At 54.9% G+C, this 115,343-nt stretch carries 99 protein-coding genes, 3 tRNA genes, 3 rRNA genes and 1 pseudogene (2 of these 106 running past the window's edge); 45 read left to right on the forward strand and 61 right to left on the reverse strand.

The genetic code is table 11. The features are described 5' to 3' along the window. Positions 1 to 70, forward strand: the end of a protein-coding gene (locus tag HV355_RS11880; RefSeq protein ID WP_182402013.1) for a LysR family transcriptional regulator. 866 nt of this gene lie to the left of the window's left edge; the window shows 70 of its 936 coding nt (coding positions 867-936); its start codon lies beyond the left edge, outside the window; the stop codon is at positions 68 to 70. Positions 71 to 104: 34 nt separating this feature from the next. Here the strand turns inward: HV355_RS11880 and gyrB are convergent, their stop codons facing one another. From gyrB to dnaA, 4 genes are read right to left on the reverse strand one after another with little or no spacing between them, the layout of a single operon-like run. Then, positions 105 to 2,516 carry a DNA topoisomerase (ATP-hydrolyzing) subunit B gene (gyrB, locus tag HV355_RS11885; RefSeq protein WP_089598329.1) on the reverse strand — a complete coding sequence of 804 codons (2,412 nt, stop codon included), beginning with the start codon at positions 2,514 to 2,516 and terminating at the stop codon, positions 105 to 107. A gap of 28 nt (positions 2,517 to 2,544) precedes the next feature. Further along, positions 2,545 to 3,618 (reverse strand): DNA replication/repair protein RecF, encoded by a 1,074-nt coding sequence (recF, locus tag HV355_RS11890; protein ID WP_182402015.1) that lies wholly within the window; start codon positions 3,616 to 3,618, stop codon positions 2,545 to 2,547. Further along, positions 3,618 to 4,718, reverse strand: a complete 1,101-nt coding sequence (gene dnaN, locus HV355_RS11895; protein WP_010426557.1) for a DNA polymerase III subunit beta — start codon at positions 4,716 to 4,718, stop codon at positions 3,618 to 3,620. The genes recF and dnaN overlap by 1 nt, the downstream gene beginning before the upstream one ends. A gap of 4 nt (positions 4,719 to 4,722) precedes the next feature. Next, positions 4,723 to 6,117, reverse strand: coding sequence for a chromosomal replication initiator protein DnaA (gene dnaA, locus HV355_RS11900; RefSeq protein ID WP_010426558.1), 1,395 nt, complete (start codon positions 6,115 to 6,117; stop codon positions 4,723 to 4,725). 601 nt (positions 6,118 to 6,718) lie between these two features. On the opposite strand from dnaA, the gene rpmH reads away from it, so the two are divergent. The 9 genes from rpmH (at position 6,719) to HV355_RS11945 (ending at position 14,238) form a co-directional block, all read left to right on the forward strand. After that, a complete protein-coding gene (rpmH, locus tag HV355_RS11905; protein ID WP_000831330.1) occupies positions 6,719 to 6,859 on the forward strand; it encodes a 50S ribosomal protein L34 in 141 nt (46 codons plus the stop codon). Between the two features lie 16 nt (positions 6,860 to 6,875). Further along, positions 6,876 to 7,235 carry a ribonuclease P protein component gene (rnpA, locus tag HV355_RS11910; RefSeq protein ID WP_010426559.1) on the forward strand — a complete coding sequence of 120 codons (360 nt, stop codon included), beginning with the start codon at positions 6,876 to 6,878 and terminating at the stop codon, positions 7,233 to 7,235. After that, a complete protein-coding gene (yidD, locus tag HV355_RS11915) occupies positions 7,199 to 7,456 on the forward strand; it encodes a membrane protein insertion efficiency factor YidD (RefSeq protein ID WP_001307474.1) in 258 nt (85 codons plus the stop codon). Before rnpA ends, yidD begins: the two co-directional genes overlap by 37 nt. A 2-nt stretch (positions 7,457 to 7,458) precedes the next feature. Beyond that, positions 7,459 to 9,102, forward strand: coding sequence for a membrane protein insertase YidC (gene yidC / locus HV355_RS11920; protein WP_108417239.1), 1,644 nt, complete (start codon positions 7,459 to 7,461; stop codon positions 9,100 to 9,102). Positions 9,103 to 9,174: 72 nt separating this feature from the next. Next, a complete protein-coding gene (gene mnmE, locus HV355_RS11925) occupies positions 9,175 to 10,539 on the forward strand; it encodes a tRNA uridine-5-carboxymethylaminomethyl(34) synthesis GTPase MnmE (RefSeq protein WP_182402017.1) in 1,365 nt (454 codons plus the stop codon). 111 nt (positions 10,540 to 10,650) lie between these two features. After that, positions 10,651 to 11,826 carry an MFS transporter gene (locus HV355_RS11930; protein WP_182402019.1) on the forward strand — a complete coding sequence of 392 codons (1,176 nt, stop codon included), beginning with the start codon at positions 10,651 to 10,653 and terminating at the stop codon, positions 11,824 to 11,826. Continuing rightward, on the forward strand, positions 11,795 to 12,766 hold the full coding sequence (gene yidZ / locus HV355_RS11935; protein ID WP_120159014.1) for an HTH-type transcriptional regulator YidZ: 972 nt from the start codon (positions 11,795 to 11,797) through the stop codon (positions 12,764 to 12,766). Before HV355_RS11930 ends, yidZ begins: the two co-directional genes overlap by 32 nt. A gap of 122 nt (positions 12,767 to 12,888) precedes the next feature. Continuing rightward, on the forward strand, positions 12,889 to 13,635 hold the full coding sequence (locus HV355_RS11940) for a phosphopantetheinyl transferase (RefSeq protein ID WP_174340301.1): 747 nt from the start codon (positions 12,889 to 12,891) through the stop codon (positions 13,633 to 13,635). A 36-nt stretch (positions 13,636 to 13,671) separates the two neighbouring features. Further along, positions 13,672 to 14,238 (forward strand): NADPH-dependent FMN reductase, encoded by a 567-nt coding sequence (locus HV355_RS11945; protein WP_014833835.1) that lies wholly within the window; start codon positions 13,672 to 13,674, stop codon positions 14,236 to 14,238. Positions 14,239 to 14,329: 91 nt separating this feature from the next. On the opposite strand, the gene adeP is transcribed toward HV355_RS11945, so the two are convergent. Beyond that, positions 14,330 to 15,667 carry an adenine permease AdeP gene (gene adeP / locus HV355_RS11950; RefSeq protein WP_139157909.1) on the reverse strand — a complete coding sequence of 446 codons (1,338 nt, stop codon included), beginning with the start codon at positions 15,665 to 15,667 and terminating at the stop codon, positions 14,330 to 14,332. A 165-nt stretch (positions 15,668 to 15,832) separates the two neighbouring features. On the opposite strand from adeP, the gene yieH reads away from it, so the two are divergent. Beyond that, positions 15,833 to 16,498 (forward strand): 6-phosphogluconate phosphatase, encoded by a 666-nt coding sequence (gene yieH / locus HV355_RS11955; protein WP_089598336.1) that lies wholly within the window; start codon positions 15,833 to 15,835, stop codon positions 16,496 to 16,498. An 85-nt stretch (positions 16,499 to 16,583) separates the two neighbouring features. Here yieH and phoU read toward each other — a convergent pair whose 3' ends face one another. The 24 genes from phoU to asnC form a co-directional block, all read right to left on the reverse strand. Next, positions 16,584 to 17,309: a phosphate signaling complex protein PhoU gene (gene phoU / locus HV355_RS11960; RefSeq protein WP_008500182.1), complete on the reverse strand. Its 726-nt coding sequence runs from the start codon at positions 17,307 to 17,309 to the stop codon at positions 16,584 to 16,586. Positions 17,310 to 17,335: 26 nt separating this feature from the next. Then, positions 17,336 to 18,109 carry a phosphate ABC transporter ATP-binding protein PstB gene (pstB, locus tag HV355_RS11965; protein WP_010426574.1) on the reverse strand — a complete coding sequence of 258 codons (774 nt, stop codon included), beginning with the start codon at positions 18,107 to 18,109 and terminating at the stop codon, positions 17,336 to 17,338. Between the two features lie 47 nt (positions 18,110 to 18,156). Beyond that, positions 18,157 to 19,047 carry a phosphate ABC transporter permease PstA gene (pstA, locus tag HV355_RS11970; protein ID WP_010426576.1) on the reverse strand — a complete coding sequence of 297 codons (891 nt, stop codon included), beginning with the start codon at positions 19,045 to 19,047 and terminating at the stop codon, positions 18,157 to 18,159. Next, positions 19,047 to 20,006, reverse strand: a complete 960-nt coding sequence (pstC, locus tag HV355_RS11975) for a phosphate ABC transporter permease PstC (protein WP_023309793.1) — start codon at positions 20,004 to 20,006, stop codon at positions 19,047 to 19,049. Before pstC ends, pstA begins: the two co-directional genes overlap by 1 nt. A 128-nt stretch (positions 20,007 to 20,134) precedes the next feature. Then, a complete protein-coding gene (gene pstS / locus HV355_RS11980; RefSeq protein ID WP_010426579.1) occupies positions 20,135 to 21,175 on the reverse strand; it encodes a phosphate ABC transporter substrate-binding protein PstS in 1,041 nt (346 codons plus the stop codon). Positions 21,176 to 21,421: 246 nt separating this feature from the next. Further along, positions 21,422 to 22,480 (reverse strand): fimbrial protein, encoded by a 1,059-nt coding sequence (locus tag HV355_RS11985; protein WP_182402022.1) that lies wholly within the window; start codon positions 22,478 to 22,480, stop codon positions 21,422 to 21,424. Positions 22,481 to 22,492: 12 nt separating this feature from the next. After that, positions 22,493 to 25,012 carry a fimbria/pilus outer membrane usher protein gene (locus HV355_RS11990; RefSeq protein ID WP_108417228.1) on the reverse strand — a complete coding sequence of 840 codons (2,520 nt, stop codon included), beginning with the start codon at positions 25,010 to 25,012 and terminating at the stop codon, positions 22,493 to 22,495. Positions 25,013 to 25,036: 24 nt separating this feature from the next. After that, on the reverse strand, positions 25,037 to 25,723 hold the full coding sequence (locus HV355_RS11995) for a fimbrial chaperone (RefSeq protein ID WP_108417227.1): 687 nt from the start codon (positions 25,721 to 25,723) through the stop codon (positions 25,037 to 25,039). 84 nt (positions 25,724 to 25,807) lie between these two features. Continuing rightward, positions 25,808 to 26,380, reverse strand: a complete 573-nt coding sequence (locus HV355_RS12000; protein ID WP_108417226.1) for a chaperone-usher fimbrial major subunit — start codon at positions 26,378 to 26,380, stop codon at positions 25,808 to 25,810. A gap of 331 nt (positions 26,381 to 26,711) precedes the next feature. After that, positions 26,712 to 28,541 carry a glutamine--fructose-6-phosphate transaminase (isomerizing) gene (glmS, locus tag HV355_RS12005; protein ID WP_182402024.1) on the reverse strand — a complete coding sequence of 610 codons (1,830 nt, stop codon included), beginning with the start codon at positions 28,539 to 28,541 and terminating at the stop codon, positions 26,712 to 26,714. 239 nt (positions 28,542 to 28,780) lie between these two features. After that, complete coding sequence (gene glmU, locus HV355_RS12010; protein WP_148400141.1) at positions 28,781 to 30,151, reverse strand: bifunctional UDP-N-acetylglucosamine diphosphorylase/glucosamine-1-phosphate N-acetyltransferase GlmU; 1,371 nt, start codon at positions 30,149 to 30,151, stop codon at positions 28,781 to 28,783. A gap of 136 nt (positions 30,152 to 30,287) precedes the next feature. Continuing rightward, a complete protein-coding gene (locus HV355_RS12015) occupies positions 30,288 to 30,707 on the reverse strand; it encodes a F0F1 ATP synthase subunit epsilon (protein WP_006177560.1) in 420 nt (139 codons plus the stop codon). Positions 30,708 to 30,727: 20 nt separating this feature from the next. After that, a complete protein-coding gene (gene atpD, locus HV355_RS12020; protein WP_003862362.1) occupies positions 30,728 to 32,110 on the reverse strand; it encodes a F0F1 ATP synthase subunit beta in 1,383 nt (460 codons plus the stop codon). A gap of 26 nt (positions 32,111 to 32,136) precedes the next feature. Beyond that, positions 32,137 to 33,000, reverse strand: coding sequence for a F0F1 ATP synthase subunit gamma (gene atpG, locus HV355_RS12025; RefSeq protein WP_010426586.1), 864 nt, complete (start codon positions 32,998 to 33,000; stop codon positions 32,137 to 32,139). Between the two features lie 51 nt (positions 33,001 to 33,051). Then, positions 33,052 to 34,593 carry a F0F1 ATP synthase subunit alpha gene (atpA, locus tag HV355_RS12030; RefSeq protein WP_010426588.1) on the reverse strand — a complete coding sequence of 514 codons (1,542 nt, stop codon included), beginning with the start codon at positions 34,591 to 34,593 and terminating at the stop codon, positions 33,052 to 33,054. A gap of 12 nt (positions 34,594 to 34,605) precedes the next feature. After that, complete coding sequence (gene atpH / locus HV355_RS12035; RefSeq protein WP_010426590.1) at positions 34,606 to 35,139, reverse strand: F0F1 ATP synthase subunit delta; 534 nt, start codon at positions 35,137 to 35,139, stop codon at positions 34,606 to 34,608. 14 nt (positions 35,140 to 35,153) lie between these two features. After that, entirely contained in the window at positions 35,154 to 35,624 is a 471-nt protein-coding gene (gene atpF, locus HV355_RS12040) for a F0F1 ATP synthase subunit B (protein ID WP_003862370.1), read from the reverse strand. A gap of 48 nt (positions 35,625 to 35,672) precedes the next feature. Further along, positions 35,673 to 35,912 (reverse strand): F0F1 ATP synthase subunit C, encoded by a 240-nt coding sequence (atpE, locus tag HV355_RS12045; RefSeq protein WP_000429386.1) that lies wholly within the window; start codon positions 35,910 to 35,912, stop codon positions 35,673 to 35,675. Between the two features lie 49 nt (positions 35,913 to 35,961). Next, on the reverse strand, positions 35,962 to 36,777 hold the full coding sequence (gene atpB, locus HV355_RS12050) for a F0F1 ATP synthase subunit A (RefSeq protein ID WP_100167517.1): 816 nt from the start codon (positions 36,775 to 36,777) through the stop codon (positions 35,962 to 35,964). 8 nt (positions 36,778 to 36,785) lie between these two features. After that, entirely contained in the window at positions 36,786 to 37,166 is a 381-nt protein-coding gene (gene atpI / locus HV355_RS12055) for a F0F1 ATP synthase subunit I (protein WP_008500194.1), read from the reverse strand. A gap of 616 nt (positions 37,167 to 37,782) precedes the next feature. Continuing rightward, positions 37,783 to 38,406, reverse strand: coding sequence for a 16S rRNA (guanine(527)-N(7))-methyltransferase RsmG (gene rsmG, locus HV355_RS12060; RefSeq protein ID WP_010426599.1), 624 nt, complete (start codon positions 38,404 to 38,406; stop codon positions 37,783 to 37,785). 107 nt (positions 38,407 to 38,513) lie between these two features. After that, positions 38,514 to 40,403, reverse strand: coding sequence for a tRNA uridine-5-carboxymethylaminomethyl(34) synthesis enzyme MnmG (gene mnmG, locus HV355_RS12065; RefSeq protein ID WP_182402026.1), 1,890 nt, complete (start codon positions 40,401 to 40,403; stop codon positions 38,514 to 38,516). A gap of 374 nt (positions 40,404 to 40,777) precedes the next feature. Beyond that, on the reverse strand, positions 40,778 to 41,227 hold the full coding sequence (gene mioC / locus HV355_RS12070; RefSeq protein ID WP_089598341.1) for an FMN-binding protein MioC: 450 nt from the start codon (positions 41,225 to 41,227) through the stop codon (positions 40,778 to 40,780). Between the two features lie 90 nt (positions 41,228 to 41,317). Next, positions 41,318 to 41,776, reverse strand: a complete 459-nt coding sequence (asnC, locus tag HV355_RS12075; protein ID WP_008500198.1) for a transcriptional regulator AsnC — start codon at positions 41,774 to 41,776, stop codon at positions 41,318 to 41,320. A gap of 151 nt (positions 41,777 to 41,927) precedes the next feature. On the opposite strand from asnC, the gene asnA reads away from it, so the two are divergent. Next, complete coding sequence (gene asnA, locus HV355_RS12080; protein ID WP_089598342.1) at positions 41,928 to 42,920, forward strand: aspartate--ammonia ligase; 993 nt, start codon at positions 41,928 to 41,930, stop codon at positions 42,918 to 42,920. Here the strand turns inward: asnA and viaA are convergent, their stop codons facing one another. Further along, positions 42,921 to 44,372: an ATPase RavA stimulator ViaA gene (gene viaA / locus HV355_RS12085; protein WP_182402028.1), complete on the reverse strand. Its 1,452-nt coding sequence runs from the start codon at positions 44,370 to 44,372 to the stop codon at positions 42,921 to 42,923. Then, the gene (gene ravA / locus HV355_RS12090) at positions 44,366 to 45,862 is read right to left on the reverse strand and encodes an ATPase RavA (RefSeq protein ID WP_182402030.1); all 1,497 of its coding nucleotides are present in this window, start codon (positions 45,860 to 45,862) and stop codon (positions 44,366 to 44,368) included. The genes viaA and ravA overlap by 7 nt, the downstream gene beginning before the upstream one ends. A 222-nt stretch (positions 45,863 to 46,084) precedes the next feature. Between ravA and kup the strand changes: the two genes are divergently transcribed. The 7 genes from kup to rbsR all read left to right on the forward strand — a co-directional run bounded on the left by kup (position 46,085) and on the right by rbsR (position 54,022). Then, on the forward strand, positions 46,085 to 47,953 hold the full coding sequence (gene kup, locus HV355_RS12095) for a low affinity potassium transporter Kup (protein WP_108417223.1): 1,869 nt from the start codon (positions 46,085 to 46,087) through the stop codon (positions 47,951 to 47,953). Positions 47,954 to 48,169: 216 nt separating this feature from the next. Then, complete coding sequence (gene rbsD / locus HV355_RS12100) at positions 48,170 to 48,589, forward strand: D-ribose pyranase (protein WP_003862392.1); 420 nt, start codon at positions 48,170 to 48,172, stop codon at positions 48,587 to 48,589. 7 nt (positions 48,590 to 48,596) lie between these two features. Beyond that, the gene (rbsA, locus tag HV355_RS12105) at positions 48,597 to 50,102 is read left to right on the forward strand and encodes a ribose ABC transporter ATP-binding protein RbsA (protein ID WP_172701496.1); all 1,506 of its coding nucleotides are present in this window, start codon (positions 48,597 to 48,599) and stop codon (positions 50,100 to 50,102) included. A 4-nt stretch (positions 50,103 to 50,106) separates the two neighbouring features. Then, a complete protein-coding gene (gene rbsC / locus HV355_RS12110) occupies positions 50,107 to 51,072 on the forward strand; it encodes a ribose ABC transporter permease (RefSeq protein ID WP_063202193.1) in 966 nt (321 codons plus the stop codon). 27 nt (positions 51,073 to 51,099) lie between these two features. Next, positions 51,100 to 51,990 carry a ribose ABC transporter substrate-binding protein RbsB gene (rbsB, locus tag HV355_RS12115; protein ID WP_182402031.1) on the forward strand — a complete coding sequence of 297 codons (891 nt, stop codon included), beginning with the start codon at positions 51,100 to 51,102 and terminating at the stop codon, positions 51,988 to 51,990. A gap of 106 nt (positions 51,991 to 52,096) precedes the next feature. Next, a complete protein-coding gene (gene rbsK, locus HV355_RS12120; RefSeq protein WP_182402148.1) occupies positions 52,097 to 53,026 on the forward strand; it encodes a ribokinase in 930 nt (309 codons plus the stop codon). A gap of 3 nt (positions 53,027 to 53,029) precedes the next feature. After that, positions 53,030 to 54,022 (forward strand): ribose operon transcriptional repressor RbsR, encoded by a 993-nt coding sequence (gene rbsR / locus HV355_RS12125; protein WP_108417221.1) that lies wholly within the window; start codon positions 53,030 to 53,032, stop codon positions 54,020 to 54,022. On the opposite strand, the gene mdtD is transcribed toward rbsR, so the two are convergent. Continuing rightward, the gene (gene mdtD / locus HV355_RS12130; protein ID WP_010426613.1) at positions 53,988 to 55,421 is read right to left on the reverse strand and encodes a multidrug transporter subunit MdtD; all 1,434 of its coding nucleotides are present in this window, start codon (positions 55,419 to 55,421) and stop codon (positions 53,988 to 53,990) included. The two genes, rbsR and mdtD, sit on opposite strands and share 35 nt — an antisense overlap. Beyond that, the gene (locus HV355_RS12135) at positions 55,418 to 56,125 is read right to left on the reverse strand and encodes a FadR/GntR family transcriptional regulator (protein WP_182402033.1); all 708 of its coding nucleotides are present in this window, start codon (positions 56,123 to 56,125) and stop codon (positions 55,418 to 55,420) included. The genes mdtD and HV355_RS12135 overlap by 4 nt, the downstream gene beginning before the upstream one ends. A gap of 456 nt (positions 56,126 to 56,581) precedes the next feature. Here HV355_RS12135 and HV355_RS12140 point away from each other — a divergent pair. From HV355_RS12140 to HV355_RS12165, 6 genes are all read left to right on the forward strand, one after another. Beyond that, positions 56,582 to 58,121: ribosomal RNA gene (locus HV355_RS12140) — 16S ribosomal RNA — on the forward strand. 85 nt (positions 58,122 to 58,206) lie between these two features. Next, positions 58,207 to 58,282, forward strand: a tRNA-Glu gene (locus tag HV355_RS12145). 192 nt (positions 58,283 to 58,474) lie between these two features. Then, positions 58,475 to 61,380 (forward strand): 23S ribosomal RNA (locus HV355_RS12150). 72 nt (positions 61,381 to 61,452) lie between these two features. After that, positions 61,453 to 61,568 (forward strand): 5S ribosomal RNA (rrf, locus tag HV355_RS12155). The 16S, 23S and 5S rRNA genes sit together here with 3 tRNA genes alongside, the layout of an rRNA operon. Before the next feature lie 56 nt (positions 61,569 to 61,624). Beyond that, positions 61,625 to 61,701 (forward strand) — tRNA-Asp (locus tag HV355_RS12160). Positions 61,702 to 61,754: 53 nt separating this feature from the next. Next, positions 61,755 to 61,830 (forward strand) — tRNA-Trp (locus tag HV355_RS12165). A 98-nt stretch (positions 61,831 to 61,928) separates the two neighbouring features. Here HV355_RS12165 and hdfR read toward each other — a convergent pair. After that, positions 61,929 to 62,750 (reverse strand): HTH-type transcriptional regulator HdfR, encoded by an 822-nt coding sequence (hdfR, locus tag HV355_RS12170; protein WP_182402035.1) that lies wholly within the window; start codon positions 62,748 to 62,750, stop codon positions 61,929 to 61,931. Between the two features lie 118 nt (positions 62,751 to 62,868). Here hdfR and HV355_RS12175 point away from each other — a divergent pair, with 118 nt between their 5' ends. After that, entirely contained in the window at positions 62,869 to 63,207 is a 339-nt protein-coding gene (locus HV355_RS12175; RefSeq protein ID WP_023309658.1) for a DUF413 domain-containing protein, read from the forward strand. Positions 63,208 to 63,236: 29 nt separating this feature from the next. Here the strand turns inward: HV355_RS12175 and HV355_RS12180 are convergent, their stop codons facing one another. After that, positions 63,237 to 64,757 (reverse strand): YifB family Mg chelatase-like AAA ATPase, encoded by a 1,521-nt coding sequence (locus HV355_RS12180; protein ID WP_182402037.1) that lies wholly within the window; start codon positions 64,755 to 64,757, stop codon positions 63,237 to 63,239. A gap of 342 nt (positions 64,758 to 65,099) precedes the next feature. On the opposite strand from HV355_RS12180, the gene ilvL reads away from it, so the two are divergent. From ilvL to ilvA, 6 genes are all read left to right on the forward strand, one after another. Then, positions 65,100 to 65,198 (forward strand): ilv operon leader peptide, encoded by a 99-nt coding sequence (ilvL, locus tag HV355_RS12185; RefSeq protein WP_001311244.1) that lies wholly within the window; start codon positions 65,100 to 65,102, stop codon positions 65,196 to 65,198. Between the two features lie 139 nt (positions 65,199 to 65,337). After that, positions 65,338 to 66,984, forward strand: a complete 1,647-nt coding sequence (gene ilvG / locus HV355_RS12190) for an acetolactate synthase 2 catalytic subunit (RefSeq protein WP_182402039.1) — start codon at positions 65,338 to 65,340, stop codon at positions 66,982 to 66,984. Then, entirely contained in the window at positions 66,981 to 67,244 is a 264-nt protein-coding gene (ilvM, locus tag HV355_RS12195) for an acetolactate synthase 2 small subunit (RefSeq protein ID WP_003860184.1), read from the forward strand. The genes ilvG and ilvM overlap by 4 nt, the downstream gene beginning before the upstream one ends. 18 nt (positions 67,245 to 67,262) lie before the next feature. Continuing rightward, complete coding sequence (gene ilvE, locus HV355_RS12200; RefSeq protein WP_014885677.1) at positions 67,263 to 68,192, forward strand: branched-chain-amino-acid transaminase; 930 nt, start codon at positions 67,263 to 67,265, stop codon at positions 68,190 to 68,192. Between the two features lie 60 nt (positions 68,193 to 68,252). Continuing rightward, entirely contained in the window at positions 68,253 to 70,103 is a 1,851-nt protein-coding gene (gene ilvD, locus HV355_RS12205; RefSeq protein ID WP_182402041.1) for a dihydroxy-acid dehydratase, read from the forward strand. A gap of 2 nt (positions 70,104 to 70,105) precedes the next feature. Then, positions 70,106 to 71,650: a threonine ammonia-lyase, biosynthetic gene (gene ilvA / locus HV355_RS12210; protein WP_134348982.1), complete on the forward strand. Its 1,545-nt coding sequence runs from the start codon at positions 70,106 to 70,108 to the stop codon at positions 71,648 to 71,650. Positions 71,651 to 71,695: 45 nt separating this feature from the next. Here ilvA and ilvY read toward each other — a convergent pair whose 3' ends face one another. Next, positions 71,696 to 72,586: an HTH-type transcriptional activator IlvY gene (ilvY, locus tag HV355_RS12215; protein WP_010436673.1), complete on the reverse strand. Its 891-nt coding sequence runs from the start codon at positions 72,584 to 72,586 to the stop codon at positions 71,696 to 71,698. A gap of 152 nt (positions 72,587 to 72,738) precedes the next feature. Here ilvY and ilvC point away from each other — a divergent pair, with 152 nt between their 5' ends. Further along, positions 72,739 to 74,214 carry a ketol-acid reductoisomerase gene (gene ilvC, locus HV355_RS12220; protein WP_010436674.1) on the forward strand — a complete coding sequence of 492 codons (1,476 nt, stop codon included), beginning with the start codon at positions 72,739 to 72,741 and terminating at the stop codon, positions 74,212 to 74,214. 37 nt (positions 74,215 to 74,251) lie between these two features. Here ilvC and trmL read toward each other — a convergent pair whose 3' ends face one another. From trmL to HV355_RS12260, 8 genes are all read right to left on the reverse strand, one after another. Then, entirely contained in the window at positions 74,252 to 74,725 is a 474-nt protein-coding gene (gene trmL / locus HV355_RS12225; RefSeq protein ID WP_182402043.1) for a tRNA (uridine(34)/cytosine(34)/5-carboxymethylaminomethyluridine(34)-2'-O)-methyltransferase TrmL, read from the reverse strand. 78 nt (positions 74,726 to 74,803) lie between these two features. After that, the gene (lldD, locus tag HV355_RS12230; protein ID WP_182402045.1) at positions 74,804 to 75,991 is read right to left on the reverse strand and encodes an FMN-dependent L-lactate dehydrogenase LldD; all 1,188 of its coding nucleotides are present in this window, start codon (positions 75,989 to 75,991) and stop codon (positions 74,804 to 74,806) included. After that, the gene (gene lldR / locus HV355_RS12235) at positions 75,988 to 76,761 is read right to left on the reverse strand and encodes a transcriptional regulator LldR (protein ID WP_108418116.1); all 774 of its coding nucleotides are present in this window, start codon (positions 76,759 to 76,761) and stop codon (positions 75,988 to 75,990) included. The genes lldD and lldR overlap by 4 nt, the downstream gene beginning before the upstream one ends. Further along, entirely contained in the window at positions 76,758 to 78,413 is a 1,656-nt protein-coding gene (lldP, locus tag HV355_RS12240) for an L-lactate permease (RefSeq protein ID WP_010436678.1), read from the reverse strand. Before lldP ends, lldR begins: the two co-directional genes overlap by 4 nt. 343 nt (positions 78,414 to 78,756) lie before the next feature. Beyond that, the gene (locus HV355_RS12245) at positions 78,757 to 79,119 is read right to left on the reverse strand and encodes a YibL family ribosome-associated protein (RefSeq protein WP_010436679.1); all 363 of its coding nucleotides are present in this window, start codon (positions 79,117 to 79,119) and stop codon (positions 78,757 to 78,759) included. 57 nt (positions 79,120 to 79,176) lie between these two features. Beyond that, a complete protein-coding gene (gene mtlR / locus HV355_RS12250; RefSeq protein WP_010436680.1) occupies positions 79,177 to 79,767 on the reverse strand; it encodes a mannitol operon repressor MtlR in 591 nt (196 codons plus the stop codon). Beyond that, on the reverse strand, positions 79,764 to 80,912 hold the full coding sequence (mtlD, locus tag HV355_RS12255) for a mannitol-1-phosphate 5-dehydrogenase (protein ID WP_010436681.1): 1,149 nt from the start codon (positions 80,910 to 80,912) through the stop codon (positions 79,764 to 79,766). The genes mtlR and mtlD overlap by 4 nt, the downstream gene beginning before the upstream one ends. A 97-nt stretch (positions 80,913 to 81,009) precedes the next feature. Then, positions 81,010 to 82,917, reverse strand: a complete 1,908-nt coding sequence (locus tag HV355_RS12260; RefSeq protein ID WP_120159844.1) for a PTS mannitol transporter subunit IICBA — start codon at positions 82,915 to 82,917, stop codon at positions 81,010 to 81,012. Between the two features lie 660 nt (positions 82,918 to 83,577). Between HV355_RS12260 and HV355_RS12265 the strand changes: the two genes are divergently transcribed. The 5 genes from HV355_RS12265 (at position 83,578) to selB (ending at position 89,096) form a co-directional block, all read left to right on the forward strand. Further along, a complete protein-coding gene (locus tag HV355_RS12265) occupies positions 83,578 to 83,934 on the forward strand; it encodes a DUF3302 domain-containing protein (protein ID WP_108418119.1) in 357 nt (118 codons plus the stop codon). A 2-nt stretch (positions 83,935 to 83,936) separates the two neighbouring features. Next, on the forward strand, positions 83,937 to 85,073 hold the full coding sequence (locus HV355_RS12270) for an HlyD family secretion protein (RefSeq protein ID WP_126817128.1): 1,137 nt from the start codon (positions 83,937 to 83,939) through the stop codon (positions 85,071 to 85,073). A gap of 91 nt (positions 85,074 to 85,164) precedes the next feature. Further along, positions 85,165 to 85,773, forward strand: a complete 609-nt coding sequence (locus tag HV355_RS12275) for a glutathione S-transferase (RefSeq protein ID WP_182402047.1) — start codon at positions 85,165 to 85,167, stop codon at positions 85,771 to 85,773. Positions 85,774 to 85,875: 102 nt separating this feature from the next. Next, positions 85,876 to 87,261: an L-seryl-tRNA(Sec) selenium transferase gene (gene selA, locus HV355_RS12280; RefSeq protein WP_182402049.1), complete on the forward strand. Its 1,386-nt coding sequence runs from the start codon at positions 85,876 to 85,878 to the stop codon at positions 87,259 to 87,261. Continuing rightward, on the forward strand, positions 87,258 to 89,096 hold the full coding sequence (gene selB, locus HV355_RS12285; RefSeq protein ID WP_182402051.1) for a selenocysteine-specific translation elongation factor: 1,839 nt from the start codon (positions 87,258 to 87,260) through the stop codon (positions 89,094 to 89,096). Before selA ends, selB begins: the two co-directional genes overlap by 4 nt. A gap of 3 nt (positions 89,097 to 89,099) precedes the next feature. On the opposite strand, the gene HV355_RS12290 is transcribed toward selB, so the two are convergent. Beyond that, the gene (locus tag HV355_RS12290) at positions 89,100 to 89,984 is read right to left on the reverse strand and encodes an ROK family protein (protein WP_108418124.1); all 885 of its coding nucleotides are present in this window, start codon (positions 89,982 to 89,984) and stop codon (positions 89,100 to 89,102) included. A gap of 165 nt (positions 89,985 to 90,149) precedes the next feature. On the opposite strand from HV355_RS12290, the gene HV355_RS12295 reads away from it, so the two are divergent. Then, positions 90,150 to 91,688: an aldehyde dehydrogenase family protein gene (locus HV355_RS12295; RefSeq protein ID WP_042716601.1), complete on the forward strand. Its 1,539-nt coding sequence runs from the start codon at positions 90,150 to 90,152 to the stop codon at positions 91,686 to 91,688. Here HV355_RS12295 and HV355_RS12300 read toward each other — a convergent pair. Next, positions 91,685 to 92,647: a LysR family transcriptional regulator gene (locus tag HV355_RS12300; RefSeq protein WP_029485222.1), complete on the reverse strand. Its 963-nt coding sequence runs from the start codon at positions 92,645 to 92,647 to the stop codon at positions 91,685 to 91,687. The genes HV355_RS12295 and HV355_RS12300 overlap by 4 nt on opposite strands. Before the next feature lie 120 nt (positions 92,648 to 92,767). Between HV355_RS12300 and HV355_RS12305 the strand changes: the two genes are divergently transcribed. Together HV355_RS12305 and HV355_RS12310 are read left to right on the forward strand one after the other, a co-directional pair. Next, positions 92,768 to 93,508: a MipA/OmpV family protein gene (locus HV355_RS12305; RefSeq protein ID WP_089599697.1), complete on the forward strand. Its 741-nt coding sequence runs from the start codon at positions 92,768 to 92,770 to the stop codon at positions 93,506 to 93,508. Between the two features lie 291 nt (positions 93,509 to 93,799). Continuing rightward, positions 93,800 to 94,208: pseudogene (locus HV355_RS12310) on the forward strand (type II toxin-antitoxin system HicB family antitoxin). Between the two features lie 3 nt (positions 94,209 to 94,211). Here HV355_RS12310 and HV355_RS12315 read toward each other — a convergent pair. From HV355_RS12315 to yiaK, 9 genes are all read right to left on the reverse strand, one after another. Then, a complete protein-coding gene (locus HV355_RS12315) occupies positions 94,212 to 95,288 on the reverse strand; it encodes a type I restriction endonuclease (protein WP_182402053.1) in 1,077 nt (358 codons plus the stop codon). Between the two features lie 346 nt (positions 95,289 to 95,634). Then, on the reverse strand, positions 95,635 to 96,330 hold the full coding sequence (araD, locus tag HV355_RS12320) for an L-ribulose-5-phosphate 4-epimerase (RefSeq protein ID WP_182402055.1): 696 nt from the start codon (positions 96,328 to 96,330) through the stop codon (positions 95,635 to 95,637). Then, positions 96,324 to 97,184, reverse strand: a complete 861-nt coding sequence (locus HV355_RS12325; protein ID WP_182402057.1) for an L-ribulose-5-phosphate 3-epimerase — start codon at positions 97,182 to 97,184, stop codon at positions 96,324 to 96,326. Before HV355_RS12325 ends, araD begins: the two co-directional genes overlap by 7 nt. A gap of 2 nt (positions 97,185 to 97,186) precedes the next feature. Beyond that, positions 97,187 to 97,840 (reverse strand): 3-keto-L-gulonate-6-phosphate decarboxylase UlaD, encoded by a 654-nt coding sequence (gene ulaD, locus HV355_RS12330; RefSeq protein WP_100165417.1) that lies wholly within the window; start codon positions 97,838 to 97,840, stop codon positions 97,187 to 97,189. Beyond that, positions 97,837 to 99,342 carry an FGGY-family carbohydrate kinase gene (locus HV355_RS12335; RefSeq protein ID WP_182402059.1) on the reverse strand — a complete coding sequence of 502 codons (1,506 nt, stop codon included), beginning with the start codon at positions 99,340 to 99,342 and terminating at the stop codon, positions 97,837 to 97,839. Before HV355_RS12335 ends, ulaD begins: the two co-directional genes overlap by 4 nt. A gap of 95 nt (positions 99,343 to 99,437) precedes the next feature. Next, positions 99,438 to 100,745, reverse strand: a complete 1,308-nt coding sequence (locus HV355_RS12340; protein WP_275943575.1) for an MFS transporter — start codon at positions 100,743 to 100,745, stop codon at positions 99,438 to 99,440. A 59-nt stretch (positions 100,746 to 100,804) separates the two neighbouring features. Further along, entirely contained in the window at positions 100,805 to 101,731 is a 927-nt protein-coding gene (locus tag HV355_RS12345; protein ID WP_182402061.1) for a DUF4862 family protein, read from the reverse strand. A gap of 26 nt (positions 101,732 to 101,757) precedes the next feature. Continuing rightward, the gene (locus HV355_RS12350; protein WP_182402063.1) at positions 101,758 to 102,225 is read right to left on the reverse strand and encodes a YhcH/YjgK/YiaL family protein; all 468 of its coding nucleotides are present in this window, start codon (positions 102,223 to 102,225) and stop codon (positions 101,758 to 101,760) included. 10 nt (positions 102,226 to 102,235) lie between these two features. Further along, positions 102,236 to 103,234 carry a 3-dehydro-L-gulonate 2-dehydrogenase gene (gene yiaK / locus HV355_RS12355; RefSeq protein ID WP_042716584.1) on the reverse strand — a complete coding sequence of 333 codons (999 nt, stop codon included), beginning with the start codon at positions 103,232 to 103,234 and terminating at the stop codon, positions 102,236 to 102,238. A gap of 225 nt (positions 103,235 to 103,459) precedes the next feature. Between yiaK and yiaJ the strand changes: the two genes are divergently transcribed. Together yiaJ and HV355_RS12365 are read left to right on the forward strand one after the other, a co-directional pair. Then, on the forward strand, positions 103,460 to 104,278 hold the full coding sequence (gene yiaJ, locus HV355_RS12360) for an IclR family transcriptional regulator YiaJ (protein ID WP_010436731.1): 819 nt from the start codon (positions 103,460 to 103,462) through the stop codon (positions 104,276 to 104,278). Positions 104,279 to 104,281: 3 nt separating this feature from the next. Then, positions 104,282 to 104,737 carry a 4Fe-4S dicluster domain-containing protein gene (locus HV355_RS12365; RefSeq protein WP_100165420.1) on the forward strand — a complete coding sequence of 152 codons (456 nt, stop codon included), beginning with the start codon at positions 104,282 to 104,284 and terminating at the stop codon, positions 104,735 to 104,737. 4 nt (positions 104,738 to 104,741) lie between these two features. Here the strand turns inward: HV355_RS12365 and avtA are convergent, their stop codons facing one another. After that, entirely contained in the window at positions 104,742 to 105,998 is a 1,257-nt protein-coding gene (gene avtA / locus HV355_RS12370) for a valine--pyruvate transaminase (protein ID WP_010436737.1), read from the reverse strand. A 231-nt stretch (positions 105,999 to 106,229) separates the two neighbouring features. Then, complete coding sequence (locus HV355_RS12375; RefSeq protein WP_182402065.1) at positions 106,230 to 108,260, reverse strand: alpha-amylase; 2,031 nt, start codon at positions 108,258 to 108,260, stop codon at positions 106,230 to 106,232. A gap of 314 nt (positions 108,261 to 108,574) precedes the next feature. Here HV355_RS12375 and HV355_RS12380 point away from each other — a divergent pair, with 314 nt between their 5' ends. Next, positions 108,575 to 109,399, forward strand: coding sequence for a protein bax (locus HV355_RS12380; RefSeq protein WP_100165422.1), 825 nt, complete (start codon positions 108,575 to 108,577; stop codon positions 109,397 to 109,399). A 40-nt stretch (positions 109,400 to 109,439) separates the two neighbouring features. Here HV355_RS12380 and xylR read toward each other — a convergent pair whose 3' ends face one another. From xylR to xylF, 4 genes are all read right to left on the reverse strand, one after another. Further along, positions 109,440 to 110,618, reverse strand: coding sequence for a D-xylose utilization transcriptional activator XylR (gene xylR, locus HV355_RS12385; protein ID WP_089599673.1), 1,179 nt, complete (start codon positions 110,616 to 110,618; stop codon positions 109,440 to 109,442). 34 nt (positions 110,619 to 110,652) lie between these two features. Beyond that, on the reverse strand, positions 110,653 to 111,834 hold the full coding sequence (xylH, locus tag HV355_RS12390; protein WP_010436746.1) for a xylose ABC transporter permease XylH: 1,182 nt from the start codon (positions 111,832 to 111,834) through the stop codon (positions 110,653 to 110,655). Beyond that, positions 111,812 to 113,353, reverse strand: coding sequence for a xylose ABC transporter ATP-binding protein (locus HV355_RS12395; protein ID WP_010436748.1), 1,542 nt, complete (start codon positions 113,351 to 113,353; stop codon positions 111,812 to 111,814). Before HV355_RS12395 ends, xylH begins: the two co-directional genes overlap by 23 nt. A 71-nt stretch (positions 113,354 to 113,424) precedes the next feature. Beyond that, positions 113,425 to 114,417 (reverse strand): D-xylose ABC transporter substrate-binding protein, encoded by a 993-nt coding sequence (gene xylF / locus HV355_RS12400; RefSeq protein ID WP_042716575.1) that lies wholly within the window; start codon positions 114,415 to 114,417, stop codon positions 113,425 to 113,427. A gap of 370 nt (positions 114,418 to 114,787) precedes the next feature. Between xylF and xylA the strand changes: the two genes are divergently transcribed. Next, positions 114,788 to 115,343, forward strand: the start of a protein-coding gene (gene xylA, locus HV355_RS12405; protein WP_089599718.1) for a xylose isomerase. Its footprint extends 767 nt past the window's final position; 556 of the gene's 1,323 nt are visible here — the first part of the coding sequence; its start codon is at positions 114,788 to 114,790; its stop codon lies off the right edge, out of view.

Consider the following 115,343-nt stretch of genomic DNA (forward strand, 5'->3'; position numbering starts at 1 on the left):
TACGCTGGCGAGCCGTTTACCGTCCGTGATGTCGCTGGATATGCCTGCGCCCATAAAAAAGCCGCGCTAAAAGCGCGGCCAGTTATCGTGCGGTATAACGACGATTAAATATCGATATTTGCCGCTTTCAGGGCGTTCTCTTCGATGAAGGCACGACGTGGTTCAACCGCGTCGCCCATCAGGGTCGTGAACAGCTGGTCCGCAGCAATCGCGTCTTTAACGGTCACGCGCAGCATACGACGGCTTTCCGGATCCATGGTGGTTTCCCACAGCTGGTCCGGGTTCATTTCGCCCAGACCTTTATAGCGCTGGATCGCGAGGCCACGACGGGACTCTTTCACCAGCCAGTCCAGCGCCTGCTCGAAGCTGGCTACCGGCTGACGACGTTCGCCACGTTCGATGAACGCATCGTCTTCGATCAGCCCGCGCAGCGTCTCGCCGAGCGAGCAGATACGGCGGTATTCCGGACCGGTCACAAACTCGTGTTCCAGCGGGTAGTCGGTATCAACGCCGTGGGTACGCACGCGAATAATAGGCTCGAACTGCTTATCGGCGTTCTGCTGGATATCGCATTTCCACATGCTGCCGTGCTGCTCTTTCTCGTTCAGATCGGTCACCAGAGCGTTCACCCAGCGGGTCACGGTCTGCTCGTCGCTCAGATCGGCTTCGGTCAGGGTTGGCTGATAAACCAGCTCCTTCAGCAGCGTTTTCGGATAACGGCGTTCCATACGCGTGATCATTTTCTGCGTGGCGTTGAACTCGGACACCAGACGCTCCAGCGGCTCACCGGCCAGTGCAGGGGCGTGAGAGTTCGCGTGCAGGGTCGCACCATCAAGCGCGATCGCGATTTGGTACTGATCCATCGCTTCGTCGTCTTTAATGTACTGTTCCTGCTTGCCTTTCTTCACTTTGTACAGCGGCGGCTGTGCAATGTAGACGTGGCCACGCTCAACGATCTCAGGCATCTGACGATAGAAGAAGGTCAACAGCAGCGTACGGATGTGCGAGCCGTCGACGTCCGCATCGGTCATGATGATGATGCTGTGGTAGCGCAGCTTGTCCGGGTTGTACTCATCACGGCCGATGCCGCAGCCCAGCGCGGTGATGAGCGTCGCCACTTCCTGAGAAGAGAGCATCTTGTCGAAACGGGCTTTCTCAACGTTGAGGATTTTACCCTTCAGCGGCAGGATCGCCTGGTTCTTACGGTTACGGCCCTGCTTCGCAGAACCGCCCGCGGAGTCCCCTTCCACGAGGTACAGTTCGGACAGCGCCGGGTCGCGCTCCTGGCAGTCAGCCAGTTTGCCCGGCAGGCCTGCTAAGTCCAGCGCCCCTTTACGACGGGTCATTTCACGGGCTTTACGCGCCGCTTCACGGGCACGCGCCGCATCGATAATTTTGCCCACCACGATTTTCGCGTCGGACGGGTTTTCCAGCAGGTATTCGCTCAGCAGTTCGTTCATCTGCTGCTCAACCGCCGATTTCACCTCAGAAGAGACCAGCTTGTCTTTGGTCTGTGAGGAGAACTTCGGATCCGGCACCTTCACGGAAACCACGGCAATCAGGCCTTCACGGGCGTCGTCACCGGTGGCGCTGACTTTCGCTTTCTTGCTGTAGCCTTCTTTGTCCATGTAGGCGTTCAGGGTACGGGTCATCGCCGCACGGAAGCCCGCAAGGTGCGTACCGCCGTCACGCTGTGGAATGTTGTTGGTGAAGCAGTAGATGTTTTCCTGGAAACCGTCGTTCCACTGCAGCGCCACTTCCACGCCGATACCGTCTTTTTCGGTAGAGAAATAGAAGATATTCGGGTGAATTGGCGTTTTGTTCTTGTTCAGATACTCAACAAACGCTTTGATACCACCTTCGTAATGGAAGTGGTCTTCTTTGCCGTCACGCTTATCTTTCAGGCGAATAGACACGCCGGAGTTCAGGAACGACAGTTCGCGCAGGCGTTTCGCCAGGATGTCGTACTCGAATTCGGTGACGTTGGTGAAGGTTTCATGGCTCGGCCAGAAACGTACCAGGGTACCGGTTTTGTCGGTATCGCCGGTGACGGCCAGCGGGGCCTGCGGCACGCCGTGAGTATACAGCTGACGGTGAATTTTGCCTTCGCGCTGAATAACCAGCTCCAGCTTCTGCGACAGGGCGTTAACCACGGAGACGCCTACGCCGTGCAGGCCGCCGGAAACTTTATAGGAGTTATCGTCGAACTTACCGCCTGCGTGCAGGACGGTCATGATCACTTCCGCAGCAGATACACCCTCTTCCGGGTGAATACCGGTTGGGATGCCACGACCATCATCGGTGACGGAGACGGAGTTGTCCGCATGGATGGTGACCACGATGTCTTTACAGTGACCCGCGAGCGCTTCGTCGATAGCGTTATCTACCACCTCGAATACCATGTGGTGCAGACCGGTGCCGTCATCCGTGTCGCCGATATACATACCCGGGCGCTTACGCACCGCATCCAGCCCTTTCAGGACTTTGATACTGGAGGAGTCATAAGAATTCGACATCAACGTTTCTCGCTCATTTCAACTTGGGTTAATCCGTTATTTTACCCTTTTCCACGGTAAACATCTTCGAATTTTCGTCCGACATGTCTATAACGTGTTCAGCGCTAATGGCGCTGACGAAAACCTGCGACTGCGTGGCTTTTAAGCGGCTGGCAAGCAGCCCGCGCCGCGCGTCGTCGAGTTCCGAGGCAAAATCATCTATCAGGTACAGGCAGCGTCTTCCGCTTTCGCGGGTGAGAAACTCTCCCTGTGCCAGGCGCAGCGCGCACATCAGGAGCTTGAGCTGCCCGCGCGACAGCGTATCTTCCACCGGCGCACCGTCGGCACGAATGCGGAAATCCGCCTTGTGCGGGCCGTGCGCGGTGTAGGTCAACATGCGATCGCGCTCGAAGTTTCTCTCTAACACCTCGGCATAATCCGTCTCTTTCTCCCAGCCGCGCTGGAAGGAGAAGGTGAGAGTGAATTCGGGTAAAAACTGTTTGCAGGTATCGGCCATGTCTTCGGCGATACCTGCGCTGTATTCGGCACGCCAGTTGCTGATTTGTTCCGCGAGAGGGATTAATTCCTTATCCCACGGACGCAGCTGGGCGTAGCGTGTAACCTGGCGCAACGCGGCATTACGCTGCTTTAGCAGGCGCTTCAGGTTGCTCCAGGCGTTAAAGAAACCGGCTTCGTTGTGAAAGCATCCCCAGTCGAGGAACGCTCTTCTGTATTTGGGGCCGCCGTTGAGTAAAGTAAACCCCTCCGGCGTAATCAGCTGCATTGGCATTAGCAGCGCCAGCTCTGCCACTTTATGGCCGTCGGTGCCGTCGATGCGCACCTTGCTGTCGCCCTGCTTGTCTTTGGTCAGGCCAATGGCGGTTTCCCGCTCCGCCCCCTGCAAACGACCGTGCAGAACAAAGGATTCCTGCTCGTGGCGAATGACGCGACCAATCTGCAAACTGCGAAACGCCCGACCGTGGCCGAGCGTATAGATGGCTTCCAGCACGCTGGTTTTGCCGCTGCCGTTTGCGCCAACCAGGAAGTTAAAGCCAGGGGATAAAGCGAGATCCGCGCTTTCGATATTGCGAAAGTCGCGGATCAACAGACGGGTGAGCGACATTACAGTCTCATTGGCATGACAACATAGGCAGCCGACTGTGATGCGGCATCTTCAATCTGTACGCTTGAAACGGAGTCGGTCAGCAGAATACGCACGTTCTCGCATTTCAGTGCATTGAGCACATCCAGCACGTAGCTGACGTTAAAGCCGATTTCCATCTCGGTTCCGGCGTAGGTGACGTCCAGAATTTCTTCTGCCTCTTCCTGCTCCGGGTTGTTAGCGGTGATTTTGATCTGGTTTTCACTCACGTACAGGCGCACGCCGCGGAATTTCTCGTTAGAGAGAATGGCCGCACGAGCAAAAGCCTGCTTGAGGCTGTCGCAGCCTGCTTCCAGCGTTTTGTCCGGGTTCTTCGGCAATACGCGGCGATAATCCGGGAAACGACCGTCAACCAGCTTAGACGTGAAGACAAAATCACCCACGTGTGCGCGGATGTTGTTGCTGCCGATCTGCACGCGCAGCGGCGTGTCGCCACCGTCGAGCATACGCATCAGCTCAATCACCCCTTTACGCGGCACGATCACCGAATGATTTGGCAGTGAATCGCCAATCGGCATAGAACAGACCGCCAGACGGTGGCCGTCGGTGGCTACGGTACGCAGCTCTTCACCTTCGGTTTCGAACAGCATGCCGTTTAAATAGTAACGAACGTCCTGATGCGCCATGGAGAACTGCGTAGCTTCAATCAGACGCTTCATCGTCGCCTGTGGCAGGGTGAATTCAACTTCGCTCTGCCAGTCGTCCAGGTTCGGGAAGTCTGCAGCAGGCAGCGTGGAGAGCGAGAAACGGCTGCGGCCAGAACGCACCAGCATACGGTCGCCTTCCAGCTGCACGGCGATTTCAGCGCCTTCCGGCAGCCCACGGCAGATATCAAAGAATTTACGTGCCGGAACCGTGGTCGCGCCCGCGTCGTGCGGCTGAGTCAGCGTAACGCGCGCGATCATTTCCATTTCCAGATCCGTGCCGGTCAGCGACAGCGTACCGTCCGCGACCTGAAGCAGCAGGTTTCCGAGAATAGGCAGCGTTGGGCGGCCACCTAATGGGCCACTCACCTGTTGCAGCGGTTTTAATAAATGTTCACGTTCAACGGTAAATTTCATAGCGTCACGATGATAATGTTCTGATTAAATTGGAAAAATCTTCTTTTATGTCGTGGCTTTCTTCGCGTAACTGCTCAATCTTACGACAAGCGTGCAGCACGGTCGTATGGTCACGGCCACCAAACGCATCGCCGATTTCCGGCAGACTGTGGTTGGTTAACTCCTTTGCCAGCGCCATCGCCATCTGACGCGGACGCGCCACCGAGCGGGAACGACGTTTAGACAGTAAATCTGCCACTTTGATCTTGTAGTACTCAGCCACCGTCTTTTGAATATTGTCGATGGTGACCAGTTTTTCCTGCAATGCCAGCAAATCGCGCAGCGCTTCACGCACAAAATCGATGGTGATCGCACGACCGGTGAAGTTGGCGTTGGCAATCACACGGTTCAGCGCGCCTTCCAGCTCACGCACGTTGGAGCGCAGACGCTTGGCAATAAAGAACGCCACTTCACCCGGCAGGCGAATGTCGTTTTCATCGGCTTTCTTCATCAGGATCGCGACGCGGGTTTCCAGCTCCGGTGGCTCGATCGCCACGGTCAGGCCCCAGCCGAAGCGGGATTTCAGACGATCTTCAACGCCGTTGATCTCTTTTGGATAACGATCCGAGGTCAAAATGATCTGCTGATTGCCTTCCAGCAGGGCGTTGAAGGTATGGAAAAATTCTTCCTGCGATCGTTCTTTATTGGCAAAGAACTGGATGTCATCGATCAGCAGGGCGTCAACGGAACGATAGTAGCGTTTAAACTCTTCGATCGCATTGTTTTGCAGGGCTTTTACCATGTCCTGAACGAAGCGCTCGGAGTGCATATACACCACTTTCGCATTAGGCTTGCGCGCCATAATGCCGTTACCCACCGCATGCAGCAGGTGCGTTTTACCCAGACCCGTGCCGCCATAAAGGAACAGCGGGTTATAAGCACCACCGGGGTTATCAGCAACCTGACGGGCCGCCGCGCGCGCCAACTGGTTCGACTTACCTTCAACGAAGTTATCGAAGGTGTGCTTAACGTTAACGTTAGAGCGATAGGTTGGCTCAGCGGGCGCAGGGACGTTATCCCAGCCCTGACGAGCAGGTGCGACGCGAGGGGCCGGAGCAGGAGCAGCCTGAGCAGGCGCGGCTACGTTCACGGTTTCACGTACGGTTTGGGTGACCGGCTTTGTGCCCACTTCAAAGCGCAGCTGTGGGGCATCTGACCCGCAGAAATCGTTCAGCAGTCCATTGATATTATTAAGGTACTTGTCCCTTACCCAATCGAGCACAAAACGGTTTGGCGCATACAAAGCCAGCGTGTTATCGCTCAGTTCCGCCTGCAACGGGCGGATCCACATACTGAATTCTGTGGCTGGTAACTCATCCTGCAATCGGGCAAGACACTGCTGCCAAAGCGAAAGTGACACGGCGGACTCCACTCGAACAATAAAAGAAAACTATTGAATATTCATGATTGTTGGCGCACATCGACATGACCCTGTGCAAAAGGGGGATGTGCGAATTGCTATCTGCAATTTAATCCTGACCAGGATCCTGGGATCCCGATCGGGACCGCGGATCATAGCCTAAACTGAGCCAGAGATCTTCTGTTTCTCACAGATTCTTCCCGATTTATCCACAGGAAGATCCGAAACCGGGTAAGTGTAAACGATCCTGACGCGAGTGCCCCACGATTTAGCCCGCATATTGGAAAAATTAATGAGCACAGACAATTTATAGCTTAAATGATCTAACGAAGATCCGGGACGATCCTTGCGCTTTGTTCGGGAGCCCGTATAATCCTCGACCCGGCGCGTGATGCTCATCTTCCTGCGTCGTCCGTTGCTCATTTTCCACGCGAAAACGTGCGGAAATACGCGGGAAATAAGGAAAGAGAATTGACTCCGGAGTGTACAATTATTACAATCCGGCCTCTTTAATCACCCACGCTGAGGCGTTAGTCGTTCGAAACTCGTTCGGGTATACGCAAAAGTCAGTGAATTTATTCAAGTTTAGGTAGAAATCGCCATGAAACGCACTTTTCAACCGTCTGTACTGAAGCGCAACCGTTCTCACGGCTTCCGTGCTCGTATGGCTACTAAAAATGGTCGTCAGGTTCTGGCACGTCGTCGTGCTAAAGGCCGCGCTCGTCTGACCGTTTCCAAGTAATAAAGCTAACCCCTGAGTGGTTAAGCTAGCATTTCCCAGGGAGTTACGTTTGTTAACTCCCACTCATTTCACTTTCGTCTTCCAGCAGCCACAACGGGCTGGCACGCCGCAAATCACCATCCTCGGCCGCCAAAATTCGCTGGGGCATCCCCGCATCGGTCTCACAGTCGCCAAGAAAAATGTTAAGCGTGCGCATGAACGCAATCGGATTAAACGTCTGACGCGTGAAAGCTTCCGTTTACGTCAACACGAACTGCCTTCTATGGATTTCGTGGTGGTGGCGAAAAGGGGGGTTGCCGACCTCGATAACCGTGCTCTCTCGGAAGCGTTGGAAAAATTATGGCGCCGCCACTGTCGCCTGGCTCACGGGTCCTGATAGCCCTCATTCGGGTCTATCAGCGCCTGATTAGTCCGCTACTCGGGCCACATTGCCGTTTCACGCCAACATGCTCAAGCTACGGAATTGAGGCATTGCGCAGGTTTGGAGTGATAAAAGGCAGTTGGTTGACGGTGAAACGCGTATTAAAATGCCACCCTTTACACCCAGGTGGAGACGACCCCGTCCCTCCAGGACCCTTTGATACCAGAGAACACTAACGATGGATTCGCAACGCAATCTTCTTATCATCGCTTTGTTGTTCGTGTCTTTCATGATCTGGCAGGCATGGGAGCAGGATAAAAATCCTCAACCCCAGCAGCAGACCACGCAGACCACGACCACCGCAGCGGGTAGCGCCGCCGACCAGGGCGTACCGGCCAGTGGCCAGGGGAAACAGATTACGGTTAAGACCGATGTGCTTGAGCTGACTATCAACACCCGTGGTGGTGATGTTGAGCAGGCGCTGCTGTTGACCTACCCGAAAGAGCTGAAGTCTACCGAACCGTTCCAGTTACTGGAAACCACACCTGAGTTCCTGTATCAGGCTCAGAGCGGCCTGACCGGTCGTGATGGCCCGGATAACCCGGCTAACGGTGCGCGTCCGCTGTATACCGTCGAGAGTGATACCTTTGTGCTGGCCGATGGTCAGAACGAACTCGCTATCCCGATGACCTACACCGACGCGGCGGGCAATACCTTCACCAAAACCTTCACCCTGAAACGCGGTGAATATGCGGTGAACGTGGGCTACAGCGTACAGAACGCCGGTGAAAAGCCGCTGGAAATCTCTACCTTTGGTCAGCTGAAGCAGTCCATCAATCTGCCATCTCACCGTGACACCGGAAGCAGCAACTTTGCGCTGCATACCTTCCGCGGCGCGGCGTACTCCACGCCTGATGCGAAGTACGAGAAATACAAATTCGACACCATTGCCGATAACGAAAACCTGAACGTCAGCGCTAAAGGCGGTTGGGTGGCGATGCTGCAGCAGTATTTCGCAACAGCATGGGTGCCAAATAACGATGGTACCAACAACTTCTACACCGCGAACCTGGGCAACGGTATTGCAGCCATCGGCTACAAATCACAGCCGGTTCTGGTGCAGCCGGGTCAAACCGGTAAGCTGGCAAGCACCCTGTGGGTCGGCCCGGAAATCCAGGACAAAATGGCTGCTGTTGCGCCGCACCTGGATCTGACCGTCGATTACGGCTGGCTGTGGTTCATCTCTCAGCCGCTGTTTAAGCTGCTGAAGTTCATCCACAGCTTCCTGGGTAACTGGGGCTTCTCCATCATCGTTATCACCTTCATCGTTCGTGGCATCATGTACCCGCTGACTAAAGCGCAGTACACCTCCATGGCGAAGATGCGTATGCTGCAGCCGAAGATTCAGGCTATGCGTGAGCGTCTGGGCGATGACAAACAGCGTCAGAGCCAGGAGATGATGGCCCTGTATAAAGCAGAGAAAGTAAACCCACTGGGTGGTTGCTTCCCGCTGCTGATTCAGATGCCAATCTTCCTTGCGCTGTACTACATGCTGATGGGCTCCGTTGAGCTGCGCCACGCGCCGTTCGCACTGTGGATCCATGACCTGTCTGCACAGGACCCGTACTACATCCTGCCGATCCTGATGGGCGTGACGATGTTCTTCATCCAGAAGATGTCGCCGACCACCGTGACCGACCCGATGCAGCAGAAGATCATGACCTTTATGCCGGTCATCTTCACCGTGTTCTTCCTGTGGTTCCCGTCAGGTCTGGTGCTGTACTATATCGTCAGCAACCTGGTGACCATCATCCAGCAGCAGCTGATTTACCGTGGTCTGGAAAAACGTGGCCTGCATAGCCGCGAAAAGAAAAAGTCCTGATTCGGTAAGTTAACGCTAAAATAAGGGCGGTCGATTGACCGCCTTTTTTATTTGTATTAAACGAGACCAACCATGAGCCATAACGACACTATCGTCGCCCAGGCAACCCCACCGGGACGCGGTGGTGTAGGCATTCTGCGTATCTCCGGCCTGAAGGCGCGCGAGGTGGCCGAAGCGGTGCTGGGTAAACTGCCAAAGCCGCGCTACGCTGATTACCTGCCGTTTAAAGATACCGACGGCACACCGCTGGATCAGGGCATTGCGCTGTGGTTCCCCGGCCCGAACTCCTTTACCGGCGAAGACGTGCTGGAGCTGCAGGGCCACGGCGGCCCGGTTATCCTCGACCTGCTGTTAAAACGTATTCTGACCCTGCCAGGCCTGCGCATTGCGAAGCCGGGCGAGTTCTCCGAGCGTGCTTTCCTCAACGACAAGCTCGACCTGGCGCAGGCAGAAGCGATTGCAGACCTGATCGACGCCAGTTCCGAACAGGCGGCCCGCTCCGCCCTGAACTCGCTGCAGGGGGCATTCTCCGCGCGCGTAAATCACCTTGTGGAAGCACTTACTCACCTGAGGATCTACGTGGAAGCGGCTATCGACTTCCCGGATGAGGAGATCGACTTCCTCTCTGACGGTAAAATCGAAGCCCAGCTCAACCAGGTGATGAACGATCTCGACGCCGTGCGTGCCGAAGCACGTCAGGGCAGCCTGCTGCGTGAAGGGATGAAGGTAGTGATTGCCGGTCGCCCTAACGCCGGTAAATCAAGCCTGCTGAACGCCCTGGCTGGCCGTGAAGCGGCAATCGTCACCGACATTGCAGGAACCACCCGCGACGTGCTGCGCGAGCATATCCACATCGACGGGATGCCGCTGCATATCATCGACACCGCCGGTCTGCGCGACGCAAGCGATGAAGTGGAACGCATCGGTATCGAACGCGCCTGGCAGGAGATCGAGCAGGCCGACCGCGTGCTGTTTATGGTGGACGGCACCACGACCGACGCCGTCGACCCGGCTGACATCTGGCCAGACTTTATCGCCCGTCTTCCGGCCAAGCTGCCGATCACCGTGGTGCGTAACAAAGCGGATGTCACCGGCGAAACGCTGGGCATCAGCGATGTGAACGGTCACTCACTGATTCGCCTGTCGGCGCGTACCGGTGAAGGCGTTGACGACCTGCGTAACCATCTCAAGCAGAGCATGGGCTTTGACACCAGCATGGAAGGCGGCTTCCTGGCGCGTCGCCGTCACCTGCAGGCGCTGGAAGAGGCGGCGAGCCACCTTGTTCAGGGTAAAGCGCAGCTGATCGGCGCGTGGGCGGGCGAACTGCTGGCGGAAGAGCTGCGTCTGGCGCAGCAGAATCTGAGCGAGATCACCGGGGAGTTTACGTCGGACGATCTGCTGGGAAGGATTTTCTCAAGCTTCTGTATCGGTAAGTAATCCCCGCTCAGTAATGGTGATTTCCTCCAGGGAAATCACCATTGTCCAAATGGCAACTCGCCTTATCTCTTTTCACCCCCTATGCTGCATGCCTGCATCTATGGGGGGTTTATGTCTCGTTTTCTGTTTTGTAGTTTCGCGTTGGTTCTGCTTTATCCGTCGGGCATTGATATGTATCTGGTGGGACTCCCCCACATCGCCCGCGATCTGGGTGCCAGCGAAGCGCAGCTGCACATCGCGTTTTCCGCCTACCTCGCGGGGATGGCGTCGTCGATGGTGTTTGCCGGGAAGATTGCGGATAAAGCAGGCCGTCAGCCTGTCGCGATAACGGGTGCCATCATTTTTGCCCTGGCCTCTCTTCTCTGTTCACAGGCGCAAAACAGCACCGTGTTCCTGTCGGGCCGCTTCATTCAGGGCATTGGCGCCGGTGGCTGTTACGTCGTCGCTTTTGCCATTTTGCGCGACACCTTAAGCGCCCAGCGCCGCGCCAAAGTGCTGTCGATGCTGAACGGTATTACCTGCATCATCCCGGTGCTGGCACCCGTAGTGGGCTACCTGATCATGCTGAAATTCCCGTGGCAGAGCCTGTTCTGGACCATGGCGGCGATGGGTGCGCTGGTCTTTATTCTGTCTATCACCGTACTGAAAGAAACCCACCCGGGCTCGCAGAATACCGGTCATACCCCAACGATTCACCCAACTGAGAAGCTGCTTAACCGCTTCTTCCTCAGTCGTCTGGCCGTGACCACGTTAAGCGTGGCGGTGATCCTGACCTATGTAAACGTTTCCCCTGTCTTGCTGATGGAAACCATGGGCTTCGATCGCGGTCAGTATTCAACGGTGATGGCACTGACCGCGATGGTCAGTATGGCTGTCTCATTTTCTACCCCGTTTGCGCTGAACATTTTTCGCCAGCGCACGCTAATGCTGGCCTCACAGGCATTGTTCCTTGCCGCAGGCGTGATTCTGGCGACCGCGAGTTCGCACGCGGTGATGCTGGTGGGCATCACGCTCATCTGCGCCGGTTTTTCCGTCGGCTTTGGCGTGGCGATGAGCCAGGCGCTCGGGCCGTTCTCGCTGCGCGCGGGTGTGGCAAGTTCGGTATTGGGCATTGCGCAGGTCTGCGGTTCATCGCTGTGGATTTGGCTGGCAGCCGTTCTTGGTCTTAACGCGCTGAATATGCTGATCGGGATTCTGATTGGCTGTAGCATTGTCTGCATTACCTTACTTATGGTCATCCAGCCCGCGGCGCATTATGAAGAAGCCCATCAGCAGTCTCGATCTTAATCTCCTGCTTTGCCTGCAGCTTTTGCTGCAGGAGCGCAGCGTCACCAAAGCCGCGAAGCGGATGAACGTGACGCCGTCTGCGGTGAGTAAATCACTGGCCAAGCTGCGCGACTGGTTCGAAGACCCACTGTTTGTGAAAACGCCGTTAGGGCTGCTGCCCACTCCGCTGACGGTAAGCCTGGAGCAGGATCTGGCCGACTGGATGCAGATTGGCAATCAGATCCTCGATAAATTTCACCATGACTCCCCGGGCGGGCTGACGTTCGTGCTAGCCGCCGAAACGCCGTTGATGCTGATCCGCTTTAACGCCCTGCTGGAGCAGGTGAACCAGCGCTATCCGCAGGCTACGGTGAAGATGCGCCACTGGGATTACGATTCGCTGGATGCCATTACGCGTGGAGAGGTGGATCTGGGATTCACCGGGCGCGAAACGCACCCGCGATCGCGTGAATTGCTGAAGCTAATGCCGTGGTTTATCGACTACGAGATCCTGTTTAGCGACCGTCCGTGCGTGTATCTGCGTGAGGATCATCCGGCGCTACAGGAGGAGTGGAACCTGGAGACCTTTCTGCGCTACCCGCATATCAGCATTTTCTGGGAACGCAGCGACACCTGGGCGCTCGACGAGGTGCTAAGAGAGATGGGGCGCGAGCGTAATATCGCCATGAGCCTGCCCGGCTTCGAGCAGTCGATGTTTATGGCCGCACAGCCCGACCATAACTATATCGCCACCGCACCTTACTACTGCCATCACTACAATCAGCTCCACCAGCGAAAACTGATCGCGCTTCCTATTCCCATTGACGAAGCGCAGGCTGAAAAGCTGACCGTGCCTTTCACCATGATCTGGCATAAACGGAACAGCCATAACCCCAAAATCCTTTGGTTGCGTGAGACAATCAAAGCGCTGTACGCCGCTCCAGGTCCTGTTTTTGCCTAAGAAAATGTAAAGTTCGGTCCTAAGTCTTCTCTTACGCCGATTTACTGATTAAAACAGGAGTCAAGTTAAGCGATAATCATGTAACCGTTTAACCGATTACGACCATTATCAAGGAGCGAAAAATGGCAACGCACTTTGCAAGAGGGATTCTTACAGACGGACATCTCGTATCGGCCAGAATTTCTTCAGCCTGTCACACTGAAGCGCTCACGCTTCCGGAGCACCGCAGGACGCGGTTTTTAGCCTCCAGAGCACTTCTCGCAGAGCTTATGTTCATGCTCTACGGCACCAGTGAGCTGCCTGACATTATTATCCAGCCAGAAGGCCGTCCGGTCTTCGCTGACCCGGAACTCCCCCGGTTCTCCATCGCCTATACTGGCAACATTATTGGTGTCGCGCTCACTACCGAGGGTGACTGTGGACTGGATATGGAACTTCAGCGCGCGACGCGCAGCTTCCACGGTGCTAATGCGCATAACGACTACCCGCTCTCCAGCAATGAAAAGCTCTGGGTACGCAATCAAAACGATCCTGTTGAAGCCAGAGCCCAACTCATCACCCTGCGTCAGAGCATTCGTAAGCTCTGTGGATGTGCGTCTGACGATGCCAGCCTGTTGCAACTCCTGCCAGGATCGGGACGCCTGCGTGCCACGAGAGCCACGCTGGTTGAAGCGCTCAGCGATGCCGAGGACGTGTTAATCTGGTCCATTGCCGTCACCCCGGCAATCGAACGTATGAAAATCTGGGAATTTGACAGTCAACAGGGATGGCGTAGCCTTCCTGATGTGCCCGAGCGCGCCAACGAGCCCGCCGCGCGCCTGATGCGTTTAACCAGTTTACCGGCAGAAAAAGCAATCACTCTTAGCTGATCCATTCAGGGTCATCATGATGAAACAGGAGTAATCATGTCTGATACGTTGAAAGTTGTTACGTTACTGGGAAGCCTGCGCAAAGGTTCATTTAACGGGATGGTCGCCCGCACCCTGCCACAGCTGGCACCTGCGGGAATGGAAATTAGCGCCCTGCCGTCCATTGGCGATATTCCGCTTTATGATGCTGACGTTCAGCAGGAAGAGGGATTCCCGCAGAGCGTTGAGGCGCTGGCGGAGCAAATTCGCCAGGCTGACGGGGTGGTCATCGTCACACCGGAGTATAACTACTCGGTGCCGGGCGGCCTGAAGAATGCCATTGACTGGCTGTCCCGTTTACCTGAACAGCCGCTGTCAGGCAAACCGGTTCTGATCCAGACCAGCTCGATGGGCGCGATTGGCGGCGCGCGCTGCCAGTATCACCTGCGCCAGATCCTGGTGTTCCTGGATGCGATGGTGATGAACAAGCCGGAGTTCATGGGCGGTGTGATTCAGAATAAGGTCGACCCGCAGACGGGTGAAGTGGTGGATCAGAGCACGCGTGACCATCTTTCTGGTCAGCTGACCGCGTTTGGGGATTATATTAAGCGGGTTAAAGCCTGATAAAAAAGCCCGGTGGCGCTAGCGCTTACCGGGCCTACACTCGTCAGTAGGTCAGGTTAGCGAAGCGCCACCTGACACCACAAACCGCACCTTAGTGCGCGTCGATAAACACAATCTTCAGCACAAACAGCAGCGCCACAACGATCACGCACGGGCTCAGTTCGCGGAAGCGTCCGGTACCGATCTTCATCACGCAGTAAGAGATAAAGCCCAGCGCGATACCTTCAGTGATCGAGAAGCTGAACGGCATCATCACGGCGGTGATAAACGCCGGTACCGCTTCGGTTAAATCTTCCCATTTCACGCGCGCCAGGCTAGACGTCATCAGCACGCCAACGTAGATCAACGCGCCTGCGGCCGCATACGGTGGAACCATCCCCGCCAGCGGAGAAAGGAAGATCACCAGCAGGAACAGAATGCCGACCACCACCGCCGTCAAACCCGTACGGCCGCCCACGGACACGCCGGAAGAGGACTCGATGTAAGCGGTCACAGAGGATGTCCCGATGAAAGAGCCCGCCACGGAGGAGACGCTATCCACAAACAGCGCCTGCTTCATGCGCGGGAATTTGCCTTTCTCATCCGCCAGACCCGCTTTGTCGGTCACGCCGATCAGCGTACCGGAGGAGTCAAACAGGTTAACCAGCATGAAGGAGAAAATCACGCCCGCCAGACCGAGGTTCAGGGAGCCCGCCAGGTCAACGTGACCAATAACGGTAGAGACGCTCGGTGGCGCGGAGACGATCCCGTGATACTGGACATCGCCCAGCATCCAGCCCAGCAGCGTGGTGACCACGATGGACACCAGCACCGCCGCGTGAATATTGCGGGAAGCCAGGATCGCGATGATAAAGAAGCCCAGCACGCCCAGCAGCACGCTGTGAGAGGTCAGGTTGCCGATGCTCACCAGCGTTTCCGGGTTCGCCACGATCACACCGGCGTTTTTCAGACCCATCATGCCGATGAACAGGCCGATACCGCTGGTGATACCCACGCGCAGGCTCACCGGGATATTGGCAATCATCCAGTAGCGCACGCGGAAAATGGTCAGCAGCAGCAGGCCGACGGCGCCCCAGAAGATAGCGCCCATGCCAACCTGCCACGGCAGGCCCATCGCCTGAACGACCACGAACGCGAAGAACGCATTCAGACCCATTGCCGGTGCCAGCGCAACCGGCAGGTTAGCGAACACACCCATCAGGATGCTGCCAAGGGCAGCAATCAGACAGGTGGTCACGAAGACGGCGCTGGTATCCATGCCAGCAACGCCCAGAATTTGCGGGTTAACAAAAACGATATACACCATCGTCAGGAAGGTGGTGAAACCGGCGATCACTTCGGTGCGTGCCGTTGTGCCGTGCTCGCGCAGTTTGAACACGCGCTCAAGCAGACCCTGACCAGATGTCTGGGTTGTGTGTTGTTGACTCATCATCAATTTCCGAACAAGGAGGGAAAATTCGTCGCTATCCTATACCAAAATGCGACAATAGTGGCGGTTATGAGATACTTTTTTCATTGATTTTGCTTATACGGCAACGATTGCGTCTCGTTAAACTGCCGTACGTAAACGTTAAACTTGTTAAAAGGGAAAGGCATGTCCGGAATTGAAGCGGTATTTTTCGACTGCGACGGAACGCTGGTCGACAGTGAGGTCATTTGTTCCCGCGCATATGTGGCCATGTTCCAGGAATTTGGCATTACGCTCGATCTCGAAGAGGTGTTCAAACGCTTTAAGGGCGTGAAGCTGTACGAGATCATCGACATCATTAACCAGGAACACGGTGTGGATCTGGCGAAAGCCGATCTGGAACCGGTGTACCGCGCCGAGGTCGCACGCCTGTTCGACTCCGAGCTGGAAGTTATCGCCGGGGCTAACGCGCTGCTGGATGCGATGACGGTGCCAATCTGCGTGGTCTCTAACGGCCCGGTCAGCAAAATGCAGCACTCGCTGGGCAAGCTTGAGATGTTGCACCATTTCCCGGAAAAACTGTTCAGCGGCTACGATATCCAGCGGTGGAAGCCCGATCCGGCGCTGATGTTCCATGCAGCAAAAGCGATGAACGTCAACGTCGAGAACTGCATTCTGGTGGATGATTCGTCTGCGGGTGCACAGTCGGGAATTGATGCGGGCATGGAGGTGTTTTACTTCTGCGCCGATCCGCACAACAAGCCGATCGAGCATCCAAACGTGACAACCTTTACCGATCTGGCGCAGCTGCCGGAACTGTGGAAGGCGCGCGGGTGGGATATTACTCGCTGAAAAAACAAAGCCGGATGGCGCTAACGCTTATCCGGCCTACAAGGCTCGTAGGGCGGGTAAGCGATAGCGCCACCCGCCACAAACATCACTCTTTCGGATCTTTACCCGCCAGCAGCTTGTCCAGCTCATCGCCGCCCACGTGACGGAAGTCCTGACCTTTCACGAAGTAGAAGATGTATTCGCAAATGTTCTGGCAGCGGTCCCCGATACGCTCGATGGAGCGCGCGCAGAACAGGGCAGTCAGTACGCTTGGGATGGTACGTGAATCTTCCATCATGTAAGTCATCAGCTGACGCACGATGCCTTCATACTCCTGGTCGACTTTCTTGTCTTCACGGTAAATACGCACCGCTTCGTCCAGATCCATACGCGCAAAGGCATCCAGCACGTCGTGCAGCATCTGCACGGTGTGGCGGCCCAGCGACTCCAGGCTCACCAGCAGTGGCTGGTGCTGCTGAGAGAACTTCTCCAGCGCGGTACGGCAGATTTTATCCGCAACGTCACCAATACGCTCCAGCTCGGCGATGGTCTTGATGATCGCCATCACCAGACGCAGATCGCTCGCCGTCGGCTGGCGTTTCGCGATAATGCGCACGCAAGCTTCGTCGATAGCCACTTCCATCATGTTGACGTTTTTGTCGCCTTCAATGACGCGCTTCGCCAGCTCGCTGTCCTGGTTGTGCATCGCCGTAATTGCATCAGAAAGCTGCTGCTCGACCATGCCGCCCATGGTCATCACCTGGGTGCGAATGCTTTCCAGCTCTGCGTTGAACTGGCCGGAAATGTGTTTATTAAGATTGAGGTTGTCCATGGTTTCTCCACATGCACTAAGGCAAATCAACCGTAGCGGCCAGTAATATAATCTTCGGTTTGTTTCTTCGCGGGCCTGGTGAACAGCGCATCCGTATCGCTGAACTCAATCAACTCGCCCAGATACATAAACGCCGTATGATCGGAACAACGCGCAGCCTGTTGCATGTTGTGGGTCACGATAACCACGGTGTAATCCTGCTTCAGCTCGGTGATGAGCTCTTCAATACGGCCGGTTGAGATCGGGTCCAGCGCTGAACACGGCTCATCAAGCAGCAACACTTCCGGGCGAATGGCGATACCGCGCGCAATGCACAGACGCTGCTGCTGACCACCGGAGAGAGAGTAACCGCTCTGGTGCAATTTATCTTTGGTTTCGTTCCATAATGCGGCCTTGGTCAACGCCCACTGTACGCGCTCGTCCATATCGGCGCGGGAGAGCTTTTCAAACAGGCGCACGCCAAAGGCGATGTTGTCATAAATCGACATCGGGAACGGCGTGGGTTTCTGGAACACCATGCCTACTTTGGCACGCAGCAGGGCGATATCCTGGGCCTGGGTCAGAATGTTTTCGCCGTCCAGGATGATTTCACCTTCGGCGCGCTGCTCCGGATAGAGCGAATACATTTTGTTAAAGGTACGCAGCAGCGTGGATTTTCCACAGCCGGAGGGACCGATAAATGCCGTGACCTGGTTCTTCGCGATATCCAGGTTGATGTTCTTCAGGGCATGGAATTTGCCGTAGTAGAAGTTCAAATCACGAACCTGAATCTTACCCGGGGCAGTATCAACCATACTCATTGACTCATTTCCTCATTCGGCGCCGCGAGCTGCCGCGCCGTAAAAATTTAACCGTGTTTCTTCTTCGCGAAAATGACGCGCGCCAGAATGTTCAGCAACAGTACGCAAAGGGTAATGATCAGCACCCCGGCCCAGGCCAGCTGCTGCCACTCCGCGAATGGGCTCATCGCAAATTTAAAGATCGTCACCGGCAGGTTGGCGATCGGCTGCATCATGTCCGTACTCCAGAACTGGTTGGAGAGGGATGTAAACAGCAGTGGCGCCGTTTCACCTGCAATACGCGCAATTGCCAGCAGGATACCGGTCATGATCCCGGAGATAGACGCTTTCAGCGTAATCGCGGAGATCATCTTCCATTTCGGCGTACCCAGCGCGTAAGCCGCTTCACGCAGGCTGTCCGGCACCAGTTTCAGCATATTCTCGGTGGTACGAATGACGATAGGCACCTGCAGCAGCGCCAGCGCAATCACACCCGCCCAGCCGGAGAAGTGTTCCATCTGCGCCACCACGACGGTGTAGACGAACAGACCCACCACGATAGACGGCGCGGACAGCAGAATGTCGTTGATGAAGCGAATCACTTCCGCCAGCCAGGATTTACGACCATATTCTGCCAGGTAGATGCCCGCCATGATGCCCAGCGGCGTACCGAAGACCGTCGCCCACAGGATCAGCAGGCCGCTGCCTGCCAGGGCGTTCGCCAGACCACCACCCGCCGTGTTTGGCGGAGGCGTCATCTCGGTGAACAGCGCCAGCGACATACCGTCAATTCCACGAACGATCGTCGAGAACAGGATCCAGACCAGCCAGAACAGGCCGAATGCCATCGTCGCCATAGAGAGCGTTAACGCAATCCGGTTTTTTATGCGGCGTTTGGCCTGCATTTTGCGGCGGGATTCCGCCAGCTCAGCGGTAGCTTGCATTTCGAGAGTTGCCATTAGCGTGCTCCCTCATTTTTAGCGAGACGCATAATCATCAGCTTGGAAATCGCCAGAACAATGAAGGTGATAACAAACAGAATCAGCCCCAGCTCCATCAGTGCCGCAACGTGCAGACCGGATTCCGCTTCCGCAAATTCGTTTGCCAGTGCAGAGGTAATACTGTTGCCCGGCATGTAGAGCGACGCGCTGTCGAGCTGGTAGGTGTTACCGATGATAAAGGTGACCGCCATGGTTTCACCCAGCGCACGACCTAAGCCCAGCATCACGCCCCCGATCACCCCATTTTTGGTGAACGGAAGAACAATGCGCCAGATAACTTCCCAGGTGGTGCAGCCGATGCCGTAGGCTGACTCTTTCATCATCACCGGGGTTTGTTCGAAGACATCGCGCATAACCGCCGCAATGTAAGGAATAATCATGATGGCGAGGATCACACCCGCAGCCAGAATACCGATACCGAATGCCGGGCCTGAGAACAGGGCCCCCACAAACGGAATGGCGGAAAGCACGTTACCGACCGGCTCCTGGAAGTACGTTGCGAACAGCGGAGCAAAGATGAACAGACCCCACATGCCGTAAACGATACTTGGAATGGCCGCCAGCAGTTCGATAGCAATACCGAGCGGGCGTCGCAGCCAGCCTGGCGCCAGCTCCGTCAGGAACAGGGCAATACCAAAGCTCACCGGAACCGCAATCAGCAGGGCGATGAACGAGGTCACCAGCGTGCCGTAAATGGGCACCAGGGCTCCGTAGATATCGTTCGGCGCGTCCCACTCTTTAGTCCACAGGAAGGAGAACCCAAATTTCTGGATGCTCGGCCAGGAGGAGAAAATCAGAGACACGATAATGCCGCCCAGCAGCAATAGCACAATCAGCGCAGCCAGTTTGACCAGCGCGCTGAAAATCATGTCACCTTTTTTACCCGGAGGGTTAAATGCAGGCTTGGTTGCAGCCATAAATCACTCTTCTGTTTGAGACGTTTTTACGAATATGCCCGGTGGCGCTGACGCTTACCGGGCCTACAGATTAAACCGTAGGGCGGGTAAGCGCAGCGCCACCCGCCATCTTCGTTAAATATATCCTGTTAGTACAGCGCTTTACCGCTGCTGTCTTTCACGTTGGTTTTCCATGCAGCACGAATCTGCTCAACCACGCTGTCTGGCAGGCTGGCGTAATCCAGGTCGTTAGCCTGTTTGCCACCATTTTTGTATGCCCAATCGAAGAACTTCAGCACTTCAGTACCCTGCTCTGGTTTCTTCTGATCTTTGTGAATCAGAATGAACGTCGTAGAGGTGATTGGCCACGCGTCGTCACCTTTCTGGTTAGTCAGGTCCTGCGCGAAGGATTTGCTCCAGTCAGCGCCTTTTGCGGCGTTAGCGAAGTTCTCTTCGGTCGGGCTAACCGGTTTACCGTCAGCTGAAACCAGTTTGGTGTAAGCCAGGTTGTTCTGCTTAGCGTAAGCGTATTCTACGTAACCGATGGAGCCTGGCAGACGCTGTACGAACGCGGCGATACCGTCGTTACCTTTACCGCCCAGACCGGTAGGCCAGTTAACGGTAGAGCCGGAGCCGACTTTAGATTTCCACTCTTCGTTCACTTTCGCCAGATAGCTGGTGAAGACGAAGGAGGTACCGGAACCGTCTGCACGACGAACCACAGCGATATTCTGCGAAGGCAGCTTAACGCCCGGGTTCAATTTGGTGATGGCTTCGTCATCCCATTTTTTGATTTTACCCAGGTAGATGTCACCCAGGGTTTTGCCGTCCAGCACCAGCTCGCCTGACTTCAGGCCAGGGATGTTGACGGCCAGCACAACGCCGCCGATCACTGTCGGGAACTGGAACAGGCCTTCCTGATTCAGTTTTTCATCAGACAGAGGGGCATCTGACGCACCGAAATCTACGGTATTCGCGGTAATTTGTTTTACGCCACCGGAGGAGCCGATACCCTGATAGTTAACCTTGTTACCGGTTTCTTTCTGGTAGGTATCTGCCCATTTGGCATACACCGGCGCAGGGAAGGTTGCACCAGCGCCAGTCAGGCTTGCTGCTGCGAATGCAGAGAAAGCGCTCATCGATAAGGTCGCGGCGACAACAGTTGCGACAGTGGTACGCATAACTTTCATAATGTCTCCTGCAAGGATTTCGTAAATCATTGTTTAAGTGGCTACGATGAGCAAAATAGGACAAACAGGTGACAGATAAATGTACGAATTATGACATTTTTATGACAGTGCAAATCATTACCATAACCCTTTGAATAATTTATTCTTTTATTCAATAGGCGGTAATATTTTTGTCACATTAGTTGCAGTAAGTGTGGTCTATCCGGCGAAATATGACAACGGCTGTCATCAACAGCCGTCATGAGTTCAGTTTGAAAATTCCAGGGTTATGGTGGCATCTGCGTTAAACGTGCCGGGCGTCGGTCTGGCTCCGGTAGCGCTGGCCGGGGCGGCAGAGAACGTAATAGTACCGTTACTTTTTCCGCCAATAAAGCTTGTAGAACCCATCTCCGTTTTGAGCGCGCCGCCGTTCACCATCACCGGGTCGCCGTTTGTATCGTAGATTTTGATCCCCACGTTGTTGTTTGACGTAGAAACCATCGTGTTGTCGGCGCTGGCTGCCGTAGCGTTAAAATCAGCATTCACCTTTTGCGAGCGGTCCAGGCCGGAACAACTCACCGTAACGGTTTTCTCAATTTTTTTACTGGTTATCGATGTGCCGGGCGTGGCGGAAAATTCAGAGGCGGGGATCTGACCAAAATCGATATTAATCACCTGCCCGTCGTTAATTTCACACTGCTGGGACGCAATGATTGAGCCTTTGATCCTGACTTTTGCGATCGCCTCTCCCCTGGGCAAATCATTAGATATTCCGCCGTAGACGAGGGCGACATCGGTCAGAGGAATTGTGACCAATCCGGTGATCGATTTTCGAATATAAAACGAGAGCATCGAAGACGTTCCGGTATCAAGCGTAATATCGTTTGACGAGCCACAGGTGTGAGAGGCTGTACTGCGGTTCGAAACGTGCTCAAAAGGAATTGCAGTGTAACCCACGTTTTTGATGAAGATCTTTACGCCGACATCGAGATATTCATTAAGATTGTAATAAGAGACCTCACCAATCTTTTTATCAAATACGAGACCGCCAGTTGGATCCGCTGTGTAGTAGATTGCCGAAAATCCCTTATTAAGCCGGTGCTTTGAATCGCAGGAACAGTTGACCTGATAGCTGTCGCTGGCCGTCGCTTCGGCGATATCCACCATCGTTTTTCCCGGAACGTTATCTTTCGCGCTAATACTCGTTTGCGGAAAATTCAGGTTAAGCACATGTGTTCCTGAAATGGTCGTGCAGGTTCCTGCCACCTCAGCGAACGCCGTCGGGCTGGCTAGTATCAGCAGGCCAGCGATAAATAAGCTCTTCATCTAAAATCCTTTTTAGTTACATACGACGGTTTGTTGGACCAGCGACGCTCCGGTCTGGGGAGAAATATGGAACGGTGCCCGGCATTCCACGACGTTACCCGCCCCCCACCGCAGCGCAAAAGATCCCTCTTCCGGAACGCCAGACAGGTAAAGCTGCCCGTTTTCTCCCACGATGCCCGTCAGCAGCTCACCTTTACTTTCGCCGTTCGCGACGGCACCAAACGGTGCAGGCTTGCCGTTTGCCAGTATGACGTTGAATAGCACCCGATAACCCAGGTGGGTCAGAAACTCTGCTTTGACAATCGCACCGCGGGTCGGCACAAGATCGATCACGCTGTTTTCAAGCTCCACGTTGGCTCGGGAGAAATAGTCGTTGTCGATGGCCACCCGGTTTTCGTCATAAGGATTAAGCTGGGTTTTCACCGCATAACCGCGCCAGTCGGTGGCCACGCCAGAGGTGTTTTCAACGGCTAGCCCCGACGCACCGGGCGTTTTGATCAGCGCAACCGTCTCTCCAAGCTGCTGCGAGAACGTGACGCCTTCACCGTGCACAATAACGCCCCCGCGCGCGCCGAAATTAAGGTGTTCGGCATTTGCACTGTAGGCGTAGCTGCCGTCCAGCGTGCCGTAAGTGCCGTTATAGGTCATCGCAAGGTTGCTGGCATCCGCTGCGCTATCGCCTGTCCAGGATTGTTGCAGGTTATACGAGAGATTATCCCGCTCCAGCAGCGTTCCACTTAACCCCACCTGATGGGATGCCTGCGCGCTGTCGTTTTGCGTCATGGCATAGTTGAGGTAACTGTTTTTCACCCAGCCGGACAGCGGAACCGAAAGAGAAAACATAAAGATGTTTTCGCCCCCGTTGTTATCCTCATCTTCGCTGGCACTGTCGTGGTGCGTCGCGCTATCGGTGTAGCTCCACGACACGTTCCAGGAAACCATGCCGAGATTGTTGCTGTAGCCAGTCTGGATCAAGCGTTCTACCGCCTCCGTTTGCCAGTACTGTTGACGGCTCAGCGTCAGATAAACGTTCCCCCAGCCGCGTCCAAAAGACTGAGTCCATGTTCCCTCCAGACGGCTACGGCGGTTGCCCGTTTCCCAAAAATTACTTTCATCCCCCTGACGCGATGACCACTCGTTGAGGGTATAAAAACCCTGAGTAGAATAGCGGTAGCCCACCAGCCTGAAATTCGTGTCGGTGGCATCAATACGCTTGGAGTATAAGAAACGATAGGATTGCCCCTGGGATTCATCGCCGTCATCAAACCGGGCTTTCGCCTGCGTCACGTCCATAGAAAGCGCGCCAAACGCGCCCAGATCTTTACCCACACCCAGCGCCGCCGCGCGGTACTCGTCCGCCAATTGCACGCCGCCATAAAGCGTGATGCCGGCTGGCAGCCCGCGCATGATTTGCGCCTGCATAACGTTTGGGGTAAAGCGATTGTCTTCCCGCATTTCGCCAATGCTGACGTCGAAGTCGGTTTGACCTTCACGTTTCAGAATGGCCAGCGAAGCATAAGGCTGGATAAAATGTTGCTCGCTGCCGTCCTCTTCTTTGATGGTCACGTCCAAATCCCCACCCGAGCTGGTGGTATTGAGATCGGTAAGGGCAAACGCTCCTTGCGGTACGGCAGACTGATAGATGACGTAACCGTTTTGCTTGATCGTCACCATGGCGTTGCTTTTCGCTACGCCGCGCACCACAGGTGCGAAGCCGTTCATGCTGGCGGGCAGCATGTCATCATCGGTGTAAAGCCGCACCCCGCGCAGTCTGGCACCATCAAAAACATCGCTTGCCGACCAGGTATCGCCCACCATGAACTGGCTGCGCAGCCCGGGAATATCACGCTGTAGCCACGAGCTGACGGAGTGATATTCAGCATTGCCGCCTTCAGCGCTCAACGTACTGTAGTTACGTACCCGCCAGGCGCCGAGATTCAGACCATTTTGCAGGTTGAGGTAATAGCTATCCGCCGTGTCGTCGTAATCAGAGCGTACGGTATGGGAGCCTGAAAAGTCATAATTAACCGAAAGCGCATTGATCCCCTGGTCCCAGCGTTCGGGGCTGATATAGCCCATGGCATAGTTGTCCAGCCAAATCTGCGGTATCACAATATTGAGCGTCAGTTTGTCCGTATCGAACTGCCATACGGAACCTTCAACAAGCGGCCCCGGCGCGACGCAGGCATCGTCATCAATGTTTGTAAGCGCTTTGATGGCATCCGCTTTTACACCGAACGCTTTTAGCTGGCTGGACAGGTGGGTGAAGCAGGGCTGGATCTCCCCCTCCTGCTTATCCGCTATAAATGTGACCTCGCGGCGCTCACGTTTTTTCCCGTTAATAAGGATATCCACTTTGTACGTGCCGGGTGGCAGCGTGTTTGCACGATCGAACTGATGAATATCAATACCCGCCGGATGGTCAATCTCCAGCAAGGCGGGGTTAAAGAAGGCTTCTTTCGCCTGTAGCTGGCAAGCCAGCAGGAGCAGCGCCCCGGAGGCAAAGAGAACGTGAACAGGTGAACCGGCCATCTCGCATCATTCCTTGTTTTGCACTTAAAGGGAGAGATTCAGAGGCTCGCTAATCGCACCGTAATCATTGATAAAACGCCAACGAAGCGCTTTACCAGCCGCGCCTGCGGGTAAAGGCAGCGCTAGCTTCTCGAAGGGTTTAAGCATATTGAGCGGAATTTCTTTGCCGTCGACGAACACGTCCATCACGTTGATATGAATTGGAGCAGGATTTTCTATTTGCAGATGGTTTCCTACGCGCTGCCATTTTACCTTCATATACGCTTTTTCGGGCGTCATATTGAGCGCCACCGGGCGCCAGAACAGTTTGATTCGGGTTTTAATGGCAATTTCCATCGTGTTGCTATCCGCACTGCTCCCGGATGGCGGAATATTTTTGATATTCAGCCAGAAAACCGATTCCCGATCTTCGGGAAGCGCTCCCTTGGTTTTAATAATGCGCAGGATTTTTTCCTGCTGCGGCTCCAGACGTGAAACCGGTGGAATAGCCGTGAAGGGAGGTGGGGTAGTCTCTTTTTTATCAAATGGCTCAACCCAAACCTGGATCAGGTAGGGGACGTTTGTCTCTTTATTGAAGATAGAAAACGTTTCATCAGCGCGATCGCTATTAAAAATCACGCGGGTGCCGCCGATAATAACCCCAGCGTAGGATAGAGACATATTCAAAAGACAAATAACAACGAACAGTGACTTAATAAAGTTGCACAACATAATTTCATCCGTGAAATGAGCCTGCTAAAGGAAAATTCGCCAGTACTCTCGCTTTTAACGTCAGCAGGCCCGGGCGAAAATCGATTACTTCATGTATTCGATGGTGAACTGTGAATCAGCGTTAGCTGTGCCTGGCGTAACATCGGCAGAAGTCGCGATATAACGCGCGATAAATTTCAGCTCAGCATTTCCTGAATCAATGGTTGTATAAGAGGAATCTTTGTACAGCTTAACCTGTGAATTATCAGCGCGGTTATAGATACGAATTGCCACGCCCGTCGCCGCGGTCTCTGTTCCCTCACCGGTATAGTCGCCTGGAGTCGATGCAGTTATCGGGGTGCCAATGGCTAAATCGCCATTGCCGTCAGAGGCTTCGGTGCCGTCAAAACGCGCTGCCGCCTGAGTGTACGTGGCCGGACATTTTTCCAGCTTAATGCTAAATTCGGTTGGGGCCGCAGTGGAGCCTACTATCGAGCCAAAAGCCGATCGGTTCACCTTACCCAGGGCGACGGTCTGGCCAATAGTATCCGTGGTGACTTCACAGGTGCTGTCGATAACCTCACCGGTAAAATGCACCACGCCATCAGACGCGAGCGCCTGGTTTGCCATAAACAGTGAGCACAGAACAAAAGAACCTGTAATCCAATTACGTTTCATTACCACTCCGTTAAATCATGATTAATTCATTCATAAAAAAAATATCAGCGAAAGAATCTCCGCCTGAATGAGATTATATTTCATTAAGATTCACAAACAAAATCGGTGGCAGGTAAGAAAAAATTAAATGAAAAGATAAATAAAATAACTTGATAAAATAAATGCTGATTAATTAAAGAGTTGAAAGGGGTTAACATTCCTTATATTAGTCCAAAAGACATATTCAGAAACAGACACAAATAACAGTTAATACTTTTTAGGAATAAATTTAGGTCGTAATAAAAAAGCCTCACATTTTCATGCGAGGCTTTTTCCATTATGTGTCGAATGATTATTCTACGGTGACGGATTTCGCCAGGTTACGCGGCTGGTCAACGTCGGTGCCTTTGATCAGCGCCACGTGATAGGCCAGAAGCTGCAGCGGAACGGTGTAGAAGATCGGTGCAATCACCTCTTCAACGTGCGGCATCTCGATGATGTGCATGTTATCACTGCTGGCGAAACCGGCATCTTTATCAGCGAAGACGTACAGGACACCGCCGCGGGCGCGCACTTCTTCGATGTTGGATTTCAGTTTTTCCAGCAGTTCGTTGTTAGGTGCCACAACGATGACCGGCATATCTGCATCGATCAGCGCCAGCGGGCCGTGTTTCAGCTCGCCTGCCGCATAGGCTTCAGCGTGGATGTAAGAGATCTCTTTCAGCTTCAGCGCGCCTTCCAGCGCAATCGGATACTGATCGCCACGACCCAGGAACAGGGCGTGATGTTTGTCAGAGAAGTCTTCAGCCAGCGCTTCAATGCGTTTGTCCTGAGACAGCATCTGCTCAATACGGCTCGGCAGCGCCTGCAGGCCGTGAACGATGTCGTGCTCAACGGAAGCATCTTCGCCTTTCAGACGCGCCAGTTTCGCCACCAGCATCAGCAGAACGGTCAGCTGAGTGGTAAAGGCTTTCGTGGAGGCCACGCCGATTTCGGTACCCGCTTTGGTCATCAGCGCCAGATCGGACTCACGCACCAGCGATGAGCCTGGGACGTTACAGATGGCCAGCGAACCCAGGTAACCGAGCTCTTTAGACAGGCGCAGCGCTGCCAGCGTGTCTGCCGTTTCGCCGGACTGGGAAAGGGTGATCATCAGGCTGTTACGGCGCACCGCGGATTTGCGATAGCGGAATTCAGACGCGATTTCCACGTCGCACGGCACGCCCGCCAGGGATTCAAACCAGTAGCGAGAGACCATACCGGAGTTGTAGGAGGTGCCACAGGCCACGATCTGAATATGCTCGACCTTGCCGAGCAGTTCGTTGGCGTTTGCGCCCAGCTCGCTCAGATCCACTTCACCGTGGCTAATGCGCCCGGTAAGGGTGTTTTTGATGGCGTTTGGCTGCTCGTAGATCTCTTTCTGCATGTAGTGACGGTACGTGCCTTTGTCGCCCGCGTCGTACTGCAGGTTAGATTCGATCTCCTGGCGTTTTACCTGCTCGCCTTTGGTATCGAATACGGTCACGCTGCGACGGGTCACTTCCGCGATATCCCCCTCTTCCAGGAAGATAAAGCGACGGGTAACCGGCAGGAGCGCCAGCTGGTCAGAAGCGATGAAGTTTTCACCCATGCCCAGACCGATAACCATCGGGCTACCGGAACGCGCAGCCAGCAGCGTAGACGGGTCGCGGGAATCCATGATCACCGTACCGTAGGCACCGCGCAGCTGAGGAATGGCGCGCAGTACCGCTTCACGCAGTGTGCCGCCCTGCTCCAGCTCCCAGTGCACCAGGTGAGCAATCACTTCGGTGTCAGTTTCAGAGACGAAGGTGTAGCCGCGCGCTTTCAGTTCTTCGCGCAGCGGTTCGTGGTTTTCGATAATGCCGTTGTGCACGACCACGATGTGTTCAGACACATGCGGGTGCGCGTTACCTTCAGACGGTTCGCCGTGCGTCGCCCAGCGGGTATGCGCAATACCGGTACCACCGTGCAGCGGGTGTTCTTCCGCGGCCTGGGCCAGCATCTGCACTTTACCGAGACGGCGCAGACGGGTCATATGACCTTCTGCATCAACGACAGCCAAACCGGCAGAGTCGTAGCCACGGTATTCCAGACGACGTAAACCTTCGAGAAGGATTTCAGCAATATCACGCTGCGCAACTGCGCCAACAATTCCACACATAGTTTTAGATTCCGAATTTAGGCATGATGCCTGCGTTGTCGCTGACCTGTATTTACCCTTTCCGGGCGCCCCGAGCCTTGTAGAGAGTGGGGTTATTTTTATGGGTACTGCTTGTGGGGGGAGGATTATATTATCCCCTCACCCCGGCCCTCTCCCCAAAGGGGCGAGGGAGAAAAACACCGCACCGAACGATCCCCTCTCCCCTGTGGGGAGAGGGTTAGGGTGAGGGGGTAAATTTGTTACTTCTTCTTCACCGGGCGTTTCCAGCCCTGCTTGTTGACCTGCGGAACGCGGCTTAACACCAGCTCGTTCGCGGCCACATCGCGCGTAACGGTTGTTCCAGCAGCAATGGTCACGCCGTTACCCACGGTAACAGGCGCCACCAGCTGCGTATCGGAGCCAACGAACACGTCATCACCGATGATGGTTTTAAACTTGTTGGCACCGTCATAGTTGCAGGTAATGGTTCCCGCGCCGATGTTCACGTTGTCGCCAATTTCCGCATCGCCCAGATAGGTCAGATGACCGGCTTTCGAGCCTTTACCCAGACGCGCTTTTTTCATTTCCACGAAGTTACCAACATGTGAGCCTTCCAGCAGCTCAGCACCCGGGCGCAGGCGTGCAAACGGGCCGATAGTACAAGCTACATCCAGACGGGCATCTTCCACCACGCTGTACGGGCTAATTTCGCAGTCATCACCGATAACGCTGTTTTTAATCACGCAGCCGGTGCCAATTTTGACGCGGTTACCCAGCGTGACGTTGCCTTCAACGATGACGTTAGTATCAATCTCAACGTCACGCCCGTGCGACAGGGTACCGCGCAGATCGAAACGTGCCGGATCGCGAAGCATCACACCCGCAAGAAGCAGCTTTTCGGCCTGCTCGGACTGATAAATACGCTCAAGACGGGAAAGCTGGAGACGGTTGTTCACGCCGTCCGTTTCGCTGATACGCGCCGGATGAACGGCAGCAATTTCACGCCCTTCGTGATACGCCATCGCAATGATATCGGTGATGTAGTATTCACCCTGCGCATTATTGTTGTTGAGCTGAGACAGCCAGCGTTTCATATCCGCGCCGTTGGCAATCAGGATACCGGTGTTAATTTCCGGGATCTGGCGCTGTTCTTCGCTGGCATCTTTGTGTTCTACGATGCCGGTCACCTTGCCGTTTTCGCGGGTTATGCGGCCATAGCCGCTCGGGTCGTCCAGTACGACGGTGAGAAGGCCAATACCGCCCTGGGGTTTAGCTTCACGCAGGCGGGTCAGGGTTTCAACGGAGATCAGCGGGACATCGCCGTACAGCATCAGAATGTCTTCGTCATCGGCAAAGAACGGGGCCGCCTGCTGCATCGCATGGCCAGTTCCCAGCTGTTCAGCCTGAAGCACCCAGTTGAGCTTGTCGTCACACAGCGTCTTTTTCAGTAAATCGCCACCGTGGCCGTAGACCAGGTTTACCTGACGAGCGCCCAATTCATTTGCTGCATCAATGACATGCTGCACCATTGGCTTTCCTGCCAACGTGTGAAGCACTTTAGGCAGATCGGAATACATGCGGGTACCTTTGCCAGCGGCAAGGATCACCACGCTCATCGCACTGTTTGACATACGCATCCTGACGGTAGTTTGAGTGAGAAGTAAAAACGTTTGATGCTTAAAATTCTACATCTTTTTCATCATGAATTAAGGCAAAAAAAAAGCCAGCCTGGTATCCAGACTGGCTTTTGAGCTTTTCAAGCCGGTGTTACATCGCTTTTTTGGTCAACTCGATAACGCGCAGTTTCGCGATCGCTTTGGCCAGCTCCGCAGACGCCTGAGCGTAATCCACGTCACCATGAGAGCTGCTAATGTGCTCTTCAGCCTTACGCTTCGATTCCAGGGCTCGCGCTTCGTCGAGATCCTGGCCACGAATAGCGGTATCGGCCAGAACGGTCACACTGCCAGGCTGCACTTCAAGAATGCCGCCGGAAAGATAAATAAACTCTTCATGACCGAACTGTTTAACGATGCGGATCATACCAGGCTTAATGGCGGTGAGCAGCGGTGCGTGACCCGGGAAAATACCCAGTTCACCTTCACTACCCGTTACCTGGATTTTCTCGACCAGACCAGAGAACATTTGTTGCTCTGCGCTGACGACGTCCAGGTGGTAAGTCATTGCCATATCACCCTCCGATTAAGGCGTTAAAGTTTTTTGGCTTTTTCCACGGCTTCTTCGATGGAACCAACCATGTAGAACGCCTGCTCTGGCAGGTGATCGTATTCGCCTTCCATGATGCCTTTAAAGCCACGGATGGTGTCTTTCAGGGAAACGTATTTACCCGGAGAACCGGTGAATACTTCCGCAACGAAGAACGGCTGGGACAGGAAGCGCTGGATCTTACGCGCACGTGCTACCACCAGTTTGTCTTCTTCAGACAGTTCATCCATACCCAGGATGGCGATGATATCTTTCAGTTCCTGGTAACGCTGCAGCAGGGACTGTACGCCACGCGCGGTGTCGTAGTGTTCCTGACCAACAACCAGTGGATCCAGCTGACGGCTGGTGGAGTCCAGCGGGTCAACGGCTGGGTAGATACCCAGAGACGCGATCTGACGGCTCAGTACCACGGTTGCATCTAAGTGCGCAAAGGTGGTTGCTGGAGATGGGTCAGTCAAGTCATCCGCAGGTACGTATACCGCCTGAACGGAGGTGATAGAACCGGTTTTGGTAGAGGTGATACGTTCCTGAAGAACACCCATCTCTTCCGCCAGCGTAGGCTGATAACCAACCGCTGAAGGCATACGACCCAGCAGTGCAGATACTTCAGTACCGGCCAGGGTGTAACGGTAGATGTTATCAACGAACAGCAGAACGTCACGGCCTTCGTCACGGAACTTCTCAGCCATAGTCAGACCGGTCAGCGCAACGCGCAGACGGTTTCCTGGTGGCTCGTTCATCTGGCCGTAAACCAGGGAAACTTTGTCCAGAACGTTGGAGTCGGTCATTTCGTGGTAGAAGTCGTTACCCTCACGAGTACGCTCACCCACGCCCGCAAACACAGAATAACCGGAGTGCTCGATCGCGATGTTACGGATCAGCTCCATCATGTTTACAGTTTTACCTACACCCGCACCACCGAACAGACCGACTTTACCGCCCTTCGCGAACGGACACATCAAGTCGATAACTTTGATACCGGTTTCCAGCAGTTCCTGAGAGCTTGACAGCTCTTCGTAGGAAGGTGCTGCGCGGTGGATAGCCCAACGCTCTTCTTCACCGATGTCGCCTTTCATGTCGATTGGTTGACCCAATACGTTCATGATACGACCCAGTGTTGCTTTACCTACCGGGACTTCGATCGGGTGCTCAAGGTCTTTGACTTCCAGACCACGACGCAGACCGTCGGAAGAACCCATTGCGATGGTACGCACGATACCACCACCGAGCTGCTGCTGAACTTCCAGCACCAGGCTCTCGTTACCATTCTGTACCTCAAGAGCATCGTACACGCGCGGTACGGCATCCTGAGGGAACTCGACGTCAACCACGGCGCCGATTACCTGGACAATTTTTCCAGTAGCCATCTTGAATCCTCTACGAATTAACCTGGTTATACCGCGGATGCACCACCGACGATCTCGGTGAGTTCCTGAGTAATGCTGGCCTGACGAGCTTTGTTGTATACCAACTGCAGCTCTTTAATCAGGCTGCCGCCATTGTCGGTCGCGGCTTTCATCGCCACCATACGTGCGGCCTGCTCGCTGGCCAGGTTTTCTACAACACCCTGATAAACCTGTGATTCAACGTAACGACGCAGCAGGGTATCCAGCAGCGGTTTCGGATCAGGTTCATACAGGTAATCCCAGGCTTTTTGCTTCAACTCGTCATCTTCTGATGCCGGTAAAGGCAACATTTGAGTGAGCGTTGGAACCTGAGACATCGTGTTAATAAATTTGTTGCTGACAACATACAGTCTGTCCAGACGGCCTTCATCGTAGGCCTGCAACATCACTTTAACCGGACCGATCAGTTCGGACAGGGACGGGTTATCACCCATACCGGTCACCTGAGCGACAATGTTGCCACCCACGGAGTTAAAGAAAGAAACGCCCTTAGAGCCGATCATTGCGATATCGCACTGAACGCCTTTCTCGGACCATGCTTTCATATCCGCCAGCAGTTTTTTGAACAGGTTAATGTTCAAGCCGCCGCACAGACCACGGTCGGTCGACACCACCAGGTAGCCCACGCGCTTAACGTCGCGTTCTTCCAGGTAAGGGTGCTTATATTCCAGATTACCGTTCGCAAGGTGACCAATCACTTTGCGCATGGTATCTGCATAAGGACGGCTGGCCGCCATGCGATCCTGCGATTTACGCATTTTGGAAGCGGCGACCATCTCCATCGCTTTAGTGATCTTTTGCGTGTTCTGGACGCTTGCGATCTTACTACGTATCTCTTTTGCGCCGGCCATGAGCTTCTCCTCAATGCCAGGCGGCTTGTCGTGAGACAAGCCGCCGGACGATTACCAGGACTGGGTTGCTTTGAAGGAATCGAGGATAGCTTTCAGCTTGCCTTCGATTTCGTCGTTATAGCCACCGGTCTGGTTGATCTCTTGCATCAGCGGAGCGTGATCACGGTCGACGTAAGCCAGCAGAGCGGCTTCGAAGCTACCGATCTTCGCCAGTTCCACATCTTCGAGGTAACCGCGTTCAGCCGCGAACAGCACCAGGCCCTGCTGAGCAACAGACATTGGCGCGTACTGTTTCTGCTTCAGCAGCTCGGTCACTTTCTGACCGTGGCTCAGCTGTTTACGGGTTGCTTCGTCCAGATCGGATGCGAACTGAGAGAACGCAGCCAGTTCACGATACTGTGCCAGCGCGGTACGGATACCACCGGACAGTTTCTTGATGATCTTGGTCTGAGCAGCACCACCAACACGGGATACGGAGATACCCGGGTTAACCGCCGGACGAATACCGGAGTTAAACAGGTTGGTTTCCAGGAAGATCTGACCATCGGTAATGGAGATTACGTTGGTCGGAACGAACGCAGAAACGTCACCCGCCTGGGTTTCAATGATCGGCAGAGCCGTCAGAGAGCCCGTTTGACCCTTCACTTCACCTTTGGTGAAGTTCTCGACGTATTCCGCGTTAACGCGGGAAGCACGCTCCAGCAGACGAGAGTGGAGGTAGAATACGTCGCCCGGGAATGCTTCACGTCCAGGTGGACGACGGAGCAGCAGGGAAACCTGACGATAAGCAACAGCCTGTTTAGACAGGTCATCGTATACGATCAGCGCATCTTCACCGCGGTCACGGAAGTATTCGCCCATTGCGCAACCGGCGTATGGCGCCAGGTATTGCAGTGCAGCAGATTCAGAAGCGGTCGCCACAACAACGATGGTGTTAGCCAGCGCGCCGTGCTCTTCCAGTTTACGAACCACGTTGGAAATGGTGGACGCTTTCTGGCCGATAGCCACGTACACACATTTGATGCCGGAGTCACGCTGGTTGATGATGGCGTCGATTGCCATCGCGGTTTTACCGGTCTGACGGTCACCGATGATCAGTTCACGCTGACCACGACCGATTGGGATCATGGCATCAACGGACTTATAACCAGTCTGCACTGGCTGATCAACGGACTGACGATCGATAACGCCCGGTGCGATAACTTCGATTGGGGAGAAGCCATCGTGCTCAACCGGACCTTTACCGTCGATTGGCGCACCCAGGGTGTTAACTACGCGACCCAGCAGGCCACGGCCAACCGGCACTTCCAGAATACGGCCAGTACACTTAACCTTCATGCCTTCGGCGAGGTCAGCGTATGGACCCATCACAACTGCACCTACGGAGTCGCGCTCCAGGTTCAGTGCGATAGCGTAACGGTTACCCGGCAGGGAAATCATCTCACCCTGCATACAATCGGCCAGGCCGTGGATGCGGATAACACCGTCACTTACAGAAACAATAGTACCTTCGTTATGAGCTTCACTCACAACATTGAACTGAGCAATGCGCTGCTTGATCAGTTCGCTGATTTCGGTGGAATTCAGTTGCATGCTCCAGTCCCCTTAAGACTGCAAGACGTCTGCAAGGCGTTCAAGACGGCCGCGTACGCTGCCATCAATGACCATATCACCCGAGCGGATGATTACGCCTGCCATTACAGACTTATCGATTTTGCAATTCAGCTTAACTTTGCGTGACAGACGTTTTTCCATCGCGGCGGTGATTTTCGCAAGCTGTTCGGTACTGAGTTCAGTCGCAGAAGTCACTTCGACTTCGGCAGTCGCTTCACTCAGCGCACGTAAGTGCTCAAACTGCTCGAGAACATCCGGGAGCACACGGAGACGACCATTTTCAGCCATAACCTTAATCAGGTTCTGGCCATTGGCATCCAGTTGCTCTCCGCACACGGCGATAAACGACGCGGCGAGGGTATCAGGCGCTAATGCACCAGACAGCAACTCGGCCATTTGTTCGTTTTTCGTCACCTCAGCGGCAAACGCCAGCATATCCTGCCAGCGATCGACATTTTGGTGTTCGACAGCAAAGTCAAAAGCTGCTTTGGCGTAGGGGCGAGCTACCGTAACAAATTCAGACATCAGCCCCTCCCTCCTTACAGTTCAGCGACAAGTTTGTCCACGATGTCGCTGTTAGCAGCTTCATCCACGGAACGTTCGATGATCTTCTCGGCGCCAGCAACAGCCAGAATCGCAACCTGCTTACGCAGTTCTTCACGAGCACGTTTACGCTCAGCTTCAATTTCAGCCTGAGCCTGTGTCACGATCTTAGTACGTTCCTGTTCTGCTTCAGCTTTGGCTTCGTCCAGGATCTGAGAACGGCGTTTGTTAGCCTGTTCAATGATTACCTGAGCTTCAGCTTTCGCTTTTTTCAGCTGGTCTGTCGCGTTGGCCTGTGCAAGGTCCAAATCTTTCTTAGCGCGTTCTGCGGAAGCCAGACCGTCAGCAATTTCTTTCTGACGTTTTTCGATGGCAGCCATTAAAGGCGGCCATACATACTTCATGCAGAACCAGACAAAGAGAATAAACGCGATGGCCTGGCCGAGGATTGTTGCGTTCATGTTCACAGCACAATACCTCTTTAATTTCTGTGGCTTGGGGTTTTAAAACTACTACTACGCGACAGCAAACATCACGTACAGACCCAGACCTACAGCGATCATTGGGATTGCATCCACCAGACCCATAACGATAAAGAACTGAGTACGCAGCAGAGGAATCAGATCAGGTTGACGCGCTGCGCCTTCCAGGAATTTGCCCCCGAGGATGCCGATACCGATCGCAGCACCGATAGCCGCCAGACCCATCATCACAGCGGCAGCCATGTACAGCAGATCCATATTCAGGTTTTCCATGACAGTCTCCAGTTTGTTTCAATTAAAACGTAGTAGTGTTGGTAAAAAATCAGTGCTCTTCAGACGCCATCGACAGATAGACGATCGTCAGAACCATGAAGATAAAGGCTTGCAGCGTAATGATCAGGATGTGGAAAATGGCCCATGGCACATTCAGAATCCACTGTGACCACCACGGCAGAAGACCCGCGATCAGAATGAAAATCAGCTCACCCGCATACATATTGCCGAACAGTCGCAGACCCAGTGAAACAGGTTTGGACAGCAGGCTAACGCCTTCCAGGATCAGGTTGACCGGAATAAACGCCCAGTGGTTGAACGGCTGCAAGGTAAGCTCTTTCACAAAGCCGCTTACGCCTTTCATTTTGATGCTGTAGAAAAGAATCAGGATAAACACGCCCAGTGCCATCGACAGGGTGATGTTCACGTCCGCAGACGGTACAACACGCAGCGCAGGCAGGCCGAAGATGTGCTCGCCGATGAACGGCAGCAGGTCAATTGGCAGCAGGTCCATCAGGTTCATCAGGAAGACCCAAACGAACACGGTCAGGGCCAGCGGAGCAATCAGCTTGCTCTTGCCATGGTACATGTCTTTCACGCTGCCATGGACGAAGCCGATGATCATTTCGACGAAGGTCTGGAATTTCCCTGGTACACCGCTGGTCGCTCGTTTAGCAACACCGCGGAACATGGCCAGGAACAGAAGACCCAAAACCACCGAGAAGAACATGGAGTCGATGTTGATCGTCCAGAAGGTGGCCGGGGGGTTATGTGGATCCACCAGCGAGAATGTACGCAGGTCCAGCTGAAGGTTATTCAGATGGTGACCTATGTAATCCTGCGGCGTCATATTTTCTGAAGCCATGATGCCTTTTACCCTTTGTTATTGATTACAGCTGGAGCCAGAACTTGTACCACCAGCACCAAAACCCACGTTGCTATCAGCGGCATGAATACCACTTTCAAAACCGCCAGCGCCATCACCAGTAGAGCAAAGGTCAGCAACACCTTACACACTTCGCCGAGGGCGAAGGACCAGGCCACGCGGCCTTTGGCGGGTGTATGCGCCTGATGACGCCAGGCAAAAATCATAAACAACACGTTTGGCAGAACCACCGCCAAACCCCCGCACACGGCGGAGATGCCCCAGAAGGGGTCTTTGAGGCTAAACAGCAGTCCACTTGCTATCACAGCCAGAAACTGAATGAACAGAAGCTTACGAGCAACGTTTCTACTCAAGAGCGACACAGACATCACGTTTTTACTCCTGCTCCCTTCGAGGTATGCCGCGTGTCGTATAAAACGTCCTTTAAGGCTCAGAGTCAAGCATCAAAAAGCGGTCAAATTATACGGTGCGCACCCGTGATTTCAAACATTAAGTAGCGAAAAGGTGAATAAATGTTTAAATATTTTTCCCCGCCGCTGTTTTTCAACTTTTGGCGTCCGCGTTGACCTTCAGGCAAAACTGCAAACAGCGCGAAAACGTTGGCGAGAAAGCGTGCACGAGATCACAAAATGCACATTTACGATAAGATTGTATTTATCAAAGACGTAAATCTGATTATTTCATCCTTATGAAATTAAAGACAAAATATCGCAACTATTTTCAAAACAACCCTGTATACAACAAAAACCTTTTATTGACATTCTTAATAAAAATTTAACATTGTTTTCTTGTTGCCGCTTTTCACTTTTAGCAGGCTGATATTTTCGCAGTTGATTATCTTAACGGTGAACAATAACCACAACGTTAACTACAAGAAAATCCATGGTAACAACAAGGTTAAATTTAGCTCAGAATAATGCTCGGAAATGCGCTGCTTTTTAACACAACAAGAACAGCACAAATTCCCCATTTTTTATTTAATTTTTAAAAATTGTTTGGCTTAAGAATCACCAGATGACGCTCACCTTCAAGGTGAGGGACCTGTAATTTTTCAATTGATTCCACGGCAAAACCTTCCGGGAGCTGCTCAATTTCGTCCTCAGGGACGAGTCCTTTCAGGGCATAAAAACGCCCTTCCTTCGCAGGCAGATGCTTGCACCAGCTCACCATATCGTTGAGCGAGGCAAATGCACGGCTAATCACCCCATCAAACGGTGGCTCTGCCGGGAACGCTTCTACCCTGCTCTGGACGGGAGTGATGTTTTCAAGCTTCAGCTCGTGCTGAACCTGGCGCAAGAAGCGAATACGTTTTCCGAGGCTGTCCAGCAGTGTGAAATGGCTTTCAGGACGAACAATCGACAGCGGAACGCCCGGTAAACCTGGTCCCGTACCCACGTCGATAAAGCGCTCCCCCTTCAGATACGGCGCCACCACGATGCTATCGAGAATATGGCGTATCAGCATCTCGTTGGGATCGCGCACTGACGTCAGGTTGTACGCTTTGTTCCATTTGTTCAGCATATCGACATAGGCCACCAGCTGGTTTTTCTGGTGATCGGTGAGCGAAATACCTGCTTCATCCAGCAGACGAGAGAGTTTATTGAGCACGGTGGATACCTGTTTAGAGATTTTTCGCTCGGTGGCGCTGCCGCTTACCGGGCCTACGAATAAGTAGGGCGGGTCAGCGAAGCGCCACCCGCCAAAAACAATGTCAATTATGCGCTGCGGCGCAGCATGCCTTGCTTTTTCAGCCACACCAGCAGAATCGAAATCGCGGCAGGTGTGACGCCGGAGATACGGGAAGCCTGGCCGATCGACACAGGTTTGTGATCGTTCAGCTTAGCGATCACTTCGTTGGAAAGGCCCGTTACTTGGCGGTAGTCCAGCATTTCCGGCAGCAGCGTATTTTCGTTGCGCTGCTGTTTTTCGATCTCATCTTGCTGACGCGCGATATAACCTTCGTATTTCACCTGGATTTCGACCTGCTCGGCCGCTTCAGCGTCTTCCAGGCCCGGCGCGAACGCGGTCAGTTTGACCAGGTTCTCGTAGGTCACTTCAGGGCGACGCAGCAGATCTTCGCCGCTGGCTTCACGTGACAGCGGCGCTGTTAAGTGAGCATTCACTTCGGCAGCGGTTTCCGCCAGTGGATTCACCCAGGTGGTTTTCAGACGCTGACGCTCCTGCTCAATGCGTTCCAGCTTCTCGTTAAAACGCGCCCAGCGTTCGTCATCCACCAGACCCAGCTCGCGGCCCATTTCAGTCAGACGGAGGTCGGCGTTGTCTTCGCGCAGCATCAGGCGATATTCCGCGCGAGAGGTAAACATACGGTACGGTTCTTTGGTACCCAGCGTGCAGAGATCGTCAACCAGCACGCCCAGATAAGCCTGGGAACGCCCCGGTGCCCAGCCCTCTTTCTCGGCAGAGAAGCGGGCGGCGTTCAGACCGGCAAGCAGACCCTGCGCTGCGGCTTCTTCGTAGCCGGTCGTGCCGTTAATCTGGCCCGCGAAGAACAGACCCTGGATGAATTTGCTTTCCAGGGTTGGCTTCAGGTCACGCGGATCGAAGAAATCGTACTCAATAGCGTAGCCAGGGCGAACAATTTTTGCGTTCTCCATGCCCTGCATTGAGCGAACAATTTGCATCTGTACATCGAACGGCAGGCTGGTGGAGATGCCGTTCGGGTAAATTTCATTTGAGGTCAGCCCTTCCGGCTCCAGGAAGATCTGGTGCTGGTTACGATCGGCAAAGCGCATCACCTTGTCTTCGATCGACGGGCAGTAGCGCGGGCCGATCCCTTCGATCACGCCAGCATACATTGGGCTACGATCGAGGTTATTGCGGATCACGTCATGGGTTTTCTCGTTGGTGTGCGTGATGTAGCACGGTACCTGCTGCGGATGCTGAGCCGCATTGCCCATGAACGAGAACACCGGCATCGGATTATCACCGTGCTGTTGCGCCAGCACGCTGAAATCAATGGTGCGTGCGTCAATACGCGGCGGTGTACCGGTTTTCAGGCGGCTGACGCGCAGCGGCAGTTCGCGCAGACGACGTGACAGCGGGATAGACGGCGGATCGCCAGCACGGCCACCGCTGTAGTTATCCAGGCCGATATGAATTTTTCCGTCCAGGAATGTCCCGACGGTCAGCACAACCGCTTTTGCGCGGAACTTGAGACCCATCTGGGTCACGGCACCCACGACGCGATCGTTCTCGACGATAAGATCTTCAACAGCCTGCTGGAAGATCATCAGGTTCGGCTGGTTCTCCAGCGCAGTGCGCACAGCCTGGCGGTAAAGCACGCGGTCTGCCTGTGCACGGGTCGCACGAACAGCAGGCCCTTTACTCGCGTTTAGTATCCTAAACTGGATGCCTGCATGATCGATCGCTTTCGCCATCAGGCCGCCAAGTGCATCCACTTCTTTTACCAGGTGTCCTTTCCCAATGCCGCCAATCGCCGGATTACAGGACATTTGTCCCAGCGTGTCGATATTGTGTGTCAAAAGCAGGGTCTGCTGACCCATTCGCGCTGCGGCCATTGCGGCCTCAGTGCCTGCATGACCCCCGCCAATGATGATGACGTCAAAAGGATCCTGATAAAACATGGTGGTCTGCCTCGCGTAAAGCGGTATGAAAATGGATTGAAGCCCGGGCCGTGGATTCTACTCAACTTTAGTCTTTCGAGAAAGCATTGGGATCCTGGGCTATTAAAAAGAAGATCTTTTTATTTAGAGATCTGTTCTATTGTGATCTCTTATTAGGATCGCGGTCTGCTGTGGATAAGTCCGATCCGGCAAATAAGATCATCAGGTTAGGAAGGATCGTTTGCTGTGAATGATCGGTGATCCTGAAACGTATAAGCTGGGATCAGAACGCGACTTTATACACAAGCCAAAAACATCCCCAGAGTTGTTCTTTGGATAACTACGGGTTAATACGAGCTTTTAACCAGAGTTATCCACATCTGTTCGCGCGATCTTTAATCGTTTTTGAGTAAATTTTTCCAATCTGCTAGCCAGATCTCGGCCGGATCTTCCGGAATGTCGTGATCGAGGATGTTGATCTTGAGCGTTTCACCCAGCTGTTTTGCTCCACACGCGGTGACAGCGGCTTCAACTTTCTCTATGGCACCGCAGAAGGTGTCATATTCACGACTGCCGATCCCCACCGCGCCAAAACGGACGTTTGACAGGTCAGGCTGTTGTTCCAGCAGTTCGTCATATAAAGGTTGCAGATTATCCGGGAGATCGCCCGCGCCGTGCGTGGAGGTAATCAGCAGCCAGACCCCGTCAGCCGGGAGATCTTCAAGTAACGGCCCGTGCAAGGTTTCTGTCGAAAAGCCTGCATCTTCCAGCTTCTCAGCCAGATGTTCCGCCACGTATTCCGCACCGCCAAGGGTGCTGCCACTGATAAGGGTAATGTCCGCCATTGATCGCTCGCTCAGATAAAGAGGCGATCATTGTACGCTGTGAGCGAGCTGGGATCTACCTGTGGAAAATGTGGGTATGAGTTTGCCCGATCAGGGGCGAATGGTACGCATGATCGGGTTTTGCAGGGAGATCAGCGTCTCGGTGGACTGAATTTCATCGATTGTTTGGATCTTGTTGATAAGTACCTGCTGGAGGGCATCGATGGATCGGCACATCACCTTTATAAAGATGCTGTAATGCCCGGTGGTGTAGTACGCCTCGGTGACTTCATCCAGCGCGTTCAGCTTCGCCAGCGCGGAAGGGTAGTCTTTTGCGCTTTTAAGAATGATGCCGATAAAGCAGCAGACGTCATAACCCAGCTGCTTTGGGCTGACGTCGATGCGCGCGCCGGTAATGATCCCCGCCTGTTTCATCTTCTCTACACGAACGTGAATCGTCCCAGGGCTGACGCCAAATTGTTTCGCCAGTTCGGCGTAGGCGGTGCGTGCATTGGCCATTAAGGCCTCGAGGATGCCGCGGTCCAGATTGTCGATCTGATAATTTTCCATAGCTTTTTCTTATGAAGATTAATGAATCACTCTATTCTAGCGTCTTATTTTAACGAATCAAAAGTGAAGTCGGCTTTTTGTTGATGGGTTATTGAATTAAGTGCCGGTTCTGTTGCTTAATCAGTACCAACAGGACGCAGGAGTATAAATAATGAAAACCGCTTACATTGCAAAACAACGCCAGATCAGTTTCGTTAAATCCCATTTTTCCCGCCAGCTGGAAGAGAAGCTTGGCCTGATTGAAGTTCAGGCGCCAATTCTCAGCCGCGTGGGTGACGGGACGCAGGATAACTTGTCTGGATGCGAAAAAGCGGTACAGGTGAAAGTGAAAACACTGCCAGACGCCCAGTTCGAAGTGGTTCATTCCCTGGCGAAATGGAAGCGTCAAACTCTGGGGCAACACGACTTCAGCGCGGGCGAAGGACTTTACACGCACATGAAAGCCCTTCGTCCCGACGAAGATCGCCTCACTCCAATTCACTCCGTATACGTTGACCAGTGGGACTGGGAGCGCGTGATGGGTGACGGCGAGCGCCACGTTGGCACGCTGAAATCTACCGTTGAAGCGATCTACGCCGGAATCAAAGCCACCGAAGCGGCAGTGAGCAAAGAGTTTGGTCTGGCACCGTTCCTGCCGGAAACGATCCACTTTGTACACAGTCAGGAACTGCTGAGCCGCTTCCCGGGTCTGGATGCCAAAGGTCGTGAACGTGCGATTGCTAAAGAGTTAGGTGCCGTTTTCCTGATCGGGATCGGCGGGAAATTGTCTGACGGCAAACGTCACGACGTCCGTGCGCCGGACTACGACGACTGGAGCACTGCAGGTGAATCTGAATTTGCCGGTCTGAACGGTGATATTCTGGTCTGGAACCCGGTTCTGGAAGATGCCTTTGAGCTCTCTTCTATGGGGATCCGCGTGGATGCGGAGGCACTGAAGCGTCAGTTGGCGGTTACTGGTGATGAAGATCGCCTCAAATTGGAGTGGCACCAGGCGCTGCTGCGCGGTGAAATGCCGCAGACCATCGGCGGCGGTATCGGACAGTCCCGTCTGACCATGCTGCTGCTTCAACTGCCACATATCGGTCAGGTGCAGTGTGGCGTATGGCCGCAGCAGGTACGTGAAAGCGTCGGTTCTCTTCTTTAATTAACGCCGCCAGCGTCTGAGCAGACGGCTACGCAGCCCGGTATCAAAGCGCCAGATATGATCGAAGATGCGCATGATGCCGGGTTTTCCATGCGCGGACATCGCGACGGCATGGAACCGGTGCTGGTGCACCCGCTGTAACTCCTTCACTTTATTCACCACGTCATCCGGCAACCGCTGGGCGATGAAATCGGAAATTACCACCGCATCGGCGTCGTACCAGTCACCACCCTGCATACGCTCCACAATGCTGCGAAAACAGCTGGCCAGATCGGTACCGCCGCGAAAACGCTGGCTCAAAAAGCGGATCGCCTGTTCGATCCCCTGCTGGTTCGTCAATTCATAGCCCACCACCTCGCTGGAGAACAGCATGATGAAGCAGCGGCGCCGATCGGCGAGCGCGACGCGCATCAGCGCCAGGCAGAACGCCTTCGCGCACTGCTCGTTAAACCCGCCCATCGATCCGGACGTATCCACGCAGACAATAAAAGGCCCGCGCGGCTGCTCATCAAAGTCCTGATGAACCACTGGACGCTGGCTTACCTTCTCGCGCCAGGATTCCCCATGCAGTCGATAGGTGAGGAGCTGCTTTTCCGCCAGCCGACGATAGAACTCATATTCCAGCTCGGTCATCCCCAGCGTGCTTAGCTCGGTCGGCAGCAGGCGTAAGATGTCGTCGCTTTGCTGCAATCCATCCACCTGCTCGGGCACGGTGGCCGGTTCGCGGACCAGCGTGCGGAAGGTTTCCATCGGCGCGTCTTTCTTTGGGACCGATTTTGCCTCCCGCGAGCGGCCAAGCTGTTCCGCAAGCTTCATCAGCTCGGGCTGCTGCGTGAGAAAGTCGCCGTACTTCACGATCAGCTGGTAGTCCCCGCGCTTCAGCTGCCCGGCGCTCATGTCCCAGAGGCGTCCGGCAGCGTTTTCATTTTCTACCAGCACCTCTTCAAGCTGGCCGCTCAGCGTCATACGCTCCTGAACTTCGCTGAGCAGCTGTTCACGCTCTTCATCCAGCAGCTGCTGGTTCAGCGTTGTGGCCTGAACCACCAGGCTAAGCCGCCAGCGCTGTAAAAACAGGGTATGCAGCGCGGGGGTAAAGGTGGCGTTATCCGTAACCAGCGCCCGCGCCTGGCTGGCAAACGGAGAGTGGACTTTATCAAGCAGCGTAAGGGTTTGCGGTAGCTGGACGATAAACTGCGGTGTCGACAGCCGTTGGCACTGCTGATAGCTGGCGACCTCCTCCGTCAATTCAGGCGGAACTTCCGTCTCCTTAAACCGCTGGCGAAGGTTATCGCGCCAGCGTGGGAGATCGTCGGTCATCGCCTTTTTGAGCTTGGGGAATTTTTCAAAGAAAGCCGCCAGCTGCGGCGAAGCCAGAAGGGTAATGACCACCTCTTCGATCAACCCTTCCTCGCTGACTGCCAGCATCACGTTGAGCGTGTCCAGCGTTAGCATTGACGCGCCTGTTTGATCTGCGCGCTGACGTCCTGCAGGCTGGCTTCGATACGACCTAACCAGTCGCTATGAATAAAGAGGCATTTTTGCTGCTCGCTGAAGCGCGTGTGCTGCTGGTGCCATTCCGTATCCAGCGCTTCCAGCTGCTGCGTGATCTCTTCCGGCACGCTATCCGAAGCGGTGCCCGGCAGCGCCAGACGCGATCCTTGCAGGCTGACATCGCGGATCACCAGATGCTGGCTGCTATCCACTTCCATCGTCAGCGGCTGGGCAAAACCAATACCGTTGAGCTTGCCGCGGATCTCACCGTCCTTATCGAGCCACTGCGCCAGCGTTTCGCGCTCAATCGTAATGTGGACCACCTGCATATCGTGCAGTTTGAGCGGCTGCTGGAGCAGCAGCGTGAGCGTCGTACCAGTCAGATCGGCAGGAAGCTCATAGTGCGGTTTGCGGGCGAACATGCCACCAAGGCGATTCACTTTCAGCGCGGTTTTATCACTTTGCTGCTGCTGAAGCTGGATGCGCCGTTGGGCAATCGCCCCCAGCTGGTTGAGCATCGCCTGCTGCCCCCAGGCGTGTCCGGTCATCAATATTTCAAGCTGCTGCTGCATCAAATTCATCCCTTCGGCATCGTGCCACAGGCAGTCTTTTAGCAGGATGAGATCGATTGGCGCAACGGCATCACGACCACTGAACAAGGCGCTGGCCTGCAACAGACGGATCGCTTTTTTCCAGCGACGGTCAGAGACGTAAGGTGCAGCAGGCAGCAAATCAAGCTGTTGGCGCAGCATGAAGATCAGCTCAAAGACCGCGTCGGGCAGGGTGATTTTGCCGATGTCCTGTTGCCACTGGTGATACTCCTCATCGGTGACCTGCAGCGAAGCAGACACCGGATTCTCGTTCTCATCCTGCTGGCTTATCAGCAGGGAGCGGAAATTTGATTTATCCTGCACTTTGTCCAGCCACAGGCGGATCAACATGCGGTCATACAGCGCTTCCAGGCTGCTGTCGGCTTCAGGCAGTTCGTTGGAGGCCGCCACCAGCAGGCGCATCGGGATTTTCTCTTCGCTGGCACCGTTGCGGAACCGACGTTCGTTAATCGCCGTCAGCAGGGTATTCAGAATCGCCGGGCCGGCTTTCCAGATCTCATCAAGAAAGACAATTTCAGCCTCTGGCAGATACCCCGCCGTCAAACGCTCATAGCGCCCTTCATCTTTCAGCGCCTGAATGGAAAGCGGGCCAAACACTTCTTCGGGGGTGGAAAAGCGGGTCATGAGATATTCGAAGGCGCGGGCGTTCTGAAAAGCAAATTTGAGCCTGCGGGCAATCAGGCTTTTGGCAATGCCCGGTGGACCCAGCAAAAACACGCTTTCACCGCTCAATGCCGCTAGTAGACAGAGGCGAATGGCGTGGCTACGCTCGTAAAGGCCTTTCTCCAGCGCGCTGCTAAGGCGGGAAATTCTTTCTGCTAATAAATGTGAGTGAGCCATAATAGTTTTGCATCCTTTCGCCGTCGTGGCGGCCAATTGAAGCGAGTATAGACGTTTCGGTCAGGGCTGGTAATAGACTGAAGTGCGGCGCAATTTACTTTGCGCTACATTAACGCGGTTGCATTTAGGGGTACGATTTTGCAGTGAATCGTGCATACTGTGCGCTTTTTGTGGGCCAAGGGACTAGGCACACATTTGTTATTTAAACGAAAAGACTAGTCTATGAGCACTGATAATAAGCAATCATTACCCGCAATTACGCTTGCGGCGATCGGGGTTGTCTATGGTGATATCGGCACCAGCCCGCTGTATACGCTACGTGAATGTTTGTCCGGCCAGTTTGGGTTTGGTGTTGAACGCGATGCCGTTTTTGGTTTCCTGTCACTCATCTTCTGGCTGCTGATTCTGGTCGTTTCCGTTAAATATCTCTCTTTCGTCATGCGTGCAGATAACGCAGGCGAAGGCGGTATCCTGACGCTGATGTCCCTTGCCGGACGCAATACCTCTGCCAGAATGACGTCGGTGCTCGTGATCATCGGGCTGATTGGCGGCAGTTTCTTCTACGGGGAAGTGGTGATAACGCCCGCTATTTCGGTGCTCTCGGCGATAGAGGGGCTTGAAATTATCGCGCCACAGCTCGAGACATGGGTGGTTCCGCTGGCCATTATCGTTCTGACGCTGCTGTTTGTGATCCAAAAGCACGGTACCGGGCTGGTGGGGAAACTGTTTGCGCCGATTATGCTGGCCTGGTTCCTGGTCCTGGCTGCGCTTGGATTGCGCAGCATTATCGCGAACCCGGAAGTGCTGCATGCGCTGAACCCTTACTGGGCGGTGCATTTCTTCCTCGAATATAAAGTGGTTTCCTTCGTGGCGCTGGGTGCCGTCGTGCTCTCCATTACCGGTGTGGAAGCGCTGTATGCTGACATGGGGCACTTCGGGAAACTGCCTATCCGTGTGGCATGGTTTATTGTGGTGCTGCCGTCGCTGGTGCTGAACTACTTCGGCCAGGGCGCGCTGCTGCTTACAAACCCAGAGGCGATTAAGAACCCGTTCTTCCTGCTGGCGCCGGACTGGGCGCTGGTGCCGATGCTGATCCTGGCGACGCTGGCGACCGTCATTGCCTCTCAGGCGGTGATTTCCGGCGTGTTTTCTCTGACGCGCCAGGCCGTGCGTCTGGGTTATCTCTCACCGATGCGCATCATCCATACCTCGGAGATGGAGTCCGGCCAGATCTACATTCCTTTCATTAACTGGCTGCTCTATTTTGCGGTGGTGATCGTCATCGTTAGCTTCGAGCACTCCAGTAACCTGGCGGCGGCGTACGGTATTGCCGTGACCGGTACGATGGTGCTGACGTCGATTCTCTCCACAACGGTGGCGTACCGTAACTGGCACTGGAATAAATTCCTCGTGGCGATGATTCTTGTGGGCTTCCTGTGCATCGACGTGCCGCTGTTCTCTGCGAACCTCGACAAGATAGTGTCCGGTGGCTGGCTGCCGCTGACGCTGGGTCTGGTGATGTTCATTGTCATGACCACCTGGAAAAGCGAGCGTTTCCGACTGCTGCGCCGCATGCACGAGCACGGGAATTCTCTGGAGGCGATGATCGCTTCTCTGGAGAAATCCCCGCCGGTGCGCGTGCCGGGTACCGCGGTATATATGTCTCGAGCATTGAACGTGATTCCGTTCGCGCTGATGCATAACCTCAAGCACAACAAAGTGCTGCACGAGCGGGTAATCCTGCTGACGCTGCGCACCGAAGATGCGCCGTATGTCCACAACGTGCGCCGCGTGCAGATTGAGCAACTGTCGCCGACTTTCTGGCGCGTGGTGGCAAGCTACGGCTGGCGCGAAACGCCGAACGTGGAAGAGGTGTTCCACCGCTGCGGTCTGGAAGGGCTGAGCTGCCGGATGATGGAGACGTCGTTCTTTATGTCGCACGAGTCGCTGATCATCGGCAAGCGCCCGTGGTATCTGCGCCTGCGCGGCAAGCTGTACCTCATCCTGCAGCGTAACGCCCTGCGCGCGCCTGACCAGTTTGAGATCCCGCCTAACCGCGTGATTGAGCTGGGAACGCAGGTCGAGATCTAGTCCCTCCTGAAAATGCCGGGTGGCGCTTCGCTTACCCGGCCTACCGAACCTGTAGGCCCGCGCAAGCGAAGCGCCGCCGGGCAATTTATCCCCTCCATATTTCACTTAGCGAAACGTTTCGACGTCGATCACAAATCTGTTACGTCATGATGGTTTTCTGAACACTCTTGCGTCTACACTACTTTTAGCGAAACGTTTCGCTAGTGGAGCAAGAAAATGAAGAAAGGCACGGTTCTCAACTCAGAAATCTCATCGGTTATTTCCCGTCTTGGGCATACCGATACGCTGGTGGTTTGCGATGCAGGCTTACCGGTTCCGCGCAGCACAACCCGTATCGATATGGCGTTAACGCAGGGTGTTCCTTCGTTTATGCAGGTACTGGAAGTCGTGACGGCGGAGATGCAGGTTGAGGCAGCCATTCTCGCGGCGGAAATCAAACAACATAATCCGCAACTCCACGAAACGTTGCTCAGCCACATTGAGCAACTGCAACAACACCAGGGAAACACCATAGAAATTCGTTACACGACGCACGAACAGTTCAAACAACAAACCGCAGACAGTCAGGCGGTGATTCGCAGCGGGGAGTGTTCCCCGTATGCGAATATCATTCTCTGTGCTGGCGTCACCTTCTGAGGCCATCATGGACGCATTACTGCAACTCAAAGGGATCGATAAGTCGTTCCCGGGCGTAAAAGCCCTCTCCGGCGCGGCGCTGAACGTCTACCCCGGGCGCGTGATGGCGCTGGTGGGTGAGAACGGCGCCGGCAAATCCACCATGATGAAAGTGCTGACCGGTATCTATCAACGCGATGCCGGCTCACTCGTCTGGCTGGGTAAAGAGACCACCTTCAACGGCCCGAAATCTTCTCAGGAAGCCGGTATTGGCATTATCCACCAGGAGCTTAACCTGATCCCGCAGCTTACCATTGCGGAGAACATCTTCCTGGGCCGCGAGTTCGTAAACCGGTTCGGCAAAATCGACTGGAAAACCATGTATGCCGAAGCGGACAAGCTGCTGGCGAAGCTGAACCTGCGCTTTAGGAGCGACCGTCTGGTGGGCGATCTCTCGATTGGCGATCAGCAGATGGTGGAAATCGCGAAGGTACTGAGCTTTGAGTCGAAGGTCATCATTATGGATGAACCGACCGATGCCCTGACCGATACCGAAACTGAATCCCTGTTCCGCGTGATCCGCGAGCTGAAATCGCAGGGGCGCGGGATTGTCTATATCTCTCACCGTATGAAAGAGATCTTCGAAATCTGCGATGATGTCACCGTCTTCCGCGACGGACAGTTTATTGCCGAGCGCGAAGTGGCGACGCTGACTGAAGATTCGCTTATCGAAATGATGGTGGGACGTAAGCTGGAAGATCAGTATCCGCATCTGGATAAAGCGCCGGGTGAGATCCGCCTGAAGGTGGATAACCTCTGTGGTCCGGGCGTGAACGACGTGACCTTTACCCTGCGCCAGGGCGAGATCCTGGGCGTGGCGGGTCTGATGGGGGCCGGACGTACCGAGCTGATGAAAGTGTTGTACGGCGCACTGCCGCGTACCAGCGGTTATGTCACCCTCGACGGTCATGAAGTGGTCACTCGCTCTCCGCAGGATGGTCTGGCGAACGGCATCGTCTATATCTCCGAAGACCGCAAACGCGACGGCCTGGTGCTGGGGATGTCGGTAAAAGAGAACATGTCCCTGACCGCGCTGCGCTATTTCAGCCACAGCGGCGGTACGCTGAAGCATAAAGACGAGCAGCAGGCAGTGAGCGATTTTATCCGCCTCTTTAACGTCAAAACCCCGTCGATGGAGCAGGCGATTGGCCTCTTATCCGGGGGGAATCAGCAAAAAGTGGCGATTGCGCGCGGGCTGATGACGCGCCCGAAAGTGTTGATCCTCGACGAGCCAACCCGCGGCGTGGACGTGGGCGCGAAGAAAGAGATCTATCAGCTGATTAACCAGTTTAAGGCCGATGGTCTGAGCATCATTCTGGTCTCTTCCGAGATGCCAGAAGTATTAGGCATGAGCGATCGCATAATCGTCATGCATGAAGGGCATCTCGGCGGTGAATTCACTCGCGAGCAGGCCACCCAGGAAGTTCTGATGGCTGCCGCTGTGGGCAAGCTTAATCGCGTGAATCAGGAGTAAGAAGATGACTACCCAGGCTGTTTCTGGTCGCCGCTATTTCACAAAGGCATGGCTGATGGAACAAAAATCGCTGATTGCCCTGCTGGTGCTGATCGCGATTGTGTCGACCATGAGCCCGAATTTCTTCACCGTTAATAACCTGTTTAATATTCTGCAGCAGACGTCGGTGAACGCCATTATGGCGGTCGGCATGACGCTGGTGATTTTGACCTCGGGTATCGATCTGTCCGTCGGTTCCCTGCTGGCGCTCACCGGTGCGATCGCCGCTTCAATTGTAGGGATTGAGGTCAACGCGCTGGTGGCCGTGGCCGCTGCCCTGGCGGCAGGCGCGGCGATTGGTGCCGTAACTGGCGTGATTGTGGCAAAAGGCCGCGTTCAGGCGTTCATCGCCACGCTGGTGATGATGCTGCTTCTGCGCGGTGTGACCATGGTGTACACCAACGGCAGCCCGGTGAATACCGGCTTTACCGAGAATGCCGATCTGTTTGGCTGGTTCGGTATCGGTCGTCCGCTGGGTGTTCCTACCCCGGTCTGGATCATGGCTATCGTCTTCCTGGCGGCGTGGTACATGCTGCATCACACCCGTCTGGGCCGTTATATCTATGCGCTGGGCGGTAACGAAGCGGCAACGCGTCTGTCTGGTATCAGCGTGAATAAAGTCAAAATTATCGTTTACTCCCTGTGCGGTCTGCTGGCGTCACTGGCGGGCATCATCGAAGTGGCGCGCCTCTCTTCTGCGCAGCCGACGGCAGGTACGGGGTATGAGCTGGATGCCATTGCGGCAGTGGTTCTGGGCGGTACGAGTCTTGCGGGCGGTAAAGGTCGCATTGTTGGGACATTGATCGGCGCACTGATTCTTGGTTTCCTGAATAATGGTTTGAATTTGTTAGGTGTTTCCTCCTATTACCAGATGATCGTTAAGGCAGTGGTGATTTTGCTGGCGGTACTGGTAGACAACAAAAAACAGTAACTGACGACACTACAGGACATCTTAGATATGAACATGAAAAAACTGGCTACCCTGGTTTCTGCTGTCGCGCTGAGCGCAACCGTAAGTGCTAACGCCATGGCGAAAGATACCATCGCGCTGGTTGTCTCTACCCTGAACAACCCGTTCTTCGTCTCCCTGAAGGACGGCGCGCAGAAAGAAGCGGACAAACTGGGCTACAACCTGGTGGTGCTGGATTCTCAGAACAACCCAGCGAAAGAACTGGCCAACGTTCAGGACTTAACCGTTCGTGGCACCAAAATTCTGCTGATCAACCCAACCGATTCTGATGCCGTAGGTAACGCCGTGAAGATGGCAAACCAGGCGAAAATTCCGGTGATCACTCTGGACCGTCAGGCGTCTAAAGGTGAGGTGGTCAGCCACATTGCGTCTGATAACGTGCTGGGCGGTAAAATCGCCGGTGATTACATCGCGAAGAAAGCCGGTGAAGGCGCAAAAGTTATCGAACTGCAGGGCATTGCCGGGACTTCCGCAGCGCGCGAGCGTGGTGAAGGTTTCCAGCAGGCAGTGGCTGCACACAAATTCAACGTGCTGGCGAGCCAGCCGGCCGACTTCGACCGTACTAAAGGTCTGAACGTTATGCAGAACCTGCTGACTGCGCATCCTGACGTGCAGGCCGTATTCGCGCAGAACGACGAAATGGCGCTGGGCGCGCTGCGTGCCCTGCAGACCGCAGGTAAATCTGATGTGATGGTTGTCGGATTTGACGGCACGCCGGATGGTGAAAAAGCAGTAAATGATGGCAAACTGGCTGCGACCATTGCTCAGCTGCCTGAGCAGATTGGCGCGACTGGCGTTGAAACTGCCGACAAAATGCTGAAGGGCGAAAAAGTTCAGGCCAAATACCCGGTTGACCTGAAGCTGGTCATCAAGCAGTAAAAGGCGAATCAGGCAGTCGCTGGCTGCCTGAGGGACACCAATAAAGAAAAGTGTGGCATACGCCACCGGGTAACACCGGTGGCGCTCTCAGATGGACAACCCAACCATGAAAACCGCAGGCAACCTCGTCGTCCTTGGCAGTATCAATGCCGATCACATTCTTAACCTTGAAACCTTCCCGACACCGGGTGAAACCGTCACGGGTAACCAGTACCAGGTGGCCTTCGGCGGTAAAGGCGCAAACCAGGCCGTCGCCGCCGGACGCAGCGGGGCAAATATCGCGTTTATCGCCTGTACCGGCGATGACGATACCGGTGAGCGCGTACGCAAACAGCTGGCGAGCGACAACATTGATGTTTCGCCAGTGAGCGTAGTCGAAGGGGAATCTACGGGCGTGGCGCTGATTTTCGTCAACGCGGAAGGTGAGAATGTTATCGGTATTCATGCTGGCGCTAACGCTGCGCTGACAACGGAGCGTGTAGAAGCGCAACGTGCAATCATTAGCGGAGCCGACGTCCTGCTGATGCAGCTGGAGTCACCGGTTGAAAGCGTGCTGGCTGCCGCCAAAATTGCACATGAAAATCATACCACTGTCGTACTTAACCCGGCTCCAGCCCGTGTATTATCAGACGAGCTGCTGGCGCTGGTGGACATCATTACGCCGAACGAAACCGAAGCCGAAAAGCTGACGGGCATCCGCGTAGAAAATGATGACGATGCTGCGCGAGCCGCGGGTGCACTGCATGATAAAGGCATCGGCACCGTGATTATCACCCTTGGTAGCCGCGGAGTGTGGGTAAGTGCAAATGGCGAAGGCCGCCGCGTGCCGGGCTTTAAGGTTAAAGCCATCGATACCATTGCGGCGGGAGATACCTTTAACGGTGCGCTGGTGACGGCGCTGCTGGAAGGAAGAGCAATGGATGAGGCCATCCGCTTCGCACATGCTGCCGCCGCGATTGCGGTGACGCGTAAGGGTGCCCAGCCTTCCGTTCCATGGCGTAAAGAGATCGATGAATTCTTAAGTCAGCAGGGGTAACGCTTGGCCACAATGAAAGATGTCGCCCGCATGGCGGGAGTTTCTACCTCGACGGTCTCTCACGTCATCAATAACGATCGCTTCGTCAGCGAGGCGATCCGGGAAAAAGTCGACGCGGCGATAAAAGAACTCAACTATGCGCCGTCGGCGCTGGCGCGCAGCCTCAAGCTTAACCAGACGCGCACCATCGGTATGCTGATCACCGCCAGTACCAACCCTTTTTATTCTGAACTTGTACGCGGCGTGGAGCGCAGCTGCTTCGAGCGTGGCTACAGCCTGGTGCTGTGCAATACCGAAGGCGATGAGCAGCGCATGAACCGCAACCTGGAAACGCTGATGCAAAAACGCGTCGACGGGCTACTGCTGCTCTGTACCGAAACGCACCAGCCCTCGAAAGAGATTATCCAGCGTTATCCTTCTATCCCAACGGTGATGATGGACTGGGCACCGTTCGACGGCACCAGCGATCTGATTCAGGATAACTCCCTGCTGGGCGGCGATATGGCGACTCAGCACCTGATTGATAAAGGCCATACTCGCATTGCCTGTATTACGGGGCCGCTAGATAAAACTCCGGCGCGTTTGCGTCTGGAAGGGTATCTCTCTGCCATGGAACGGGCGGGGCTTGCCATTCCTGATGGCTATCGGATCACCGGCGACTTTGAGTTCAACGGCGGTTTCGAGGCGATGCAGAAACTGCTGGCGCAAAAGCCGCGCCCGCAGGCGGTGTTTATTGGTAACGACGCGATGGCGTTTGGTGCCTACCAGGCGTTGTATCAGGCGGGGCTACGCGTGCCGGACGATATGGCGGTGATTGGCTACGACGATATCGAACTGGCCAGCTACATGACGCCGCCGCTGACCACGATCCATCAGCCAAAAGATGAACTGGGCGAGCTGGCCATCGACGTGTTGATCCACCGTATGGCGCAGCCCTCGCTGCAGCAGCAACGTCTGCAGCTTACTCCTGTTCTGATGGAACGCGGTTCGGTTTAGCTTTCTCTTTGTGGCGCTCTTTAATCAGGTTTCGGCCGTCTTTCGGTTTTAACAGCATAAAGACCAGCGCCGACACCACGGTGAGTGCGCCCATGGTAATAAAGGTATAGTGGAACTGCTCAACGGTATTCGCGCTGTCGAAGCCTTCATAAAACCGCAGCACCGCCGCACTCACGGCAACGCCCAGACTTATCGATAATTGCTGTGTGACGGCCAGCACGCTGTTGCCGCTGCTGGCGTTCTCGTCAGTCAGGTCGGCGAGGGTGATGGTGTTCATCGACGTGAACTGCGTCGACATCGCCATGCCCAGCACAAACAGCGGCAGGATCAGCATCCAGACCGGCAACGCGGCGGACTGTAATGAGAACTGCGCAATCATCAGCCCGATAAACACCGTCACCCCAACCAGCGTCTTACGATAGCCAAACCAGCGCAGCACCTGCGTGACGGTTGATTTTGCCAGGATCGAACCCATCGCTGTGGGAGCCATCATGCAACCAGCAATCAGGGCCGGGTAGCCGAAACCGACCTGCAGCATCAATGGCATCAGGAACGGTACGCAACCCGTCCCCAGACGTGATGCAATGTTGCCCGCTATCCCTACGGAAAACGTTCGGGTGTTAAAGAGCCCCAGGGAGATTAACGGTGTCGGGTGACGGCGCGCGTGACGTATATAAAGAAGGAATAACAGAATACCGCCGAGGATAACGGAGAGCGCCATCCACGTCGCGACGATCTTCTCGCCAAACAGCTCCATCCCGCTGGAGAACAGCACCAGGCTCAGGCCAAACAGGAAAAAGCCGCCCATGTCGAAGCTGCGTCTTGGCGTGGTGAAGTCCGGCATATACTTGCGGGCATAAAACAGGCCCGCCACACCAATCGGAATATTAATCAGGAAGATCCAGTGCCAGCTTGCCCAGGTGACAAACACCCCGCCGAGTACCGGACCCAGTATCGGGCCGACAAGACCTGGCATAGTGACGAAATTCAACACCGGGAGTAATTCGCTGCGCGGATAGGCTCGCAATAACGCCAGACGCGCGACGGGCATCATCATCGCGCCGCCAATCCCCTGAAGCACGCGGAAGATAACCAGCTCAGTGAGGGATGTGGAGAGCGCGCAGGCCAGAGAGCCGAGCGTGAAAAGCGTCACGGCCAGCATGAATATCTTACGGGTGCCGAAGCGGTCAGCCAGCCACCCGCTCACGGGGATCAGCATCGCGACCGTCAGGGTGTAACTGATGATGGCGGACTGCATCGCCAGTGGGGAACGGTTGAGGCTTTGGGCTATCGCGGGAAGTGCGGTGTTAAGGATAGTGGCATCCAGTGCCTGCATAAAAAACGCCATGGCTGCAATCCACGGCAATCCGGCCATGCTGCGCGCTTTTTTCTTTGTCATTTAGTCACCTGCTGGTGGGTGGGGGCGGCCAGCAATGTCTGACACGCGCTCAGGGCACGCTGCCCGTCGCTCTCCTGAATGGCGTCTACAATTGCCTGGTGCAGCTCCAGCTTCACCACTTCATCCTGGGTAATAGAGGTAAAGTACGTGTGGTACACCGAATGGAATAATGAAGCAAAGGAGGTCAGGAACGGGTTGGCGCTCATCGTATAAATATGTTCATGCCAGGCCATGTCGACTTCAATCCAGCGTTCGCGGTTAAAGTGTTTTTTCAGGTAGGCCATCTCTGCCATTAAGGTATTAAGCTGGGCTTTTTGTTCGGCTGTTCCGAGCGTGGCGGCGAGCATACACGCCTGAGGTTCGAGGCTGCTGCGCATCACCAGAAAATGTTCGACGACCTGATGGAAATTATCTTCGGTCATCCACCAGGAGAGTAATTCCTGATCGAGGAAGTTCCAGTTAGCCTGAGGCATCACTCGCGTGCCAATGCGCGGACGCGGGAGCACCATGCCTTTTGCCGTTAACGTTTTCACTGCTTCGCGAACGGCTGTGCGGCTAACCCCAAACTGTTCTCCCAGTTCAATTTCGCCCGGCAGGATGCTACCCGGGGCATATTTACCCGCTAAAATCAGCTGAGCCAGCTTCTCTGCCAGTACATATGACAGGTTTTTTTGGGCTGCCAGCTGTTGTGCGCTTAAGGGCATCGCTTTTATTCCTTAATGATTCATGCTGATAAGTATGCCACCTCGGGTGTGATTGTGGTTGCAGATACATCAAATAGAACAATTTGTAGCTTGATTTCACCGGTGTTGGTGAAAAAAAGCACGGACAGAAACTTTTTTTAAATTTCCTCTTGTCACTTCAGAATAACTCCCTATAATGCGCCTCCACTGACACGGAACAACGGCACACACGCCGCCGGGTCAGCGGAGAAAAGCGAAAATAAACGCTTGACTCTGAAAGAGGAAAGCGTAATATACGCCACCTCGCAACGGTGAGCGAAAGCCGCGTTGCACTGCTCTTTAACAATTTATCAGACAATCTGTGTGGGCACTCAAAGTGACATGGATTCTTAACGTCGCAAGACGAAAAATGAATACCAAGTCTCTGAGTGAACATACGTAATTCATTACGAAGTTTAATTCACGAGCATCAAACTTAAATTGAAGAGTTTGATCATGGCTCAGATTGAACGCTGGCGGCAGGCCTAACACATGCAAGTCGAGCGGTAGCACAGAGAGCTTGCTCTCGGGTGACGAGCGGCGGACGGGTGAGTAATGTCTGGGAAACTGCCTGATGGAGGGGGATAACTACTGGAAACGGTAGCTAATACCGCATAACGTCGCAAGACCAAAGAGGGGGACCTTCGGGCCTCTTGCCATCAGATGTGCCCAGATGGGATTAGCTAGTAGGTGGGGTAACGGCTCACCTAGGCGACGATCCCTAGCTGGTCTGAGAGGATGACCAGCCACACTGGAACTGAGACACGGTCCAGACTCCTACGGGAGGCAGCAGTGGGGAATATTGCACAATGGGCGCAAGCCTGATGCAGCCATGCCGCGTGTATGAAGAAGGCCTTCGGGTTGTAAAGTACTTTCAGCGGGGAGGAAGGTGTTGAGGTTAATAACCTCAGCAATTGACGTTACCCGCAGAAGAAGCACCGGCTAACTCCGTGCCAGCAGCCGCGGTAATACGGAGGGTGCAAGCGTTAATCGGAATTACTGGGCGTAAAGCGCACGCAGGCGGTCTGTCAAGTCGGATGTGAAATCCCCGGGCTCAACCTGGGAACTGCATTCGAAACTGGCAGGCTAGAGTCTTGTAGAGGGGGGTAGAATTCCAGGTGTAGCGGTGAAATGCGTAGAGATCTGGAGGAATACCGGTGGCGAAGGCGGCCCCCTGGACAAAGACTGACGCTCAGGTGCGAAAGCGTGGGGAGCAAACAGGATTAGATACCCTGGTAGTCCACGCCGTAAACGATGTCGACTTGGAGGTTGTGCCCTTGAGGCGTGGCTTCCGGAGCTAACGCGTTAAGTCGACCGCCTGGGGAGTACGGCCGCAAGGTTAAAACTCAAATGAATTGACGGGGGCCCGCACAAGCGGTGGAGCATGTGGTTTAATTCGATGCAACGCGAAGAACCTTACCTACTCTTGACATCCAGAGAACTTAGCAGAGATGCTTTGGTGCCTTCGGGAACTCTGAGACAGGTGCTGCATGGCTGTCGTCAGCTCGTGTTGTGAAATGTTGGGTTAAGTCCCGCAACGAGCGCAACCCTTATCCTTTGTTGCCAGCGGTTCGGCCGGGAACTCAAAGGAGACTGCCAGTGATAAACTGGAGGAAGGTGGGGATGACGTCAAGTCATCATGGCCCTTACGAGTAGGGCTACACACGTGCTACAATGGCGCATACAAAGAGAAGCGACCTCGCGAGAGCAAGCGGACCTCATAAAGTGCGTCGTAGTCCGGATTGGAGTCTGCAACTCGACTCCATGAAGTCGGAATCGCTAGTAATCGTAGATCAGAATGCTACGGTGAATACGTTCCCGGGCCTTGTACACACCGCCCGTCACACCATGGGAGTGGGTTGCAAAAGAAGTAGGTAGCTTAACCTTCGGGAGGGCGCTTACCACTTTGTGATTCATGACTGGGGTGAAGTCGTAACAAGGTAACCGTAGGGGAACCTGCGGTTGGATCACCTCCTTACCTTAAAGAACCTGCCTTTGTAGTGTCCACACAGATTGTCTGATGAAAAGTAAATAGCAAGGCGTCTTGCGATTGAGACTTCAGTGTCCCCTTCGTCTAGAGGCCCAGGACACCGCCCTTTCACGGCGGTAACAGGGGTTCGAATCCCCTAGGGGACGCCACTTGCTGGTTCGTGAGTGAAAGTCACCTGCCTTAATATCTCAAAACTCATCTTCGGGTGACGTTTGAGATATTTGCTCTTTAAAAATCTGGATCAAGCTGAAAATTGAAACGACACACATGTTATGTGTGTTCGAGTCTCTCAAATTTTCGCAATTTGATGATGAATCGAAAGAAACATCTTCGGGTTGTGAGGTTAAGCGACTAAGCGTACACGGTGGATGCCCTGGCAGTCAGAGGCGATGAAGGACGTGCTAATCTGCGAAAAGCGCCGGCGAGGTGATATGAACCTTTGACCCGGCGATGTCCGAATGGGGAAACCCAGTGTGTTCCGACACACTATCGTTAACTGAATACATAGGTTAACGAGGCGAACCGGGGGAACTGAAACATCTAAGTACCCCGAGGAAAAGAAATCAACCGAGATTCCCCCAGTAGCGGCGAGCGAACGGGGAGCAGCCCAGAGTCTGAATCAGCTTGTGTGTTAGTGGAAGCGTCTGGAAAGTCGCACGGTACAGGGTGATAGTCCCGTACACGAAAGCACACTTGCTGTGAACTCGAAGAGTAGGGCGGGACACGTGGTATCCTGTCTGAATATGGGGGGACCATCCTCCAAGGCTAAATACTCCTGACTGACCGATAGTGAACCAGTACCGTGAGGGAAAGGCGAAAAGAACCCCGGCGAGGGGAGTGAAAAAGAACCTGAAACCGTGTACGTACAAGCAGTGGGAGCCTACTTGTTAGGTGACTGCGTACCTTTTGTATAATGGGTCAGCGACTTATATTCTGTAGCAAGGTTAACCGTATAGGGGAGCCGAAGGGAAACCGAGTCTTAACTGGGCGTTAAGTTGCAGGGTATAGACCCGAAACCCGGTGATCTAGCCATGGGCAGGTTGAAGGTTGGGTAACACTAACTGGAGGACCGAACCGACTAATGTTGAAAAATTAGCGGATGACTTGTGGCTGGGGGTGAAAGGCCAATCAAACCGGGAGATAGCTGGTTCTCCCCGAAAGCTATTTAGGTAGCGCCTCGTGAACTCATCTTCGGGGGTAGAGCACTGTTTCGGCTAGGGGGCCATCCCGGCTTACCAACCCGATGCAAACTACGAATACCGAAGAATGTTATCACGGGAGACACACGGCGGGTGCTAACGTCCGTCGTGAAGAGGGAAACAACCCAGACCGCCAGCTAAGGTCCCAAAGTCATGGTTAAGTGGGAAACGATGTGGGAAGGCACAGACAGCCAGGATGTTGGCTTAGAAGCAGCCATCATTTAAAGAAAGCGTAATAGCTCACTGGTCGAGTCGGCCTGCGCGGAAGATGTAACGGGGCTAAACCATGCACCGAAGCTGCGGCAGCGACGCTTATGCGTTGTTGGGTAGGGGAGCGTTCTGTAAGCCGTTGAAGGTGGCCTGTGAGGGTTGCTGGAGGTATCAGAAGTGCGAATGCTGACATAAGTAACGATAATGCGGGTGAAAAGCCCGCACGCCGGAAGACCAAGGGTTCCTGTCCAACGTTAATCGGGGCAGGGTGAGTCGACCCCTAAGGCGAGGCCGAAAGGCGTAGTCGATGGGAAACAGGTTAATATTCCTGTACTTGGTGTTACTGCGAAGGGGGGACGGAGAAGGCTATGTTAGCCGGGCGACGGTTGTCCCGGTTTAAGCATGTAGGCGGGAGTTTTAGGTAAATCCGGAACTCTTTTAACGCTGAGGTGTGATGACGAGGCACTACGGTGCTGAAGTAACAAATGCCCTGCTTCCAGGAAAAGCCTCTAAGCATCAGGTAACATCAAATCGTACCCCAAACCGACACAGGTGGTCAGGTAGAGAATACCAAGGCGCTTGAGAGAACTCGGGTGAAGGAACTAGGCAAAATGGTGCCGTAACTTCGGGAGAAGGCACGCTGATGTGTAGGTGAAGCCCCTGCGGGTGGAGCTGAAATCAGTCGAAGATACCAGCTGGCTGCAACTGTTTATTAAAAACACAGCACTGTGCAAACACGAAAGTGGACGTATACGGTGTGACGCCTGCCCGGTGCCGGAAGGTTAATTGATGGGGTTAGCGGCAACGCGAAGCTCTTGATCGAAGCCCCGGTAAACGGCGGCCGTAACTATAACGGTCCTAAGGTAGCGAAATTCCTTGTCGGGTAAGTTCCGACCTGCACGAATGGCGTAATGATGGCCAGGCTGTCTCCACCCGAGACTCAGTGAAATTGAACTCGCTGTGAAGATGCAGTGTACCCGCGGCAAGACGGAAAGACCCCGTGAACCTTTACTATAGCTTGACACTGAACACTGGTCCTTGATGTGTAGGATAGGTGGGAGGCTTTGAAGCGTGGACGCCAGTCTGCGTGGAGCCGCCCTTGAAATACCACCCTTTAATGGCTGGTGTTCTAACGTAGACCCGTAATCCGGGTTGCGGACAGTGTCTGGTGGGTAGTTTGACTGGGGCGGTCTCCTCCCAAAGAGTAACGGAGGAGCACGAAGGTTAGCTAATCCTGGTCGGACATCAGGAGGTTAGTGCAATGGCATAAGCTAGCTTGACTGCGAGAGTGACGGCTCGAGCAGGTGCGAAAGCAGGTCATAGTGATCCGGTGGTTCTGAATGGAAGGGCCATCGCTCAACGGATAAAAGGTACTCCGGGGATAACAGGCTGATACCGCCCAAGAGTTCATATCGACGGCGGTGTTTGGCACCTCGATGTCGGCTCATCACATCCTGGGGCTGAAGTAGGTCCCAAGGGTATGGCTGTTCGCCATTTAAAGTGGTACGCGAGCTGGGTTTAGAACGTCGTGAGACAGTTCGGTCCCTATCTGCCGTGGGCGCTGGAGAATTGAGGGGGGCTGCTCCTAGTACGAGAGGACCGGAGTGGACGCATCACTGGTGTTCGGGTTGTCATGCCAATGGCATTGCCCGGTAGCTAAATGCGGAAGAGATAAGTGCTGAAAGCATCTAAGCACGAAACTTGCCCCGAGATGAGTTCTCCCTGACCCTTTAAGGGTCCTGAAGGAACGTTGAAGACTACGACGTTGATAGGTCGGGTGTGTAAGCGCAGCGATGCGTTGAGCTAACCGATACTAATGAACCGTGAGGCTTAACCTTACAACGCCGAAGCTGTTTCGGCGAAGAGACAGACACGATATTTTCAGCCTGATACAGATTTAACAGAATTTGCCTGGCGGCTTTAGCGCGGTGGTCCCACCTGACCCCATGCCGAACTCAGAAGTGAAACGCCGTAGCGCCGATGGTAGTGTGGGGTCTCCCCATGTGAGAGTAGGGAACTGCCAGGCATCAAATTAAGTAGTAAGCCGGTGCATTAATCCGGTGGTTACAAGCAGTCTTCGGTGGAGCGGTAGTTCAGTCGGTTAGAATACCTGCCTGTCACGCAGGGGGTCGCGGGTTCGAGTCCCGTCCGTTCCGCCACTTATTAAGACATCAAGCCTGCCTAAAAGGCAGGCTTGATGGTAAGAAACTTTAGGGGCGTAGCTCAGTTGGTAGAGCACCGGTCTCCAAAACCGGGTGTCGCGAGTTCGAGTCTCTCCGCCCCTGCCATATAGAATCCTTTGCTTCGGCAAAGGATTTTTTTTTGCCTGTAATACGACAAACACCTCTTCTAATAAAGAAGCCTGCATCTCTGCAGGCTTTTTGCGTTAGTCCATGATATTGATTTTTAGAAGATCTTTAATCTGCGACTGCTTATCGCTGTTCTGCAGCCAAATAGCATATAACGGTCTGGAAAGCGTCGTGGAATCTGCGACGGTATGCAGACCCGGTCTGCTGTCTGCCCAGCGAGTAGGTAGCCAGGTGCAGCCCTTTAATAAAGGCAGCTGCTGGCAGGCAATCTCCGCAGAGCTTGTTGTTAACTGGGGGACATCATCGCTGGCAATCAACCCAGACTCATGTTGCTGAAAATCCGGGCCCCATTCCAGACGCAGATAATTCAGGTCGGCTTTCATCATTGACGGCTCAGACGCATAAAGCGCAAGACCAAACTGCCCTACGATCTGGCTGCTAAATTCGTCCATCTTGGGGGCTTCTGTCGTGATCAGAAGATCAAGTTGACGCTCATGGAGTTGCTTAACCAGCGACTGACGTTGCGCAATTCTGGCCTCAAATTGCAGATGCCCGTGTGAATGATACAACCGGCTCAACCATTGACTGAGCATGCATTCCCACAGGGATGCGCTGGCCCCAATCGAGAATTCATTGTGTCTTGAGGTATGCGCAACCTCTTTACGTGCCGCTTGCCAGGTGTTCATCAATGTCTCCGCATACGGAAGCAGTTTTTCACCGGCAGGCGTGAGGCGGATATTGTTGCGATGGCGGGTAAAAAGATTCACACCCAGTTGATTTTCCAGCTGTCGAATACGAAAACTGACTGCTGACTGCGTCAGGTAAAGGGCTTCAGCGGCTCGCCCGAAGTGACGCGTTCTGCTCACTTCAAGGAAAGTTTTTAGCAATTCCGTATCCACATCTTTCTCCACAAAATTATTTGTCGTTATGATTTAAATGTTTTGTTTTACACTCTGTCAAGCGTAACTAATACTCCGCGCCATAAATAGCTCGGCCAAAGAATTAGGAGCGTGTAGGATGGCGGAAAGCTTTACGACGACTAATCGTTTTTTCGACAATAAACATTATCCGCGCGGGTTCTCTCGTCACGGCGATTTCACCATCAAAGAAGCTCAACTGCTTGAGCGCCATGGTTATGCCTTTAACGAGCTGGATCTGGGTAAGCGCGAACCTGCTACCGAAGACGAGAAACAGTTTGTTTCTGTATGCCGTGGTGAGCGTGAGCCGGAGTCTGAAGCAGAACGTGTATGGATCAAGTACATGGCACGCATTAAGCGTCCAAAGCGCTTCCATACACTGTCTGGCGGTAAGCCGCAGATGGAAGGTGCAGAAGACTACACAGAGTCTGACGACTAAGATGGTGAGAAGGGGCTACGGCCCCTTTTTTATGCCAGCAACTTCTGCAGATGCAGCAGCAAACGGTCGATAGCGCGATAGCTCAGCGCTTCCTGCAGATGTTTCCTCTCAATATCATCACACCCCTCCACGTCAGCAATGGTTCTGGCCACTTTCAACAGACGCTGCCACGCACGTATGGACAGCCCAAACCGCGTCAATGTCTCTTCCAGCCACCCCGCATCCTCACTGTTAAGTGAGCAAAACTGTCGGATCCCGGCATTATCCAGCCGCGCATTCAGTCTGTTCTGACGAGCATACTGTCGCGCCTGCGCCGCGATAACCCGCTCGCGAACATTCACAGAGCTTTCACTCTGTATACCCGTCTGCCTGAGCAGGCCAGGCGGTGGAAGCGGGATTTCCAGTGATAAATCGAAACGATCGAGGAATGGGCCGGACAGCTTTCCCAGATAGCGCAGCGTCTGCTCTGGCGTGCAGCGGTTATGATTCCCCTGATAGTGTCCCGTGGGGCTGGGGTTCATCGCCGCGACGAGCTGAAACCTGGCGGGATAGCTTATTTTGGCACGCGTGCGTGAGATATGTATCTCGCCGGATTCAATGGGTTCCCTCAGTGCATCCAGCACGCGGCGCTCAAATTCAGGCAGCTCATCGAGAAACAGAATGCCATTGTGCGCCAGTGAGATCTCACCCGGCCCCGGAATAGACCCACCGCCAACCATTGCCGTCAGTGAAGCGCTATGATGCGGGGAACGAAAAGGACGTCGACGCCACTGTTTTTGCAGCGACGTAGAACCGCTCAGGCTATATATCGCGGCGCTTTCCAGCGCTTCATGATTATTAAGCGATGGGAGCAACCCACTCAACCTGCTCGCCAGCATGGTTTTACCCGTACCCGGTGGGCCAATCAGCAGAAGATTGTGTCCACCCGCTGCCGTGATCTCCAGCGCCCGTTTCCCTTGCTCCTGTCCCATAATCTCGCTGAGATCCTCTGTTACATCCGTTACCTCATCGTCACACTCCTCCGGTTCGGACAGCTCATGTCGCCCTTCCAGCCAGGCACACACTTCCTGAAGATGCCCCGCTATAAGGCATCCCTTTTCTGCAATAAGACTCACCTCTGATGCGTTTTCATTGGCGACAATGATTTGCCGCCCAGCACGGATTGCCTCCAGCGCTCCGGATATTGCACCGGGAACGCCTCTTAACGCGCCTGTGAGCGCGAGTTCGCCCACGAACTCGTACGAGCCTAGCCTGGTTGTATTAAGCTGCTCAGAAGCCGCGAGAAGCGCAATCGCGATAGGTAAATCGTATCGTCCCCCCTCTTTGGGTAGATCGGCGGGGGCAAGGTTGATGGTAATCTTCTTCGCGGGGAAGGTATAACCGCTATTTATTATTGCGCTGCGAACGCGATCTCTCGCCTCTTTAACCGTCGTTTCAGGTAGCCCGACAAGCGTGAGTCCCGGCAGCCCATTACTCAAATGAACCTCTACGGAAATGAGCGGTGCCTTCACCCCGAGAGCCGCACGCGTATAAACAACTGACAGTGACATTTGCACTACCTCCTGGTGTGACTATGCCAGCGCCTGCATGGACTTTTTAGCGTCATTTTGTGAATTTACGGCACCTGTTCAGGTATTTTCATGCCGCATTCATACCATTGCATAATCATGGAAGCCTTCTCGCAGAACCTAAAAAACTGCGTTTTGACGCTGTAGTCCGCCGTGAAAAAAATGAAAAATATTCATTTTCTATTTTCCTCATATAAAACAACGATTTTAAGAAATATGATTTGCTGGCTAATCAAATGAGTCATAAATAAATCTTGTGTTTGTTTTGAATTCTGTGATAACTCTTTAGGTATTCCTTCGAACAAGATGCAGAAAGAACTGAAAATGACAGCCCTTCTACGAGTGATTAGCCTGGTCGTGATTAGCGTGGTGGTGATTATTATCCCACCGTGCGGGGCTGCACTTGGACGAGGAAAGGCTTAGAAATCAAGCCTTAACGAACTAAGACCCCCGCACCGAAAGGTCCGGGGGTTTTTTTATGACTAAAAAACGTAAACGAGGAGCAGAGCATGACGACTAGCACAAAATTCTGTTTCTCCAGTTTTATGACGGGGAACTAACTATGAATGGGGCACAATGGGTTGTACATGCGTTGCGCGCGCAGGGAGTGGAAACCGTATTCGGTTATCCGGGTGGCGCAATTATGCCGATTTACGATGCACTGTATGACGGCGGCGTGGAACACCTGTTGTGCCGACACGAGCAGGGTGCAGCGATGGCGGCCATTGGTTACGCTCGTGCCACGGGCAAAACTGGTGTCTGCATGGCCACTTCAGGCCCAGGCGCAACTAACTTAATCACCGGTCTGGCGGATGCCCTGCTGGATTCCGTTCCCGTTGTCGCCATCACCGGCCAGGTGGCGTCTCCGTTCATCGGTACCGATGCTTTCCAGGAAGTCGACGTCCTTGGTTTATCGCTGGCCTGCACCAAACACAGCTTCCTCGTCCAGTCTCTGGAAGAGCTGCCGCGCGTAATGGCAGAAGCGTTCGAAGTGGCAAGCTCCGGTCGTCCTGGTCCGGTTCTGGTCGATATCCCGAAAGATATCCAGGTGGCACCTGGCGATCTGGAACCCCACTTCTCTACCGTTGAAAGCGACAATGCGTTTCCGGATGCGGAAGTTGAAGAGGCTCGTCAGATGCTGGCGCAGGCGAAACAGCCGATGCTGTACGTCGGCGGTGGCGTCGGCATGGCGCAGGCCGTTCCAGCCCTGCGCGAATTTATTGCAACAACGCAGATGCCAGCGACCTGCACGTTGAAAGGTCTGGGTGCCGTAGACGCGAACTACCCATACTATCTGGGCATGCTGGGGATGCACGGCACCAAAGCGGCAAACCTGGCGGTGCAGGAGTGCGACTTGCTCATCGCCGTAGGCGCCCGTTTTGACGACCGCGTCACCGGCAAGCTGAATACCTTTGCGCCGAACGCCAAAGTCATCCATATGGATATCGACCCGGCGGAGATGAACAAGCTGCGTCAGGCGCACGTCGCGCTGCAGGGCGATCTCAACGCGCTGTTACCGGCACTGCAGCAGCCGCTGGATATCAACGCGTGGCGTCAGCACACCGCAGACATGCGCGCCGAGCACGCCTGGCGTTACGACCATCCCGGCGAGGCCATCTACGCGCCGCTGCTGTTGAAGCAGCTGTCCGACCGTAAACCGGCTGACAGCGTCGTCACCACCGACGTAGGCCAGCACCAGATGTGGTCCGCGCAGCACATGACCTACACCCGCCCGGAAAACTTCATCACCTCCAGCGGGTTAGGGACGATGGGCTTCGGTCTGCCAGCAGCCGTTGGCGCGCAGGTTGCCCGCCCGAACGATACCGTTATCTGTATCTCCGGTGACGGCTCCTTCATGATGAACGTTCAGGAGCTCGGCACCGTTAAGCGTAAGCAGTTGCCGCTGAAAATCGTCTTGCTCGACAACCAGCGTTTAGGGATGGTTCGCCAGTGGCAGCAGCTGTTCTTCCAGGAGCGTTACAGCGAAACGACGCTCACCGATAACCCCGATTTCCTCACCCTGGCCAGCGCCTTTGGCATCCCTGGCCAGCACATCACCCGTAAAGATCAGGTTGAAGCGGCGCTCGACACCATGCTGAACAGCGATGGGCCTTACCTGCTTCATGTCTCAATCGACGAACTCGAGAACGTCTGGCCGTTGGTACCGCCTGGTGCCAGTAACTCACAAATGATGGAGAAATTATCATGATGCAGCATCAGGTCGCCGTACAGGCCCGCTTCAACCCGGAAACCTTAGAGCGCGTTTTGCGCGTGGTGCGTCATCGTGGTTTTCAGATTTGCTCTATGAATATGGAAACGGCCACAGACGCCCAGAACATCAGTATCGAATTAACCGTTGCCAGCCCGCGGCCGGTCGACTTACTGTTTAGCCAATTATCAAAACTGGTAGACGTTGCCCATGTTGCCATCTGCCAGAGCACAACCACATCACAACAAATCCGCGCTTAAGCGTGACAGGACGAAAAAATGACGACAAAAAAAGCTGATTACATTTGGTTCAACGGTGAGATGGTTCGCTGGGAGGACGCGAAGGTCCACGTGATGTCCCACGCGCTGCACTACGGTACCTCCGTGTTTGAAGGCATCCGTTGCTACGACTCTCACAAAGGACCAGTGGTGTTCCGCCATCGCGAACACATGCAGCGTCTGCATGACTCAGCCAAAATTTATCGTTTCCCGGTTTCTCAAAGCGTTGATGAGCTGATGGAAGCCTGTCGCGAAGTGATCCGTAAAAACAACCTGACCAGCGCCTATATTCGTCCGCTGGTCTTCGTGGGCGACGTCGGCATGGGCGTGAACCCGCCAGCCGGTTACAACACCGATGTGATCATTGCCGCGTTCCCATGGGGCGCCTACCTGGGTGCTGAAGCCCTGGAGCAGGGGATCGACGCAATGGTCTCTTCCTGGAACCGCGTGGCGCCAAACACCATTCCGACCGCCGCTAAAGCAGGCGGTAACTACCTTTCTTCCCTGCTGGTTGGTAGCGAAGCGCGCCGCCACGGCTATCAGGAAGGTATCGCCCTGGACGTGAATGGCTACATCTCTGAAGGTGCGGGCGAAAACCTGTTTGAAGTGAAAGACGGCATCCTGTTCACGCCGCCGTTCACCTCGTCCGCGCTGCCGGGCATCACCCGTGACGCCATCATCAAGCTGGCGAAAGATCTGGGTATCGAAGTGCGCGAGCAGGTGCTGTCCCGCGAATCCCTGTATCTGGCCGATGAAGTGTTCATGTCCGGTACCGCGGCTGAAATCACGCCGGTGCGCAGCGTAGACGGTATTCAGGTGGGCGAAGGCCGCTGTGGCCCGGTCACCAAACGTATTCAGCAAGCGTTCTTTGGCCTCTTCACCGGCGAAACAGAAGATAAATACGGCTGGTTGGATCAGGTTAATCACTAAGTATAAATTTGGGACGGCACGCACCGTCCCATTAAATAGTCAGACGGGAGTAAATAAAGCATGCCTAAGTATCGTTCAGCCACCACCACCCACGGCCGTAATATGGCGGGTGCCCGCGCACTGTGGCGCGCCACCGGAATGACCGACGCCGATTTCGGCAAGCCGATTATCGCCGTGGTGAACTCCTTCACCCAGTTCGTACCGGGCCACGTGCACCTGCGCGATCTCGGCAAACTGGTTGCCGAGCAAATCGAAGCCTCCGGCGGCGTGGCGAAAGAGTTCAACACCATTGCGGTGGATGACGGTATCGCGATGGGGCACGGGGGCATGCTCTATTCACTGCCATCGCGCGAGCTGATCGCCGACTCGGTTGAGTACATGGTTAACGCCCACTGCGCCGATGCGATGGTCTGCATCTCCAACTGCGACAAAATCACCCCGGGGATGCTGATGGCCTCCCTGCGCCTGAATATTCCGGTGATCTTCGTCTCCGGCGGTCCAATGGAAGCGGGGAAAACCAAGCTCTCCGACAAAATCATCAAGCTCGACCTGGTCGATGCGATGATCCAGGGCGCTGACCCGAAAGTCTCTGACGAGCAGAGCGGCCAGGTTGAGCGCTCCGCGTGTCCGACCTGCGGCTCCTGTTCCGGTATGTTTACCGCCAACTCCATGAACTGCCTGACCGAAGCGCTGGGTCTTTCTCAGCCGGGTAACGGCTCGCTGCTGGCGACCCACGCCGACCGCAAACAGCTGTTCCTTAACGCCGGTAAGCGCATCGTTGAATTGACTAAACGCTACTACGAGCAGGACGATGCCAGCGCGCTGCCGCGCAACATCGCCAGCAAAGCCGCGTTTGAGAACGCCATGACGCTGGATATCGCCATGGGCGGTTCCACCAACACCGTTCTGCACCTGCTGGCCGCCGCGCAGGAAGCCGAAATCGACTTCACCATGAGCGACATCGACAAGCTGTCCCGTAAAGTGCCGCAGCTGTGTAAAGTCGCGCCGAGTACCCAGAAATATCATATGGAAGACGTACACCGCGCGGGCGGCGTGCTGGGCATTCTGGGCGAGCTGGATCGTGCGGGCCTGATGAACCGTGAAGTGAAAAACGTGCTCGGCCTGACGCTGCCGGAGTCGCTGGACCAGTACGACGTGATGCTGACCAAAGACGACGCGGTGAAAAAAATGTTCCGCGCGGGCCCTGCCGGCATCCGTACCACCCAGGCGTTCTCACAGGATTGCCGCTGGGATACCCTGGACGATGACCGCGCCGAAGGCTGTATCCGCTCGCTGGAGCACGCCTACAGCAAAGATGGCGGCCTGGCCGTGCTGTACGGTAACTTTGCGGAAAACGGCTGCATCGTGAAAACCGCAGGCGTGGACGACAGCATCCTGAAATTCACCGGTCCGGCGAAAGTGTACGAAAGCCAGGATGAAGCGGTAGAGGCAATTCTCGGCGGCAAAGTGGTGGAAGGCGACGTGGTGGTCATTCGCTACGAAGGGCCGAAAGGCGGTCCGGGCATGCAGGAGATGCTCTACCCAACCACCTTCCTGAAATCCATGGGACTCGGTAAGGCGTGTGCGCTGATCACCGACGGGCGTTTCTCCGGCGGCACCTCCGGCCTCTCCATCGGCCACGTTTCCCCGGAAGCGGCAAGCGGCGGCAACATTGCGATCATCGAAGACGGCGATCTTATCGAAATCGACATTCCGAATCGCGGCATTCAGCTCAAGCTGAGCGATCGGGAAATTGCGGCCCGTCGTGAAGCGCAGGAAGCCCGCGGCGACAAAGCCTGGACGCCGAAAGACCGCCAGCGCGAAGTCTCCTTCGCCCTGCGCGCCTACGCGAGCCTTGCCACCAGTGCAGATAAAGGCGCGGTGCGCGATAAATCTAAACTTGGGGGCTAATGATGGCCGAGTCACAACCCTTATCCGCCGCCCCCGAGGGGGCGGAATATCTGAGAGCGGTGCTACGCGCGCCGGTCTATGAAGCCGTGCAGGTCACGCCCCTGCAGAAAATGGAAAAACTCTCTTCGCGCCTCGACAACGTCATTCTGGTGAAGCGCGAAGACCGTCAGCCGGTGCACAGCTTCAAGCTGCGTGGCGCCTACGCGATGATGGCCGGGCTGACCGACGAGCAGAAAGCGCGCGGTGTGATTACCGCCTCGGCGGGAAACCACGCCCAGGGCGTTGCGTTCTCGTCTGCCCGTCTGGGGCTGAAAGCGCTGATCGTGATGCCGGTCGCTACCGCAGACATCAAAGTCGATGCGGTCCGCGGTTTCGGCGGTGAAGTCCTGCTCCACGGGGCTAACTTCGACGAAGCAAAAGCCAAAGCGATTGAGCTGGCGCAGCAGCAGGGTTTCACCTGGGTGCCGCCGTTCGACCACCCGATGGTGATTGCCGGGCAGGGCACGCTGGCGCTTGAGCTGCTGCAGCAGGATGCCCATCTCGACCGCGTGTTTGTGCCGGTCGGCGGCGGTGGCCTGGCTGCGGGCGTCGCGGTGCTGATCAAACAGCTGATGCCGCAGATCAAAGTCATCGCCGTTGAAGCGGAAGACTCTGCCTGCCTTAAGGCGGCGCTGGATGCGGGTCATCCGGTAGACCTGCCGCGCGTCGGGCTGTTTGCCGAGGGCGTGGCGGTGAAGCGCATTGGGGATGAAACCTTCCGCCTGTGCCAGGAATATCTCGACGACATCATCACCGTCGATAGCGACGCCATCTGCGCGGCGATGAAAGATCTGTTCGAGGATGTGCGTGCGGTGGCGGAACCTTCCGGCGCGCTGGCGCTGGCGGGCATGAAAAAATACATCGCGCAGCACAATATTCGCGGCGAGCGGCTGGCGCACGTGCTGTCTGGTGCAAACGTGAACTTCCACGGCCTGCGCTACGTTTCCGAGCGCTGCGAGCTGGGCGAACAGCGTGAGGCGCTGCTGGCGGTGACCATTCCGGAAGAGAAGGGCAGCTTCCTGAAGTTCTGCCAGCTGCTGGGCGGACGTTCGGTAACGGAATTTAACTACCGTTTTGCCGATGCCAAAGACGCCTGCATTTTTGTCGGCGTGCGTCTGAGCCGCGGCGTGGAGGAGCGCAAAGAGATCCTCAACCTGCTGCATGAGGGAGGCTACAGCGTGGTCGATCTCTCTGACGACGAGATGGCGAAGCTGCACGTGCGCTACATGGTCGGCGGGCGTCCATCGAAGCCTCTCAGGGAACGTCTGTTCAGCTTCGAGTTCCCGGAATCGCCGGGCGCGTTGCTCAAGTTCCTGCACACGCTGGGCACGCACTGGAACATCTCTCTGTTCCACTACCGCAGCCACGGCACCGACTACGGCCGCGTGCTGGCGGCGTTCGAACTGGGCGAGCACGAGCCGGATTTCGAAACGCGGCTGAACGAGCTGGGCTATGAGTGTCACGACGAAACCCATAACCCGGCGTTCCGCTTCTTCCTCGCGGGCTAAGGGTTGAGCTGCGTGTAGGCCGGGTAAGCGCAGCGCCACCCGGCTTTAGTGGTTCGGCAATATCTTCCAGAACGCATCAATAAGCGGCTCATGCAGCCGCTTTTTTTGTGCGCACACGCCAAGCTCAAACGGCGTTTTCTCGTCGCTGCGCTCTAAAATCATCACGCGATTGCGCACCGGCTCCGGGCTGTTGTCCAGCACCACTTCCGGCAGCAGCGCCACGCCGCAGCCCAGCGCCACCATCGACACCATCGCCTCATGGCCGCCGACCGTGGCGTATATCGACGGGTTGCTGATCTTCTGACGGCGGAACCACAGCTCAATGCGGCGGCGCACCGGCCCCTGATCGGCCATGATAAACGGCACCGTGGACCAGTCCGGTTTCTCCACCGACACCTGATTACGCACCGGGCAGGGCAGCGCCGGGGCAATCAACACCACTGCCAGATTTTCCAGCATGGAGAACGCCACCGCGCCCGGCAGGGTTTCGGGTTTCCCGGCAATGGCGAGATCCGCTTCGCCCGTCACCACTTTTTCCATTGCGTCGGCGGCATCGCCGGTGGTGAGCTTAATTTCGACCGACGGATGCGCCGCGCGGAAGCGGTCGAGAATGGGCGGCAGATGGCTATAGGCGGCGGTCACGGAGCAGAAAATATGCAGCTCGCCGGAAAGCGACGGCCCTTGCTGGTCGATGGTGTGTCGCAGCTGCTGGTACTGCAACAAGGTCTGCTGGGCAAAGACGCGCAGTTCTTCACCGGCCTCCGTCAGCGTGACGGTGCGGTTATCGCGCACGAACAGCGGCTGGCCGAGGTCTTCCTCAAGGCGCTGGATCTGGCGCGAAAGCGTGGAGGGGCTGACGTGCATCGCCCGGGCGCTGCGGCCAAAGTGACGGCTTTCCGCCAGGTGCAGGAACATTTTCAGATCGCGTAAATCCACCGATTCCACTCCCTCTTTTTACATTGCAAAAACTGCAACGTGACGTTGTGAATATATCAATTTCCGCAATAAATTTCCTGTTGTAATGTGGGTACATTCTCGCTGAAACGCGAACCGAACAATAAGACACACAACATCACGAGGTATCACCCATGGCTAACTACTTTAATACACTGAACTTGCGCCAGCAGCTGGCGCAGCTGGGCAAATGCCGCTTCATGGCGCGCGATGAATTTGCCGATGGCGCGAGCTACCTTCAGGGTAAAAAAGTGGTCATCGTCGGCTGTGGCGCGCAGGGTCTGAACCAGGGCCTGAACATGCGTGACTCCGGGCTGGATATCTCTTACGCCCTGCGTAAAGAAGCGATTGCCGAAAAGCGTGCTTCCTGGCGTAAAGCGACCGAAAACGGCTTCAAAGTGGGTACCTACGAAGAGCTGATCCCGCAGGCGGATCTGGTGGTTAACCTGACGCCAGACAAGCAGCACTCAGACGTTGTGCGTTCCGTACAGCCGCTGATGAAAGACGGCGCGGCGCTGGGTTACTCCCACGGCTTCAACATCGTGGAAGTGGGAGAGCAGATCCGTAAAGACATCACCGTAGTGATGGTGGCACCGAAGTGCCCGGGTACCGAAGTCCGTGAAGAGTACAAACGTGGTTTCGGCGTGCCGACCCTGATCGCGGTTCACCCGGAAAACGATCCGAAAGGCGAAGGCATGGCGATTGCCAAGGCATGGGCAGCGGCGACTGGCGGCCACCGTGCGGGCGTTCTGGAATCGTCCTTCGTTGCTGAAGTGAAATCTGACCTGATGGGCGAGCAGACCATTCTGTGCGGCATGCTGCAGGCCGGTTCTCTGCTGTGCTTCGACAAGCTGGTGGAAGAAGGCACCGACCCGTCCTACGCGGAAAAACTGATTCAGTTCGGCTGGGAAACCATCACCGAAGCGCTGAAGCAGGGCGGCATTACGCTGATGATGGACCGTTTGTCCAACCCGGCAAAACTGCGTGCTTACGCGCTGTCTGAACAGCTGAAAACCATCATGGCACCGCTGTTCCAGAAACACATGGATGACATCATCTCCGGCGAATTCTCTTCCGGCATGATGGCGGACTGGGCGAACGACGATAAAAACCTGCTGACCTGGCGCGAAGAGACCGGTAAAACCGCGTTTGAAAACGCTGCACAGTTCGACGGCAAAATCAGCGAGCAGGAGTACTTCGATAAAGGCGTACTGATGATCGCGATGGTGAAAGCAGGCGTTGAGCTGGCATTCGAGACCATGGTGGACTCCGGCATCATCGAAGAGTCCGCGTACTATGAATCACTGCACGAGTTGCCGCTGATCGCGAACACCATCGCCCGTAAGCGCCTGTATGAAATGAACGTGGTTATCTCTGATACCGCAGAATACGGTAACTACCTGTTCTCTTACGCCTGCGTACCGCTGCTGAAAGAGTTTATGACCACTCTGCAGGCAGGCGATCTGGGCAAAGCGATTGCAGAAGGTGCGGTTGACAACGCGCAGCTGCGTGACGTAAACGACGCGATCCGCAGCCACGAAATCGAGAAAGTGGGCCAGAAACTGCGCGGCTACATGACCGATATGAAGCGTATCGCGGTCGCAGGCTAAATCGACGAATCGGGTGGCGAAAGCCACCCGACATGTTTCAGCTACGCAGTACTGCGCCAGGGTATCCCAGCTGGCGCCACGCCTCATACACCACTACCGACACCGCATTCGACAGGTTCATGCTGCGGCTGTCCGGCATCATCGGGATACGAATTTTTTGCTCGGCTGGCAAGGCATCAAGAATGGTGGCTGGCAGGCCGCGCGTTTCCGGGCCAAACATCAGATAATCCCCGTCCTGATAGCTCACCGCGCTATGCGCTGGGGTGCCTTTGGTGGTCAGGGCGAACATGCGATGCGGTTTTTCGGCTTCCAGAAACGTGGCGTAATCGTGATGGCGAACGACGGCAGTAAATTCATGGTAATCCAGCCCCGCGCGACGCAGGCGTTTGTCGTCCCACGCAAAGCCCATCGGCTCAATGATATGCAGACGAAAACCGGTGTTGGCGCACAGTCGGATGATGTTGCCGGTATTGGGTGGTATTTCTGGTTCGAATAAAACGATGTTAAGCATGCTGCCCCCTTAATTGCGGGGGCAGAATAGCATCCCCTCACCCCTTTGGGGAGAGGGCCAGGGTGAGGGGATCAGACCTTAAGCAGCGTCGCCATGCGACAGCGGGGCCAGCGCCGCAGGCAGTTTACTCAACTCCTGCACCAGCGAATCCTTGCTAATTTCGCTAATCGTCTTCGCACCGGTCAGCGTCATCGCCACCTTCATCTCTTTCTCGATCAGGTTCAGCAGGTTCGCCACGCCCGCCTGACCGCTGGTGGCCAGCGCGTACAGGTACGCGCGACCCAGCAGCACGCTGTCTGCCCCCAGGGCAATCATGCGCACCACGTCCAGCCCGTTACGAATGCCGCTGTCGGCCAGAATCGCGATGTCCCCTTTCACCGCATCGGCGATGGCGGGCAGCGCGCGGGTAGAAGAGAGCACGCCGTCGAGCTGGCGTCCGCCGTGGTTAGAGACCACGATCCCGTCCGCGCCGAAGCGCACCGCGTCGCGGGCATCTTCCGGGTCGAGGATCCCTTTGATCACCATCGGGCCGTCCCAGAATTCGCGGATCCACTCCAGGTCTTTCCACGAGATGGACGGATCGAAGTTATTTGCCAGCCAGCCGATGTAATCTTCCAGTCCGGTTGGTTTGCCGAGATAGGTCGAAATATTTCCCAGATCGTGTGGACGTCCGTTCAGACCCACATCCCACGCCCACTGCGGGTGGGTGACGGCCTGCCAGTAGCGGCGTAGCGCGGCGTTTGGGCCGCTCATGCCGGAGTGCGCATCACGGTAGCGCGCGCCGGGCGTTGGCATATCCACGGTAAAGACCAGCGTAGAGCAGCCCGCCGCTTTCGCGCGCTCCAGCGCGTTACGCATAAAGCCGCGATCGCGCAGGACGTACAGCTGGAACCACATCGGGCGCTTGAGGGTCGGGGCGACCTCTTCAATCGGGCAGACGGACACGGTGGAAAGCGTAAACGGAATGCCTTTAGCATCCGCCGCGGCGGCGGCCTGCACTTCGCCACGTCGGGCGTACATACCGCACAGGCCTACGGGCGCGAGCGCCACCGGCATGGAAAGCGTTTCGTTAAACAGCTTCGTCTCAAGGCTCAGGTCAGACATATTCTTCAGCACGCGCTGGCGCAGGGCCACCTCCGACAGGTCTTCCACGTTGCGGCGCAGGGTATATTCGGCATACGCCCCGCCGTCGATGTAGTGGAACAGGAAAGGGGGCAAAATGCGCTGCGCCGCGGCGCGATAATCACTGGCTGCTGAAATAATCATGCTTTGTTCTCCCTGGAAATATCACTCTCGCCAGGCAGACGGGTAATACGCGCCTGTCGGGCCTGATCTTCATCGAATCGTTTAATGGTGGTGTGCACGAAGCCGAGATGCGCCATCATCGCCTTTCGCGCGGCCTCGGCATCGCCCGCCAGAATGGCGTTGAGCACCGCCTCGTGCTGTTCGGTTAGCTGAGCAAAAACCGGCGGGACCAGATACATACGCTGGCGGCTCTGCTTTACGGAGGACTGCAGCAGGTCGAAGAACCCGCGCATGGTCTGCAGCAGAACCACGTTGTGCGACGCCTCGGCAATCGCCAGATGAAACCGCACGTCCGCCTGGGAGGCGATATCCGGATCGCTGCTTTGCGTGGCTTCGAAACAGGCTTTGAGCTTCTCTTTGTCAGCCTCGGTTGCCCGCATTGCTGCGTGCCACGCGGTGCTGGTTTCGATGGCGTGACGCGCTTCGAGGATGTCAAAGCTGTAGTCTGGGTCGTTTTCCATCAGCGTTTTCAGCGGCTGGACGATGTTTTGCTCGGACCAGTCATCATGCTGCCAGCGCACGAAAGTACCGCCGCCGCGACGGCTCAGCAGCACCCCTTCGTTAACCAGCGTTGCCAGCGCCTCGCGCAGTGAATTGCGCGACACGCCAAGCTGGGCGGCAAGCTGGCGTTCGGCGGGCAATTTCATGCCCGCTTCCAGATGTTGTTCTTCAATCAGCGCCCGCACGCGAGTGGCAATCTCGTCGGAGAGGCGTCTGGGCATCACTATCATGGAATCATCCAGGTTAAGACATAGGCCTGCAGCGTGGTAATAACGCCCACCATGCAGGTAAATATCAGGCTGTGTTTAACGGTAAAGCGGAACAGATCTGACTCTTTACCCACCAGTCCCACCGCGGCACAGGCAATGGCGATGGACTGCGGGGAAATCATCTTCCCGGTCACGCCGCCGGTGGTGTTAGCGGCGACCAGCAGCACGTCCGACACGCCAATCTGCTGCGCTGCCGTCGCCTGCAGGGCGGCAAACAGGGCGTTTGATGAGGTATCGGAACCGGTCAGGAACACGCCCAGCCAGCCGAGGAACGGCGAGAAGAAGGTAAACGCGTGGCCGGTATGCGCCAGCGCTAACGCCAGCGTCGAAGACAGGCCGGAGTAGTTCGAGATAAACGCGAACGCCAGCACCATGCCGATGGAGTAGATCGGCAGCATCAGCTCTTTAATCGTTGCTGCAAAGGTCTGCACTGCGGCGGCAGGCTTCATGCGCAGCCACACCACGGAAAGGATAGCGGCAAACAGAATGGCCGTGCCGGTAGCGGAGAACCAGTCAAATTTGAACACCGCCGCATACGGCGTGGCGTCGTGCACCACCGGCGGCATACGCGCAACCATCTTGTCGAGGAACGGCACGGAGATGTTAATCACCATGTCGTACAGCGCGCCGCCAGGCGCGAACAGCGCTTTAAACGGTGGAACGCTCCACAGCGTCACGGTGGCGGTCAGGAACAGGAACGGTGACCAGGCGCGGACGATCTGCCCGGCCGTATAGCCCGTGCGGGCCAGAGTCTGATCCACATGTGAGGCACCCATATCGGCAAAGCGGAAGATGCGCACCGGCTGCCAGCGTTTCAGGAACAGCGTCAGACAGACCAGCGACACCAGGGAAGAGATAATGTCCGGCAGTTCAGGGCCGAGGAAGTTGGAGCTGAGATACTGGGCAATCGCGAACGAACCGCCCGCCACCATCACCGCTGGCCAGGTCTCTTTCACGCCGCGCCAGCCGTCCATAATCGCCATGATCCAGAACAGCACGATGATGGTCAGGAACGGTAACTGGCGGCCCACCATCTGGCCGATCTCAAAGCTGTCCAGCCCGGTCACCTGTCCGGCCACCAGAATCGGGATCCCCATCGCGCCGAAGGCTACCGGCGCGGTATTCACAATCAGGCACAGGCCCGCGGCATACAGCGGGTTAAAGCCCAGACCCACCAGCAGCGCCGCGGTGATCGCCACCGGCGCGCCAAATCCTGCCGCCCCTTCCAGAAATGCTCCGAAGGAGAAGCCGACGATCAGCATCTGCAAACGCTGGTCCGGCGTGATGGAGAGAATAGACGAGCGAATGATGTCGAACTGCCCGGTTTTTACCGAGATTTTGTAGACAAAGACGGCGGCGATGATGATCCACGCAATCGGCCACAGTCCGTAGAAGAAGCCATAGACGACGGAGGCCAGCGCGCGATCGACCGGCATTTTGTAGAAAAACAACGCCACCATCAGGGCGATGGCAACGGTATACGTCGCGGCGAGGTAGCCCTTCAGCTTGAGCTTAATCAGCGCAAAGAAGAAGAACAGGATCGGAAGCGATGCGATCAGGCTCGACAGCCAGATATTCCCGGCCGGATCGTAGTTTTGTTGCCAGAGGCTCATGCAGGTCTCCTGGGGACCACACAGTTAGCGTTGCGGGTGAGTCTCCGCTCATCTCTGCGTCACAGTCTGTGTAAAAGTGGTCCTGCCAATGTTGTGTTGTAGGGTTAATGACAACAAATGGTTAACCAAATGTTATGGCCAGGCAATGAGTTTGTGAGCGAAAATAATGGAATTGTGAACCAGGGGAGGAAGAAAAGGGGAATTGGTTGGGCCAATTTGAAGCGGGGTGGGGTCTGATGCCCTCACCCCGGCCCTCTCCCACAGGGAGAGGGAGAAAACCGCACCGTACAGTCCCCTCGCCCCTTTGGGGAGAGGGTTAGGGTTAGGGTGAGGGGAATAAGAATCAGAACGCGGTCTTACAAAAGCCCGTCATCTCTTTCAGGCCCATTTCGCGGCCAAGCTCGGTCATCGGGTGCACCACCACCAGGCCACGGACGCTTTTTTTCAGCTTGCCCATGTCGGCTTGCTCTTTTTTGGTGATCGCACGGCGGTGCGGCATGTTCATCAGCTTTTGCGCTTCTTTGCTCAGCTTCTGGCCCTTCACTTCGCGCAGACGCTCGATTTCTGTTTCCAGCGTGGCAGCTTCTTTCTCTAGCTCGGCGTACTTCTCAGCGGAATCAACCAGGGAGAGGCCAGCCATCTGGTGACGGATCAGATCCAGACGGTCGCTCAGGCGTTTAATTTCGTTCTTTTCGACTTCTTTCATGACAAATGACTCTAAATCGGGGGAATTTACAGGAAGGATACACCAATGTGCGCAGGCTTACTTCTGAAACGCTTTTTTTAAGCTGATTCGGGAAATCAGCTCAGTCAGGGAAAGTACCATGGTGGAACGGACAACCTGTTGATAACGCAGCTTTTGCATCGCGTACAGCTCAGGGTCGCTGTTATCAAAATGGGGCGCAGGGGGCAATGCGGTGACGCAGTGTAATTCGCCGAAAGGCCCAAGAATTTCATCATCAGTAAAGGTGTACTCATTACCGTCATGATTTAACTCTTCGCGTAATGCCATCAGCAATTCAGCGTCTTCATACTCTGGCCTGCTTAGCACGCCAAGGCCGTAAATCAGCTTCAGACGCACTGAAAGATCGCCCAGCGGTCCGTCTCCGTCCAGTAACGGTTCTACAGCATATTTTACCGCGTAGTCGTCTTTGCGAAACACCTGAAGCACCAGGATATTGACCGCCTCAGTTAACAGCTCGACGGCGGCAATCAGGAAACTTCGTACGGTTTTGCCAGCATTCAGACGCTCAAGCACACGGTTTTCAAAGGCCTGGGTTTGTTCCATTATTGCCTGCATATCTGACAATCTGTTATTCGGGCGCAGGCTAACCTGCGCCGGACTCTGTATCATTTGGTTGCGTTATATGCGCTTACCGCCTCCGCCACCACGTCGCTGTTGGCGTCCAGACCGGAAATCTGCGCCAGCGCAGCCTGCGCGCCGTTGTCATCAATCAGCTGAGCCAGCTCAATCGCCTGCGGATCCTGCTCGCTGCGGTAGTGCATTGCGGCCGCGATCCCTTTCACCAGGTTGGCGTGCGGCAGGCCGTATTCCAGCGTGCCCAGCAGCGGCTTAATCAGGCGATCGCCCGCGCTCAGTTTACGCAGCGGCTGACGACCCACGCGCTCAACGTCATCTTTCAGATACGGGTTTTCAAAACGACCGAGGATTTTCTGGATGTATGCTGCGTGTTTATCAGCATCAAAACCGTAGCGTTTGATCAGCACCGCGCCGCTCTCTTCCATTGCCCCTTTCACCACCGCGCGGATCTTCTCATCGAGGATCGCGTCACGAATGGTCTGATGACCGGCCAATTTTCCGAGGTACGCGGTTATAGCATGACCCGTGTTCAGCGTGAAGAGTTTACGTTCGACAAATGCCATCAGGTTATCAGTTAATTCCATCCCCGGGATGGTAGGCAGGGTGCCTTTAAACTGGGTTTTATCGACGATCCACTCGCTGAAGGTTTCAACGGTCACTTCCAGCGGGTCGTTGGTTGCAGATTCTGATGGCGGTACGATACGGTCAACGGCGGAGTCGACAAAGCCGACGTGCGCTTCAACCCATGCTTTGTCTTCGTCAGCGACAGCCGCCAGAACGTGACCTTTCAGCTGCGTGGTGCCACGCACCATGTTTTCGCAGGCGATGATGTTCAGCGGAGCGTCGTTGCCCTGTGCTTTACGCTTCGCCAGACCTTTTGCCACCGCAGGCGCGATACGCTCAAGCACCACCGGACCTACCGCCGTGGTGACCAGATCAACGCTGGCAATCAGGTCGATAACGTCGTCGCCAATGCTGCTTACCGCATTCACGCCCGACACGGTTTCAACCTGCTCGTTTTCACCCACTACGTGGACCTGATAGCTATGACGGGCATTCAGGGCATCCAGGACCACCTGATTCACATCGGCAAACGTCAGCGTAATGCCCGCGTCTGCCAGCAGTTTGCCGATAAAACCACGGCCAATGTTACCTGCGCCAAAATGTAATGCTTTCATAGTATTAACCTTCATTAATGTTTTTACCCGAGAGGGCTGGGGTGAGGCTTTTCCCTCACCCTAACCCTCTCCCAAAGGGAGAGGGAATAGTTGGAACTTACTTGTTCAGCAGTGCCAGAACTTCGTCAACGCTTTCAGTCTGTGCCAGGCGCTCGATAACAGACTCATCGTCCAGCGCGTTGGTCAGGCTGGTAATCACCTGAATGTGCTCGTTGTTGCGTGCGGCAATACCAATCACCAGACGGGCGATGTCATCTTCTTCTTCGCCGAAGCGCACGCCGTCAGGGTACTGACAGAACACCACGCCCGTTTTCAGCACGCGGTCTTTTGCTTCAACCGTACCGTGCGGAACCGCGATGGATTCACCCAGGTAAGTTGGGGTCAGTTTTTCACGTTCCAGCATTGCGTCAACGTATTCTGGCTGAACGTAGCCGCCTTTCACCAGCTGCTCACCGGCAAAGCGAATCGCTTCTTCCTTGTTGGTCGCGGTACGACCGAGGAAGATGTTTTCCGCGCCCAGTTTGAACAGGTGAGCATTGCTCTCGTCGAAGCTGTCCTGCAGGCTGCTACGCACTTTGACTTCGTTATCTTCGTGACGCTGGGCCGCAACCAGACGCTCTGTCAGGCTGGTGTACAGGCCGCTGTCGAGGAAGTTAGTCAGCGAAATGTGCTGCGCCTGAGGCACCTGACGCATGGCGCGTTCGGTCAGATCGCGGTGCGTGATCACCAGGTCAACGTCCGGCGGCAGGCTATTAATCGCGCTGTTAGTGACAGAGATATTGGTCAGACCCGCATCCTGTACTTTCTTACGCAGCACGCCTGCACCCATTGCGCTGGAGCCCATACCGGCGTCACAGGCAACGATGATTTTACGCACGTGGCTCAGGTCGTTAGAGACATCGCCAGCGGCCAGCGGGGTAGCGCCTTTGGATTCCGCTTTCATGTCGTGCATACGACGGGTTGCCGCTTCGATATCGTCGTCTTCTTTCACTTTGCTGGTTTTCAGCAGGATAGACGCCACCACGAAGGAGACCGCCATCGCCGCACAGATCGCCGCGATGTTAGCGAAGTAAGCCCCTTTTGGCGTCATCGCCAGTACCGCCAGGATAGAGCCCGGAGATGCCGGAGAAACCAGACCACCGCCCAGCACGCTCAGCGTGAACACACCGGTCATACCGCCGAGGATAACGGCCAGGATCAGACGTGGGTTCATCAGCACGTACGGGAAGTAAATTTCGTGGATACCGCCCAGGAAGTGAATGATAGCCGCGCCGCCCGCAGACTGCTTAGCGCTGCCGCGACCAAAGAACATGTACGCCAGCAGAACGCCCATACCCGGACCCGGGTTCGCTTCAATCAGGAAGAAGATGGACTTGCCGAGGTCATGGGACTGCTGAATACCCAGCGGTGAGAAGATACCGTGGTTGATGGCGTTGTTGAGGAACAGGATTTTCGCCGGTTCAACAAAGATAGACGCCAGCGGCAGCATGTCGTGCGCAACCATGAAGTTAACGCCTGCTGCCAGAATTTTGGACAGCACTTCAACCGCGGGGCCAATGCCCATGAACGCCAGAATCGCGAGGATCATCCCGATGATGCCCGCAGAGAAGTTGTTCACCAGCATTTCGAAGCCGGATTTGATCTTGCCATCAACCCAGACGTCGAATTTCTTAATCGCCCAGCCGCCCAGAGGACCGGCAATCATGGCGCCGAGAAACATCGGCATATCCGCACCGACGATAACACCCATGGTTGTGATGGCACCCACGACGCCACCACGGTCACCGCCGACCAGACGACCACCGGTGAAACCGATGAGCAGTGGCAGCAGATAGGTAATCATTGGACCAACAAGCTTCGCCAGCGTTTCGTTAGGCAACCACCCTGTCGGAATGAACAATGCAGTGATGATACCCCACGCGATAAACGCGCCGATGTTTGGCATCACCATGTTGCTGAGGAAACGACCAAAGCTTTGAACTTTGATCTTGAAATCGGATGACATAAAACACCCCTTCTTATGTTTACGCTTAGGCTTGCGGCCCGAGGTTTATCGTTAATGTGCGGCGGCAGAGGTAGCCGTGCCCTGTTCTGATGCTGTGAAATCTGGCACTGAATCGTTCAACTGTCCAGACAGCGAAAATTTGTGTGATCTCAGTCACGTAAATGTAGGGGGTGGGGCGAATAATGAAGTGATCTCCATCACAAAATCAGTGCGTAAAATAAATACAACGCGTAAAAAAGAAGCAAAACCACCCCTGTTTTGCGATCGGCGTCACATTTCTCCGTCGCGTGTTTGTTTCTGAGATGTGACTGGATTCACAAAATATTTTTATGCAGATTTGTCTGCATGTGATCCCTGGCAAACTTTGCTTTGCCATTCGACGCCAGGATGAAAGCAAGCAACACGGAAAGCTAAAAAACCACTTTTAAGATGTGGTATGGCGAAAAAAGAAAAGGTAGATTACGCTCATAATGTAAGGTTAAGTATATTATTATTCAGGATATATTTTGACACGCTTATAAACTTGCATGGAGATATTATAAAAACCGATACTCCCCGCCTTTGAAATAAAAGCATTGCTCTTTTGTTTAAAAATAAACTAATTAGGCCGCGCACTGTTTTATTAATTTAATGAGTTGACGTTGTTTAAGTGAGGAGAATATGTTTCTCAATTATTTTGCGCTGGGTGTATTGATTTTTGTGTTCCTGGTTCTGTTTTACGGAATCATCGCTATTCATGACATCCCTTATAATATGGCGAAAAAACGTAACCATCCCCATGCCGATGCTATCCATACGGCGGGGTGGATAAGCCTGTTTACGCTCCATGCCATTTGGCCGTTTTTGTGGATCTGGGCGACCCTGTACCGTGAAGATCGCGGTTGGGGGATGCAGAACCATATCGCCACGCCTGACGAGGTTCCCGGCATGGATGCGCTGACCAGGCGCGTGGCAGAATTAGAACAAAAGCTGGCCGCGTCACAACCCGCTATTGATAAGAACACGCTGGAGCACTGATCATGGATCTGTTAATTATTCTGACCTATGTGGCCTTTGCGTGGGCTATCTTTAAAATATTTCGTATTCCGGTCAACCAGTGGACGCTCGCCACCGCCACGTTAGGTGGGGTATTTATTGTTGCGGGCCTCATCTTATTAATGAACTATAACCATCCTTATACCTTTACGGCGCAAAAAGCGGTTATTTCCATTCCGATCACGCCGCAGGTAACGGGAATCGTCACGGAAGTGACCGATAAAAATAACCAGCTTATTAAAAAAGGCGAAGTGTTATTTAAACTGGACCCGGGCCGCTATCAGGCGCGCGTCGACAGGCTCAAGGCAGACCTGGTGACAGCCACGCACAATATCGACAATCTGAAAGCACAGCTCTCGGAAGCGGTCGCTAATACGACACGCGTGTCCGCTGAACGCGATCGTCTGTTTAAAGATTATCAGCGCTACCTGAAAGGCAGCCAGGCGAAGGTGAATCCGTTCTCTGAAAGCGATATCGACAACGCGCGTCAGAATTACCTGGCACAGGATGCGATGGTGAAAGGCTCCGTTGCCGAACAAACGCAGATTCAAAGCCAGTTGGACAGCATGGTAAATGGCGAACAGTCGCAGATTGCTTCTCTGCGCGCGCAGTTAGCCGAAGCGACCTATAACCTCGATCAGACCGTGGTGCGTGCGCCAAGCAACGGGTATATCACCCAGGTGCTGATCCGTCCGGGTACGTACGCCGCCGCGCTGCCGCTGCGTCCGGTAATGGTCTTCATTCCTGAACAGAAACGCCAAATCGTGGCGCAGTTCCGCCAGAACTCGTTACTGCGTTTGAAACCGGGCGACGAAGCGGAAGTGGTGTTCAATGCGCTTCCGGGCCAGGTGTTCACCGGTAAACTGACCAGCGTTCTGCCGGTAGTACCGGGAGGGTCTTACCAGGCGCAGGGCGCGCTGCAGGCGCTGACGGTCGTACCGGGCACCGATGGCGTGCAGGCGCTGATCGAACTGGAGCCAAACGCGGACGTTGATGCACTGCCTGATGGTATCTACGCCCAGGTGGCGGTCTATTCCGACCACTTCGCCCACGTCTCGGTGATGCGTAAGGTCTTGTTACGTATGACCAGCTGGATGCACTACCTCTACCTCGATCACTAATCTCTCCCGAGGCAGGAATGCGATATGCATACCTGCCTTTTTTCGCTGCTTGATCCATACTGACCTCTTTGTGAGCATTCAGGAGCAGGCAATGAAACTCATCGGCAGCTATACCAGTCCCTTCGTGCGTAAAATCTCGATTCTCCTGCTGGAGAAAGGGATTGAATTTGAATTCGTCAATGAACAGCCCTACAGCGCCGAAAATGGCGTTGCGCAGTACAATCCGTTGGGCAAAGTCCCTGCACTGGTGACCGATGAGGGTGAATGCTGGTTTGATTCGCCGATAATTGCGGAATACGTCGAACAACTCGGCGTTGCGCCAGCCATGCTGCCGGCCGATCCAAAAGCGGCGCTGGCCATGAAGCAAATCGAAGCGCTGGCGGATGGCATCATGGATGCGGCGTTAACCTCCGTGCGGGAGCAGGCACGGCCAGCCGCACAGCAGTCGGAAACGGAGCTGCTGCGCCAGCGTGAAAAAATCAACCGCAGCCTGGACATGTGCGAGCAGCTCATTCGGGAAGGAAAAATTCAGGTCGATAGCGTGGATCTGGCGACCATTGCCATCGTTTGTGCCATTGGTTATCTCAACTTCCGCCACGTTTCCCCGGGATGGTGCGTCAACCGTCCATTGCTGGTTAAGCTCGCGGAAACGCTTTGTCAGCGCGAGAGCTTTGCCCGTACCGAACCGCCAAAGGCTTGACGCGGGATATAACACTTCCCGCCAGGAGGCGGTACAATCCCGCCACATGTTAACTCCCTCTCCCGTCGGGAGGGGGGAAGATATTTACTCGCCGGGCGCATTATGACTACTCATCATTCCCTCTACAGCCAAATTCCTGCCACCGATCGTCTGCTTCGCGAACCGCGTATTCAAACCGCTCTGGAACAGTTCGGTCATACCGCGACGGTCGACATGCTACGCCAGCTTCAGGACGAAGCCCGACGCCATATTCAGGCTGAAAATGCGCTGCCCGTCTGGTGTGAGCTGTGGGGTGAGGAAGCGCAGAGAAGGCTGGGAGAGAAAACGCAAAGCGCGTTACGGCCGGTAATCAACCTGACGGGGACCGTGCTGCATACCAACCTGGGTCGCGCGCAACAGGCTGAAGAGGCGGTCGCGGCGGTGGTGCAGGCTATGCGCTCGCCGGTGACGCTGGAGTACGATCTGGACGGCGCTGGGCGCGGTCACCGCGACCGGGCGCTGGCGGAGCTGCTATGCCAGCTGACCGGGGCGGAAGATGCCTGCATTGTAAACAACAACGCGGCAGCGGTACTGCTGATGCTGGCGGCGACCGCCAGCGGCAAAGAGGTGGTGGTTTCCCGCGGCGAGCTGGTGGAGATTGGCGGAGCGTTTCGCATTCCGGACGTGATGCGCCAGGCGGGCTGTACGCTGCATGAAGTCGGCACGACCAACCGCACGCATGCTAAAGACTACCGCGCGGCGGTGAATGACAATACCGCGCTGCTGATGAAGGTCCACACCAGCAATTACCATATAGAAGGCTTTACCAAAACCGTTGATGAAGCGGAACTGGCGGCGATGGGGCGCGAGCTGAATGTGCCGGTGATTGCCGATCTCGGCAGCGGTTCGCTGGTGGATTTAAGCCAGTACGGTCTGCCAAAAGAGCCCATGCCGCAGCAGATGATTGCCGCTGGCGTGAGCCTGGTAAGCTTCTCCGGCGACAAACTGCTGGGCGGGCCGCAGGCGGGGATTATCGTCGGCAAGCGCGAGCTGATAGCCCAGCTGCAGCAACATCCGCTGAAGCGCGCGTTACGCGCCGATAAAATGACGCTCGCCGCGCTGGAAGCGACCCTGCGGCTCTACCTGCACCCGGAGAAGCTGGCCGAGCGCCTGCCTACGCTGCGCCTGCTGGGCCGTGACGCCGCCTCGATTCGCGCGCAGGCTGAATTGCTGTTGCCGCAGGTTGCGCCGCATTACCCCGATTTTGCCGTGCGCATTGAGCCCTGTCAGTCGCAGATTGGCAGCGGATCGCTGCCGGTAGACCGGCTACCGAGCGAAGCGCTGACCTTCACGCCGCGTGATGGACGCGGTAGCCACCTTGAGGCGCTGTCGGCGCGCTGGCGTGCGCTGCCAACGCCCGTAATTGGCCGTATTTACGATGGCCGAATGTGGCTGGATTTACGCTGTCTTGAAGATGAAGCGCGATTTCTGGAGATGCTGTTGAAATGATTATTGCCACCGCCGGTCACGTCGACCACGGAAAAACTACGCTGTTGCAGGCCATTACCGGCATTAACGCCGATCGCCTGCCGGAAGAGAAAAAGCGCGGCATGACCATCGATCTGGGTTATGCCTACTGGCCGCAGCCCGATGGCCGCGTGCTGGGCTTCATTGATGTACCGGGACATGAAAAATTTCTCTCCAACATGCTCGCAGGGGTGGGGGGGATTGACCATGCCCTGCTGGTGGTCGCCTGCGATGATGGCGTGATGGCGCAAACGCGTGAACATCTTGCGATCCTGCAGCTGACGGGCAACCCGCAGTTAACCGTCGCACTCACGAAAGCCGATCGCGTAGATGAGGCGCGCCTGGATGAGGTGCGCGATGAAGTACAGTCTACCCTGCGTGAATATGGTTTTGCTGATGCACCGCTGTTTGTCACCGTGGCGACAGAAGGGCGTGGTATTGACGAACTTCGCGATCGTTTGCAGCAGCTTACGTCACGTGAGCACCCCAGCCATCACCGCTTCCGTCTGGCTATCGACCGGGCCTTTACCGTAAAAGGTGCGGGACTGGTGGTGACCGGCACCGCGCTGAGCGGTGAAGTAAACGTAGGTGATACGCTCTGGCTGACGGGAGTGAATAAACCAATGCGCGTGCGTGGGTTACATGCGCAAAATCAACCCACTGAGCATGCCCATGCCGGGCAGCGTATTGCGCTGAACATCGCCGGGGATGCGGAAAAAGATGCCATCAACCGTGGTGACTGGCTGCTGGCCGACGCCCCGCCTGAGCCCTCCGGACGGGTGATTGTTTCTCTCCAGACCCATGCGCCGCTGACCCAATGGCAGCCGCTGCATATACACCATGCAGCCAGCCATATCACCGGGCGCGTATCATTGCTGGAAAACGATCTCGCCGAGCTGGTGTTCGACGCGCCGCTCTGGCTTGCGGATAACGACCGCCTGGTGCTGCGCGATATCTCGGCGCGGGAGACGTTGGCCGGGGCGCGCGTGGTGACGCTCAATCCGCCACGTCGTGGCAAGCGTAAGCCGGAGTACCTGCAGTGGCTGGCGGCACTGGCGCAGGCCAGCGATGACAAGGCCGCACTGCGGATCCATCTGGAGCGTGGTGCGGTGAATCTCGCTGATTTTACCTGGGCGCGCCAGCTGAGCGCTGAAGGGTTGCGCCAGTTAACCCGGGAGCCTGGCTTTATTCAGGCCGGTAACAACATGCTGAACGCGCCGGTTGCCGCACACTGGCAGCGCAAGATACTGAGTACGCTCGCTATCTACCATGAACAGCATCAGGATGAACCCGGTCCGGGGCGTGAACGTCTGCGACGCATGGCATTGCCGATGGAAGACGATGCGCTGGTGCTGCTGCTGATTGAAAACATGCGGGAAAGCGGGGTGATTAAAAGCCATCACGGCTGGCTGCATTTGCCGGATCACAAGGCGGGTTTTACCGCCGAGCAAGAGGCGGTCTGGCAAAAAACGGCACCGCTGTTTGGCGATGAACCCTGGTGGGTCCGCGATCTCGCGCGTGAAACCCATACCGACGAGCAGCTGATGCGGCAGGTATTGCGTCATGCCGCACAGCAGGGGCTGATTGTGGCGATCGTTAAAGATCGCTATTACCGTAACGATCGGATCGTGGCATTCGCGAATCTGATCCGCGAGTTGGATCAGGCTCGCGGATCAACCTGTGCGGCAGATTTCCGTGACCAGCTGAACGTGGGTCGCAAGCTGGCGATTCAGATCCTGGAATATTTCAACCGTATTGGGTTTACGCGCCGTCGGGGTAATGACCATCTGCTTCGCGACGCGCAGCTGTTCCCTTAAGCGTTACGCATGACGAGCGAGTTTCTGCTTCGCCAGCCATACCGCGCCCAGTCGCCCTGCCTGGTTACCCAGCTCACAGGGCAGAATGGGCACCTTAAGCGCCTCCCACTCCTCGAATCGCTGTAGGTACTTATCGAGCAGGAGATAAATTTTTTCCTGCTCGCTTATCCCGCCGCCAATCAGCACTGCCTGGGGATCGAACATCGAGATCACGCTGTAAACGCCGCGCGACAGAAAATGCGCCCAGGCTTCAATGGCTTCGCGCAGATGCACGTCACTTTCCATACGTTTAAACAGCTCTTCCCCGTGGGGCATTTCGTCTTCCGACAGCGCCAGCGCACGGCTGCAGGCTTTCATCAGGCCACTGGCAGAGGCCACCTCATGCATCGGTTCGCCTTTGTCCCCTACGGGCAGCACGCCAAATTCACCCGCACGGTAATGCGACCCGCGATAGAGATCGCCTTCCATCACAATCCCGCCGCCAATGCCCGTGCCGAGGGTGATGCAGACGAAATGTTCGTAGTCCTTACCTGCGCCCTGCCAGCGTTCGCCCAGTGCCGCACAGTTAGCGTCATTTTCCACGGTAACGGGAAGATCGGTCAGCCCGGCAAACAGCTCGCACAGGTTTTCACCATCAAGATACTCAAGCGCCCCCGCTTTTGCCGCTTCGCCGGTATGGTGGTTAATATGGCCGGGAAAACTGACGCCAATGCCGACAATGTCATTTTCCTTCCGGTACTCTTCGACAACGCTTTTCCATTTCTCTTTGAATGTGTTTGCATCCTCAGGGGTATCGTACTCATCGGACGTGAGTTCCTTGCCGTTTTCATCAATCACGCCGTGTTTGATGTGGGTTCCGCCCACGTCAAAGCCGATAAATAGCTGCATCGCATCGTTCCTCATGAGCCCTTGAGCTGTTAAGTATGGCTCAGCGGCAGAAACGAAACGTAAAGTACGGTAATCCGTGATACGCCTCGTAAACCCGTCACCGGTTGGCGAGAAAATCGCCAGCGGGAGCTACCCTTGTTGTACACCAACAGCAAGGAGACGGTCATGACAAACAATCCTCCCTCATCACGTATCCAGCCTGGCGAGTATGGTTTTCCCCTCAAGCTGAAGCCCCGTTATGACAACTTTATTGGCGGCGACTGGGTGGCGCCCGTCGACGGTGAATACTATTCCAACCTCACGCCCGTCACTGGCCAGCCGCTGTGCGAGATAGCCAGCTCCGGCAAGCGCGATATCGACCTGGCGCTGGATGCTGCGCACAGAGCTAAAGATAAATGGGGGCAGACTTCCGTTCAGGACAGAGCCGCGATGTTGTTCAAAATCGCCGACCGGATGGAGCAGAATCTGGAGCTGTTAGCCACGGCTGAAACCTGGGACAACGGCAAACCGATCCGTGAAACCATGGCGGCAGATGTGCCGCTGGCGATTGACCATTTCCGTTATTTTGCCTCCTGTATTCGTGCTCAGGAGGGGGGAATAAGTGAAGTTGATAAAGACACCGTGGCGTACCATTTCCACGAGCCGCTGGGCGTGGTGGGGCAAATCATCCCGTGGAACTTCCCGCTGCTGATGGCGAGCTGGAAAATGGCGCCCGCGCTGGCGGCCGGGAACTGCATCGTGCTCAAACCGGCGCGTTTAACCCCGTTGTCGGTGCTGCTGTTGATGGAGGTGATTGGAGACCTGCTGCCGCCAGGCGTCATTAACGTCGTCAACGGCGCTGGGGGCGAGATTGGGGAATATCTCGCCACCTCAAAACGCATCGCTAAGGTGGCGTTTACCGGCTCGACGGAAGTGGGCCAGCAAATTATGCAGTATGCGACCCAGAACATCATCCCGGTGACGCTGGAGTTGGGCGGAAAATCCCCGAACATCTTCTTCGCTGACGTTATGGATGAAGAGGATGCGTTCTTTGATAAAGCGCTGGAAGGGTTTGCGCTGTTTGCCTTCAACCAGGGGGAAGTGTGCACCTGTCCAAGCCGCGCGCTGGTGCAGGAGTCCATTTATGAGCGCTTTATGGAGCGGGCAATCCGTCGCGTGGAGTCGATTCGTAGCGGTAACCCACTCGATAACGTCACGCAGATGGGCGCGCAGGTCTCGCACGGACAGCTGGAAACCATTCTTAATTACATCGATATAGGTAAAAAAGAGGGCGCAGAGATCCTGACCGGTGGCCGCCGTAAGGTGCTGGGGGGGGATCTGCAGGAGGGTTACTACCTTGAACCGACCATCCTGTCCGGTCAAAACAACATGCGCGTCTTCCAGGAGGAAATTTTCGGACCGGTGCTGGCCGTAACGACCTTCAAAACCATGGAGGAGGCGCTGGAGATTGCTAACGATACACCGTATGGCCTGGGGGCGGGCGTCTGGAGCCGCAACGGAAATCTGGCTTACAAAATGGGGCGCGGTATTCAGGCCGGACGCGTTTGGACCAACTGCTATCACGCCTATCCGGCGCATGCGGCATTTGGTGGTTACAAGCAGTCGGGTATTGGGCGAGAAACCCACAAAATGATGCTGGAACATTACCAGCAGACTAAATGTCTGCTGGTCAGCTATTCCGATAAACCGCTGGGCCTGTTTTAGGTACCTAAATCAGGCCGTCCCTGGACGGCCTGGTTGATTTGCTGGCGCAGGCAGTTCAGTACACCGTCCAGAACATATTGTACGCGCCAGGGTTGATATTCGCGCTTGCGGAATATTGCTGTCAGATCGAGCCACCACTCTTCCTGATGTGGGAAACAGGGGACCAGCATGCCATGCGTCAGTTCTTTTTTTAGACTTTCTTTTGGTGCGAAGACAATACCAAGATTATTTCGAGCCAGTTCAAGCGCCGTCTGCGTATTATCACAAATATAATTCCCGGTCACTTTATAGTCTTGCGCCTCTTCACTGCCGTGTACGCGAAAGCGCCAGATGTTGGCATCATCTACTAGCATCGAGTCTATTAATATACACGAATGATTTATTAAGTCTTCCGGCCCTTTAATGGGGTGTTTAGTTAAATACTCTTTGCTGGCAAATGCGGTGACGGAATATTTTGTCAGCACGCTGGCGACCAGGTTTTCATCTTTTGGCTGAGCGTAAGTAATGAGAATGTCGCAATCGTCTGGAAACGTCACACCGTCGGAAAACTCGTTCCGATCGAGGTTATAGGTTTTTAACGACAGGCGAATATCACCAATCTCTTCAATCTTATGGATCACATGACGCGCCAGATAGGTCACGATACCTGTCGGGGCGTAAATCGTCACTTTGCCGCGTTTTTCATGTTTATAATCGGCAATAAAATTAATGAGTTGGCTATTTTTATCCAGTGTGGCATTCACATAAGGCAGCAATGCCTCACCGAATTGCGTCAGCGCCAGCTGGCGTGTTGTACGTTCAAACACCTTGAGTCCAACGCGGGTTTCAAAATCGGACAAATATTTGCTGACATTGGCCTGCGCCATCCCCAGCAGGGCAGCGGCATCGCCAATACTGTGGGTGGCGGCGATGACGGAAATAATTTTTAATTCACGTGGTTTTAACTGCAAGCTATTCATCATGCACGCCCATTTATATGATTTTATATATAATATTATATAAACGGCAGCGTTGCTTTGGTAAATTTGTAACCATTATTATGCGCCTCGCTTGTTCGGCGTTTAAATGGATTGCATAGAATGACTGTTAAATATAATTTACTCATCGCTGCCGCATTATTTTCGACATCATCGGTAATGGCTGGCGACTTTTCACTAGGGGCGGGGGCGGTATTTAACGAGTCGCCTTACAAAGGGTATAACGAAAATACCACCGCTGTACCGTTAATTAGCTACGAAGGCGATAACTTCTATGTGCGTCAAACCACGGGAGGATGGATCCTGTGGAAAGACAGTAAGAATGAATTCAGCCTGACCGCATCCTGGATGCCGCTGCATTTCGACCCGGATGACAATGACGATCATCAGATGAAGCATCTTGATGAGCGTAAAGCTTCGGCATTCCTCGGCGGTGCGTACTATCGCCATGAAAAATGGGGTTCCCTGAAATTTGCCGTTTCCGGTGACGCGATGGATGAAAGCGGCGGCGTGGTGGGTGAAATTTCTTACTTCCGCCCAATCCGCATGGAACGCCTGACGCTTACGCCTTCTGTGGGCATTTTCTACAGCGATGAAAGCTATAACGACTACTACTACGGCGTGTCCGGCAGCGAGTCTCGCCGCTCAGGTCTGGATGAATACACCGCAGGCGACACCTGGACGCCATACGTTGGCCTGGCGGCTAAATATCAATTAACCCAGAACCTGTACCTGAATGCCAGCGCGGTCTACACCGTGTTGCCTGACGACGTGAAGAACAGTCCGATGATTGACCGCGACGACAGCTTCGCGCTGATGACCGGCCTGACCTGGCGTTTCTGATGCGGTAAAGCCGGGTGGCGGCTTCGCCTTACCCGGCCTACACGGACTGCCATCGCAGGTTTGCGTAGGCCCGTGCAAGCGAAGCGCCGCCGGGCATTTTTTGATAGTACCGATCTCCCGTTTTCCTTTCCCGTAATGACTTCCTCATTAATATTCCTGATACGCTAATGTGATCCGCACTATCAATAAAGGTGTGTATCATGTGTATAATTATTAAAAGAAAATTAAACTGGGCACTCTCGCTCAGATCTGGCGGCAGGCGGGAATTAAACATTGATATCAGGAGTAGTTATGTTTTATCCGGCTTACATTCATTCTGACTCCGACGGTAGCGCCAGTGGCTTTTTCCCTGACGTTCCAGGCTGCTTTTTTGCAGGTGATTCCCTGGACGACGCTTTTCAGGATGCACGTGATGCGCTCACCGCGCACTTCGAAGCGCTGTTTGAAATGGATGATGCACTGCCTCTTCCGGGTAATGTGGAAGCGCATCTGGAAAGTCGTCCTGAGGATTTCACTGGCGGGCAATGGCTGTTGGTGGATATTAATATGAAACAGTTCGACGGCAGGGCCGAGCGTATCAACATCACGATGCCTCGACGTTTGCTGGTACAAGATTGATTCCTATGTCAGCGAGCATCCTCAGTTCGGTAATCGAAGCGCATTTCTGGCTGAGGCAGCACGTCGCGTGCTGCCTGGGTAAAGATTAATTATAGAGAGCTGCGGTTGCTTTCAGGATATCAGCAAAGGAATAGATATCATCTACCGTCGCTATGGGATGACGCGTTTCGTTTTTTTCTATATCGAAAAGACCGATGTATTTTTGCGTGCGATTAAAATGTAATCGGCAAAGGGGTTTGCGGTTGTTGTCATCTACAAGGATTCCACAATAACTCTTTGTGTCTCTATGGGTAATGCGAGGTGCCTCCAGTACAGTCCGAGTAATTGCTTTTACAATATGAAAACCTTCTAACTCTTCTAAAGTTGTAACGATATCATTTTCATCTTTATGATCATCTTCGTCGATATGCTGTATTTCCATTGGAGGTTGGGCGGGTGTAGGAGTAATACCAGTGATAGCTGATTTAAGTCTCTCATTAACTTGATCATTTATGTACTGGCTTGCGGCCTTTTTCGTAAGATTTAGAAAAGATTCTCTTACTTTTTGGGTTAGCATCCCGTCATATACTCTGGAAGCAAAGAATTTAACGAAGTCGTCTTCAGGATTGTTAAGTTGTGAATGTAGTATTCTTTTGATCTGACTGACGTATTTCAATTCTCCAGCAGCATTAATAATTGATTCAAGATCAAATGAAGATTTTGTCAATTTTTTTAATTCAGGGACAACATTTTCATCAATATCAAATAGATCGACTTCCAAAAATGGTTTCTCATCCATCTTATTAGGTGCATCAAGATCGGTATAAAATCTATAAATTTGTCCGTTTGTTAAGATTGATATCCGTGCATTTGTAACGTGAAAGTATCTAAAAAGCTGTGATGCGTGATTTATATTTAACGGCTCACCAATTTTTTTACATTCAATAAGTATCTGTACATCATTATTTTTCATTATTGCATAGTCAATTTTCTCGCCCTTTTTAGTGCCAATATCACATACAAATTCGGGTATGACTTCAGAAGGGGCAAAAACATCGTAACCTAAAACATTATGAATAAAAGGCATCACAAACGCAGTTTTTGTTGCTTCTTCGGTATTGATTACTTCAATTTGTTGTCTGATTTTAGTAGATAATGCATTTAATTTTTCTGTGAATTCCATTGGATACCCTTATTTTTCTACTGTGTGTCTTGATGGAATAGCATTAAAATGCGTGTCATTCAATGCTAGCCATAAGTAATTAGTAGCAAAAAAATATTTCCGAGGTTTAGATCACAGACTCGTTAAACTGAAAACAGATAAATAAGCCCATTGCTGCCGATTTTATTAAGTATATTATATATATCGTTATATTTTTATTTTTCTTGTTTATGCTTTATTTCCACCAAGTCCACATTTCCCCTTCTCCTCGATTTGCCCAAATCTGGTAGGCCTTTTCAAACAAACGTGGATAACCCCCGCCGTCTGGAAACGGCGGTACTGTAAAGAGCATATCAATTCTGGCTGATCACTGGCCGTAATAGGCATTCGCCCCATGCTTGCGCAGATAGTGCTTGTCGAGCAGCTCCTGCTGCATAACCGGCAACTGCGGTGCGAGCTGGCGCGAGAACAGGCCCATGTACGCGCACTCTTCCAGCACGACGGCATTGTGAACCGCATCGGCAGCATCTTTACCCCAGGCGAACGGACCGTGGGAGTGGACCAGCACAGCCGGGATCTGCATCGGGCTTAAGTCGCGCTCCTCGAAGGTTTTGATGATCACTTCACCCGTCTGGTATTCGTACTCGCCCGCGATTTCAGCCGTGGTCATCCGTCGGGTGCAGGGGATCGCCCCGTAGAAATAGTCTGCGTGCGTTGTGCCCCACGCCGGTAAATCCTGGCCCGCCTGCGACCAGATGGTAGCGTGGCGGGAGTGGGTATGCACGATGCCGCTAATCTCCGGGTAACGGCGGTACAGCGCGAGGTGGGTCGGCGTGTCTGAAGAGGGCTTTTTGCTGCCTTCAACCACCTGGCCGGTGGCGATATTCACCACCACCATATCCTCCGCCGTCATGACGTCGTACTCCACGCCGGACGGCTTGATCACCATCAGGCCGCTTTCGCGATCCACCGCGCTGACGTTGCCCCAGGTGAAGGTCACCAGCTGGTGGGCGGGCAGCGCCAGGTTTGCCGCCAGCACCTCGGCTTTGAGTTGTTCTAACATGTCATGCCTCCTTCCTGCATACGGGCTTCAATCCAGCGGCGCGCCTGGATGATTTCCAGCACCGGCTCTTTTGCTTTTTCAGTCCACATTTCAATCAGAAACGCGCCGCGATAGTTCAGCGTATTCAGCGTGTTAAACACGCCAACGAAATCGACGCAGCCTTCTCCAAACGGCACGTCGCGGAACTGTCCGGGACTTTGTGCGGTGACGGGCTGGGTGTCTTTCAGGTGAATTGCCGCAATGCGGTCAATGCCCAGCGTCAGCTCGGCGGTGACGTCGTTGCCCCACGCGCTCAGGTTGCCGACATCCGGGTAAACGCTGAACCACGGCGAGGCGAGCATGTCGTCCCACTTTTTCCACTTGCTGATGGAGTTCATAAACGCAGTGTCCATGATCTCCACCGCCAGCATCACCTGCGCGGCGGCGGCCTGCTCGACGGCCCACGCCAGCCCTTCGGCAAAGCGCTGCTGCGTGCCTTCATCATGCTCTTCGTAATAAACGTCATAACCCGCGAGCTGGATGGTGCGAATGCCTAAGTCACGCGCCAGCCTGATGGCTTTGGTCATGATCTCGCGGGCGCGTTGGCGCACGGTTTCATCCCGGCTGCCAAAGGGAAAACGGCGGTGGGCAGAAAGACACATCGACGGGATCGCCACGCCGGTTTCCAGCATCGCTTCAACCAGCGAAGCGCGCTGCGTGGTGCTCCACTCGAGGCGTGACAAACGCTCGTCGGTCTCGTCGACTGACATCTCAACAAAATCGAACCCGCAGCTTTTCGCCAGCACCAGGCGTTCCGGCCAGGAGAGATCTTTCGACAGCGCTTTTTCGTAAATACCTAACGGATGTTGACGCATGGTTACGCTCCCCAGATGTCGCGGATTTGCGAATGGAATGCCTGTGCCACCTGCGGCGGATTAGCGGCGCCTGCCAGCGCGCGTCCGGCAATAAACGCTTTTACGTTGATCTGCTTAAACAGCGGCAGGTCGGCAGGGGTAATACCGCCGGTAATCGAAAGCTGCAAACCGATGTCGGAGAGCGCTTTCATTTTCGCGAGATCCGCTTCGCCCCACTGCTGACCGCTGGCCTGCGCGTCGCGTCCGCGGTGGTAGATAGCCTGCTTCACGCCGACGCGATGCCAAGCGCGCGCGTCGTCCAGCGTCCAGTTGCCAAACAGCTCCATCTGGATTTCTCCCCCGCAGCGCAGTGCGACCTCGTGGCCTCGCTCAACGGTTGCCAGCGGGGCGGCGCAGATGATGGTCATCCAGTTCGCGCCCGCGCCAAACGCCTGCTCAGCCAGCGTTTCTCCGGCATCGGCGACTTTCCAGTCCGCCACGATGATTTTATCCGGGCACTGTTCGCGCAGGGCGCGTACGGCGCTCAGCCCTTCGGTCAGGCACAAAATGGTGCCCGCTTCGACGATATCAACGTGATCTGAAAGCGCCGCGACGTCGCGCTGGGCGGCCTGAAGTGAGGTATGGTCGAGCGCCAGCTGCAGTAATGGTCGGCTCATAGGTCGTACTCCTTAATACGGGCGTGATAGTCCTGAAGTGCTGAAATCAGTAACTGGTAACGGTGATATTTGCGCTGGTAGGCCGCATGGGCGCGCATGTCGGGTTCAATCACCCGAATGTCGTGTTTGAGGGTGCGCTGCGCAGCGTGGAAATCGGGGTAGACGCCGGTGCCTACCAGCGCCGCCAGCGCCGCGCCGGAGCAGCCGGTCTCTTCCACCTGCGGCAGCTCAATCGCCAGCCCGCTGACGTCGGCGAGCATTTGCATCCACACGTCCGAATGGGTCGGGCCACCCGTGACGCGCAGCGCCTGCACCTGGGTAAAGCGCTCAAGCATGCGGTTGAGGTGGGTCATGTGGCTGAACACCACGCCCTCGTAAACGGCCTGCAGAAGATGCGCGCGGGTATGCAGCGCCTGCATGCCGTAAAAACCACTGGTCATCTCCAGCCCGGCGTTGCTGCCGTAGAGGAACGGCAGGAAGAACACCTCGCTTTCCGCTTTCGGCAGGCTGGCGACGGCATGGTTGATCTCATCGAATGACATGTCGCCCCATTGGGCAGTGAGCCACTCAAGATTGCCGGATGAGGTCGGGCTGGCTTCATGAACGATGTACTGCTGCGGGTGGACGTAACGGCCATACACATAGGGGAACGGCTCGTTATCGCGAAGCGCATTGGCGATCCCGCTGGTGACGGCCCAGGTACCCATGACGGCATTCAGCGTGTGTTCGTCGTGCAGCCCGGCGCAGATCGCGGTGGAAACCACATCAAACAGTCCACCAACGACGGGCGTGCCCGCCGCGAGACCGGTAAGCGCGGCTGCCTGAGAGGTGATTTCCCCGCAAATTTCTGCTGAACCGACAATCGGCGGCAGGGCGCCGTCAATTTCGCTGATACCGAGCCAGCGCGTGAGCTGGGGATCGTACTGCCCGGTATTCATGTTGTAGAGGTTGGACTCGGAGATGTTGCTCTCCTCGCAGCCCTTCACGCCGGTCAGACACCAGCGTAGATAGTCGTGCGCCATCATCACGCAGCCGATCTGCTGATACCGCTGCGGCTCGTTCTCTTTCACCCAGCGCAGGAGTGAGGCCGGGTGCCCTGTCCACAGGGTCTGGCGCGTATGCGGATAGAGCTTTTCGGGAATGCCGTCCTGCTGCCAGCGCTGCACGATCTCCAGCGCCCGGCGGTCTGAGGAGAGCATGGCGTTGCCCAGCGGTTGGTCTTGTTTATCGAGCAGAAACAGTCCTTTGCCCTGAGCAGAAATGCCAACGCCTTTGATCTGCTCTCCGTCGATGCCTGAATGTTTGAGCAGCGTGGCGACGGTAGCGTAGCAGTGCTGCCAGAGCTGAGGCATATCCCGCTCCGCGTAACCTGCGCGCGGGCTGAGCGTGGCAACGGAGCGGCGCTTGATGCAGATTTCCTTGCCCTGGCTGTTGTATAAACCGGCTTTCAGATAAGTACCGCCACAATCGATACCCAGCCAGAAGGGCTCTTTTTCACTCATCTTCATCTCACTTAATTGCCGGGTGGCGCTTCGCTTACCCGGCCTACGGTTCGGTTTTCTCCCTCTCCCCATGGGAGAGGGTTGGGGTGAGGGCATCAGGCCGCACGCTTGTGCGGATTCACCGTGGGATTAGGCTCTGCACCGGCATCGCATTTCGCCGGTAACAGCAGGGCCAGCAGCGACGCCAGCGCCAGAGAAACCGCCAGGCAGTAAACGCCCGCGTCTTTGCTGTACAGGGTGATCAGCACCCCAACCGCATACGGGCCGCAGAAGCCACCGAGGTTGCCCAGGGCGTTGATCACGCCGCGCGCGCCGCCCGCCATCTCTGCGCTGAACAGACGCGCCGGGATGGTCCAGAACACGCCCGCTGCGGATTGCAGGAAGAACCCGCAGCCCACCAGTGCGGAATACGCCAGCCAGGTACTCTCTTTCAGCGCCACGGAGAGGAACATGCAGAGCGCAAAGCCAATCAGCGGCAGGGAGACAAACAGCTTGCGCTTGCCGGTGCGGTCAGAAAGCGTTGAGAACAGGAACATCCCCGCAATGGCCCCGATGTAAGGCAGGATGGCGAGCATACCCACCTGACCGATGCTGGTGTGTGTCAGCTCTTTCAGGATGGTCGGCAGCCAGAGCGTGTAGCCGTAAATCCCGGTCTGGTAGAAGAAGTTCAGGGCGATCAGCTGCCACATGGTTTTGTCTGAAAGCACTGCACCGAGTGACGCGTTTTTCACCTCTTTTCCGGCGATGGCCTGCTGTTCAGCCGCCAGCGTTTGCACCAGATAGTTTTTCTCTGCTTCTGAAATCCAGCGGGCTTCCTGCGGTCGGTCGTAAACGGTGAACGCCCACAGCACCAGCACAACGACGGACATCAAACCTTCAATGATGAACAGCCAGCGCCAGTCGAGCGCGGTGATGATCCAGCCCGAAAGCGGGGCGGTGATAATCCCGGCGATGGGGACAAACATAATCACAATGGCATTGGCGCGACCGCGTTCGGCATCCGGGAACCAGTTGCTGATCATGGTGAGCACGACAGGCAGCATCCCGCCTTCCGCCACGCCGAGTAAGAAGCGCAGCACCAGCAGCTGATACTGATTCGTCACCAGGCCCGTGAGCACAGAGATCACCGCCCAGGCAACCAGCGACCAGCCGATAAACTTCTTGCCGCTGCCGTGCACGGCAATCTTGCCGCCGGGAACCTGCAGGAACAGATAGCCGATAAAGAAGATCCCACCTGCCAGGCCCGCCATAGTGGCGGTAATACCTAGCTCTTCATCCATACCGCCGGGCATGGCAAAGGCGATATTTACGCGATCCATATACGAAATGATGCAGGCGATAAGAATAGGAGGAATGATTCTTAGCCAGCGCTGGCGCGGAATGTCCGCTTGTAGAGTATTCAAGTAAGTGTTCATATTTACTGTCTCAGTCAATGTAACCGGAATAGGGATATTTTTTATTGTTATTGTGTTGCTTTATTCATTTCGCTAATGCCGTCGCGCAAAATAGCGATGCGATGGCTGACGTCAGCATTAGCATTTATTTCCAGTAATTTAATACCGGAGAATTTCAACGTTGCGGCGCTCGCCGCAGTAAAGAGTGATTTTGCGTGTTCAGTAGACATCAAACTGTCGGCGCAGAATGAAGAAAACGGTGCGTGCAGATCCTGCCATTCACCGTATTCCCCGTGGGTAGTCGTGCCCGAAAACATCAGTGCACCCAGTTTTCCGGCACGGAGTGCGGCCTGAACATGGTCAAGCGGGAGCGTCGTATTACGGCCTTCGATAGCCGAGCGCGCCCAGTTGATACAGACGCTGATATCGGTGCCTTTCACCACCTCTAGCACCTGCGCTAAAGGCAAGAAGCCCTTGCGCGGTGCGGGGCCGGTCATGGCATCGCAGTGTTCCAGCACCAGGTCGCAGTCCCAGTCCCAGCTCGCAATTTCCTGGATCGAGCGGGAAAACGCCTCGGTAGCCTGCTCGACGGAAGCATTGCCCGCCTGTGGGGCCGCCTGCATCTCCAGAGCAATCACTTTGCCTGGAAAACGGGCGTTCACGGCGTTAACTTTCTTGTGCAGATGCCGGTAAAAGTCTACGCATGCTTTACGCTGCGCGTCGTCGGCTGAGGCCAGGCCAAACGCGCCGTTGCTGCCGCGGCGGCGCATGGTTTCCATGACTGCCGTGACGACGATTTGCCAGTCGCCCGGCGTATGACGGAACAGCCATTCATCACCAAACGGATGGAGATGTTCAAGGCACGGCTGTTCCAGCCCGCGAATGTTCGGCGTGTCGGAAAGTTCCCGCCAGAAGGTTTGTTCTTCTTGTTCCCCTTTCTGGTGAAACGAGGGTGCGCAGGGGTACGCACCAATAATAAAAGCGGTGTTGGACATTTCGCATTCCTGTATTTATCAGTAAATTAATCTAATTCGCTGATTGCCACTTTCACCACAATTTTACGAATTGCGGCTTCCTTGTTTTTAATACAGGCAGGACGGTGCACATCCTGCGGGAAAAATATGGCATAGCTGCCGGGTATCATTTCGATAAACGATTCATTTTCACTGTCGTGATAAAAAATAATATCCTGCTGTTCCAGTAATGATTCGCTTATTTCGTTATTACCGGTCTCAATGGTAATACCGATTTTTTCTTCACCCCATGCTAAAAACTGAATATCCAGATAGCGGCGGTGCACTTCCGGGCGGTTCTCGTGCGGCTCCTTTGTCGTCAGGTCGAGAACCTGGGCAAAAATAGTGCGACCTTCAATTTCCACCACGCCTGGCGGCAGGGTGGTGAAATCCGTAGCGCGCAAAAAATGAAGCGCTTTTTCAATCGCCCGCGGCAGACGGCACGGATTGGGCTGGGAAATATGTCCGAATATCATGGTCCACTCCTTACAGAGACTGGATTTTCGCCCACACGCTGTCGTCGATGGTGATGCCGTCGCGGCGGTTCTCTTCCAGCAGGCGCGTGAATTCATGGCCCGGAAGGCGGACGGCAACGTTTTCATCAGACCGCTGCGCGGTGGTGATGAAGTCCATAATGCGCTGCAGCTTCGCATCGCGGGTTGGGCCGTCGATCAGGCGATCAACCTCGATGGCGATAAAGATCTGCGACACGCCATACTCGTCGCTGTTGTCCTGGGTCACTTCCGCGACGGAGGATCCGTTGGAGAGCAGGGTGGCAATCATGTCGAGCACGATGGATAAGCCAGACCCTTTCCAGTAGCCCATCGGCAGAATGCGGCGGTTTTTCTCAATCACGCCTGGCTCTCGGGTGAGATTACCCTCGTCGTCAAAGCCGCCATCGACCGGCAGCTCGCGTCCGGCCAGGCGATTCACCTCCAGCATGCCGTAGGAGAACATCGACATCGACATATCGACCATGGTGATTGGGCTTGATGGAATAGCCACGATCAGCGGGTTGGTGCCGATGCAGCACTCTTTTGATCCCCATGCGGGCATGACGGCAATAGAGTTGGTCCAGCATATGCCGATATAGCCCTTCTCCGCCGCCTGCCAGCCGTAGCTGCCGCCGCGCATCCAGTGGTTCGCATTACGCAGTGCCACCAGGCCAATACCGTGGTCGGACGCCAGCTCGGTGGCGCGATCCATCATCTTTTTCGCCGTCAGGTTGCCGATAGAGCGCTGGGCATCCCACTGTTCGATGGCACCCAGCGTCATCACCCGTTTTGGCTGAGCGTCGGGAATGATATCACCTGCATCAAGCTGCTGAATGAAACGCGGAAAACGGTTAACGCCGTGCGAATAAACGCCGGATTCCGTGGTGCGGGCGAACATCTCGGCGCAGGCGTCTGCGGTTTCCGCTTTCACGCCGCGATCGAGCAGAACCCGATTGAACGCCGCTTTTAACTCTTCAAAGGTCACTTTCATCCCTGTTCTCCTGTTCTTTTTCGGGGCAAGTGCGAGTGCTTTTTTATCGCTAAATTTCACTATGCGAAATCTGATTTCAAATATAGCGATCAAATTTTGCCAGATCAACGACATTCATGTTTTTCAAAATCGATTAAAATCAATTGGTTGTGTTTTTTCTGTTGAGATCGTGAACTGAACCACACTTTGCGCTACCATCAGGGCGCGACAAAAAGGAGCCATTTGATGAGCACGAAAGAGAGCGAAATGACGCAAGAAAAAGAGAGGCCAGCAGGTAGCCAGAGCTTGTTTCGCGGCCTGATGCTGATTGAGATCCTCAGCAACTATCCGAACGGGTGTCCGCTTGCGCACTTATCTGAACTGGCGGGGCTGAATAAGAGCACCGTGCACCGCTTGCTGCAGGGGCTACAGTCGTGCGGATACGTGACCCCGGCACCCGCGGCGGGCAGCTATCGCCTGACCACCAAATTTATCGCCGTCGGGCAAAAGGCCCTGTCGTCGCTGAATATCATTCACGTGGCCGCTCCGCACCTTGAGGCGCTGAACATTGCCACCGGCGAAACGGTGAACTTCTCCAGCCGTGAGGACGACCACGCGATCCTGATTTATAAGCTCGAACCGACAACCGGTATGCTGCGCACGCGTGCCTATATCGGCCAGCATATGCCGCTCTACTGCTCCGCAATGGGCAAAATCTACATGGCGTTTGGTCATCAGGATTACGTGGCGAGCTACTGGGAAAGCCATCAGGAACAGATCCAACCCTTGACCCGCAACACCATTACCGAGCTGAGTGCGATGTATGATGAGCTGGCGGAAATTCGCGATCGCAGCATGGCGATGGATAAAGAAGAGAACGAGCTGGGGGTTTCCTGCATTGCCGTGCCGGTCTTTGATATCCACGGGCGCGTGCCGTATGCGATCTCCATTTCGCTGTCGACGTCGCGCATGAAGCAGGTGGGTGAGAAGAACTTGCTCAAGCCGCTGCGCGAAACGGCAGAGGCTATCTCAAAAGAGCTGGGTTTTAACGTGCGCGAGGCGTAACAGATGAACCGATTTATCATGGCGGATTCGGAAAAATGCATTGGGTGCCGCACTTGCGAAGTGGCCTGTGCGGTTTCGCATCAGGAATTCGTCACCGCAAATGATTTCATGCCCCGCATTCGGGTGGTGAAAGGGGATTCTTATACCACCGCGGTCGGGTGTCATCAGTGCGAGGATGCGCCCTGTGCAAATGTTTGCCCAACCGGGGCAATCCGACGCTCAGCCGGAGCCTGGCTCGTTGAGCAGGCGCGCTGCATCGGGTGCAAAAGCTGTATGGTGGCGTGCCCGTTTGGGGCGATGCAGGTACAGAGGGTGGGGGATCATGCGCAGGCGCTGAAATGTGATTTATGCGCGCATCGAGAGGGCGGACCTGCCTGCGTTGAGGCTTGCCCGACCCACGCGTTAAGCTGTGTCGATCCCGCCAGATTACGCACCGAACGGCTGCATCATCTGGCGTAAGAACTTACTGACCGTTTTCGCGCCAGGCGTTCTCAATCTCTTCCGCGAGAATTTTCACACCCGCTTCGATTTTTTCTGGATCAGGCACATAGTTCATGCGCATGCACTGGTGCGTGTGCGGCCACGGTTTATCCAGCCCCGGGAAGAAGTAATCGCCCGGCACCATCAGCACACCACGCTTTTTCAGTCGCTGGTAGAGAAGTTCCGTCGTAATCGGCAGATCCTTGAACCACAGCCAGAGGAAAATTGCCCCTTCTGGTTTGTGGATCAGGCAGCGTTCTTCCGGCAAATAGCGGCGAAGTATCGCGATCGTATCCTGAACGCGCTGGTAATAGAATGGCTTAATCACGTCATTCGACAGGCGCAGCAGGTCGTTGCGCTTAATCATTTCGCACATCATCGCCGGGCCGATGCCGCCGGGTGAAAGGCTGATAATGCCGTTCATGTTGGTAATGGCGGTGATGATTTTTTCATTGGCAATGATGATGCCGCAGCGGCTGCCCGGCAGGCCCAGTTTAGACAGGCTCATGCACAGAACGATGTTTGGGTTCCACAGCGGGCGGGCTTCGCTGAAGATTATCCCCGGGAACGGCACGCCGTAGGCGTTATCGATCACCAAAGGGATGCCGTGCTGATTGGCCAGCGCGTCCAGTTTCATCAGCTCGTCATCGGTAATCACGTTGCCCGTTGGGTTGGTAGGACGTGATACGCAGATCATGCCCGTCTCTTCACCAATATGCAGGTGTTCAAAATCGACGTGATATTTGAACTGGCCTTCTGGCAGCAGTTCGATGTTCGGGCGCGCGGACACAAACAGGTCTTCTTCGAGGCCGGAATCGGCATAGCCGATATACTCCGGTGCCAGCGGGAACAGCACTTTTTTGGTCGTGCCGTCGGCGCGACGTCCTGCGAACAGGTTAAACAAGTAGAAAAACGCGCTCTGGCTGCCGTTTGTCAGTGCAATATTCTGTGGCTCAATATCCCAACCCAGCTCTTCACGCAGCATATCGGCGAGGAGTTTCAGCAGTTCGGTTTTACCCTGAGGGCCGTCATAGTTGCAAAGTGCATCGGTTGCTTTGCCGCTTTCCAGCATCTGAGCGAGCAGGCTCTGGAAATAGGTCGTCATCTCCGGGATTTGGGCCGGGTTTCCGCCGCCGAGCATGATTGCGCCCGGTGTGCGCAGCCCGTCGTTGAGGTCCTCCATCAGGCGGGTAATGCCTGAATGGCGGGTAAATTTGTCGCCGAAAAGTGAAAACGTCATAGCAGGTGATCTGTCGGGCTTATTATGAAAGGGGGTAACCATAACGCTAGCACCGTGCTGGTGCAAATCAGGTGATGTGGTCGGATTTGTTGTTTTATAGGGTAGGTTTGGATTTGTGTAGTGAATCGTTCTGGTTGGTTTCCCCCTCACCCCGGCCCTCTCCCCAAAGGGGCGAGGGGGGAAAGGCGGTTCCCTCTCCCCTGTGGGGAGAGGGTTAGGGTGAGGGGCCGTTTATTGATTACCCGCCCATACCACCATCACTTTATCGCCCTTGTGCTCGCGCACGAAGCCGTAGCCTTCCTTCAGTGACAACGTGGTTTGCTTGCCTTCACCAATCGCCGGGTGACGGGCGCGGAACTGACCCAGAGTTTGCCAGTGAGCGACGGTTAAGGCCTGTTTGCCCGTCACGTCCTGCCAGTTCATGTCCGAGCGTGTGCCCTGAAGCGGGTCGGAGCCTGTTGGGCCGAACGGACGTTCAGATTCATCGCCGTAGTAAATTTGCACGCTGCCCGGCGCCAGCATGAGCAGCTCCGCCGCGCGCTGGCCTCCTTCGCGGAACAGTCGCGTATCGTGTGACGAGAGATAGCTCAGCACATTGAAGCTTTGCAGTTTCTCCGCCATCTGCTGCCACGTCATATCGATATCAGCCAGACAGTCCACCGCTTTCGCCGCCTGCTCCTGATAGTCAAAGTTGATCATTGCGTCAAAACCGTGGCGGTAATAATCGCTCTGCATCACGCCGTGGCCCCATGCTTCACCGGTCATCCAGAAGGGCGCGTTGTCGAGTTTTTTGTCTGGGTTAGCCGCTTTCCACGCCGCCAGTGCCTGGCCTGCCTGATCTTTCAGCTGCTGCCACGCGTCGAGTTCAACGTGCTTCGCGGTATCAACCCGGAAGCCGTCGATACCGTAGTCACGAACCCACTGGCTGAGCCAGTGGGTCAGGTAATCCCGGGGCGTGAAATTCGTCACCGCTTTTGCGCCGGTGTCGGGCTTGTGTTGATAAAAGTTCGGCAAACCGGATGGGGTCGTCGATTCCGTTTTCAGATCCGGCAGGAAGGCCAGCGACATGGTTAAATCGTCGAAGCCGGGGTTGTCGTAATCACCAATGTCGGTGCGGATCCATTTCTTGCCCCACCATTTTTCCCATGCGGCTTTGTCGCTAAAGTTGATGTAGTCGTTAAAGCTGTGCCAGCTTTGGCCTGCGCCGGGCTTCCAGTCCGTCCAGCGATCGCCCAGCGTTTTTTTCAGCTCATCGCCCTGCAGATACAGCGCGCCAAACTGGTACTCCTGCATGTCCGCGAGGGTCGCGTAGCCAACGTGGTTCATGACGATATCAAACAGAATACGGATACCGCGCTTGTGCGCTTCGTCAACAAGCTGGCGCAGGTCATCTTCGGTGCCCATATTGGCATCGAGCTTCGTCCAGTCCTGCGTGTAGTAGCCGTGATAGGCGTAGTGAGGGAAATCTCCTTTGGTGCCACCGCCCACCCAGCCGTGGATTTGCTCCAGCGGGGAGCTTATCCACAGCGCGTTGACGCCCAGTTGCTGTAGGTAGTCGAGCTTGCTGGTAAGCCCCTTGAGATCGCCGCCGTGGAAGGTGCCAATCTCCTGCATACCGTCTTTATGACGGCCATAGCTGTTGTCGTTACTCGGGTCACCATTTACAAAACGGTCGGTCAGCACGAAATAGACGGTGGCGTTTTGCCAGCTGAAGGGCGCGGGCTGGTCGGTTTCGGCACGCTCAAGCAGCAGCAGGCCGTTGCTGTTGGCGGCAGGCTGTAGGGTGATTTTGCCGTTCTGCACCGTCGCCGTCTGTTTGCTGTAAAAATCACGCACCACCGTGCCTTCCGGGAAGGTACCGCTTACCTCCAGCGTTAAAGGTTTGCCATCCCACTTTGGACACTGCCGGGTGACGTTCGCGACAGGTTGCTCCGCTGTACTCTGAATGGTCAGCATCAGGGTTGGCGTTCCGGAGCGGGTATCGACACGCATCTGATAATCGCCGTCACGGAATAGCCGCCACTGGGGCGGTGTGCCCTCACAGTGTTTGAGCGACAGCATCTCATTGAGTTTTATGGAGCCCGTAGGCTGCCAGCACGTGTTGTCAAAACTCACTGTTAAAGGACGGGTACCCTTCGCGAGCTTTGCCTGGCTGGTGAAGACCCCGGTTCCTTCCGCGCGAAATGCGCTAAATCCCGGCGATGACCAGTCTGCATGTGCCAGTGTGGGTAACATCAGGAGAGCCAGTGCGGTGCGTTTCATTCCATTTTCCTGTCGCGGCTTTTTTGACCAGTGTGCCACCGGGTACTGAGGAAAAACTCCTCCTCCGACGGTTTCTGCCAGGAGGACGCGAAGGGATGAGTGATCCCGCGCAAAATTAGGCAGTTATCTGCGATATCGCACACATTTTTTCAGAATTGATGCTTTAGTGAGCATGTTTCAGGTGACATAGTTTCGGATTTGGACTATTTCTATACGTGCTCTGGAAGACTATTTTTGATATGATTTGAGATTCCGCTCTCAAATTTGTGAAAAAAATAAGGTGTTGGGATGATTACATCCGACCAGGAGACCTAATGATATCGACTCCCATTCGACGATATGGGGCTGCGATACTCATGTTACTCACCACGGCATTTTCGGGTGAGGTGCTTGCGAAGACGCACACGGATACAACGAGTAAGAAAGCCCACGTAATAAAGACGACAAGTAGTAAGGTTAGCAGTAAACAAGAGTATTCTCGCAATAGTGCAAAGAGTAGTTCACTTCCTGATTTGCGAAAATACCCTTCCGGAACACCAAGGAAAAAAGCGTTTCTCCGGACGGTAATGCCTTACATCACGAGTCAAAATGCCGCGATTACTGCGGATCGTAACTGGCTGATCTCAAAACAGTACGATAGCCGCTGGTCGCCGTCTGAGCGCACGCGCCTGAAAGAGATTTCCAAACGCTACAAGGTGAAATGGAATGGCAACACGCGTCGTGTGCCGTGGAATTCACTTCTGGAGCGTGTAGACATCATTCCGGGCAGCATGGTGGCAACGATGGCCGCCGCTGAAAGCGGTTGGGGTACCTCGAAGCTGGCGCGCAATAACAACAATCTTTTCGGCATGAAATGCGTGAAAGGGCGTTGTAACAATGCTCCCGGTAAAGTGAAAGGCTACTCGCAGTTTGAATCGGTCAAAGATTCCGTGAATGCCTATGTCGTGAATCTGAACACGCATCCGGCCTACTCTTCGTTCCGTAAGTCTCGCGCTCAGCTGCGTAAAGCGGATCAGGAAGTGACGGCCAGTACGATGATCCACAAGCTGAAAGGTTATTCCACCCAGGGGCAGCGCTATAACAACTATCTGTTTGCGATGTACCAGGATAACCAGCGCTTAATTGCCGCGCATATGTAATCCCCAAAAAAACGCCTTCCATCGGAAGGCGTTTTTCTTTTTATATCAGCACTTCGCTATACCGCTCCCGGTACTCTTTCGGCGTGGTCTCATACTCCTTTCTGAACACCGAGTAGAAATACTGCAGCGACGGGTAGCCGCACATTTGTGAAATTTCATTGATGGAAAGCGACGTGGAGATCAGCAGGCTGCGCGCTTTCTCCAGTTTTTCCGCATGAATAACGGCGTGAATAGTTTCACCCACTTCCTCTTTAAAGCGTTTTTCCAGGTTTGAGCGAGAAATGCCGACCGAATCCAGCACCTGATCCACCTTAATGCCTTTGCAGGCGTGGTTGCGAATGTAGTGCATTGCCTGAATGACGGCCGGGTCGCTTAAGGAACGATAATCGGTTGAGCGGCGTTCGACGACACGCACAGGCGGAACCAGCAGGCGCTGAAGCGGCAAGGCTTCGTTGTCCAGCAGGCGGTGCAGGAGCTTCGCGGCCTGATAGCCCATTTGACGGGTTCCCTGCGCGACAGAGGAGAGCGCCACTCGAGACAAATAGCGGGTTAACTCTTCGTTATCGATACCAATTACGCACAGCTTTTCAGGCACCGGAATATGCAAATGTTCGCAGACCTGCAGCACGTGGCGCGCACGAGCATCTGTTACCGCAATAATCCCGGTCTGGGGCGGCAGCGTTTGCAGCCAGTCCGCCAGGCGGTTTTGCGCGTGCTGCCAGTTTTCCGGTGCAGTTTCCAGCCCCTGATACACCACACCACGATATTTCTCCTTTGCGACCAGCTGGCAGAACGCATGTTCGCGCTCTACCGCCCACCGTTTGCCGCTTGAAGAGGGCAACCCGTAAAACGCAAAGCGATGCACGCCTTTCTCTTTTAAATGGAGAAAAGCGGCCTCGACCAGCGCATGGTTATCGGTTGCGATGTAGTGGACTGGTGGATAGTGATCGGGCGAATGATACGAGCCGCCGACGCCCACAATGGGAACGTCGACGTCTGTTAGCAATTGCTCAATGACGGGATCGTCATAGTCAGCGATAACGCCATCGCCCAGCCAGTCTTTGATGTTCTCCAGACGGGTGCGGAAATCTTCTTCAATGAAAATATCCCACTCGGATTGCGACGCCTGCAAATATTCACCAACCCCTTCAACCACCTGACGGTCGTAGGCTTTGTTGGCATTGAATAACAACGTAATGCGGTGACGCTTTTCAAACATGGCTCACTTTCCCAAATAAGTAACAATACTGTTCTCAGGCACGTCGCTTGGTTGCCGAGTCCATCCAGACTGCCAGCAAAAGAATCGCTCCCTTCACGATATACTGCCAAAACGTTGGGACGTCCATCATGCTCATCCCGTTATCCAGCGAAGCCATAATAAATGCGCCCATCACCGCGCCTGCCACGCTGCCGACACCGCCTGCGAGACTGGTCCCGCCGATGACACACGCAGCGATGGCATCCAACTCGGCAATGTTTCCTGCCGACGGTGAACCGGCCCCCAGACGTGAGCTGAGGATCAGCCCTGCAATCGCCACCATCAGGCCGTTGATGGCAAAGACAGCGAGTTTGGTGCGTTCGACGTTGATCCCTGACAGACGTGCCGCCTCAAGATTACCGCCAATGGCATAAATACGACGACCAAACGCGGTGCGCGTCGCCATAAACATGCCGCCCAGCAGCAGGAGCGCCAGCAGCAGAACGGGTGTCGGGACACCGCGGTAATCGTTCAGCAGCCAGATGGCACCCAGCACAATCACGGCGGTGAGCGCCTGACGACCGACCACGGAGGTCGATGCCGGAGAAGCCAGCCCCAGGGCCTGACGGCGCATACGGCCACGCCACTGCCATGCGATGAAGGCCATCATGCCCACTACGCCAATCGTAAAGCCGATGCCATCAGAGAGGTAGCTCTGCCCAATCTGCGACATAGACGCGCTGGTGGGAGAGACGGTGGTACCGTTGGTGATGCCAATCAGAATCCCACGGAAGGCCAGCATCCCGGCCAGGGTGACGATGAATGACGGCACCTTACGGTAGGCAACCCACCACCCGTTCCACGCCCCCAGTACCAGACCCAGCGCCAGCGTCACGACAATGGTGAGCGGCAGCGGCCAGCCGAGCCAGACATCAAATATCGCCGCCACGCCGCCGAGCAGGCCCATCATCGATCCGACCGACAGGTCAATCTCCGCTGAGATAATCACAAACACCATGCCTACGGCCAGAATGCCGGTGATGGCAGTCTGGCGCAGCAGGTTAGAGATATTACGAGCACTCAAATAGGAGCCATCGGTCATCCAGGTAAAGAACAGCATGATGGCGATAATCGCCGCGATCATCACGAAGACCTGCAGGTTTAGCGCTTTCAGCCCTGCGAACGCGCCGGGTGTCGGCACAGCGACTTTGATATCAGACGGATTGCTTTTCGACATGACGTTCGCTCCTTAAGGCGGCTTCCATCACCTGTTCTTGCGTCAGGTTCTGGTTAATCAGATTGGCTTTCAGTTTCCCCTCGTGCATAACCAACACGCGGTCGCTCAGGCCGAGCACTTCAGGTAATTCAGATGAGATGACAATGACGGCAATGCCTTGCTGCACAAGCTGATTAATCAGCTTGTAGATTTCATACTTCGCGCCGATATCAATCCCGCGAGTCGGTTCATCCAGGATTAAAATTCGCGGGTTGAGAAGCAGGCAGCGCGCCAGAATCGCCTTTTGCTGGTTCCCCCCGCTGAGGCGTCCAATGGCCAGTTCCGGGGAGGAGGTTTTGACCTTGAGCCTGGCGAGTGACTGAAGAATACACTGCTGCTCGGCAGCGTCGTCCAGGCTCGTCAGGGCGCCAGAGAACTGGTTTAGCGCCGCCAGCGTGATGTTTTTCCCGACCGCCATTACCGGCACGATGCCGTCTTTTTTGCGATCTTCTGGCACCATAGCAATGCCATGGGCAATCGCCTGCTGGCAGTTGTCGATTTTTACCGGCTGACCATCGATGTAAATGCTGCCTTCCCAGCGTCCGGGCCACACGCCAAACAGGCACTGCACGGCTTCGGTTCGACCTGCGCCCACTAAACCCGCAATGCCAAGGATTTCACCGCGGTGAAGGGAAAAGGAGACGTCGTTAACTCGCCTGATATGGCGATTCACGGGATGCCATGCAGTGAGATTTTCCACGCGCAGGATTTCGTCTCCCACGGCGTGGGGTTCGTTCGGATAGAGCGCAGTGAGTTCGCGCCCTACCATCATGGTGATGATGTCATCTTCACTCATGCCCTCCGCTTCACGCGTGCCGATGTGTTGCCCGTCGCGGATCACGCAGATGGTGTCCGAAATGGCTTTCACCTCATTAAGCTTGTGCGAAATATAGATGCAGGCGATACCGTGGTTTTGCAGATCGCGGATGATATTGAGCAGAACAGCGGTTTCCTGTTCAGTGAGCGAGGCCGTTGGCTCATCGAGGATCAGCAGTCTTACCTGCTTGTTCAGGGCTTTGGCGATTTCGACCAACTGCTGCTGCCCCAGGCCAAGATCCCCCACGCGGGTATCCGGTGAAATGCTGAGGCTCACCTGCGCCAGCAGCTTTTCACAGCGCAGCGTCATGGTGTCGTAATCCAGCACGCCGTGACGTGAGATTTCGGCCCCCAGAAAGATATTTTCCAGCACGGTGAGGTGCTTCACCAGTGCCAGTTCCTGATGAATAATGGCGATACCTTTACGTTCCGTATCGCGAATGTGTGTGGCCTGAATGACCTCACCGGCAAAGACGATTTCACCCTCATAGCTGCCATGTGGATAGATCCCGCACAGCACTTTCATCAGCGTCGACTTGCCTGAACCGTTTTCACCGCACAGCGAGACCACTTCGCCAGGGTTTAGCCGCAGGCTCACGTTATCGACCGCTTTCACCGCGCCAAAGGCTTTGGTGATGCTCTTCATTTCTAGTAAATAAGACATAACTGCTCCACGTGACCTGAGGGAGAACAGGACAGACCGGTGCGCCCCTGCCGGGCAGGGGCTGCGCGGGATTACAGTTCACTCTTCTTGTGGAAACCGTCTTTAATGACAGTGGCGTCAATATTCTCTTTATTGACTTCAATCGGGGTGAGCAGACGAGCCGGAACATCTTTGAGTCCGTTGTTTAACGTCGCGTCAGATTTAGGCTGTTGACCCTGACCCAGCTCAACGGCAATTTCAGCCGCCGTGTTCGCAAGTTCGGTGATGGGCTTGTAAACCGTCATGGTTTGGGTGCCAGCAATGATGCGTTTTACCCCGGCGAGATCGGCATCCTGTCCGGAGATAGCGACTTTGCCAGCCAGCCCCTGGGCGCTCAGGGCCTGGATCGCGCCGCCAGCGGTGGCATCGTTAGAGGCCACGACTGCATCAATTTTGTTGTTGTTGGCCGTCAGCGCGTTTTCCATGATTTTTAGCGCGTTTTCAGGGAGCCAACCATCAGCCCACTGATCGCCAACCACTTTAATTTTCCCGTTGTCGATGTACGGTTTAAGGACTTTCATTTGCCCTTCGCGGAACAGTTTGGCGTTGTTATCCACAGGCGAACCACCCATCAGGAAATAATTCCCTTGAGGCACTTTATCGACCAGGCTTTTGGCTTGTAATTCACCCACTTTTTCGTTGTCGAACGAAATATAATAATCAATGTCCGCGTTATTAATCATGCGGTCATAGGCCAATACTTTTATGCCTTCTTGTTTGGCTTCTTTCACCACGTTACTTAATACCTGGCCGTTGTACGGGATAATGACCAGAACATCGACGCCACGGTTGATCATATTCTCAATTTGCGACATTTGCGTTTCTTCGTTGCCGTTAGCCGACTGAACAAACACGCTTGCGCCGAGAGATTCTGCTTTTTTTACAAAAATATCGCGATCTTTTTGCCAGCGCTCCAGGCGCAGGTCGTCAATGGCCATGCCGATTTTCACCTCTTTGGCATGCCCGGCAAAGCTTGCAAGCAGGAGAGTAGTACAGAGTGTAAGGGACAGGTTCTTTATCTTCATAATTATTAGGCCTTTTTGTAGGGGATGTGTCGCTGAGATAAAAGAAACATTCACTGCTGAGACGCAGCAAATTTTTAACGTGGAAAGGCCCGCTGGCAATTACAGATTTTTATCTTCTCATTATGATATTTGGTTTATTTCTGAATTTTTGACCGCGATCGGATTTTAAAATACGTAACTTATTAATTACATTTGATTCTGGAATCTGCACCGAAAAATAGTTTGTCTGCGCATTATTTTGCGAGCCAGCGCACAGTTGTGCATTCTCTCAATAGCAGTGTGAAATAACGTAATTGAGCAAGCCGGAATGTGTATTCACTATTACTCCTGTATCTACGACTCGCCGCATACCCTGATTATGGAGCTCAATATGCAAGCTTATTTCGACCAACTCGATCGCGTTCGTTACGAAGGCACGAAAACGACCAATCCTTTAGCATTTCGTCACTACAACCCGGACGAGCTGGTGCTGGGTAAGCGCATGGAAGATCATCTGCGCTTTGCCGCCTGTTACTGGCATACGTTCTGCTGGAATGGTGCCGATATGTTCGGTGTGGGTTCTTTTGACCGTCCATGGCAACAGCCTGGCGAAGCCATCGAACTGGCGAAGCGTAAAGCGGATGTCGCGTTTGAATTCTTCCACAAGCTGAACGTGCCGTACTACTGCTTCCACGATGTGGATGTCTCTCCGGAAGGCGCGTCGCTGAAAGAGTATCTAAACAACTTCGCGCAGATGGTGGACGTGCTGGCGGCAAAACAGCAGCAGAGCGGCGTGAAGCTGCTGTGGGGCACGGCAAACTGCTTTACTAACCCTCGCTATGGCGCGGGCGCGGCAACGAATCCGGATCCCGAAGTGTTCAGCTGGGCGGCCACACAGGTGGTGACGGCGATGAACGCCACGCATCAGTTGGGCGGCGAGAACTATG

The organism is Enterobacter sp. RHBSTW-01064, from assembly GCF_014103035.1.
Classification (GTDB): Bacteria; Pseudomonadota; Gammaproteobacteria; order Enterobacterales; family Enterobacteriaceae; genus Enterobacter; species Enterobacter mori.

Bases quoted from the DNA above. Each gene is read 5' to 3' on its own strand.
- HV355_RS11930 (WP_182402019.1), top strand. From the start codon at position 10,651: ATGTCTCGTTTTCTGTTTTGTAGTTTCGCGTTGGTTCTGCTTTATCCG.
- HV355_RS12365 (WP_100165420.1), top strand. From the start codon at position 104,282: ATGAACCGATTTATCATGGCGGATTCGGAAAAATGCATTGGGTGCCGC.
- HV355_RS12335 (WP_182402059.1), bottom strand. From the start codon at position 99,342: ATGAGTGAAAAAGAGCCCTTCTGGCTGGGTATCGATTGTGGCGGTACT.
- HV355_RS12015 (WP_006177560.1), bottom strand. From the start codon at position 30,707: ATGGCAATGACTTACCACCTGGACGTCGTCAGCGCAGAGCAACAAATG.
- HV355_RS12345 (WP_182402061.1), bottom strand. From the start codon at position 101,731: ATGTCCAACACCGCTTTTATTATTGGTGCGTACCCCTGCGCACCCTCG.
- HV355_RS12000 (WP_108417226.1), bottom strand. From the start codon at position 26,380: ATGAAACGTAATTGGATTACAGGTTCTTTTGTTCTGTGCTCACTGTTT.
- ilvD (WP_182402041.1), top strand. From the start codon at position 68,253: ATGCCTAAGTATCGTTCAGCCACCACCACCCACGGCCGTAATATGGCG.
- mnmE (WP_182402017.1), top strand. From the start codon at position 9,175: ATGAGCCATAACGACACTATCGTCGCCCAGGCAACCCCACCGGGACGC.
- pstS (WP_010426579.1), bottom strand. From the start codon at position 21,175: ATGAAAGTTATGCGTACCACTGTCGCAACTGTTGTCGCCGCGACCTTA.
- ilvC (WP_010436674.1), top strand. From the start codon at position 72,739: ATGGCTAACTACTTTAATACACTGAACTTGCGCCAGCAGCTGGCGCAG.
- lldR (WP_108418116.1), bottom strand. From the start codon at position 76,761: ATGATAGTGATGCCCAGACGCCTCTCCGACGAGATTGCCACTCGCGTG.
- mnmG (WP_182402026.1), bottom strand. From the start codon at position 40,403: ATGTTTTATCAGGATCCTTTTGACGTCATCATCATTGGCGGGGGTCAT.
- rbsA (WP_172701496.1), top strand. From the start codon at position 48,597: ATGGACGCATTACTGCAACTCAAAGGGATCGATAAGTCGTTCCCGGGC.
- HV355_RS12180 (WP_182402037.1), bottom strand. From the start codon at position 64,757: ATGTCACTGTCAGTTGTTTATACGCGTGCGGCTCTCGGGGTGAAGGCA.
- mioC (WP_089598341.1), bottom strand. From the start codon at position 41,227: ATGGCGGACATTACCCTTATCAGTGGCAGCACCCTTGGCGGTGCGGAA.
- atpD (WP_003862362.1), bottom strand. From the start codon at position 32,110: ATGGCTACTGGAAAAATTGTCCAGGTAATCGGCGCCGTGGTTGACGTC.
- ilvE (WP_014885677.1), top strand. From the start codon at position 67,263: ATGACGACAAAAAAAGCTGATTACATTTGGTTCAACGGTGAGATGGTT.
- adeP (WP_139157909.1), bottom strand. From the start codon at position 15,667: ATGAGTCAACAACACACAACCCAGACATCTGGTCAGGGTCTGCTTGAG.
- HV355_RS12275 (WP_182402047.1), top strand. From the start codon at position 85,165: ATGAAACTCATCGGCAGCTATACCAGTCCCTTCGTGCGTAAAATCTCG.
- gyrB (WP_089598329.1), bottom strand. From the start codon at position 2,516: ATGTCGAATTCTTATGACTCCTCCAGTATCAAAGTCCTGAAAGGGCTG.
- kup (WP_108417223.1), top strand. From the start codon at position 46,085: ATGAGCACTGATAATAAGCAATCATTACCCGCAATTACGCTTGCGGCG.
- araD (WP_182402055.1), bottom strand. From the start codon at position 96,330: ATGTTAGAACAACTCAAAGCCGAGGTGCTGGCGGCAAACCTGGCGCTG.
- ravA (WP_182402030.1), bottom strand. From the start codon at position 45,862: ATGGCTCACTCACATTTATTAGCAGAAAGAATTTCCCGCCTTAGCAGC.
- HV355_RS12260 (WP_120159844.1), bottom strand. From the start codon at position 82,917: ATGTCATCCGATTTCAAGATCAAAGTTCAAAGCTTTGGTCGTTTCCTC.
- yidD (WP_001307474.1), top strand. From the start codon at position 7,199: ATGGCGCCGCCACTGTCGCCTGGCTCACGGGTCCTGATAGCCCTCATT.
- HV355_RS12175 (WP_023309658.1), top strand. From the start codon at position 62,869: ATGGCGGAAAGCTTTACGACGACTAATCGTTTTTTCGACAATAAACAT.
- pstB (WP_010426574.1), bottom strand. From the start codon at position 18,109: ATGAGTATGGTTGATACTGCCCCGGGTAAGATTCAGGTTCGTGATTTG.
- HV355_RS12300 (WP_029485222.1), bottom strand. From the start codon at position 92,647: ATGAATAGCTTGCAGTTAAAACCACGTGAATTAAAAATTATTTCCGTC.
- dnaN (WP_010426557.1), bottom strand. From the start codon at position 4,718: ATGAAATTTACCGTTGAACGTGAACATTTATTAAAACCGCTGCAACAG.
- yidC (WP_108417239.1), top strand. From the start codon at position 7,459: ATGGATTCGCAACGCAATCTTCTTATCATCGCTTTGTTGTTCGTGTCT.
- viaA (WP_182402028.1), bottom strand. From the start codon at position 44,372: ATGCTAACGCTGGACACGCTCAACGTGATGCTGGCAGTCAGCGAGGAA.
- ilvL (WP_001311244.1), top strand. From the start codon at position 65,100: ATGACAGCCCTTCTACGAGTGATTAGCCTGGTCGTGATTAGCGTGGTG.
- HV355_RS12325 (WP_182402057.1), bottom strand. From the start codon at position 97,184: ATGCGTCAACATCCGTTAGGTATTTACGAAAAAGCGCTGTCGAAAGAT.
- rpmH (WP_000831330.1), top strand. From the start codon at position 6,719: ATGAAACGCACTTTTCAACCGTCTGTACTGAAGCGCAACCGTTCTCAC.
- ulaD (WP_100165417.1), bottom strand. From the start codon at position 97,840: ATGAGCCGACCATTACTGCAGCTGGCGCTCGACCATACCTCACTTCAG.
- ilvG (WP_182402039.1), top strand. From the start codon at position 65,338: ATGAATGGGGCACAATGGGTTGTACATGCGTTGCGCGCGCAGGGAGTG.
- HV355_RS11990 (WP_108417228.1), bottom strand. From the start codon at position 25,012: ATGGCCGGTTCACCTGTTCACGTTCTCTTTGCCTCCGGGGCGCTGCTC.
- lldP (WP_010436678.1), bottom strand. From the start codon at position 78,413: ATGAGCCTCTGGCAACAAAACTACGATCCGGCCGGGAATATCTGGCTG.
- xylH (WP_010436746.1), bottom strand. From the start codon at position 111,834: ATGTCGAAAAGCAATCCGTCTGATATCAAAGTCGCTGTGCCGACACCC.
- phoU (WP_008500182.1), bottom strand. From the start codon at position 17,309: ATGGACAACCTCAATCTTAATAAACACATTTCCGGCCAGTTCAACGCA.
- pstA (WP_010426576.1), bottom strand. From the start codon at position 19,047: ATGGCAACTCTCGAAATGCAAGCTACCGCTGAGCTGGCGGAATCCCGC.
- mdtD (WP_010426613.1), bottom strand. From the start codon at position 55,421: ATGACAAAGAAAAAAGCGCGCAGCATGGCCGGATTGCCGTGGATTGCA.
- HV355_RS12295 (WP_042716601.1), top strand. From the start codon at position 90,150: ATGACAAACAATCCTCCCTCATCACGTATCCAGCCTGGCGAGTATGGT.
- asnA (WP_089598342.1), top strand. From the start codon at position 41,928: ATGAAAACCGCTTACATTGCAAAACAACGCCAGATCAGTTTCGTTAAA.
- xylF (WP_042716575.1), bottom strand. From the start codon at position 114,417: ATGAAGATAAAGAACCTGTCCCTTACACTCTGTACTACTCTCCTGCTT.
- HV355_RS12135 (WP_182402033.1), bottom strand. From the start codon at position 56,125: ATGCCCTTAAGCGCACAACAGCTGGCAGCCCAAAAAAACCTGTCATAT.
- HV355_RS12265 (WP_108418119.1), top strand. From the start codon at position 83,578: ATGTTTCTCAATTATTTTGCGCTGGGTGTATTGATTTTTGTGTTCCTG.
- atpH (WP_010426590.1), bottom strand. From the start codon at position 35,139: ATGTCTGAATTTGTTACGGTAGCTCGCCCCTACGCCAAAGCAGCTTTT.
- atpE (WP_000429386.1), bottom strand. From the start codon at position 35,912: ATGGAAAACCTGAATATGGATCTGCTGTACATGGCTGCCGCTGTGATG.
- recF (WP_182402015.1), bottom strand. From the start codon at position 3,618: ATGTCGCTCACCCGTCTGTTGATCCGCGACTTTCGCAATATCGAAAGC.
- yieH (WP_089598336.1), top strand. From the start codon at position 15,833: ATGTCCGGAATTGAAGCGGTATTTTTCGACTGCGACGGAACGCTGGTC.
- xylR (WP_089599673.1), bottom strand. From the start codon at position 110,618: ATGTTTGAAAAGCGTCACCGCATTACGTTGTTATTCAATGCCAACAAA.
- HV355_RS11985 (WP_182402022.1), bottom strand. From the start codon at position 22,480: ATGAAGAGCTTATTTATCGCTGGCCTGCTGATACTAGCCAGCCCGACG.
- yiaK (WP_042716584.1), bottom strand. From the start codon at position 103,234: ATGAAAGTGACCTTTGAAGAGTTAAAAGCGGCGTTCAATCGGGTTCTG.
- HV355_RS12290 (WP_108418124.1), bottom strand. From the start codon at position 89,984: ATGCAGCTATTTATCGGCTTTGACGTGGGCGGAACCCACATCAAACAC.
- atpI (WP_008500194.1), bottom strand. From the start codon at position 37,166: ATGTCTGTGTCGCTCTTGAGTAGAAACGTTGCTCGTAAGCTTCTGTTC.
- yidZ (WP_120159014.1), top strand. From the start codon at position 11,795: ATGAAGAAGCCCATCAGCAGTCTCGATCTTAATCTCCTGCTTTGCCTG.
- lldD (WP_182402045.1), bottom strand. From the start codon at position 75,991: ATGATTATTTCAGCAGCCAGTGATTATCGCGCCGCGGCGCAGCGCATT.
- HV355_RS11945 (WP_014833835.1), top strand. From the start codon at position 13,672: ATGTCTGATACGTTGAAAGTTGTTACGTTACTGGGAAGCCTGCGCAAA.
- glmU (WP_148400141.1), bottom strand. From the start codon at position 30,151: ATGTCAAACAGTGCGATGAGCGTGGTGATCCTTGCCGCTGGCAAAGGT.
- HV355_RS12375 (WP_182402065.1), bottom strand. From the start codon at position 108,260: ATGAAACGCACCGCACTGGCTCTCCTGATGTTACCCACACTGGCACAT.
- yiaJ (WP_010436731.1), top strand. From the start codon at position 103,460: ATGAGCACGAAAGAGAGCGAAATGACGCAAGAAAAAGAGAGGCCAGCA.
- HV355_RS12315 (WP_182402053.1), bottom strand. From the start codon at position 95,288: ATGGAATTCACAGAAAAATTAAATGCATTATCTACTAAAATCAGACAA.
- atpA (WP_010426588.1), bottom strand. From the start codon at position 34,593: ATGCAACTGAATTCCACCGAAATCAGCGAACTGATCAAGCAGCGCATT.
- HV355_RS12270 (WP_126817128.1), top strand. From the start codon at position 83,937: ATGGATCTGTTAATTATTCTGACCTATGTGGCCTTTGCGTGGGCTATC.
- mtlR (WP_010436680.1), bottom strand. From the start codon at position 79,767: ATGATACAGAGTCCGGCGCAGGTTAGCCTGCGCCCGAATAACAGATTG.
- pstC (WP_023309793.1), bottom strand. From the start codon at position 20,006: ATGGCTGCAACCAAGCCTGCATTTAACCCTCCGGGTAAAAAAGGTGAC.
- avtA (WP_010436737.1), bottom strand. From the start codon at position 105,998: ATGACGTTTTCACTTTTCGGCGACAAATTTACCCGCCATTCAGGCATT.
- ilvM (WP_003860184.1), top strand. From the start codon at position 66,981: ATGATGCAGCATCAGGTCGCCGTACAGGCCCGCTTCAACCCGGAAACC.
- HV355_RS12350 (WP_182402063.1), bottom strand. From the start codon at position 102,225: ATGATATTCGGACATATTTCCCAGCCCAATCCGTGCCGTCTGCCGCGG.
- selB (WP_182402051.1), top strand. From the start codon at position 87,258: ATGATTATTGCCACCGCCGGTCACGTCGACCACGGAAAAACTACGCTG.
- glmS (WP_182402024.1), bottom strand. From the start codon at position 28,541: ATGTGTGGAATTGTTGGCGCAGTTGCGCAGCGTGATATTGCTGAAATC.
- atpG (WP_010426586.1), bottom strand. From the start codon at position 33,000: ATGGCCGGCGCAAAAGAGATACGTAGTAAGATCGCAAGCGTCCAGAAC.
- HV355_RS12305 (WP_089599697.1), top strand. From the start codon at position 92,768: ATGACTGTTAAATATAATTTACTCATCGCTGCCGCATTATTTTCGACA.
- HV355_RS11995 (WP_108417227.1), bottom strand. From the start codon at position 25,723: ATGTTGTGCAACTTTATTAAGTCACTGTTCGTTGTTATTTGTCTTTTG.
- rbsD (WP_003862392.1), top strand. From the start codon at position 48,170: ATGAAGAAAGGCACGGTTCTCAACTCAGAAATCTCATCGGTTATTTCC.
- HV355_RS12380 (WP_100165422.1), top strand. From the start codon at position 108,575: ATGATATCGACTCCCATTCGACGATATGGGGCTGCGATACTCATGTTA.
- HV355_RS11940 (WP_174340301.1), top strand. From the start codon at position 12,889: ATGGCAACGCACTTTGCAAGAGGGATTCTTACAGACGGACATCTCGTA.
- atpB (WP_100167517.1), bottom strand. From the start codon at position 36,777: ATGGCTTCAGAAAATATGACGCCGCAGGATTACATAGGTCACCATCTG.
- HV355_RS12395 (WP_010436748.1), bottom strand. From the start codon at position 113,353: ATGTCTTATTTACTAGAAATGAAGAGCATCACCAAAGCCTTTGGCGCG.
- trmL (WP_182402043.1), bottom strand. From the start codon at position 74,725: ATGCTTAACATCGTTTTATTCGAACCAGAAATACCACCCAATACCGGC.
- rbsB (WP_182402031.1), top strand. From the start codon at position 51,100: ATGAACATGAAAAAACTGGCTACCCTGGTTTCTGCTGTCGCGCTGAGC.
- rbsK (WP_182402148.1), top strand. From the start codon at position 52,097: ATGAAAACCGCAGGCAACCTCGTCGTCCTTGGCAGTATCAATGCCGAT.
- asnC (WP_008500198.1), bottom strand. From the start codon at position 41,776: ATGGAAAATTATCAGATCGACAATCTGGACCGCGGCATCCTCGAGGCC.
- HV355_RS12245 (WP_010436679.1), bottom strand. From the start codon at position 79,119: ATGAAAGAAGTCGAAAAGAACGAAATTAAACGCCTGAGCGACCGTCTG.
- selA (WP_182402049.1), top strand. From the start codon at position 85,876: ATGACTACTCATCATTCCCTCTACAGCCAAATTCCTGCCACCGATCGT.
- ilvA (WP_134348982.1), top strand. From the start codon at position 70,106: ATGGCCGAGTCACAACCCTTATCCGCCGCCCCCGAGGGGGCGGAATAT.
- mtlD (WP_010436681.1), bottom strand. From the start codon at position 80,912: ATGAAAGCATTACATTTTGGCGCAGGTAACATTGGCCGTGGTTTTATC.
- rbsC (WP_063202193.1), top strand. From the start codon at position 50,107: ATGACTACCCAGGCTGTTTCTGGTCGCCGCTATTTCACAAAGGCATGG.